Origin of the sequence: Micromonospora sp. WMMD737, assembly GCF_049179055.1 — a bacterium.
Lineage (GTDB): Bacteria > Actinomycetota > Actinomycetes > Mycobacteriales > Micromonosporaceae > Micromonospora > Micromonospora reichwaldensis.
In genome coordinates this window covers 4,931,654-5,046,996 of sequence record NZ_JBMHMH010000001.1, presented here as the reverse complement: position 1 = coordinate 5,046,996, position 115,343 = coordinate 4,931,654, and the positions used below count along the sequence as shown (strand labels likewise).

General features: G+C 71.8%; 98 protein-coding genes, 2 tRNA genes, 1 pseudogene and 2 CRISPR repeat arrays (2 of these 103 running past the window's edge). Of the genes and pseudogenes, 58 read left to right on the top strand and 43 right to left on the bottom strand.

The features are described from left to right. On the bottom strand, window positions 1–268 hold the 5' end (the start) of the coding sequence (locus ACN27A_RS22215) for a TetR/AcrR family transcriptional regulator (protein WP_421456567.1). It extends 356 nt beyond the left edge of the window; the window shows 268 of its 624 coding nt (coding positions 1–268); its start codon is at window positions 266–268; its stop codon lies off the left edge, out of view. 132 nt (window positions 269–400) lie between these two features. Between ACN27A_RS22215 and ACN27A_RS22210 the strand changes: the two genes are divergently transcribed. Continuing rightward, window positions 401–1,663, top strand: coding sequence for an MFS transporter (locus tag ACN27A_RS22210; protein ID WP_421456565.1), 1,263 nt, complete (start codon window positions 401–403; stop codon window positions 1,661–1,663). Here the strand turns inward: ACN27A_RS22210 and ACN27A_RS22205 are convergent. Then, window positions 1,557–2,123, bottom strand: coding sequence for a VanZ family protein (locus ACN27A_RS22205; protein WP_421456563.1), 567 nt, complete (start codon window positions 2,121–2,123; stop codon window positions 1,557–1,559). The two genes, ACN27A_RS22210 and ACN27A_RS22205, sit on opposite strands and share 107 nt — an antisense overlap. Window positions 2,124–2,196: 73 nt before the next feature. Next, window positions 2,197–3,360 carry an FAD-dependent oxidoreductase gene (locus ACN27A_RS22200; protein ID WP_421456561.1) on the bottom strand — a complete coding sequence of 388 codons (1,164 nt, stop codon included), beginning with the start codon at window positions 3,358–3,360 and terminating at the stop codon, window positions 2,197–2,199. 107 nt (window positions 3,361–3,467) lie between these two features. Here ACN27A_RS22200 and ACN27A_RS22195 point away from each other — a divergent pair, with 107 nt between their 5' ends. The 3 genes from ACN27A_RS22195 to ACN27A_RS22185 all read left to right on the top strand — a co-directional run bounded on the left by ACN27A_RS22195 (window position 3,468) and on the right by ACN27A_RS22185 (window position 6,264). Then, the gene (locus ACN27A_RS22195) at window positions 3,468–4,046 is read left to right on the top strand and encodes a TetR family transcriptional regulator (protein WP_421456559.1); all 579 of its coding nucleotides are present in this window, start codon (window positions 3,468–3,470) and stop codon (window positions 4,044–4,046) included. 159 nt (window positions 4,047–4,205) lie between these two features. After that, a complete protein-coding gene (locus tag ACN27A_RS22190; protein ID WP_421456557.1) occupies window positions 4,206–4,649 on the top strand; it encodes a SigE family RNA polymerase sigma factor in 444 nt (147 codons plus the stop codon). A 52-nt stretch (window positions 4,650–4,701) separates the two neighbouring features. Continuing rightward, window positions 4,702–6,264, top strand: coding sequence for a recombinase family protein (locus ACN27A_RS22185; RefSeq protein WP_421456555.1), 1,563 nt, complete (start codon window positions 4,702–4,704; stop codon window positions 6,262–6,264). A 567-nt stretch (window positions 6,265–6,831) separates the two neighbouring features. Here the strand turns inward: ACN27A_RS22185 and ACN27A_RS22180 are convergent. Further along, entirely contained in the window at window positions 6,832–7,449 is a 618-nt protein-coding gene (locus ACN27A_RS22180; protein WP_421456553.1) for a hypothetical protein, read from the bottom strand. A 998-nt stretch (window positions 7,450–8,447) separates the two neighbouring features. Between ACN27A_RS22180 and ACN27A_RS22175 the strand changes: the two genes are divergently transcribed. The 3 genes from ACN27A_RS22175 (at window position 8,448) to ACN27A_RS22165 (ending at window position 11,398) form a co-directional block, all read left to right on the top strand. Next, the gene (locus ACN27A_RS22175) at window positions 8,448–9,284 is read left to right on the top strand and encodes a DUF2637 domain-containing protein (RefSeq protein ID WP_421456551.1); all 837 of its coding nucleotides are present in this window, start codon (window positions 8,448–8,450) and stop codon (window positions 9,282–9,284) included. Between the two features lie 437 nt (window positions 9,285–9,721). Further along, window positions 9,722–10,660 carry a replication-relaxation family protein gene (locus ACN27A_RS22170; protein ID WP_421456550.1) on the top strand — a complete coding sequence of 313 codons (939 nt, stop codon included), beginning with the start codon at window positions 9,722–9,724 and terminating at the stop codon, window positions 10,658–10,660. A gap of 576 nt (window positions 10,661–11,236) precedes the next feature. Further along, a complete protein-coding gene (locus ACN27A_RS22165) occupies window positions 11,237–11,398 on the top strand; it encodes a hypothetical protein (RefSeq protein WP_421456548.1) in 162 nt (53 codons plus the stop codon). Window positions 11,399–11,544: 146 nt separating this feature from the next. On the opposite strand, the gene ACN27A_RS22160 is transcribed toward ACN27A_RS22165, so the two are convergent. Together ACN27A_RS22160 and ACN27A_RS22155 are read right to left on the bottom strand one after the other, a co-directional pair. Continuing rightward, a complete protein-coding gene (locus tag ACN27A_RS22160) occupies window positions 11,545–12,408 on the bottom strand; it encodes a helix-turn-helix domain-containing protein (RefSeq protein ID WP_421456546.1) in 864 nt (287 codons plus the stop codon). Continuing rightward, the gene (locus ACN27A_RS22155) at window positions 12,405–12,941 is read right to left on the bottom strand and encodes a DUF6879 family protein (protein ID WP_421456543.1); all 537 of its coding nucleotides are present in this window, start codon (window positions 12,939–12,941) and stop codon (window positions 12,405–12,407) included. The genes ACN27A_RS22160 and ACN27A_RS22155 overlap by 4 nt, the downstream gene beginning before the upstream one ends. A gap of 111 nt (window positions 12,942–13,052) precedes the next feature. Between ACN27A_RS22155 and ACN27A_RS22150 the strand changes: the two genes are divergently transcribed. Beyond that, on the top strand, window positions 13,053–13,253 hold the full coding sequence (locus ACN27A_RS22150) for a DUF397 domain-containing protein (protein ID WP_421456540.1): 201 nt from the start codon (window positions 13,053–13,055) through the stop codon (window positions 13,251–13,253). A 106-nt stretch (window positions 13,254–13,359) separates the two neighbouring features. On the opposite strand, the gene ACN27A_RS22145 is transcribed toward ACN27A_RS22150, so the two are convergent. Continuing rightward, complete coding sequence (locus ACN27A_RS22145; protein WP_421456537.1) at window positions 13,360–13,563, bottom strand: DUF397 domain-containing protein; 204 nt, start codon at window positions 13,561–13,563, stop codon at window positions 13,360–13,362. Then, complete coding sequence (locus tag ACN27A_RS22140) at window positions 13,560–14,411, bottom strand: helix-turn-helix domain-containing protein (protein ID WP_421456534.1); 852 nt, start codon at window positions 14,409–14,411, stop codon at window positions 13,560–13,562. Before ACN27A_RS22140 ends, ACN27A_RS22145 begins: the two co-directional genes overlap by 4 nt. 397 nt (window positions 14,412–14,808) lie before the next feature. Between ACN27A_RS22140 and ACN27A_RS22135 the strand changes: the two genes are divergently transcribed. From ACN27A_RS22135 to ACN27A_RS22025, 23 genes are all read left to right on the top strand, one after another. After that, the gene (locus tag ACN27A_RS22135) at window positions 14,809–15,966 is read left to right on the top strand and encodes an FAD-binding oxidoreductase (RefSeq protein WP_421456532.1); all 1,158 of its coding nucleotides are present in this window, start codon (window positions 14,809–14,811) and stop codon (window positions 15,964–15,966) included. Then, entirely contained in the window at window positions 15,963–16,655 is a 693-nt protein-coding gene (locus ACN27A_RS22130; protein WP_421456530.1) for an N-acetyltransferase, read from the top strand. Before ACN27A_RS22135 ends, ACN27A_RS22130 begins: the two co-directional genes overlap by 4 nt. A 217-nt stretch (window positions 16,656–16,872) precedes the next feature. After that, a complete protein-coding gene (locus ACN27A_RS22125; RefSeq protein WP_421456527.1) occupies window positions 16,873–17,133 on the top strand; it encodes a hypothetical protein in 261 nt (86 codons plus the stop codon). Then, the gene (locus tag ACN27A_RS22120; RefSeq protein ID WP_421456524.1) at window positions 17,100–18,590 is read left to right on the top strand and encodes an APC family permease; all 1,491 of its coding nucleotides are present in this window, start codon (window positions 17,100–17,102) and stop codon (window positions 18,588–18,590) included. Before ACN27A_RS22125 ends, ACN27A_RS22120 begins: the two co-directional genes overlap by 34 nt. A gap of 351 nt (window positions 18,591–18,941) precedes the next feature. Then, window positions 18,942–19,667 (top strand): hypothetical protein, encoded by a 726-nt coding sequence (locus ACN27A_RS22115; RefSeq protein WP_421456522.1) that lies wholly within the window; start codon window positions 18,942–18,944, stop codon window positions 19,665–19,667. Next, window positions 19,664–20,869: a histidine decarboxylase gene (locus tag ACN27A_RS22110; RefSeq protein WP_421456520.1), complete on the top strand. Its 1,206-nt coding sequence runs from the start codon at window positions 19,664–19,666 to the stop codon at window positions 20,867–20,869. Before ACN27A_RS22115 ends, ACN27A_RS22110 begins: the two co-directional genes overlap by 4 nt. 47 nt (window positions 20,870–20,916) lie before the next feature. After that, the gene (locus ACN27A_RS22105; protein ID WP_421456519.1) at window positions 20,917–22,086 is read left to right on the top strand and encodes a class II histone deacetylase; all 1,170 of its coding nucleotides are present in this window, start codon (window positions 20,917–20,919) and stop codon (window positions 22,084–22,086) included. Window positions 22,087–22,648: 562 nt separating this feature from the next. Then, a complete protein-coding gene (locus ACN27A_RS22100) occupies window positions 22,649–22,783 on the top strand; it encodes an FxLD family lanthipeptide (RefSeq protein WP_421456517.1) in 135 nt (44 codons plus the stop codon). Between the two features lie 92 nt (window positions 22,784–22,875). Next, window positions 22,876–25,920, top strand: coding sequence for a lantibiotic dehydratase (locus tag ACN27A_RS22095; RefSeq protein WP_421456516.1), 3,045 nt, complete (start codon window positions 22,876–22,878; stop codon window positions 25,918–25,920). Beyond that, window positions 25,920–27,182 (top strand): lanthionine synthetase C family protein, encoded by a 1,263-nt coding sequence (locus ACN27A_RS22090; RefSeq protein WP_421456514.1) that lies wholly within the window; start codon window positions 25,920–25,922, stop codon window positions 27,180–27,182. Before ACN27A_RS22095 ends, ACN27A_RS22090 begins: the two co-directional genes overlap by 1 nt. 15 nt (window positions 27,183–27,197) lie before the next feature. Continuing rightward, window positions 27,198–29,282 carry a methyltransferase, FxLD system gene (fxlM, locus tag ACN27A_RS22085; RefSeq protein WP_421456511.1) on the top strand — a complete coding sequence of 695 codons (2,085 nt, stop codon included), beginning with the start codon at window positions 27,198–27,200 and terminating at the stop codon, window positions 29,280–29,282. Window positions 29,283–29,403: 121 nt separating this feature from the next. Further along, the gene (locus ACN27A_RS22080) at window positions 29,404–30,498 is read left to right on the top strand and encodes a hypothetical protein (RefSeq protein ID WP_421456509.1); all 1,095 of its coding nucleotides are present in this window, start codon (window positions 29,404–29,406) and stop codon (window positions 30,496–30,498) included. A 312-nt stretch (window positions 30,499–30,810) separates the two neighbouring features. Further along, window positions 30,811–31,194, top strand: coding sequence for a CRISPR-associated endonuclease Cas3'' (locus tag ACN27A_RS22075; protein ID WP_421458562.1), 384 nt, complete (start codon window positions 30,811–30,813; stop codon window positions 31,192–31,194). A 75-nt stretch (window positions 31,195–31,269) separates the two neighbouring features. Further along, complete coding sequence (locus ACN27A_RS22070) at window positions 31,270–32,148, top strand: IS5 family transposase (RefSeq protein ID WP_421458546.1); 879 nt, start codon at window positions 31,270–31,272, stop codon at window positions 32,146–32,148. A gap of 69 nt (window positions 32,149–32,217) precedes the next feature. Next, window positions 32,218–34,107: a CRISPR-associated helicase Cas3' gene (cas3, locus tag ACN27A_RS22065; protein WP_421456506.1), complete on the top strand. Its 1,890-nt coding sequence runs from the start codon at window positions 32,218–32,220 to the stop codon at window positions 34,105–34,107. Between the two features lie 552 nt (window positions 34,108–34,659). Beyond that, window positions 34,660–35,349, top strand: coding sequence for a type I-C CRISPR-associated protein Cas5c (gene cas5c / locus ACN27A_RS22060; RefSeq protein ID WP_421458561.1), 690 nt, complete (start codon window positions 34,660–34,662; stop codon window positions 35,347–35,349). After that, on the top strand, window positions 35,349–37,193 hold the full coding sequence (gene cas8c, locus ACN27A_RS22055) for a type I-C CRISPR-associated protein Cas8c/Csd1 (protein ID WP_421456503.1): 1,845 nt from the start codon (window positions 35,349–35,351) through the stop codon (window positions 37,191–37,193). Before cas5c ends, cas8c begins: the two co-directional genes overlap by 1 nt. After that, on the top strand, window positions 37,190–38,053 hold the full coding sequence (cas7c, locus tag ACN27A_RS22050; protein ID WP_421456500.1) for a type I-C CRISPR-associated protein Cas7/Csd2: 864 nt from the start codon (window positions 37,190–37,192) through the stop codon (window positions 38,051–38,053). The genes cas8c and cas7c overlap by 4 nt, the downstream gene beginning before the upstream one ends. Then, on the top strand, window positions 38,050–38,700 hold the full coding sequence (cas4, locus tag ACN27A_RS22045) for a CRISPR-associated protein Cas4 (protein ID WP_421456498.1): 651 nt from the start codon (window positions 38,050–38,052) through the stop codon (window positions 38,698–38,700). The genes cas7c and cas4 overlap by 4 nt, the downstream gene beginning before the upstream one ends. After that, complete coding sequence (gene cas1c / locus ACN27A_RS22040; protein ID WP_421456495.1) at window positions 38,693–39,721, top strand: type I-C CRISPR-associated endonuclease Cas1c; 1,029 nt, start codon at window positions 38,693–38,695, stop codon at window positions 39,719–39,721. Before cas4 ends, cas1c begins: the two co-directional genes overlap by 8 nt. A gap of 3 nt (window positions 39,722–39,724) precedes the next feature. Then, entirely contained in the window at window positions 39,725–40,015 is a 291-nt protein-coding gene (cas2, locus tag ACN27A_RS22035) for a CRISPR-associated endonuclease Cas2 (RefSeq protein WP_421456493.1), read from the top strand. 125 nt (window positions 40,016–40,140) lie between these two features. After that, a CRISPR array of direct repeats spans window positions 40,141–47,005; the repeat unit is 37 nt; unit sequence GCTGCGCCCGGCCACCGCGCCGGGCGAGGATCGCAAC. A 108-nt stretch (window positions 47,006–47,113) separates the two neighbouring features. Continuing rightward, window positions 47,114–47,898: direct repeats of the CRISPR family, unit length 37 nt; unit sequence GCTGCGCCCGGCCACCGCGCCGGGCGAGGATCGCAAC. Window positions 47,899–48,190: 292 nt separating this feature from the next. Then, complete coding sequence (locus ACN27A_RS22030; protein ID WP_421456490.1) at window positions 48,191–48,316, top strand: hypothetical protein; 126 nt, start codon at window positions 48,191–48,193, stop codon at window positions 48,314–48,316. Further along, window positions 48,313–49,494, top strand: coding sequence for a hypothetical protein (locus ACN27A_RS22025; RefSeq protein ID WP_421456488.1), 1,182 nt, complete (start codon window positions 48,313–48,315; stop codon window positions 49,492–49,494). The genes ACN27A_RS22030 and ACN27A_RS22025 overlap by 4 nt, the downstream gene beginning before the upstream one ends. Before the next feature lie 69 nt (window positions 49,495–49,563). On the opposite strand, the gene ACN27A_RS22020 is transcribed toward ACN27A_RS22025, so the two are convergent. The 3 genes from ACN27A_RS22020 to ACN27A_RS22010 all read right to left on the bottom strand — a co-directional run bounded on the left by ACN27A_RS22020 (window position 49,564) and on the right by ACN27A_RS22010 (window position 51,748). Then, window positions 49,564–50,466: a sulfurtransferase gene (locus tag ACN27A_RS22020; RefSeq protein WP_421456486.1), complete on the bottom strand. Its 903-nt coding sequence runs from the start codon at window positions 50,464–50,466 to the stop codon at window positions 49,564–49,566. Window positions 50,467–50,530: 64 nt separating this feature from the next. Beyond that, entirely contained in the window at window positions 50,531–50,977 is a 447-nt protein-coding gene (locus ACN27A_RS22015) for an imidazolonepropionase-like domain-containing protein (protein WP_421456483.1), read from the bottom strand. A 3-nt stretch (window positions 50,978–50,980) separates the two neighbouring features. Then, complete coding sequence (locus ACN27A_RS22010) at window positions 50,981–51,748, bottom strand: SGNH/GDSL hydrolase family protein (RefSeq protein WP_421456481.1); 768 nt, start codon at window positions 51,746–51,748, stop codon at window positions 50,981–50,983. Window positions 51,749–52,185: 437 nt separating this feature from the next. Here ACN27A_RS22010 and ACN27A_RS22005 point away from each other — a divergent pair, with 437 nt between their 5' ends. Continuing rightward, window positions 52,186–52,557, top strand: coding sequence for a hypothetical protein (locus ACN27A_RS22005; protein ID WP_151452779.1), 372 nt, complete (start codon window positions 52,186–52,188; stop codon window positions 52,555–52,557). Further along, complete coding sequence (locus ACN27A_RS22000) at window positions 52,554–53,057, top strand: roadblock/LC7 domain-containing protein (RefSeq protein WP_421456478.1); 504 nt, start codon at window positions 52,554–52,556, stop codon at window positions 53,055–53,057. The genes ACN27A_RS22005 and ACN27A_RS22000 overlap by 4 nt, the downstream gene beginning before the upstream one ends. A gap of 84 nt (window positions 53,058–53,141) precedes the next feature. On the opposite strand, the gene ACN27A_RS21995 is transcribed toward ACN27A_RS22000, so the two are convergent. Continuing rightward, window positions 53,142–54,356, bottom strand: a complete 1,215-nt coding sequence (locus tag ACN27A_RS21995) for an MFS transporter (RefSeq protein ID WP_421456475.1) — start codon at window positions 54,354–54,356, stop codon at window positions 53,142–53,144. 95 nt (window positions 54,357–54,451) lie between these two features. Then, window positions 54,452–55,012, bottom strand: a pseudogene (locus tag ACN27A_RS21990) (NADPH-dependent FMN reductase); the annotation flags it as partial. 54 nt (window positions 55,013–55,066) lie between these two features. Between ACN27A_RS21990 and soxR the strand changes: the two are divergent. The 5 genes from soxR to ACN27A_RS21965 all read left to right on the top strand — a co-directional run bounded on the left by soxR (window position 55,067) and on the right by ACN27A_RS21965 (window position 59,021). After that, window positions 55,067–55,555, top strand: a complete 489-nt coding sequence (gene soxR, locus ACN27A_RS21985) for a redox-sensitive transcriptional activator SoxR (RefSeq protein WP_421456472.1) — start codon at window positions 55,067–55,069, stop codon at window positions 55,553–55,555. A 55-nt stretch (window positions 55,556–55,610) separates the two neighbouring features. Next, window positions 55,611–57,380 carry a proline--tRNA ligase gene (locus ACN27A_RS21980; RefSeq protein WP_421456469.1) on the top strand — a complete coding sequence of 590 codons (1,770 nt, stop codon included), beginning with the start codon at window positions 55,611–55,613 and terminating at the stop codon, window positions 57,378–57,380. Between the two features lie 56 nt (window positions 57,381–57,436). Then, window positions 57,437–57,862, top strand: coding sequence for a CBS domain-containing protein (locus tag ACN27A_RS21975; protein WP_421456466.1), 426 nt, complete (start codon window positions 57,437–57,439; stop codon window positions 57,860–57,862). A 74-nt stretch (window positions 57,863–57,936) separates the two neighbouring features. After that, window positions 57,937–58,365, top strand: a complete 429-nt coding sequence (locus ACN27A_RS21970) for a SufE family protein (protein ID WP_311409990.1) — start codon at window positions 57,937–57,939, stop codon at window positions 58,363–58,365. Between the two features lie 20 nt (window positions 58,366–58,385). Then, entirely contained in the window at window positions 58,386–59,021 is a 636-nt protein-coding gene (locus ACN27A_RS21965; RefSeq protein WP_421456464.1) for a DsbA family oxidoreductase, read from the top strand. Window positions 59,022–59,112: 91 nt separating this feature from the next. Here ACN27A_RS21965 and ACN27A_RS21960 read toward each other — a convergent pair whose 3' ends face one another. Then, complete coding sequence (locus ACN27A_RS21960; protein ID WP_151452791.1) at window positions 59,113–59,661, bottom strand: YbaK/EbsC family protein; 549 nt, start codon at window positions 59,659–59,661, stop codon at window positions 59,113–59,115. A gap of 151 nt (window positions 59,662–59,812) precedes the next feature. Here ACN27A_RS21960 and ACN27A_RS21955 point away from each other — a divergent pair, with 151 nt between their 5' ends. Continuing rightward, entirely contained in the window at window positions 59,813–60,013 is a 201-nt protein-coding gene (locus ACN27A_RS21955; protein WP_358118828.1) for a hypothetical protein, read from the top strand. A 47-nt stretch (window positions 60,014–60,060) separates the two neighbouring features. Here the strand turns inward: ACN27A_RS21955 and ACN27A_RS21950 are convergent, their stop codons facing one another. From ACN27A_RS21950 to ACN27A_RS21935, 4 genes are all read right to left on the bottom strand, one after another. Further along, entirely contained in the window at window positions 60,061–60,255 is a 195-nt protein-coding gene (locus ACN27A_RS21950; protein ID WP_121397379.1) for a hypothetical protein, read from the bottom strand. 37 nt (window positions 60,256–60,292) lie between these two features. Continuing rightward, on the bottom strand, window positions 60,293–61,069 hold the full coding sequence (locus ACN27A_RS21945) for an SDR family oxidoreductase (RefSeq protein WP_421456461.1): 777 nt from the start codon (window positions 61,067–61,069) through the stop codon (window positions 60,293–60,295). A gap of 91 nt (window positions 61,070–61,160) precedes the next feature. Then, window positions 61,161–61,799, bottom strand: a complete 639-nt coding sequence (locus ACN27A_RS21940; RefSeq protein WP_421456458.1) for a GAP family protein — start codon at window positions 61,797–61,799, stop codon at window positions 61,161–61,163. 91 nt (window positions 61,800–61,890) lie between these two features. Further along, window positions 61,891–63,285 carry an MFS transporter gene (locus tag ACN27A_RS21935; RefSeq protein ID WP_421456455.1) on the bottom strand — a complete coding sequence of 465 codons (1,395 nt, stop codon included), beginning with the start codon at window positions 63,283–63,285 and terminating at the stop codon, window positions 61,891–61,893. A gap of 310 nt (window positions 63,286–63,595) precedes the next feature. Here ACN27A_RS21935 and ACN27A_RS21930 point away from each other — a divergent pair, with 310 nt between their 5' ends. Together ACN27A_RS21930 and ACN27A_RS21925 are read left to right on the top strand one after the other, a co-directional pair. Then, window positions 63,596–68,026 carry an HAD-IC family P-type ATPase gene (locus ACN27A_RS21930; protein ID WP_421456452.1) on the top strand — a complete coding sequence of 1,477 codons (4,431 nt, stop codon included), beginning with the start codon at window positions 63,596–63,598 and terminating at the stop codon, window positions 68,024–68,026. 91 nt (window positions 68,027–68,117) lie between these two features. Continuing rightward, on the top strand, window positions 68,118–68,921 hold the full coding sequence (locus ACN27A_RS21925; RefSeq protein WP_421456449.1) for an MBL fold metallo-hydrolase: 804 nt from the start codon (window positions 68,118–68,120) through the stop codon (window positions 68,919–68,921). 95 nt (window positions 68,922–69,016) lie between these two features. Here the strand turns inward: ACN27A_RS21925 and ACN27A_RS21920 are convergent, their stop codons facing one another. Together ACN27A_RS21920 and ACN27A_RS21915 are read right to left on the bottom strand one after the other, a co-directional pair. Then, window positions 69,017–69,436: a CBS domain-containing protein gene (locus ACN27A_RS21920; RefSeq protein WP_121397384.1), complete on the bottom strand. Its 420-nt coding sequence runs from the start codon at window positions 69,434–69,436 to the stop codon at window positions 69,017–69,019. Window positions 69,437–69,567: 131 nt separating this feature from the next. After that, on the bottom strand, window positions 69,568–70,554 hold the full coding sequence (locus tag ACN27A_RS21915; RefSeq protein WP_421456447.1) for an L-threonylcarbamoyladenylate synthase: 987 nt from the start codon (window positions 70,552–70,554) through the stop codon (window positions 69,568–69,570). Window positions 70,555–70,662: 108 nt separating this feature from the next. Between ACN27A_RS21915 and ACN27A_RS21910 the strand changes: the two genes are divergently transcribed. The 3 genes from ACN27A_RS21910 to ACN27A_RS21900 are packed head-to-tail and all read left to right on the top strand — an operon-like array spanning window position 70,663 to window position 72,626. Next, the gene (locus ACN27A_RS21910; RefSeq protein WP_421456444.1) at window positions 70,663–71,205 is read left to right on the top strand and encodes a DapH/DapD/GlmU-related protein; all 543 of its coding nucleotides are present in this window, start codon (window positions 70,663–70,665) and stop codon (window positions 71,203–71,205) included. A 30-nt stretch (window positions 71,206–71,235) separates the two neighbouring features. Continuing rightward, complete coding sequence (locus ACN27A_RS21905) at window positions 71,236–71,991, top strand: HAD family hydrolase (RefSeq protein WP_421456442.1); 756 nt, start codon at window positions 71,236–71,238, stop codon at window positions 71,989–71,991. Then, a complete protein-coding gene (locus ACN27A_RS21900) occupies window positions 71,988–72,626 on the top strand; it encodes an SAM-dependent methyltransferase (RefSeq protein ID WP_421456439.1) in 639 nt (212 codons plus the stop codon). The genes ACN27A_RS21905 and ACN27A_RS21900 overlap by 4 nt, the downstream gene beginning before the upstream one ends. 86 nt (window positions 72,627–72,712) lie before the next feature. Here ACN27A_RS21900 and ACN27A_RS21895 read toward each other — a convergent pair whose 3' ends face one another. The 7 genes from ACN27A_RS21895 to gyrB all read right to left on the bottom strand — a co-directional run bounded on the left by ACN27A_RS21895 (window position 72,713) and on the right by gyrB (window position 81,133). Continuing rightward, complete coding sequence (locus tag ACN27A_RS21895; RefSeq protein WP_421456437.1) at window positions 72,713–73,582, bottom strand: AraC family transcriptional regulator; 870 nt, start codon at window positions 73,580–73,582, stop codon at window positions 72,713–72,715. A gap of 193 nt (window positions 73,583–73,775) precedes the next feature. Further along, window positions 73,776–73,851, bottom strand: a tRNA-Ala gene (locus tag ACN27A_RS21890). A gap of 41 nt (window positions 73,852–73,892) precedes the next feature. Beyond that, on the bottom strand, window positions 73,893–74,021 hold the full coding sequence (locus ACN27A_RS21885) for a DLW-39 family protein (protein ID WP_210834795.1): 129 nt from the start codon (window positions 74,019–74,021) through the stop codon (window positions 73,893–73,895). Window positions 74,022–74,065: 44 nt separating this feature from the next. Then, window positions 74,066–74,139, bottom strand: a tRNA-Ile gene (locus tag ACN27A_RS21880). 221 nt (window positions 74,140–74,360) lie between these two features. Beyond that, window positions 74,361–75,272, bottom strand: a complete 912-nt coding sequence (locus tag ACN27A_RS21875; protein WP_421456433.1) for a DUF3566 domain-containing protein — start codon at window positions 75,270–75,272, stop codon at window positions 74,361–74,363. 4 nt (window positions 75,273–75,276) lie between these two features. Beyond that, window positions 75,277–78,924: an intein-containing DNA gyrase subunit A gene (gyrA, locus tag ACN27A_RS21870; RefSeq protein WP_421458560.1), complete on the bottom strand. Its 3,648-nt coding sequence runs from the start codon at window positions 78,922–78,924 to the stop codon at window positions 75,277–75,279. Between the two features lie 262 nt (window positions 78,925–79,186). Further along, window positions 79,187–81,133, bottom strand: a complete 1,947-nt coding sequence (gene gyrB / locus ACN27A_RS21865) for a DNA topoisomerase (ATP-hydrolyzing) subunit B (protein WP_311409975.1) — start codon at window positions 81,131–81,133, stop codon at window positions 79,187–79,189. Window positions 81,134–81,639: 506 nt separating this feature from the next. On the opposite strand from gyrB, the gene ACN27A_RS21860 reads away from it, so the two are divergent. Next, window positions 81,640–82,185, top strand: a complete 546-nt coding sequence (locus ACN27A_RS21860; RefSeq protein ID WP_421456430.1) for a hypothetical protein — start codon at window positions 81,640–81,642, stop codon at window positions 82,183–82,185. On the opposite strand, the gene ACN27A_RS21855 is transcribed toward ACN27A_RS21860, so the two are convergent. Further along, a complete protein-coding gene (locus ACN27A_RS21855; RefSeq protein ID WP_421456428.1) occupies window positions 82,170–82,646 on the bottom strand; it encodes a MarR family winged helix-turn-helix transcriptional regulator in 477 nt (158 codons plus the stop codon). The genes ACN27A_RS21860 and ACN27A_RS21855 overlap by 16 nt on opposite strands. Window positions 82,647–82,740: 94 nt before the next feature. Here ACN27A_RS21855 and ACN27A_RS21850 point away from each other — a divergent pair, with 94 nt between their 5' ends. After that, entirely contained in the window at window positions 82,741–82,968 is a 228-nt protein-coding gene (locus tag ACN27A_RS21850) for a hypothetical protein (RefSeq protein WP_132235445.1), read from the top strand. Window positions 82,969–82,971: 3 nt separating this feature from the next. Here ACN27A_RS21850 and ACN27A_RS21845 read toward each other — a convergent pair whose 3' ends face one another. The 5 genes from ACN27A_RS21845 to dnaA form a co-directional block, all read right to left on the bottom strand. After that, window positions 82,972–83,595, bottom strand: a complete 624-nt coding sequence (locus ACN27A_RS21845; protein ID WP_421456425.1) for a DUF721 domain-containing protein — start codon at window positions 83,593–83,595, stop codon at window positions 82,972–82,974. Continuing rightward, entirely contained in the window at window positions 83,585–84,718 is a 1,134-nt protein-coding gene (gene recF / locus ACN27A_RS21840; RefSeq protein WP_421456423.1) for a DNA replication/repair protein RecF, read from the bottom strand. Before recF ends, ACN27A_RS21845 begins: the two co-directional genes overlap by 11 nt. 16 nt (window positions 84,719–84,734) lie before the next feature. Beyond that, window positions 84,735–85,607 carry a phosphogluconate dehydrogenase (NAD(+)-dependent, decarboxylating) gene (gene gnd, locus ACN27A_RS21835; RefSeq protein WP_132235451.1) on the bottom strand — a complete coding sequence of 291 codons (873 nt, stop codon included), beginning with the start codon at window positions 85,605–85,607 and terminating at the stop codon, window positions 84,735–84,737. Window positions 85,608–85,648: 41 nt separating this feature from the next. Further along, complete coding sequence (dnaN, locus tag ACN27A_RS21830) at window positions 85,649–86,782, bottom strand: DNA polymerase III subunit beta (protein ID WP_421456419.1); 1,134 nt, start codon at window positions 86,780–86,782, stop codon at window positions 85,649–85,651. Window positions 86,783–87,544: 762 nt separating this feature from the next. Further along, window positions 87,545–89,377, bottom strand: a complete 1,833-nt coding sequence (gene dnaA / locus ACN27A_RS21825; protein WP_421456416.1) for a chromosomal replication initiator protein DnaA — start codon at window positions 89,375–89,377, stop codon at window positions 87,545–87,547. A gap of 632 nt (window positions 89,378–90,009) precedes the next feature. Between dnaA and rpmH the strand changes: the two genes are divergently transcribed. The 9 genes from rpmH (at window position 90,010) to ACN27A_RS21780 (ending at window position 98,390) form a co-directional block, all read left to right on the top strand. Continuing rightward, a complete protein-coding gene (rpmH, locus tag ACN27A_RS21820; protein WP_089002791.1) occupies window positions 90,010–90,147 on the top strand; it encodes a 50S ribosomal protein L34 in 138 nt (45 codons plus the stop codon). Window positions 90,148–90,183: 36 nt separating this feature from the next. Further along, window positions 90,184–90,600: a ribonuclease P protein component gene (rnpA, locus tag ACN27A_RS21815; RefSeq protein WP_421456412.1), complete on the top strand. Its 417-nt coding sequence runs from the start codon at window positions 90,184–90,186 to the stop codon at window positions 90,598–90,600. A 44-nt stretch (window positions 90,601–90,644) separates the two neighbouring features. Next, the gene (gene yidD / locus ACN27A_RS21810; RefSeq protein ID WP_207914193.1) at window positions 90,645–90,884 is read left to right on the top strand and encodes a membrane protein insertion efficiency factor YidD; all 240 of its coding nucleotides are present in this window, start codon (window positions 90,645–90,647) and stop codon (window positions 90,882–90,884) included. Window positions 90,885–90,887: 3 nt separating this feature from the next. Then, window positions 90,888–91,874, top strand: a complete 987-nt coding sequence (gene yidC, locus ACN27A_RS21805; RefSeq protein WP_132235461.1) for a membrane protein insertase YidC — start codon at window positions 90,888–90,890, stop codon at window positions 91,872–91,874. Between the two features lie 214 nt (window positions 91,875–92,088). Further along, on the top strand, window positions 92,089–92,679 hold the full coding sequence (locus ACN27A_RS21800) for a protein jag (RefSeq protein WP_151452753.1): 591 nt from the start codon (window positions 92,089–92,091) through the stop codon (window positions 92,677–92,679). A gap of 4 nt (window positions 92,680–92,683) precedes the next feature. After that, on the top strand, window positions 92,684–93,574 hold the full coding sequence (gene rsmG / locus ACN27A_RS21795; RefSeq protein ID WP_421456408.1) for a 16S rRNA (guanine(527)-N(7))-methyltransferase RsmG: 891 nt from the start codon (window positions 92,684–92,686) through the stop codon (window positions 93,572–93,574). A 277-nt stretch (window positions 93,575–93,851) separates the two neighbouring features. Beyond that, complete coding sequence (locus ACN27A_RS21790) at window positions 93,852–95,156, top strand: AAA family ATPase (RefSeq protein ID WP_421456405.1); 1,305 nt, start codon at window positions 93,852–93,854, stop codon at window positions 95,154–95,156. Between the two features lie 27 nt (window positions 95,157–95,183). Beyond that, window positions 95,184–96,245 (top strand): ParB/RepB/Spo0J family partition protein, encoded by a 1,062-nt coding sequence (locus ACN27A_RS21785; RefSeq protein WP_421456402.1) that lies wholly within the window; start codon window positions 95,184–95,186, stop codon window positions 96,243–96,245. A 1,407-nt stretch (window positions 96,246–97,652) separates the two neighbouring features. Next, window positions 97,653–98,390 (top strand): hypothetical protein, encoded by a 738-nt coding sequence (locus tag ACN27A_RS21780; protein ID WP_421456398.1) that lies wholly within the window; start codon window positions 97,653–97,655, stop codon window positions 98,388–98,390. A gap of 126 nt (window positions 98,391–98,516) precedes the next feature. Here ACN27A_RS21780 and ACN27A_RS21775 read toward each other — a convergent pair whose 3' ends face one another. Both ACN27A_RS21775 and ACN27A_RS21770 read right to left on the bottom strand, forming a co-directional pair. Next, window positions 98,517–99,515 carry a D-alanine--D-alanine ligase family protein gene (locus tag ACN27A_RS21775; protein WP_421456395.1) on the bottom strand — a complete coding sequence of 333 codons (999 nt, stop codon included), beginning with the start codon at window positions 99,513–99,515 and terminating at the stop codon, window positions 98,517–98,519. A 7-nt stretch (window positions 99,516–99,522) separates the two neighbouring features. Then, complete coding sequence (locus ACN27A_RS21770) at window positions 99,523–100,836, bottom strand: PLP-dependent aminotransferase family protein (RefSeq protein WP_421456392.1); 1,314 nt, start codon at window positions 100,834–100,836, stop codon at window positions 99,523–99,525. Between the two features lie 294 nt (window positions 100,837–101,130). On the opposite strand from ACN27A_RS21770, the gene ACN27A_RS21765 reads away from it, so the two are divergent. Beyond that, complete coding sequence (locus ACN27A_RS21765) at window positions 101,131–101,796, top strand: GNAT family N-acetyltransferase (protein ID WP_101413445.1); 666 nt, start codon at window positions 101,131–101,133, stop codon at window positions 101,794–101,796. 48 nt (window positions 101,797–101,844) lie between these two features. On the opposite strand, the gene ACN27A_RS21760 is transcribed toward ACN27A_RS21765, so the two are convergent. The 7 genes from ACN27A_RS21760 to murJ form a co-directional block, all read right to left on the bottom strand. Continuing rightward, window positions 101,845–103,008, bottom strand: coding sequence for an N-acetylmuramoyl-L-alanine amidase (locus ACN27A_RS21760; RefSeq protein WP_421456389.1), 1,164 nt, complete (start codon window positions 103,006–103,008; stop codon window positions 101,845–101,847). Between the two features lie 150 nt (window positions 103,009–103,158). Continuing rightward, complete coding sequence (gene trxA, locus ACN27A_RS21755) at window positions 103,159–103,482, bottom strand: thioredoxin (RefSeq protein WP_132235478.1); 324 nt, start codon at window positions 103,480–103,482, stop codon at window positions 103,159–103,161. Between the two features lie 32 nt (window positions 103,483–103,514). Then, window positions 103,515–104,468, bottom strand: a complete 954-nt coding sequence (gene trxB / locus ACN27A_RS21750; RefSeq protein WP_357580831.1) for a thioredoxin-disulfide reductase — start codon at window positions 104,466–104,468, stop codon at window positions 103,515–103,517. A 177-nt stretch (window positions 104,469–104,645) separates the two neighbouring features. Then, the gene (locus ACN27A_RS21745) at window positions 104,646–105,773 is read right to left on the bottom strand and encodes a hypothetical protein (RefSeq protein ID WP_421456385.1); all 1,128 of its coding nucleotides are present in this window, start codon (window positions 105,771–105,773) and stop codon (window positions 104,646–104,648) included. Beyond that, entirely contained in the window at window positions 105,770–106,555 is a 786-nt protein-coding gene (gene sigM / locus ACN27A_RS21740) for an RNA polymerase sigma factor SigM (protein ID WP_421456383.1), read from the bottom strand. Before sigM ends, ACN27A_RS21745 begins: the two co-directional genes overlap by 4 nt. 43 nt (window positions 106,556–106,598) lie before the next feature. Continuing rightward, complete coding sequence (locus tag ACN27A_RS21735; protein ID WP_421456380.1) at window positions 106,599–108,203, bottom strand: protein kinase family protein; 1,605 nt, start codon at window positions 108,201–108,203, stop codon at window positions 106,599–106,601. 462 nt (window positions 108,204–108,665) lie between these two features. Beyond that, a complete protein-coding gene (murJ, locus tag ACN27A_RS21730; protein WP_421456377.1) occupies window positions 108,666–110,417 on the bottom strand; it encodes a murein biosynthesis integral membrane protein MurJ in 1,752 nt (583 codons plus the stop codon). A gap of 134 nt (window positions 110,418–110,551) precedes the next feature. Between murJ and ACN27A_RS21725 the strand changes: the two genes are divergently transcribed. Further along, entirely contained in the window at window positions 110,552–112,006 is a 1,455-nt protein-coding gene (locus tag ACN27A_RS21725; protein WP_421456374.1) for a CCA tRNA nucleotidyltransferase, read from the top strand. Window positions 112,007–112,266: 260 nt separating this feature from the next. Next, window positions 112,267–114,285 (top strand): S8 family serine peptidase, encoded by a 2,019-nt coding sequence (locus ACN27A_RS21720; protein WP_421456371.1) that lies wholly within the window; start codon window positions 112,267–112,269, stop codon window positions 114,283–114,285. A 191-nt stretch (window positions 114,286–114,476) separates the two neighbouring features. Here the strand turns inward: ACN27A_RS21720 and ACN27A_RS21715 are convergent, their stop codons facing one another. Further along, window positions 114,477–115,343, bottom strand: the 3' portion of a protein-coding gene (locus ACN27A_RS21715; RefSeq protein ID WP_101413437.1) for a flotillin family protein. Its footprint extends 651 nt past the window's final position; only the last 867 of its 1,518 coding nucleotides appear in the window; the start codon falls outside the window, past its right edge; it ends in the stop codon at window positions 114,477–114,479.

Below are 115,343 nucleotides of genomic sequence, written 5' to 3'. Positions count from 1 at the left end.
CGGACCGCTGCTGGCCGCCGGCCAGCAGTTCCTCGCTGACCGGGATCAGCGCGGCGACCAGCATGGCCTCCTTGCCCGCGAAGTGGTGGTAGAGCGCCGGGCCGGTGACCCCGGCGGCCGCGCCGATGTCGTCCATCGAGACGCCGTGATAGCCCCGGGACGCGAAGAGGCCGACCGCGATCTCCAGGATCTCGTCCTTGCGGGACCGGCGCCGGGCCGACCCCGCGGCCCCGTTCGCCCTGCCCCGTGCCTGCTGCTCGACCGTCACCGGGCAAGCGTAGACCTCGACCGGCCCGGCGTGGAGCCTCCGCTACCCGTCGGTTGGCTCACGTCCGCCGCCGGTGACCGGCGCGTCCGGCCCCTTGACCCTCGACCCGGTCGAGCCCGGAGGGTCGCCGGCATGACCGCACCCCCGCTCGGCCGCGACTACCGGCTGCTCTGGTCCGCCGCCGTGTCCTCGCGTCTCGGCGACGCCCTGCGTACGCCGGCACTGGCGCTGCTGGCCGCGACGCTGACCCGCGATCCCCGGGTGATCGCGGCGGTGACCGTGGCCGGGCAGCTCCCGCCGCTGCTGTTCGGCCTGCTCGGCGGCGTGTACGCGGACCGCTGGGACCGCCGCCGGACGATGGCGGTGGTGGACGGCCTGCGCGCCGCCGTGACCGGCGCACTCGCCCTCGCAATCGCCCTCGACCGGGCCGGCGTCGCCGCGCTCGTGGCCGTGGCCTTCCTGCTCGCCGCGCTCGGCACCCTCTTCGACGCCGCCTCGTTCGCGATGCTCCCGTCCGTGGTGCCGCCGGCCGCGCTGCCCCGGGCTAACGGCCGCCTCCAGGCCGGCTCGGCGGTGGCGGGCGGCTTCCTCGGCGCCCCGGCCGCCGGCGTGCTCTTCGCCCTGGCCGCCCCGCTGCCGTTCACCGTGGACGCCCTCACCTTCCTCTGCGCCGCCCTGCTGGCCCTCGCCCTCCGTCCCGTCCCGCCCAGCCCCCGCGCCCAACCCGGGCGGCGGTCGGTGTGGCGGGAGGGCGTCGAGGGGATGCGGTGGGTACGCGGGGACGCGTTGCTGTGGCGGCTGACCGTGGCGACCGCCGGGAGCAACCTGGCGATCAGCGGGCTGATGGCGGTGCTGGTGCTCTACGCGCTCGACGTGCTGCGGGTGCCGCCGGCCGGGTACGGGCTGTTCGCCGCGGGGGCGGTCCTCGGCGGGCTCGCCGGTGGGCTCGGGGCGGGTCGGTTGGCCGCCCGGCTCGGCACGGTGCCCGCGTTCCGCGTCGTGCTCGCCGGCCAGGCCGTCGCGCTGACCGGGCTGGCGCTGGCCCGGCATCCGGTGCCCGGCGGTCTGGCGCTGGCCGTGTTCGCGGCCGGCACCACGGTGTGGAACGGCCTGTGGGCCTCGTACGGGCAGCGCCACGTGCCGCCCGCCCTGCTCGGCCGGGTGGGCGCCGCCCAGCGGATGGTCGGCCTGCTCACCGCGCCGGTCGGGGCGGCCCTCGCGGGCATGGCCGGCGCGGCGTACGGGGTGGGACCGGTGGCGGCGGCGGTGGCCGGGGTCTTCGTGCTGGTCACCCTCGCGGCGTGGCGGACGCTGCGACCGGCCGCGCCGGCACCGGCCGCCGGGCCCACCAGCGCCGCGACAGCAGCCCGGCCAGGGCGGCGCCCGTCGCGTTGAGCAGCACGTCGTCGGCCGAGGAGACCCGGCCGAGGTCGAGCGCGTACTGGAGGGACTCGACAAGCACGGAACCGGCCGCCCCGAGCAGGAACAGCCGGCCGACCCCGGCCAGCGCGGCCAGGCGTACCGGGCCGAAGAAGCCCAGCGCGGCGAAGACCAGCAGGTTGCCGACGACCTGGACCACGGCGGTCACCGGCGGCCCGGTCAGCAGGTCGGCCAGGTCGCGCAGCGGCACCGGGTCGACCTGCCGGGGCGCGGGCCGGGGGGTGAGGATCATCCACGCCCACGGCAGGGTGCCGGCCACCGCGCCCACCTCGGCGACGCTGCGCCGCCACGACTCCCCGACCGTCGCGGCGTCGCGGCGGTGGCGCGCCAGCACCGCGGTGAGGAGGGCCAGCAGGGGCAGCCCGGCGGCCACGGCGAGCAGCACGCCACCCCAGTCCCGCCACACCTGACCCACCGGGGCAGCCTAGCCGCGCGCACCGTCGCGCCCGGCCCACCGGGCAGCCCGGCCGCGCGACCCGCCGGGCAGGTCAGCCGCGCGTCCCGTCGCGGTGGTGCAGGCCGGAGAGGCGCATCGCGATCCGGTGCCGGGCCGGCGGCACGGCGCCGAGCAGGCGGAACAGCAGGTTCCGGGCCGGCCGGGCGGCCGGCGGCAGGGTGGCGAGCCGGGTCAGCCGGGCGGCGAGGGCCACCACCTCCCCGGCCATCGGGCGGCGCCGGGCCGCGTACGCGTCGAGCAGCGCGTCGGGCGCGCCGGCCAGCACGTCGGCGAGCGTGCCGCCGAGGTCGACCGCGTCCACGATGCCGAGGTTCATCCCCTGGCCGCCGGCGGGGCTGTGCACGTGCCCGGCGTCGCCGGCCAGCAGCACCGGCCCGCTGCGGAAGGTGTCGGCGATCCGGTGGTGGATCCGGAACCGGGAGCCCCAGAGCACCTCCGTCACCCGGTCGGGGCGGCGGGCCGGGCCGCGCTCGTCGAGCAGCGCCTGGAGGTGGGCCCGGTCGGGCGCGGCCGGGGCCTCCGCCACGGCCGCGACCAGCCGGACCACCCCGTCGGGCAGCGGCGCCCAGACCAGCGGGCCGGAGCGGGCCAGGAAGAGGGACACCCGGTCGCGGGGCAGCGCGCTCTCCAGCCGGACGTCGGCGAGGACGAACGACTCCTCGCCGCCGGCCGGGCCGGAGAAGCCGATCCCGGCCCGCTCCCGCACCGTGCTGTGCATCCCGTCGGCGCCGACCAGGTAGCGGGCCCGGACCGTCGCGCCGCCCGCGAACGTGGCGACCGCGCCGGCCGCGTCGGGGGCCAGCCCGGTCATCCCGTACGGGCGCAGCACCGGGACACCGAGGGCGGCGAGCTGCCCGGCGAGCACCTCCTCGGTGACCGACTGGGACACCATCAGCGCGTAGGCGTGCCGGGAAGGCAGCGTGTCGAACGGCACGGTGAGCAGGACCCGGTCGCGGTCGCGCACGGTGAAGCCCGGCGACCGCAGCCCGCGCGCCACCAGCGGGGCGCCGGCGCCGATCCGGTCCAGCGTCTCCAGGGTGTACGCGTGCACCACCGCCGCCCGGGAGGTCCGCGGCGGCCGGTCCAGCCGGTCGACCACTGTCACGTCGACCCCGCGCCGGGCGAGGGTCAGCGCGGCGGTCAGCCCGGTCGGGCCGGCACCCACCACCAGGACGTCCGTGCAAGTGGGCAGCATCGCCAACCTCCGTCCGTCAATGCCAACACATGTTGGCAAACGCCTGTTGGCAACGTTAGGTCGACCGACGATGGAGTGTCAACAGGCGTTGGCATACGGTCGTGGGCATGACCGACGCCGCGCCGACCCGTACCCGCCGCTCCGACGCCACCCGGGCGGCGATCCTCCGCGCCGCCCGCGAACGCTTCGCCGCCGACGGCTACGACCGGGCGACCATCCGGGCCATCGCGGCGGACGCGCGGATCGACCCGTCGATGGTGATGCGCTACTACGGCAGCAAGGAGGGGCTCTTCGCGGCGGCGGCCGAGTTCGACCTGCGGCTGCCCGAACTGGCCGACGCGCCACCCGAACGGCTCGGCGAGCTGCTGGTCCGGCACTTCGTCGACCGGTGGGAGACCGACGGGACGATGGCCGCGCTGCTGCGTACGGCCGCCACCAACCACGCCGCCGCCGAGCGGATGCGGGGCATCTTCGCCGACCAGCTCACGACGGCGGTGGCCCGGGTCGTGCCGGAACCGGCGCAGGCCCCCCGGCGGGCGGGGCTCGTCGCCAGCCAGATGCTCGGCCTGGCGCTGACCCGGTACGTGCTCCGACTGCCCCCGGTGGTCGACGCCGACCCGGCCGAGCTGGTCGCCTGGGTCGCGCCGACCGTCCAGCGCTACCTGTGCGGCGCGCCCGACGCCTGACCGGGCACCGCCCCATCATCGTGGGGTCCGGGGCGTGACCGCCGGTACCGCGTCGGTCGCGCCGCCGCCGTCCGGACTCCGGCGAACGGCCACCCAACCTTTTCCGGCCCCGGTGCGTCTGTCTTGTGACGCGCAACGGCCGGCCGGAGGGGAGGGCGGATGGGACCGCCGACGACCGACGACGGGCGGGACGGCTACGTCACCTTCGTCGAGTGCCACCAGCACCGGCTGCTGCGCGCGGCCTACCTGGTCTGCGGCAACCGGCACCAGGCCGAGGACCTGCTCCAGGACGCACTGCTCAAGCTCGCCCTGCGCTGGCCCTCGGTGCGGCACGGTGACCCGGCCGCGTACGTGCGGACCATCCTCTACCGCGACGCCGTCTCCTGGTGGCGCCGACGCCGCCGGGAGTGGCTGAGCGAGTACCCGCCGGAGCGGGCCACGACCGAGGGCGACGGGGCACTGCGGCTCGCGCTGCGCGACGCGCTCGGCCACCTGCCGCCCCGGCAGCGGGCCGTGCTGGTGCTGCGCTACTTCGAGGATCTCACCGAGGCCGCCACCGCCGAGGCGCTCGGCGTCACCGTCGGCACTGTCAAGAATCGTTAGAAGCTAGGGTCGATGTTGCCGACATGAACGTCGATCTAAGGGGACGGTTCTGATGGTACGGCGGAACACCCGGCCTGGAAGTGCGGGCCGGTTCGACAGCAAGGACGCGTTGCTGGCTGGTGGCGCGGCGGTGCGGGCGTTGCGGTATCAGCGCGCGAGTCAGGACAAGAAGGAGCAGGGCAAGAGCGTCCACGACCAGGGCGTACTCAACCTGGCGGAGATCACGAAGCGGTCCTGGACGGACGCGGGGTCGTTCACGGACAACCACCGCTCGGCGAGTCGCCGCGCCACGAAGGAGCGCGAGCAGTTCGAGTTGCTGATCGAGCAGATCCGGGCGGGCAAGGGCGATGTGCTGGTGGTGTGGGAGATCTCCCGCAAGGAACGCGACCTCGCGGTGTTCGTGAAGATCCGGGACATGTGCCACGAGGTCGGCCTCTACTTCTGGCTGGTCGGCGGGGTGCTGTATGACCTGCGGGACAAAAACGACCGGATGATGCTCGGTTTCCAGGCGGTGCAGGCCGAGTGGATGGCCGACTCGATCCGCGACAACGTGCTGCGCGGCATCGTCGGCGCCGCCGAAGCCGGCCGCCCACACGGAAAGATCACCTACGGGTACCGGCGGATCTACGACCAGCGCACCCGAGCGTTGCTTCGTCAGGAGCCGGACACCGAGATCCACACCGCCGTGGCGGCCGACGGAACGGTGACGCGGTATTCGCGTGAGCAGGTGGTACGGGACAACTTCCGCAAGATCGCCGAGGGCATGCCGTTGACCGCGCGGGAAGCCGAGTTGAACCGGCTCGGGATCCCCGCCTCACAGGGCGGGATCTGGCGGCGGGGGATCCTGCGTAAGCAGGTGATGAACCCGGCCTACATCGGCAAGCGAGTCCTACGCGGGGAGATCGTCGGCGACGGGATCTGGCCCGCACTGGTGGACGAGGAAACCTACTGGGCGATCGTGCGGATGCTGCAGGACCCATCGCGCACGACGACCCGCCCCGGCCGCGCAGTGCACCTGCTGTCGTACATCGTGCGCTGCGGCGTATGCGACGGCCCGTTGTCATCGCAGCGGCAGAATCGGCACGGCTGGACCGGGCAGGTGTACTCGTGCCTGCACAAGCGGCACGTCGGGGTGAAGGCCGAGTTCCTCGATGAGTACGTGCAGCGCGCGGTGGTGGCGTGGCTGTCCCGCCCCGACGTCTACGACATCCTCACCGCCGCCAGCGCCAGCGACGAGGACGTCTCGCACGCCCGAGCGGAAGCGCAACGGCTGCGCGGAGAGTTGGAAGACTGGCGGAAGCTGGGTGAGGAGGGTGAGGTCACCGCTATCGCCTACGCCCGCGCCGAGAAGGGCCTGCTCGCGCAGATCGCCGAATACGAACAACGCGCCGCCGACGCCGGCATCCCCGCCGTGCTACGCGGACGCATCGGCGACCAGGCGGTGACGGCGTGGCAGGAACTCGACGGCGACATCGCAGTGAAGCGGGAGATCATCCGCCTCGTGGCCGACATCAAGCTTCTGCGCGCCGGCTTCAAGGGCGAACACCGCACCTTCGGCCGCCACCGCCTCAACTGGCGGTGGAAGTTCGGCCCGCAGGACCAGCGGATGGCCTGACGACTTGACCTTCAGGCAGAGGTGAGTGTCGATCGTGTCCGTCGTCCTGCCGTGATCGGGCGGGGCGGCGTGACCCGTCGACGGAAGGTTTCTCGCCGTGCTCCGCGAACGACTCAGTGCTCTCGCTGCCCTGCCCGATGATGTGATCGATCCGCTGTTGTGGCGGCTCGCCTTCGATGTCGCCGCCGCGCACCAACCGAGTGAGCGTGGCAACTGCCGGAATCTGCAGTGTGTCGGGCAGCGGGGCATGTGCGCCGCCGCGCGCGCTGCCCGCCGCGCGATGGCCCTCGCACGGTCTTCTCGAACGACCGCCTCACGTACCCGACCAGCCCGGGGGCGCGCGACGGTGGCCGGGTCTTCCCAGCGCGGTTTCGCCGGCTGGTTCACGAAGCGGTCACCAATCGAGGTGACGCGTCCCGTCAGCCGTTCGGCAACCCTCCCGCGCTGGTCAACCGTGAGGAGCGCCGTCGCGTAGCGAAACCAGCGTCAGTGGCATGCCAGCGTGAGCGCTCATGCGTACCCGAGCGGTGTCGCGGCGGGCGTCCGGACAGGCCGGAAGGTGGGCGGTCACTGTCGAGCGGGCACACCAGGTGCGAGCGGCTGGGTACGTGGTTCGGCCCTCCGGATGTTCCAGGCGTCGATCTCGTTGTACTCCAGGTCGATGTCATAGTGCTCGCCCCGGCGCATTGGATATCTGCCGTCGGGGGCCATGTCCGGGTCGTGTAGGCGTGCGGTGATGACGCCGTCGCACGGCAGCCGGAAGTCGCAGACGAGCTCACCATCGTGATCGGAGGCGTCGCTCGCGACGGTGGCGGCCATCCGCATCGGCGCGGCCACCACCCCTTGGCGGCAGTCTGGGCACGTGGTGAGGTGCGCCTGCCGGGCCTGCTGGCAGGCGATGCTGAAGGGAACGTCGCGGAAGTACTCGCGGCCCGCGGGCGTGCGTCTGCCGATCTTGGCGCAGACGGCGATCAGCTGCCGCTCCGCCCACTGGGCGCCCTGCCATTCCTCCGAGACCCAGCGGCGCTTGATGGTGAGACCGTAGCGACCGCAATCTCGCTCGTGACGCTCGTGGCGCGTGCGGGGGTCGCCGGTGCGGCCCACCTTGATGACCCCGTTGTCGAATTGCAGGACGTAGAGGTGTTCCCCGCCCGGGCGCATTGATGTTGACTCACCTCTTGCCACGGCCGGGGAGTGTAGCGGCTACCCCTGACAGCGGCCGGCACGGATGGACTGCCATCGCCATCTGACGATCTTCGTCACGGCACCCGCACTCCGTGGCACCACCACAGCTGCTGGACAACAGAAGGCCACGAACCAGGTGGCCGAGGCCGGAATGACCACCCGGTTCGCGTTCCAGCATCCCCCTACAGAGATCGACATCCCAAGATGCGAGACGTCATAGAAAGATTCTCGACCGCGATCGCGTGGACGGACAGGGACCGTCACGGACGCGGGCGACATCTATAGCACTCAGGCGGACTGGTGGCAAGACTTGGCGGCTGATCGGTTGGAATCGGTGGTTGACTCCATCGGGTTTCCGGGGCGTAATGGAGAGACGTTCCCGCAGCGCCGGCTGGCGCGGTCGGCCACAGACGCAGCGGGCAGGCACCTCCACTCGGGGGTGCCTGCCGTTGCTGGTGCCGACCCTGTCGGGATACGTCGAGTGATGGGAGGACCCCATGAAGGATCGTCTGTCGGCGAGTTGAGCCGCCGCACCACGTGAGCGCCTGCGCGCTGTCGGTGGTGGGTCCTGATCATCTGTGGCTCGGCTTGGCCGTCCGCCCTGTGTCCACGCTGTTGACCGCAGCCTGCTGTGCGGGCCGCGGCGATGCCTGCTTGCCCTGCTGCCTGCCCCTGCGTGGGGTCTGGCGTGTTCCTTGACTCGACCATAGTGACTTGCCGTCCCCCGCGCCCACGTGAGGGGTCCGCCCGGCCGGGCGTCACCCGGCAGGGTCGCGCCTGCCCGTACCCGGCGGGCAGGCGCGACCCGCGGGCGATCCCGCCCTCGTGCCGCACCTGGAACCCACACCCACACCCCAATTTGGAGAAGATCGTGACTCCACTCGACAACATCGTCTCTACGGGCCCGGCCGTCACGGCGGTCCTCCCGGTCGTCCGCATCTGGGCGACGACGCCTCACCAGGTGTCCTCCGGGCCAGCCGGCCACAGGTGGTGGGCCCTTGGCGACACATGACCTGCGACGCCGCGACCCGCCCGCTGCGGCAGGGCCGGGGCGGCAGCGGCTGGAAGACCGCGCCCAAGTGGCGATCATGCTGCTGATCGGAGGCGCGGCCGGCGCGGCGTCCTTCACCCACGTGCATGACGTCGCCGCCGCGCACGGCCAGCCCGGCTGGCTGGCCTGGGCCGACGCGATCGTCCTGGAGCTGACCTCGATCGCCGCCGGCCTGGAACTGCGCCGCAACCGGCGCCTGGGCAAAAGCATCGCCTTCCCCACCACCATGCTGACCGCGGCGGTGCTGCTGTCCCTGGCCGCGCAGGTCGTCGAGGCCGAGGCGTCGGTGATCGGCTGGATAGCCGCCGCCCTACCCGCCCTGGGTTTCCTGGCGATGGTGAAGATCGCCCTCGGCCGCGCCGACCCCACCCCACCCACCTCAACCGCCCAACCCGCGCCGACGGAGCCCGAACCACCGCGGACCGTCGACACGTCGGTCCCGGACAACCGCCCGCCGGTCCGCGTCACCGCCGTCGCGGTCCCGGACTCCGCGACAACGGTCCCCGCCGTCGCGGACCAACCATCGGCGGTCCCGGACCTCCCGGACCATCAGCCGTCGACCGACGACAGCGGTCCGGAAGTCGCCGCACTGGTCCCGGCCGCCCGGACCGCCGCCCACAACCTCACCGCCGAAGGGACACCGCTGTCCCGCAAAGCCCTCGCCCGACAACTCCGCGCGGACGGACACCAACTGTCCAACGCCACCGCCTCAGCCCTCGTGCGCGTCCTGCGCGCCGAGACCACCCCGCCGACTGCGGATCTGTCACATCGGGAGGCCGCGTGACAGAACCCCACCCCACGGCTTCTGTCAGCCCGAGCCGACGCTGTCAGACCAGCGTGCGCGTCTGTCAGCAGGCCCGCGAGCCGACAGATGCCGACCGGAGCTGTCCACCTGCTCCCGCCCGCTGCGGCGGCGGGCGCACCAATCTCACACCTACTCGCACCTCTGACTTGGAGCACCAACGATGATCGCCTCGTACCGCGAACCTCACCAGCGCAACCGACCCGACTCACACCCACTCTCACCGCACCGTCACGCCGGAACCGGTGTGCCCGGCAGTGTCGCAGTCAGCGCCGATCCCCGTTCTACCGTCCGCCTTGATCCTGACCCCCAACCTGACCCCCCACAGCCGCTCACAGCCCAGGTAGACCCCGCTCTCAGCGCTCCGATGCCGCTCCAGACAGACCCTCAAGTCTGGGGTCTCCCCCCGGGGGCCGCCCATGCGTAACCGGCTGCCGGCTCCAGATTCGCTGCTACGCCTACAGGCCAGCATCACCGCCCGTGACGACCGGCTCCTCGGCTGGCTCTACGACCACGGAGTCCTCACCACCGACCAGATCGCCACCGCTCTGTTCCCGTCCCTGGACTTCGCCCAACGGCGGCTGCGCCGCCTCACCGTCCTGCGCGCCGTGGACCGGTTCCGGCCCAACAAGGCCGACGGCGGCTCCTACCCGTACCACTACGTCCTGGACCAACTCGGCTACGACCACGTCCACGCCCAACGCGGACTCGGACCACCCCGCCGGGACCAAGCCCGCCGCCGCAAACAGTCCCTCACCCGCCGCCCGGACCTGCCACACCTACTCGGCGGCAACCAGGTCTTCATCGACCTCGCCGCCCACGCCCGCACCCACCCCAACAGCCACCTGGACCGCTGGCAGCCCGCCTCCGCCTTCCACGACCCGGGCGTGTTCTACCGGGAAGGCGGCAACCCCGAGATGATGGTCCACGGACCGACAGGACTGCCCCGCCCCGACGGCGCCGGGGTCTGGACCGAGCACGGGCGGTCCGTGCCGTTCTTCATCGAGTACGACACTGGCCTCGAACGCCTCGACATCCTCACCGAGAAGATCGCCAAGTACGAACGGGTGTACGCGATGAGCACCTGGGCGTGGCCGGTCCTGTTCCATTTACCCTCCGCCCGACGCGAGACGAACCTGCACCACCGCCTTGCCGAGGCCAGGCCAAGGGCGGTCATCGCCACCACCACCGCCGAACTACGCACCGCACTCGGCACCAGTCCCGCCGAACAGGTGTGGCAGCTCATCGGCCTCAACGCCGGCCGTCACCGCCTCATAGACCTGCCCTACACCGATACCCGCCACGACAGCGAGTTCCCCACCCACACCGTCCCCGACCAGGAAGTCCGGGCCGCCTGATGCGGGCGGGGCGGAGCACACGGCGCGTACCGGCGGCCTACGCGCTCACACGACGCCGAACCCGCCCGTGCCCGCCCCAACCCAGGGCAGCTGTCACTGCCTGCCCTGTGGCCCGCACCGAGGCGACGGACCGGGCCGCGCGCCGGGCGGCAGCGAAGCGGCAGTTCCCAGAAGCTGTCAATGTCTGTCACCGGACGCTGTTCGGCGACAGACCCCGCGACCGCCCGGCCCACTCACACCAGCGGCCTACCGCGGTGAGTCACTGTGAGTGGCGCACGTCTTCACTTCCACGGCCACCGGAGCTACAGTCCGCAGCCCTGCATCGACACCGACCTCGCCGCCGCCTCTGCACGGCCGCGATCCGCCGATCGATCGTCAACGAGTTCCTACCACCGCGAAGGAGATGCCCATGGCCCGACACGTCGTCCTCACGCCACGAGCCGTCCTGGGAGGGACATGGCCACACGCCGTGACCAGACATCACGCGCGAACACACACCCGTCGCCGCCGGCCCCGCCCACGCGGACAGCCGACGGCGAGGCCCCGACCGCACACCCCGACACCGACCCTCCGGCCATGCCGGGAACGCTGTCGATGGCCCGCTACCTGACCGACCCCGCAACCGAAACCGAAATCCAAGCCCTCGCCGCCGAAGCCGGCCTCCCGACCGTCGACCAAGCCGCCACCCTCGCCCGCCTGCTCCGCCTGCACCAACCCGCTCCGCCACGCGCCGCGTGACCTGCGCCCGCCCTCGTCTCTGGGACGGGCGCAGCCCGTTGGCGGCTCCGTGAACCGGACTCTGTCGGCACCGTTCGATGGCGGTGGCGGCCCAACCATCGGATAGATAAGCCCTCTGGCCTTCGTCCTTGGTACGTGGGCTGCGTTCAGCTATCTCTGGTCAACGCGCTCATCGCTTCGGCTCGTAGCCCCTTCAAGAGGTCGCGAGCTTGCTCTCCAGCTAGCCCATCCGCCAGCAGCGACGCGTACACCCGCGAGTAGACGTCGATCTCCTCAGGATCGGTCAAGGTCAACTCGCGGGTGTACGTCTCGACCGTGACGAAACGAGTGTCATCAGGCAGGGTGTAGATCACGAACGAGTGCGCGTGGACCATCGACGGTTGGCTGCCGATGGGCACGATCCCGATGCTCACCGTGGGAAGCGTGGAAACTGAGAGAATCTTGTCGTACTGCGCGGCGAGCGCCACGGCCGGCGCCGCCCGGAACCGCAGCGCGGACTCCGAGATGAGAAATTCGAAGCGCCTGCCCTCTTCGTACAGTGCCGACTGCCGCTCGATGCGCGCCGCGGCGGCACGCGACGTGTCGCCCACACCGAACACATCGGCGAGAGTGAGGATGTTGCGGGCGTACTCCGCGGTTTGGAGTAGTCCGGGCACGGCCGCGTGCTGGAAGACCTGCATCTGTGTCGCGCTTTGAAGTAGCCGTCCGATGGTTCGTTGGTGCTCGGCACGTCCGCCGCTGAGGGACCGGTCCCAGATGACTGACGCCACCTGGATGGACTCCGCGACGTTGACCAGTTCGGCGGTGACGTCGTCTGGCGCGTTGGTGGCGGCTGTCCATGCTCGGATGTCGGCGACGGACGGCTTCGTGCGCCGGTTTTCGATCTTGGAGACTTTCGACTGCGACCAGCCCAGCGCCGCGGCCAGTCGGGTGGTGGACAGGCCAGAGTCCTCGCGTAGCTCGCGAAGCCGTGCGGCAAGCGCCGCGCGGTCGTCTGTCGCTGGGCTCACCAGGATCTACGCAACTCATGCTGAACCATCGGCAGGTAGTCACGCAGTGCGACGGAGTGCCTCATCGCGAGGTCGCGCTGTTCGACGAAGGCCGCCACGTCGCTGGTCTGCTCCATGGACACCCGTCGGCCGCGCCCGTCGTAGTGAATTTTCACCGCGAGCGCGTCGTCGAGGAGCCAAAAGTCGTGTGTCAGCGCGCCCAGTTCCTCGGGGGCCACTGCCCGGTCGGCGATCCGGACGTCTTCGCCCGCGGCCACGTTGCCGTGGTAGCCCAGCAGTTCGAAGCGGAGATAGTCCGACAGCGGGCGGTCCAGGACGTGGACCCGACTCCAGCGCCTACCGGCACCCACGCTGTCCGCCACCATCCGCAGCCACGGATCCGCATCCGTGGTGCGCGGTGGCAGGGGACGCCCCGCCCGGAAGTCGCGAAGCAGGTCCACCTCGCCCGGAGCGGTATAGGTTCTTAGCGTTTCGAGACGGAACACCGACCGCTCGACCTTGCGCAGCATGCGTTGCAACTCGTCCATCTGCATCGGATCGTCCCGTCCTGTGCCACCCGCCGATCAAGTTTAGTCGCGCCCGGAGACTAGTCGTCCCCGCCGCCTTGTGGCAGTCTCGATCCTAACGTAGCGAAGGGAGTCGACATGTCGGACGCGTCCGAGGGCCTGACCTGGCGCAAGAGCTCAGAGAGCCTCAACGGCGACTGCGTGGAGGTGGCATCGCTGCCCGACGGCGTAGCCGTGCGGGACTCAAAGAACCCCGGCGGTCCGAGGCTCACCTTCTCGCGCTCGGAGTGGCACGCCTTCCTGCAGGGCGCGAACCAGGGCGAGTTCAACGACCTGTAAGTGCGCCAGCGTGATCGTGGGCAAGGAAAGGTGCTGCCGGCGGGCTCGACGGCAGCACAAAGCCGGGCATCGACAGCCCGTTTGGTAACCGGAGCGGATGGCTCTTTCAGGAAGGGTGGCCGAACTCGCCTTCGGCCGCACCTTCAAGGAATGCGGCGAACTGGCCGGGCGTGAACACCAGAACGGGACCAGTCGGGTCTTTCGAGTCCCTGACGCCGACACTTTCGCCGACTCTCGCCACCTCAACACACTGACCGCTTTGCTGTGTTCTGGTGCTCTTGCGCCACGTTGCGCGACTGAAGTCGATCACGCAAACTCCTTCGCAGTGTCACGAATCATCAACACGGAGTCATCCGGCCCCAGTGCCGTCGCCCTTAGTCGATCAAAAGCCTGAACGGCTGCTTGGACGTCGGCGTCACCTTCGGGGTAGAGGTCGCCGGCCATCGTCTCGATATAGACCACCTCCCGGTCGGCCGGGTCGGTGAAGCCGAGGACGACGAAAGCACCCGGCGTGCCGGGATGCGCACCGGCCGCGAACGGCAGCACCTGGACGTCCACGTGCGGAAGCCCCGCGATCGTCACCAGGTGATTCAACTGCTCAGCCATCGTCTCTGGGCTGCCCACCTGCCGACGTATCGCCGCCTCATCAAGAACCACCCACAGTGCCGGCGGATTCTCGCGGTGCAGCAGAGCCTGCCGACGCAGGCGCACCTCGACACGTCGCTCGATCTCCTCCTCGGCCAGTCGAGCGACCCCACCCGCGAGGACCGCCCGGGTGTACCGCTCGGTCTGCAAGAGGCCCGGAATCGAGATCAGCTCGAAGTTCCAGATCCGCGCGGCATCCGCCTCGAACCCGATATAGGTCGCGTACTCATCGGGAATGCTGCCCGCGTAGCGATGCCACCAGCCACGCTGCGTTGCCGTCTGGGCAACCTCCACCAGAGTGGCTGCTGTCGACGGGCTCGCGCCGTAGGTCGTCAACAAGGCTCGCACTACCGGCACGCGAACCCCCACCAGCGCACGCTCCACGCGCGACAGGTGTGAGGGGGAGATCCCCGCACGCGCCGCCGCGTCCTCGATCGTCATGTCGACGGACTCACGCAAGTTGGCCAGCTCGCGAGCAAGGCGTCTGCGTCTCAACGTAGGCCAGTTTGGCACCGACACAGCATGACACAGCCTTCGAACACGAAAGTTGACTCAGACAACTTGTCTCGATCTAGTCCGGCGGGTAAGACTAAGTAGCGCTTAGGACTAGAGGGTCGCCGGTCCGCAGATCGATCGATGGACCTCTGGTAAACACCGGGAGGGCACGTGGGCTTAACGTCACAGCATCGCGACACCTTCGAGCTTGCCCCACGAGTGGCGCCGCAAGAGCGCCAGCCTCGAAGGCTGCTGGAGCCGATAGGTCTCGCCGGCGGCTCATTGACCACCTCAGGCGCAGCGGCCTATGAGCCGGGCCGACTGAGGCCGTGCCGGGGACCGCAGGCTGTCACCTGCTCTCATCCGGCGCTGGCTGGGTCTGCGGGTCGTTGGCTGACGAGGAATAGCGGCCACGATGGCTGACCTGGAAGCCTCGCTGGCGCTACCTCTCGCTGCGCATGCCTCCGCCGGCGACATCTTTTGGACGTCCATGCACGAGCACGGCGTGCGGTGTCTGCCGCAACATCGCGCACTGATTCTGTTCTCGACGCTCGAGCAGTTGATCGCGGGTCGGGGTGATCCGGCTGGCCGGCGGGCTGCGTTGGCAGTGTTGGGTCGGATGTACCGGCGGTTCGGGTTCAGCCCACACCACGGCACTCTTGCCGCAGCAGCGATGGCCGACACGGTACGGCGGCTTACTGGTGCGAGCTGGAACCCAGAGCTGACCTGCGCTTGGGAGCTGGGTTGTCGTCGGGCAATGCGCCTGGCCGAGCGGGCAGCGGAGGCTATGGGAGACGGGCCTGGTGTCACGGTCGGCGAGGCCGAGGCAGTCGAGTTGGTGTCGGAGGGTGTCGCGGTGTTGACCATTCGCCCGATGCAGCGTCTTAGTTACCTGGCTGGTCAGGCGATGCCGGTGTGTACGCCTCGGTTGCCGGGACAGTGGCGGTGGTTCTCGCCGGCGAACGCACCCCGCCCGGACGGACGGGTGGAGTTCCACATCCGCGCAGTTGCAGGGGGTGACGTTTCGTCCGTCCTGGTGAATGAGGTGGAGGCGGGGGAGGTGTTGTGGCTGGGGCCTGCGGTCGATGTCGGGCTGTCGTTGGAGGCGGCCGGCGATGCCGATCTGCTGTTGGCGGCCGGGGGTACCGGTCTTGCTCCGTTGCGGGCGTTGGTCGAGTGGGTGGCCGCGTCGCCTTTCAAGCGGCGGGTGACGTTGGTGGTGGGTGCGCGCACCCTTGATGGTCTTTATGACGCGGTGGCGTTGGACAAGCTTCAGATGGCTCATGGTGACTGGCTCACGTTGGTGGTCGCGCTCTCCGCTGACCTCGATGTGGAGCCGGTCGTGCAGGGTGATCTGCTGAGTATCGCCTTAGATCATTACCGTCCTGGACAGGCGTTCTACGTGTGCGGCCCGCCTCGGTTGATTGAGGCGGCGCGGAGCCGTTTGCCCGCTGCGGGTGTCGATCCAGGCTGCCTGCATCTCGCGGCGACCTTTGAGCGCGGGTCCTGCTCGCCGTTGTCGATGTCTCGCCCTCACGGCAAGTTGGAGTCAGTGCCGGGAGGTGCGGCATGAGCGTCGTGGACGTGGTGGTCCGCCGCGCGACTGGTGACGACATCGCTTTCCTGTCGGGCGTGGTGGCCGATGCGTTGGCGGCGTCGCCGGTGGGTGGGTGGCTGGTGCCGGATCCGGTCGAACGCTCGCAGGTGTTGCGCTGTTACGCGCTTCTGGTGCTGGCGCACGGCGTGAAGTACGGCCAGGTCGACATGACCGACGATCGGACCGCGGTGGCGGTGTGGTACTCGCGGTCGCAGCCAACACCCGTCTGCGCCCCGTACGAGTTTGACCTGCACCGGTTGTTCGGCCCGTATGCGGCCCGTTTCGGTCTGCTGCACGCCTGCGCCGATGCGGTGCATCCGCATACTCCGCATCACTACCTCGCGCACCTGGCAGTGCCTTCCAGGCGGGGCGCCGCAGCACGAGCTTTGCTGGCCAGCTATCACGGTGTGCTGGACGCGGCTGGGCTGCCGGCGTACGCAGAGGTCAGCAGCCACCGTCCTCGGACGGAACTCCTTGCCCAGCTCGGGTACCTGCCGCGCTCGCCGATCTCGTTGCAGCCGGGTGGTCCGGTGCTGTGGCGGATGTGGCGGCCTCCGCCCGTCGTGAGACAGCCGGGCGGCCTGCCGCGTCGGGTGCGCTTGCATCGTGGGGCGACCCCGTTTCACGGCCGGCTGATCGCTGCGGCAGTACCGCGCTCTACCTGACGGCCGTCTCACAGTTCGTTGATCACCTGCTGGCGATGACCTCGCCGCCAGTGGGCTACCCCTTTGCACCCTGAAACGGAAGGAGAAGTGCCTCATGCGGACCTCTACCAGGCGATCCGTTACCGCGTCGCCACCACGGAGGCTCAATGCCGGGCGGTGGTTGCCGCCCTGGTTGACCGGCGCGCGTATTGGTGCCGCCGTCACGGACGCGGGAGACGTGACGTCGGACGCCTACAAGTTCGGGTATGCGATCCGCCGTGAGTGGCCGAGCGGTGAGCATGACCTGTTCGGGTTCACGCCCGACGCCGACATCGCGCAGCGGCACCTCGACCGTGACCAGGGCTACTGGCAGTCCGGGCCGGTGCGCCCGGCGGCGGTGTTTGTGGTGGCCGTAAACGCCCGGGACGTAGAGCGGCATCCCGTGGGGGGCTGTCGCCAGTCGTGGTGCCCGAACGTGCCGGAGCGGGGGCAGCGGTGAACACGACGCATGTGCAGGTGGCCCTCGCGAGGCGGACGTTGACGCCGTTCGGGTTGTGGGCGCTGGGAGCGGCGGCGTCGGCGCCCTTGGTGGTGCTGGCCGGAGGCATCGTGGCGACCTATGCGACCACGAAGGTGACCGCTCTACCGTTGACGTTCGTGCTGGTGGCGGGCACGGTGGCGTTGCTCGCGGTCGGGTACACGGCGATGGCGCGTCAGCTCGGTCATCCGGCGGCCTACTACGGCATCCTCGCCAACGGCCTGGGCCGTGGTTGGGGTGTGGCCGCCGGCCTGGTCGCTCTGGTCGCCTACAACGGCATCCAGATCAGCCTTTACGGCCTGTTCGGGGCGACGATGGCCGGTGCGCTCGGTGGTTCCTGGTGGGTGTGGGCGGGCATCGCCTTGGCTGTTGTCGGGGTGCTGGGTGTGCGGGCGATCATGCTCTCCATCCGGGTCCTGGCCACGGTGCTGGGTGTCTCGCTGCTGGTCGTCGCGGTGTTCGTCCTCGCCGGATTGTGGCAGCCGGCGGACGGCGAGGTGTCGTGGGCGGGCTTCGACGCCTCCGGTCTGGCGGTCAGCGGCATCGGCGGCGCGGTCGCGTTGTGTGTGGCCGCATTCATGGGAGTTGACGCCCCAGGCTCGTTCGTTGAGGAAGCCATCGATCGCCGGTCGGTCAGTCGCGCCACCGTCGCCGCCGTTCTCGTTCTCGGCGGGGTGTATGCGCTCGCGGCGTGGGCGATGGGTATAGCGGTCGGCCCCGACACTGTCGCCGAGGTGGCGGCGGATCCGGCGGGGGGCCTGCCGTTTGCCGTGTTGGAGCGTGCTGGTGGCCTCTGGGTTGCGCTGGCGAGCGTGGCGTTGATCTTCGCGGTGCTGACCTCGATGTTGGCGTTTCACGCCGTGATCTCCCGCTACGTATTCGCGATGGCCCGCGAGGGAGTCCTGCCCGTCGGTCTCGCACATACCGGCAGCACCACGCGGGTCAACGCGCCGCGCGGCGGCTCCCTGAGCCAGACCACCGTGGCGGCCCTCGTGGTGGGTGCGTTCGCGCTTTCTGGTGCGGACCCGATGGCGGTGATGTTCACCTGGCTGTCGACGGTGGGCGCGATGGGCCTGCTGTGTCTGCTGCTGGCCGCGTCGGTGGCCGCGATGACGGCCCCGGCCAGCGTGCGTGGCCCACAGCCGGGGGTGTGGCAGTGGCGGCTCGCACCGGCTCTGGGTGTGCTCGGCGGGTCGGTGGTGCTGGTTGCGATGGTCGGCAACGTCGGCTCCCTGCTCGGTGCCGCGCCCGGGTCGCTGTATCCGTTCCTGCTGCCCGCGATCCTCGCCGCCGTCGCTGTCGCGGGCAGGATGTGGGCGGGGCACCTGCGGCGCCGGCGTCCGGAGATCTACGCCGGGATTGGCCGAGGAACACCGAAGACGCACGCGATTCCCGACGCCATCCACGTCTCGATCTGAGAGAGAGCGACGATGACGACTCACGCGGCCACCCTGCCACCCGTCGGACGCTACGCCCTCGACGCCCGAGACCCCGCCTGGCAACCGGACCACCCGTCGGCCGTCGCCCAGCGGCCGGAGTACCCGCCCGCCGTCCCAGAGCAACGAAGGTACGCACCCGCCGTTTCGCAGCGCCCGGAGCACACGCCCACCGTTCCACTGCGGCAGGTCAACCAGCCGTCCCCCGGCCACGGCCCGGCCCCCGCACCCCGTGACTACCCTCGCCCACCCGAGACCCACGTTCCCCCGGACCCACCGCAGGCCGCACCTACGCCCTCACCCGCCCAGGCGCAGGCGCCGTCCGATGACGAGGTGCCGGCTGAGGCTCGTCCATGGGCGAACCTGCGGATGCAGATCGCGTACCGATCCAAGCGGCTCAACACCGGCCACATGATCGAAGCCGACCAGCGGTTCGGGCGGCGAGACGCGATCGGCCCACACGGGGTGATGCTGTTCTTCGTCTCCGACGCGCCGGGTGAGCCGCACGGCTACAAGCTGCACACCGCCTACCGGCTGTGGCCGCAATCGCCGGACTCCGACAACCTATCCGGGCTCCTGTCCGACCTGACGGCCGTCGCGGCGGACAACATCGCCACCATCGGAGGCCGGTGGAGTCCTCTCGGCCCGAAGGGGTCGATGGTCAACGGCGGAGACATGACCCTGCCCGCCGGGGCGACGTATGTCGGCGTGGGGGTCAGCACCCTCGACTCCGACCGGGGCGGCTGGTATCAGGTCGCCCGCAGTGTGCGGGAGGCAGCCGCGATGGGCCGCAACCTGTCGGGCTTCGATCTGAAGGGCCAGTGCTGGGCGTTGCTGACCGACGGCACCGCCCTGCACATCGACCGCGACCCCCACGCCCGCCTCGGCGTTACCGGGATTCGCTGCAACAAGGACCTCGACGTCGACCAGTTCACCTACTTCCGGCCCGACGAAGACCTCATCGAGCGAGGCGACGACGCCACCCACGCCGTGTGGCAGCAACTCGCCGCGTTGCACCACACCCTCGCCGCCCACCTACTCGCACGGCGGCCGGCATGACCCACACCCTGAGCCTCGCCGACGCCGCGGACCTCAACCGCACACCGATCGACATCACGGGCGTCCTCGACCGTCTCGTGCACGAGGCCGACGCCACCGCGACCACGAGCATCGGATTCCCCGGCGCCGTGGACCTCGACCACAGCGACGTCATAACCCGCCTCGGTATCCGGCTGTGGAACAACATCGGCGACCCCGCTGACCCCGGCGGCGTGGCGCACACGCGAGTGTTGGAGAGGGCCGTCGTCACCTGGGTCGCCGACACCCTGTCCATGCCCGCGCACGACCGATGGGGGTACGTCACCACGGGCGGCACCGAAGGCAACCTGTCCGCCCTGCACGCCGCCTACCGCCGCCACCCGAGCGCCCGCGTCTACTACTCCACCGCCGCCCACTACTCCATCCCCAAGATCGTCCGGATGCTCGGGGTTCAGGGCGTCATCGTCAACGCCCTGCCGGACGGGGAGATGGACTACGGGCATCTCGCCATGCAGGTGCGCAGGCGGCGTCGGTGGCCTGCCATCGTGGTCGCCACGGCCGGCACCACCATGACCGAAGCCGTGGACGACACCACCCGCATCCGCGCGATCCTCGACGAACACGGCGTCGAGGCCCACGTCCACGTTGACGCGGCCCTGTCCGGCATCCCCCTCGCCCTCGACGGCCGCCTACGCCTGGATGACAGCGCGGGCATTGGCAGCATCGCCATCAGCGGCCACAAGTTCCTCGGTGTGCCGACTCCGTGCGGAGTCGTCCTCATCCGCGACAGCCTCCGCAAACCCGTCGACCACGTTCCCTACATCAACACCGGCGACACCACCGTGACCGGCTCGCGGTGTGGGTTGGCCGCCGCGCTGCTGTGGCACGCCATCGCCACCCACGGGCGTGAGGGACACCGCTGGCGGGCCACCCAGGCACGCCGTCTCGCCGCCTACGCCACCGACCAACTAACCGCCATCGGATGGCCGGCTTGGCGGCACCCCCACGCCTTCACCGTCGTCATGCCCACTCCACCAAAGCAGGTGTGCAAGAAGTGGCTGCTCGCCAGCGACGGCGACACCAGCCACATCATCTGCGCCCCCGGCATCAGCACCGGCCAGATCGACGCCTTCGTCGCCGACCTCGCCGCCGCAGCACCGCCGCCAAAGATCCCTCGGCCCCGGTCCGCGAGCGAACCACACGTCAGCACCTGCCCTGCCTGACCGTTACCGCTCTCGGCACCGTCGACCGAAGCCCGGAGGCGATCGTCATGACGACCGGCTACGTCTTTCACCCCGAGTACCTGTGGCACGACACCGGCACCAGCGCCGGCCTGCTACCCGCGCACCCACTCGCGGGCGTACAACCCGCCGTGCACATCGAGAACCCGGAAGCCAAACGCCGCATCCACGAACTCATCTACGCCAGCGGGCTCATCCACGAGCTATCGATCATCGAACCGCGCCGGGCCACCGAAGCAGAACTGCTACGCGTACACACCAGCGAACACATCCGGCGCCTCAAGACCCAGAGCGCCCTACGCGGCGGAGGCGACGCCGGAGACGGCTTCTCCCCAGTGGGGTACGGAAGCTACGACATCGCCCGCCTCGCAGCGGGCGGCCTGATCGAACTCGTCACCGCCGTCGCCGAAGGCGACATCACCAACGGCTACGCCCTGACCCGACCACCCGGACACCACGCCACCGCCGACACCGGCATGGGCTTCTGCCTGATCAACAACATCGCCGTCGCCGCCCGACACGCCCAAACCGAACTCGGCCTGGCCCGCATCGCCGTCGTGGACTGGGACGCCCACCACGGCAACGGCACCCAATCCATCTTCTACACCGACCCGAGCGTGCTCACCATCAGCCTGCACCAAGCCAACTCCTTCCCACCCGACTCCGGCCAGATCCGCGACAACGGCGTTGGTGCTGGGGCCGGCTATGCCATCAACGTGCCACTACCCGCCGGCAGCGGCCACGCCACCTACCTCTACGCCATGACCAACATCGTCATACCAGCCCTCGACCGCTACGAACCCGACCTGATCCTGCTCGCCAACGGCTACGACGCCAACGTCTTCGACCCCATGGCCCGACAGATGCTCACCGCCGACACCTACCGGCAAATGACCAGCCTCCTCAAACACGCCGCCGAGCGGCTCTGCCACGGCCGGCTCGTCGCCGCACACGAAGGCGGCTACAGCCCCTTCTACGTCCCCTACTGCGCCCTGGCGTTCCTCGAAGAACTCGCCGACACCACCACTCACATCACCGACCCCCTCGCCGCCATCGTCGCCGGCTACGCCGCCGAACCATCCCTCTTCCACCAGCGCGCCGCCGTCGACGAAGCCACCCAACTCCTCCGACGCATCAACCCACCCGACACCGCCACCCACCGCCGACACCCCACCGTCAAAGCAGCCGGAAACGCCTAGCCGCTGCGGCTCACACCCTGCCCACCGCTGAGTCGCGCACCACAACACCCGTACCGAGGGAGCATCCGATGACGACCACCCACAGCAGGCAGCTGCAGCCAGCAAAAGAGCAAGCCTTCTGCATTCACCCCCTGAGCCCTAAGGGCCACGGGAAGGTCGACCACCTTCCATCGACCCTCAGCGGGTAGTCGCCGCACGGCGGCTACCGGGACCGTCCGCCGAAGAGGCGCGGCGGACGGTCCCAGGCCGGCGGCAGCGGGCATCCCCCGTCCCTCTGCCGCCGGCCCATCTAGGCCGAAGCACCGCTGGCCGCACCGTCGATACCGACCCGCCTCAAGCAGAGGAAGTCGCGAGTGAGTCAGACGGTCTACACAACTCGCGCCGCCGAGCTGTGGCCCTCAACCACAAGTTCAACATCGACGACCCTGGCGGACACCGTCACTCGGTGGTTGGTCCGCCTGCTCACAGCGGGCTGACCAACGCGAGCGGCGGTCCCAAAGTTCGTGCCGGTAGCTGCGGGGGCTACCTGCCCACCCATCATCCCAACTCCCTAGGAGGAACCATGAACAACTTGCTCGCCGTCAGCGACGACCCGTTCGAGTTGGACGTGCAGATCGTCACGGAGGGCCCGGTCGCCGCCTCGCTGCTGGCCGACACGGACGACGGCTGCGACACCGTGAAGGGCAGCGACTGCTAGTCACTTGTCCTTGCCGGTTCCGGTGAGCGACCCGAACGTTCACCGGAACCGGCGACACCGCACCAAGCAAGCTCCAGTGTGAGGAGAGGATCGTGGCGGCGAGAAGCAGTCTGTACCGGCCGGTTAATGCCGCCACGATTCGCATCGCCGCGCACTCGTGGCCGAGCAGCACGAGGCCGTGGCCGCGTCGAGGCGATGCCGCAGGCATTGACGGTTGGCTGCGGGAGACGTGGAAGCGCCCCGGTGTGGCCGAATCCGTATGGACCGCCAGTCCCGAATTCGCTTCCCGAGTCGAGGCAGTGTGCGCCGGTGGAACACTCGACGCCGACCGAGGCTGGCGGATGGCTTTGGCGTTGGCGCGGTACCTGGTGCGTGCTCAGCGGCGGGCGACGCCCTTTGGGCTGTTCTCGGGGGTCGCGGCGCTGCGCTTCGCCAGGGCGGCCTCGGTCGTACCGTCAGAGCGGTGGGCGGTCCGGGTGCGGCCGGACGCGGGCTGGCTCGCGTCTCTGATCGCGCGGCTTGAAGCCGACCCGCGCGGGCGCCGCAGCCTGCCTGTGCAGGCGAACAACCTGGCTGCGGGGCACGGACTTCGGCTCGCCGTGGAGTGCCGGCCGCACGCTTCAATACCCGCAGACGGCATCTCCTCGGTCAGGAACACGGCTGCGGTGCGGTTGGCCGTATCGCTAGCCGCCGCGCCGGTGTCATGGACGGAGTTGGTCGACACGTTGACCGCGGCGTTTCCACGGACTCCGCGTGAGCCCGCAGAGGCGCTGGTTGCCGCCCTGGTCGATCATGGCGTGCTGATCTCCAGCCTTCGGCCACCGTCGACCTGCGCCGACCCGATGCGACATATTCTGAACCAGCTCGACACCGTGCAGGACTACCACCTCAACGGACAACGGTCCGTCGCGGCTGCACTCGGGTCGTTGCAAGCCGGCCTGGGTGTCATCCCACGCGGTACGACACATCTTCGTGAGTTGGCTGACCGGATGCGTAGCGTGGCACCGGTTTCACAGCCGGTCGCGGTAGATCTTTGGCTCGCGGATCAGGTCACCCTGCGAGAACAGGTCGCCGTCGAGATCGCGAGCTCGGCCGGCGCGCTGCGCCGTCTGACGTCACATCCGGACGGTCGGCCGGAGTGGCGCATGTACCGTGCCCGGTTCGTCGACCGCTACGGCACGACGGCGGTAGTACCGCTGGCCCAGGTGATTGATCCGATGACCGGGCTGGGCTATCCGGAACACTTCACCCGCGAGGCCCAAGCAGCCTCGGCTCCGTTGTCCCGCCGTGACGAGCGGCTCTTGGCGCTGGCCCAGCAGGCAGTGATTGACGGTGTCCGCGAGGTGGCGCTCGATGATGCAGCCGTGGAGGCCCTTGCCGGCCCCGACCGCAACGAGCGCCACGTCAGCCCTCACGTCGATATCACGGCAGAGGTCCGGGCGGCGTCGCTGGACGCTCTGACAGAAGGGCGCTTCACGATCGCGCTGACCGGTATGGGCCGCTCGGCGATGGCGACGAGCGGCCGCTTCCTCAACATGCTGCCCGATCCCGAGCGGGAGCGCATGTGTATGGAGTTCGCGCGGCTACCAGTCGCGGTGGACGGCGCCATACCGGCGCAGTTGAGTTTCCCACCGCACCATCTGCGTGCCCAGAACGTACTCAATTCCCCGCTGGTCCTCCCGGGGCTGATCCCTCTTGCTGAGCACCGCCCCGTCAGCGAGGACATCATCAGCCTTGATGACCTTGGTGTGGCTGTCGGTCGTGATCGGCTGGTACTGGTGTCGATGTCGCGGCGACGGGTGGTCGAGCCAACGGTGGCCCATGCCGCCGCTCTGCACACGATGCCTCTGCTCGGCCGGTTTCTCGTGGAACTGCCACGAGCCATGGATGCCCGGCTGAAACCCTTCGACTGGGGCGCGGCCTCATGCCTGCCCTTTCGACCCGCGCTGCGATACGGCCGGGTTCTCCTCACGGCCGCCCGGTGGCGCGTAGACCCGGACTGCCTGCCCGCTGCGGACGCGAGCGACAGCGAATGGTTGGCCGCCTGGAAGGTGGTGCGTTCGAGGCTGCGGCTACCGGGATGGGTGCAGATCGGCAGCGGCGACCAAAGGCTTCGACTCAACCTCGATCAGGCCATGGACCGGTCCCTGTTGCGCGCCCACCTGGACGCCAGCACCGAACCGATCACCGTGGTAGATGCGGCGAGCCCGGAAGACTTCGGGTGGCTGTCCGGGCGTGCTCACGAGATCGTCGTACCAATCGCCTCCACGGCCCAGCCCGCAGCGGCGCCGGCCGTAATCACCGCACGAGGATCGTGGCCGCCACCCGCTCCGGCCCCGCCAATCATGCCCGGAACAGGCAGCATCGTGTCCGCGTCGCTGGCCGTTGAGCCGGCCATGATGGAGTTGGTCCTACTGCGAGGGCTGCCCGCGCTGTTCACCGACTGGCCCGAACCGCCTCTGTCATGGTTCGTCCGCCTCCGCCAGCCCACGTCGCATCTTCGACTGCGGCTGCACACCGACGACTACGGCGACGCGGCGGTACGGATCGGCCAGTGGGCCGCCACGCTTCGGCAGCAGGGCCTCGCCGGAGACCTCAGCCTGAACACCTACCACCCCGAGTCCGGCCGGTACGGAGCCGGCCTGGCGCTGGCCGCTGCGCAGGAGCTGTTCGCGGCCGATTCGACCGCAGCCCTGGCACAGCTCGGCGCTCAACCCGAGCGTCAGATCAACCGACAGGTCCTCACCGCCGCGAGCATGATCGACCTGGCCGCCGCGATGCTCGGCAGCCCTAACGACGCATGCGAGTGGCTAGTCGCCCACCCGGAGCAGGCCGGGCGCGCGCCCAACGACCGGCATGTGCTGCGTCAAGCGGTCACCCTCGACCCTGCCACCCTGCCCGAGCCGGTCCGGCAAGCATGGCAGGAGCGATCGCGGGCCGCAGCCCGCTACGCCGACGCACTGTCCGCCTCTCGCGGCCCACTGACGCCGGCCGACGTCCTCACCTCGCTGCTTCACCTGCACTCTGTCCGCGCTCACGGTCCCAACGAGCCGGCCGAGCAGGTCATATATCGGCTTGCCCGCCACGTCGCACTGGCGACCGTGCGCCGCCGCGTCCGCACCGCAGGAGCGCCCTGATGACTGCCGTACCTCTCGCGAGTCCACTGCTGCAGGCAGCCCAGACGATGGCCACGTGCATCACCGACACCCTGGCCGAGCCACCTCCTGCGGACTTCATGGCGGACGACTACGGGCCACGAAGTACCCGCTGGTACGCCCAATCCCTATCGAGGGGTGCCGCCGGGGTAGCGATCTTGCACGGCGTGCGAGCCCAGACCGGGCACGAAGGATGGGAACCGGCCTATACCTGGCTGCGGCACGCGACGGCTGACACGCTCAACAACGCCAGCGGGGCGGGACTGTGGTTCGGTACGCCGGCTGTCACCCACGCCCTGACCACGGCCGCGCCACATACCCACCCGGCGTCCCTCGACACGCTCGATCACGCCGTCGCGGATCTGACCGAACGCCGGCTGGCCGCCGCGAAGGCACGCATCGCCGCATGTGCCCGGCCTCCGCTGTCGGAATTCGACCTCGTACGTGGGCTGACCGGCCTGGGAGCCCATCTGCTACGGCGCGACCCGGACGGACAACTGCTGCGTCGGGTGCTGGCGTACCTGGTGCGGCTCACCGAACCGCTCGACGCCCACGACGAGGCCGGACGGCTCGCGCCCGGGTGGTGGAGCGCCGACCCGCCCGATGCCCACAGTTCTGCGTCGGGTGGGCACGCCAATTTCGGCATGGCGCACGGCATCACCGGCCCCTTAGCGCTCCTGGCCTTGGCCATGCGCCACAACGTCATGGTGTCAGGACAGGCCGAAGCACTCGGCCGGATCTGCGCCTGGCTGGACGACTGGCGGCAGAGCAGCCCAACCGGGCCGTGGTGGCCGGAGAAGATCACAGCGACCGAGCTGCACAACAGAACGCCTGCGACAAGCGGACCGGCGCGGCCGTCCTGGTGCTACGGCACCCCCGGCATAACCCGCGCGCAGCAGCTCGCCGGGATCGCTCTCGGCGACCTCGCCAGGCAGCAGACAGCCGAAGAGGCCCTGTCCCGCTGCCTCGCCGACCCCGTGCAGCTCAAACGGATCATCGACTCATCGCTATGCCACGGATGGGCAGGACTCGCCGCAACGGCCTGGTACGCCGCCGCTGACGCCCGCACCACCAGCCTGCACACACGTCTGCCTCACGTGATGCGCCTGCTGATCCAACACGCCACCGACGCCACCCCAGCGCGATCCGGCCTGATCGCCGGCCACGCCGGAGTCGCCCTCACCCTGCACACCGTCGCCACCGGCACCGTCATCCCTTGGGCAACTAGCCTGCTCATCCACTAGGCGAGGAGACCACCCATGGACCTCGATAGCGACTCCGACATCGTCTCACCCACCCATGCGGGTCCAGTGAGCCGCTGGCGTCAGATCAATCTGACCTTCTCCGACTGGCAGACCGCCGAAGAGTACGCCGCAGCCCGGCTCGCCCCCGCCCTGACCGGCGCCGAGGACCGCGGTGTGATCACCGCCTTCTGGTTTATCCGCAAGACCGAGACCTGGCGGTTGCGGCTGCTGCCCGGCGTCCGGCTCGCCTGGGTCTACGCCCTCCTCGCTGACCTCACCGATGACGACCGCATCCGCGGCGTCACCGAGCCCATCTACCGGCCCGAGGCATACGCGTTCGGCGGCGACGACGCCATGACGGTCGCCCACACCCTCTTCCACGCCGACAGCCGCCACATCCTCGGCTATCTCACCGCCGGCACCCACCGACGCGAACTCGGCATCGTGCTCGCCACCCGACTCATGCGCGCCGCCGGACTGGAGTTCTCCGAACAAGGCGACGTCTGGCGACACCTCGCCGCCCGCCGCCACCAGTCCAACGCGCCAGGACCAACCCCTCAGCTGATCGCCGCTGTGCAACGTCTGCTCACCGCTACCGACGACGCGCCGGGCAGCCCGCTGGCCACCAGCCCGCAATGGCCGCAAGCCCACGACCAGGCTGGCGCAGACCTCGGCATCCTCGACCGGCACGGGGCCCTGACCCGCGACCTGCGCGGCGTGCTGACCCACCACCTGCTGTTCCTGTTCAACCGACTCGGCATCTCGGCCGCTGACGCCTGGCTCCTGGCGACAGCAGCCACGCACGCCACCTTCCACCACTCGTCCGGCACCCACACGAGCCATGACCTTGCCGAAACAACCGAGAGAAGGGCAAAGATGCTCAACACATCCGACACCGATCCCGAAGGCTCCACCGCCGCCGGGCTTCGCGAGCAACTCGTCACCACCCTCAAACAGCGCGGCCACGTCCGCTCGGCCTCCGTAGAGCAGGCATTTCGTAGGGTGCCCCGCGAACAGTTCCTCCCCGGCGTCGACCTGGAAACCGTCTACACCCGCCGCCAGATCGTCACCAAACGCGACCCCAACGGTGCCGCACTGTCATCGGCGTCGAGCCCCAGCCTCGTCGCGGACATGCTCGAACAACTCGACGCACAACCCGGACACCGCGTCCTGGAAATCGGCGCAGCAACCGGCATCAACGCAGCCCTGCTGGCCGAGCTGACCACCCCCGACGGCAAGGTCGTCACCATCGAACTCGACCAGGACCTCGCCGACGGCGCCCGCGCCGGCCTCGCCCGCGCCGGCTACGACACCGTTGAGGTGATCCACGGCGACGGAGCCCTCGGCTACCCCAACACCACGCCCTACGACCGGATCATCGTCACCGCCGGAGCCTGGGACATCTCCGCCGCATGGTGGGACCAACTCGCCGACGACGGACGCATCGTCGTACCCCTGCGTGTGCACGAAAGCGGCCTGACCCGATGCTTCGCCTTCGACCGCACCGCCGCCCACCAACTCACCAGCACCACGACACCGCTGGTCTGCGGATTCGTCCCCATGCGCGGCACCGCAGAACACACTGATCACCACGTACGCCTCGACACTGACGTGGCCCTCAAACTCGACGCCGCCGATCAACCCGACCGAACAGCCCTCAGCCGCGCCCTGAGTCACCCCCGGCGCGAACGCTGGACCGGCATCGAAGTCGCCGACGCAGACCCCATCGGCCATCTTGATCTGTGGCTACTCGTAAACACCAGCACACCGTTCGGCCGCCTCGGCATCGGCGACACCGCCCGCACCAGCGGGCTGGTCACACCCGCCTACCGATGGGCCGGAGCTGCCATCTATCAGGGTGGCACCATCGCCTACCTCGCCTTCCAACCGACCAACGAAGGCCACCACGAACTCGGCGCCATCGCACACGGACCGGACGCCGACAAACTCGCCGCCGAACTAACCAACCTTCTCGACCAATGGAACGAGGCAGGCCGTCCCAACCAACCCACCATCACCGCCCAGCAAGCAGGAACGCGGCCCGCCGAGCCCGACGACATCACTCGACCCGACACCAGCTTCACGATCTCCTTCTGGTGAACGCGCCGGGGCGGTGCCCACCCCGCCCCGGCGCCCCCGGCACGAGCACCGCCGGCCTACCAAGCACCACCGAGACACACCTCGATGCCACACGCGGCCTCCCGCAGCAATAAGGACACCAATGACCCTGCCCCTCACCTCCGCCATCGCCGCCCGTTTTCCCCTCATCCCCCGTAAACGCCCGCCAGCCAAACCACTCGACGCACGAGTGAACCGACTTACTGCGCTCGCCGAGACCGCCTACCGCAAACGCGACCCGGAAAAGGCGTCCATGGTGTTCAACGGAGCCGCCCTCGTCGCCTCCGACTGCGGCGACGCGAAACTCGCCCGCGCCTGGTGCCACCAACACGCGAACCTCTACCTCAGCCAAGCCCCGCTCAACGGGCACACCGCCCGCTTCGCCCTCGAACCAGTCATCAACCTCGCTCGCCTACGCATCCGAGACGGCGACGGCGACGGCGCACACCGCCTACTCACCGACCTACACACGGCGATCGCCGCTAATAAACACACCGTCATCGACGACCTCGAGATACATCCCCAGCAGCTCACTGCTGATCCCGGCGAACTCAAACAGATCATCAATTGGCTACGCCGCATCCTGCTCTCCGATGGAACCCGCGCTCTCACCCTTACCGGCCGTTGGGCCGACGCGCTGACTCACGTGCACCGCTACGACGGAGTCGGCGCCACCCTGCTCGACGGGCGACAGGTCGCGATCGTCGCCCACCTCATGCGACGCGACGGCGTCGAGGCCGCCGATCTGCTCAGGCGGACGAAGATTGAACAGCCATGGGAGCAGACGGTGCTCGACCTCCTCCAGAGTTGGCACGCGACGACGAGCGGGGACGCCCGCACAACCGACTACCACCGCTTGATCGAGCGAGTGTCAGCCGCCACACCAGGCAAAGGACTCACGGTGTTTCGTGTGCGACTCGGTCTCACGGCCCTGGACCTTTCCGTCGGGGCAGCACCGTACATCGCAGATGACCTCGTCAAGCTTCTGACGGCAGGCGTCATCCGCGACGAGGACGCCAACGCTGCTCGCGACCTTCTTAACCACCCAGCCACCGGTCCCGAACACCACAAGCCGCTGGGCTTGTTGATTGAGGCGAGTGGGTTGGGTCGAGAGGGCTTGCCAGACCCGGCACGGGAATCACTGTCGATGGCCCTCGCTGCAGCCAGAGCCGCGATAGACAGCCGTTTGCAGCACTGATGATGATCCCGGCTCCATGACGACAGCCCGCTGGAGGCGTCACTCAGCGAGCCGGTATAGCTAGAGCGAAGTGGTCGCCATTGGGAAACCGGGCGACGTTGATGCGCCCGTCCGCAAACCCCGACAAGCCAGAGGAGTAGCGCTCTACGGGTCGCCGGGCTTCGTGCCTACAATCACTACACGCTCACGCCGTACTCGGTGGGCGTGCTCTGAGGTGCAGAAGAGTCGTAGTGCCCAGCCGTCGGTCATGGTGCGGTGGAACCGTTTGACCTTGCCGTTGGTTTCGGCCGGTAGGGAGCATCCGTGTTGGACATGAGCTCTCTCTGGGCGCACAGCCCTGCTCCTGGCCGTACCCAATGGCATTCTCTTGCCGAGCATCTTCGAAGCACCGCGGAGTTGGCGCGACGGTTCACCGTTTCGTTCGGTGGGGGCGACGTGGCGTACTGGCTTGGTGCGCTGCATGACGTGGGCAAGGCGTCCTGTGCTTGGCAGGACAAGCTTGCTGCTGTCGCGCCTACTGGCGGTCCAGTCGGCATCGACCACAAGTCACTCGGTACCCGCGCCGCGTACGATCGTGGACTTGGTGGGTTCGCCGGTGCGATCTTCGGCCACCATGGCGGATTGATCGATACGCCTAAGGCGTGTTTCAGAAGTTGTGGTTGCCGGCGAAGGTCACGGCGTGGTGGTGATCGATAACTGAAGAGGTCTCCGGTAGATGGTTCAGCGACCAAGCTAGAACTTCACACCGGAGACCTCGTGGCCACCTTAGCGGTGACGAGGCGGCATGACCTCACGGACGCGCAGTGGCAGCGGCTCGCTCCGCTGCTGCCTGCCGTGTCGGGTAACGGTCGTCCGCCGAAGTGGGAGAAACGGCAGCTCATCGATGGGATCCGGTGGCGGATCCGGATCGGCGCGCCGTGGCGTGACGTCCCTGCCGAGTACGCGCCCTGGCCCACCGTCTACGGCCTGTTCCGCCGCTGGCAGCGAGACGGAACCTGGGACAAGATCCTGTCGGCATTGCAGGCCGCCGGGGACGCGCAGGGCCGAATCGGGTGGACGGTGAGCGTGGACTCGATGACCAGCCGCGCCCATCAGCACGCCGCCGGCGCCCGCAAGGACGGCCACCTGCAGAAGGAACCGCCTGGCGGGGTGCATGACGAGCCGGCCGATCACGCGCTGGGTCGTTCCCGTGGTGGACTGACCACCAAAACGCATCTGGCCTGTGAGCAGGGCCAGAAGGTCCTGTCAATGGTCGTGACCGCGGGGCACCGCGGTGACAGTCCGCAGTTCATCCCGGTCCTGCGCCGCATCCGGGTCACTCGCCTCGGGGTGGGCCGGCCCCGGACCTGCCCCGATGTGGTCCTGGCCGACAAGGCCTACACCAGCCGCGGCAACCGCCGCTACCTACGGACACGCGGTATCAGAGCCTGCATCCCGAGCAAGAAGGACCAGGACGCCCACCGCAAAGCCAAAGGCTCCCGCGGCGGACGCCCACCCGCCTTCGACCGAGACCTCTACCGGCTACGTCACGCCGTCGAGAACGGCATCGCGCGTCTCAAACGCCACCGCGGCGTCGCCACCCGATACGACAAGCTCGCAGTCCGCTTCCAAGCCGTCCTCACCATCACCATCATCACCGAGTGGCTCTGACCTGCTTATGAAACACGCCTTAGCCTGCGCGATGCGTTCCGGAAAAGACTTGCTGACGCACCCGGCAACGTGGCGTCTGCTGAGCGGGAACTGCCCGGGCTGTTGCCGGACCTGCCAGAGCGGCTCGACCATCTGGTGCCGGCGTCCTGGCGGGCGGATCCGCTGGTGGGGGAGATGGCGCTGCGTCTGTGCTACAGCGCTCTGGTCGACGCGGACAGTCTGGACACCAGCGCGCATTTTCAGGGACTGGCCAATCCACGGGTGGGTTCGGACGTCGACTTCGGCCACCTGTACAAGCGGTTCGAGCAGCGGCGGTCTGACGCACTCGCCGGGCGCGGCGGTACTCCGGTAGGCCGTCTGCGGGAGCAGGTCTACGCGGACTGCCTCGCGGCGGCTGGGCGGGATCGTGGAGTGTTTCGCCTCGGTGCGCCGACCGGGGCCGGGAAGACCCTCGCGAGCGGTGGCTTCGCGCTGCGGCACGCAGAGACGCATGGCCTGCGGCGGGTGATCGTCGCGGTCCCGTTCCTCACCATCACCGAGCAGAACGCCGCCGTCTACCGCCGGTTGCTCAACGAGGACGGGGCCGAGCCGGTCGTCCTCGAACACCACAGCCAGGCCGACTTCGACGACCCGGAAGCCGGCCGGTGGGCGCGGCTGGCGGCCGAGAACTGGGACGCGCCGTTCGTCGTCACCACCTTCGTCCGGCTCTTCGAATCCTTGTACGCCCGCAAACCGTCGGCGATGCGCCGAGTGCACCGGCTGGCCAACTCGGTGATCGTGCTGGACGAGGTTCAGGCGTTGCCGCACGCGATGCTCGCGCCGATACTCGACGGACTCCGGCTGCTCGTACGGCACTTCGGGGCGTCCGTGCTGCTCGCCTCGGCAACACAGCCGAGCTTTTGGGCGCTCGATGAGTTCAAGGGCGTGCCCTGCACCGACCTGATCCACGACACGCCGAAGCTGGTCAGTGATCTGCGGCGAGTGCGGTACGAGTGGCAGCTCGACCCGAAGCCAACGCTGGCCGACATCGCCGACCAAGCCGCGTCGAAGCCGGCTGCGCTGGTCGTGGTCAACACGACCGCGGACGCCAAGGCAGTGTTTGACCAGTGGCGGGCTGCCGCGCCGGATGGTGTGGCGTGGCACCTGTCGACCCGGATGTGTCCGGACCACCGGCGGAGGGTGCTCGAGGCGGTACGGGCACGCCTTGGCCGGGGCGAGCGCGTCCTGCTTGTGGCCACTCAACTGATCGAAGCTGGGGTGGACGTCGACTTTCCGGTGGTGTTCCGGGCGATGGCGCCGGCCGACTCGCTGCTTCAGGCAGCCGGGCGAGCCAACCGCGAGGGGCAGATGACAGAGGGCGGCCGAGTGGTCGTGTTCGCGCCGGAGGACGGCGGGCAGCCGCCCACATACAAGACGCTGGTCGGCTGCACCGGGCGCCAGTTCGGACCGGATAAGGCCGACCCGGACGACCTGGCGGCGCTTGGACGCTACTACCGCAACGTGTACGACCTGCTCAACATCGCCGACAGCCAACACGTTGGGCAGCGCATCCAGCAGGCCCGCCGGCGGTGGGAGTTCGAGACCGTGGCCGAGGGGCCCATGGACGCGAGCACCAAACGGCGAGATCGGAAGCTGGCGTTCCGGATGATCAACGATGACGGGATCAGCGTGGTCACGCCCCAAGGCGCCGAGACACCTCAGCTGCGGCGTGAACTGGAGCAACTGGTTGAGGATCTGCGCCAGGCGCCGGTTCCGGACTTGGCGAAGCTGCGACGGTTGCAGGCGTTCACCACGAACCTTCATCCCAGCGCGTTGCGCCAACCGGGCGTGATGGCGCTGATGCGGCCGATCCTCGGTGGCAACGAGGTACGGCGGGGCGTGCTGGTCGAGTGGGTTGGTGAGTACGACGACGCCACCGGCATCAATCTTGACCCGAATCTGGAGCAGTTTCTTCTTTGACGACTGGCCCCGGGGGCGCCAAGGAAGCGTGCTCCCCTGGTAGATCGATCTGCCTTCGACCTGACGGCTGGGGGATCTGGGCGGTCCGCTGTTGACGCAGCGTTCGTCACTATTGCGAGAGACAGCGCCACCACTCGGAGCCGGGGCGCTTGGCCCGCTGCTACTTCACCATTGACATGCTGTCAATGACAAAATGCTGACTGGTGTTTCGGCCGGTCAACACCCAAGGAAGTCAGATACATTGAGCCGGCACCAGTGAGCTTGAGTGTCTGCAGTGCCTTGTGGTGCTGAGGATCGCAACCTTGGATGGTGGCCGGAAGGCTTTCGTCGCGCTGCCCCGGGCATGGAGCTGGGCGAGTTCCGCATGCCCGGGCGCTGGTGGGTGGCGAGCATGATCTGGTTGATCAATCAGTCGTTTTTTGTCGTACCGATCGTGAATGCTCGCGCCTGTTGGTACGGGGCCTGTCGATCCCATGGTTCAAGAAATCTTCGATCGTATGTTCGATTGCCTCTGGTCCTTAAAGTGGAGGGATTTGTGCTGTGACGACGGATGTGGTCAACGGGTTAACTCTGCGGCGGAGCGCGGAGGGTGATCTGCCGGTGGTTGTGCAGGTCAGTGGTGAGGCAGCGCTGTTCTCTCGCCCGGAGCTAAAAGTGGAGCGGGTCAGCTATCCCGTGATGACTCCGTCGGCTGCCGTGGGCGTACTTGAATCGATCTTCTGGAAGCCGGAGATGCGGTACCAGGTTGTCGCGATCGAGGTCCTCAAGCCGGTGAAGCAGTTCTCGCTCCGGCGCAACGAGACCTCCGATGTCGCGCCGCTGGCCGAGGCGATCAAGGGCACCCGTCGGGTGGACACCGCCGCTCATCGCGATCAACGCAACGCCGTCTGTTTGCGGGATGTGGCGTACAGGATCCACGCCCACATCGAGGTGTCCGCGCACGCGGACAAGCCGGTCGCGGCGTACCGGGATCAGCTTCGTCGTCGGGTCCGTAAGGGAGCCTGCTTTCAGCAGCCGTACCTCGGCACTCGCGAGTTCAGTGCGGAGTTCGGTTGGCCGGATGACACCCGACGTGCGGAGGTCAACGAGGAGATCGGCATCATGCTGCACTCCATCCACCGGGACGGAACGTCTGCCCAGCCGAGGATGGAGTGGTTCGCAGCTCGGGTCGTCGACGGTGTGCTCTATGTGCCCGAGCGTGGGATCGAGCTGGCGCTTCCGATGGAAGGCCAGGTGGCCTAGTGCTGCTGCAACGGCTGGTGGAGTACGCCGACACCGTCACGGGCGCCGACCCCGCCCGCGCCGTTCCGGCGTTCTACGCCCGCAAACCGGTGCGGTGGAGCCTGGAGATTGACGCGAACGGCGTACCCCGGGGAGACCTTGTCGACACCGCCGACAAGGACGACCCGCAGCACCGGTTCGGTACGGAGCGGCTGGTGCCAGCGGTAACCCGTACCGTTGGGATTTCGCCCGTGCTCGCTGTCGACAACGGTGAGTACGTCTTCGGCTGGTTGTCGGAGGGTGCCAAGCCGGAGCGGGTTGCGAAGCAGTACGCCGCCTTCCGCGCTCTGATCGTCGACTGGGCCGCTGCCGAACCGGATGGCCTGGGACCGGCCGTTGCTGCCTTCTACCGGGACGGGCACGCTGGCGCGTTTCAACCGCCGGCTGATTGGGGCAGGGGTGACCTGATTGGCTTCTGGGTCGATGGGGTCTACGCGGCGGATACCGGTTGGGCGCGTCGGTTCTGGGCCGGGGTGGCTGGTGACCGGAAGGGTTCGGGGCGTTCGGGCCTGTGTCTGGTCTGCGGGCAGGTGCAGCCGTTGCTCAAGACCGTGCCGCAGCAGATTCCTCGGCGGTGGCTGCCCGGCGCTACCCAAAGTGCGTCGCTGGTGAGCATGAATGAGGCGGCGCACGGCTACGAGTTGCAGAAGCAACTCGCCAACACCCCGATCTGCGCCGACTGTGGCCTGAAGTTTATGACCGCGCTGACCGGTCTGCTTTCCGATCCGCTGCATAGCACCGCCTTGTCTGGGCAGAATGCTCGGCTCGCCTGGTGGGTTCTGGGCGGTTCGACGTTCGACCCGTGGGCGACCGTGGAGCAGTTGGACCCGACCCAGATTCAGAGCCTGGTCGCGGGTCCTGCGGGTGGCAAGGCGGCGGCGGTCGATGACCTGTCTCGGTATTGCTCGGTGACGGTGGGCGGCAACGTCGCCCGGGTGGTCGTGCGGGACTGGGTCGAGCAGCCGGTTCGCCAGGTGAAGGACAACGTCCGGGCCTGGTTCGGCGACCACAGGATCGTCGACGCCTGGACCGGTGAGGTGGTGGAGGTCAAGGTCTCGCAGCTGGCCCGGGCGGCGGGACGGTTTGAGGCGGGACGCAACGGTGGCCCTGGGACCTGGACCAAGTTCGGGGCGTCCGGTGAGCACCGCCCGCCCGACCTGTTCCACCGGCTGCTTGGCGCCGCGCTGCTCAAGCGGCCGTTGCCGCCGAAATTGCTCAACCACGTGATCAACCGGATCCGCATCGACGGTCGGCTCGATGCTGCCCGAGCCGCACTGATCCGGCTTGCCCTGCGCCGCTACCCGAACCTGCCCGAGCTTGAACGAGAGAGGCTGACACCGACCTTGAGTGTGGAACACAAGCAACCGGCTTACGTGTCCGGTCGCATCTTCGCGGTGATGGACGACCTGCAACGGACAGTGTTCCGGGTCGCTGATCAGAAGCTGAACACCACCTTCGCCGAACGCTACTTCGGCCGGGCCATCGACAACCCGCAGGTTGTCATCGTTTCTGGCCGTCGCAATGTGCAGGCGTGGCTCAAACGGCTGCGCGGGCCCCTGCGCCGGCCGAACTGGTCCGAGGCGTACGAACGTCGACTCGATGACCTGTTCGTCCAGCTTGGCGTCGCGATTCCCCGCGGTGCGGTGCTGACCGACAAGGCCCAGTTCATTCTCGGCTACCACCAGCAGCGGGCCGAGATGCGGGCTGAACGACTCGCGGCGGCTGCGAACAAGAAGAAGACCGACCTTCCCCCCGAGCCCGACGACGTCAAGCCAACCACCAACGACGAAGGAGACGACGTATGACCGCCGCGCACCTCGACCCCACCCGTCGCCACGACGCCGTCCTGCTGTTCGACGTCAGCGACGGAAACCCCAACGGCGACCCGGACGCCGGCAACCAGCCGCGTACCGACGACGAAACCGGACAGGGCTTGATCACCGACGTGGCGATCAAGCGCAAGATCCGCGACACGGTGTCGCTGCTGCGCGGCGACGACCCGCGCTACGGCATCTTCGTGGAGGCCGGCTTCGCCCTGAACACCCGGATCGAGGCGGCGTTGAAGGCCAACCCGGGCAAGGCCGACGAGGCGCAACGGTGGATGTGCGAGCACTACTTCGACATCCGCATGTTCGGCGGCGTTCTCAGCACCGGCAAGGGCGGCGGCGCCGGCCAGGTCCGCGGCCCGCTCCAGCTCACCTTCGCGCGCAGCATCGATGCGATCCTGCCCACCGACCACACCATCACCCGGGTCACCCAGACCCGACAGGAGGACATCGACAAGGGGGAGCGCACGGAGATCGGCTCCAAGTGGACCGTCCCGTACGGCCTGTACCGGGCGCACGCGTTCTACTCCGCGCCGCGTGCCACGAAGACCGGCGTGACCAGCGACGACCTAGCCGCGCTATGGCAGGCCATCACGGTCATGTTCGACCACGACCGAGCCGCCACCCGGGGCGAGATGAAGCTGTGCGGGCTCTACGTGTTCAGCCACCCCGACGCGTTCGGGGTCGCCCCCTCGGCCGCCCTCACCCAACGCATCACGCTCAAGCGCAAAAACGACGACAAGGCAGCACGGGCACACACCGACTACACCCGCACCATCGACGAGTCAGGGCTACCGGACGGTATCGAGTTGACCAGGCTGGTTGACCTCTGGCCGTGACCGACGAGCACTCGACGGACAGCGGCACCGACTTGCGGGAGGTGCCGCTGTCCGCGCTGGAGCACTACGCCTACTGCCACCGGCAGACCGCGCTCATCCATGTCGAGGGTGTCTGGTCGGAAAGCGTCGAGACGGTACGCGGCGACCTCAGCCACACCACCGTCGATCTGCCCGGCATCCAACGTCGCCGGGGCCTGACCGTGATTCGGTCACTACCGGTGTGGAGCCACATCCACGGCCTGCGCGGCATCTGCGACATCGTCGAGTTCGAGAAGGGTGCGGCCACACCTGTCGAATACAAGGTCGGACGGTACAAAGCCGGCGGGCCCGCCGAGCTGCAACTCGGCGGGCAGGCACTCTGCCTCCTCGAAGCCGGCTTCGCCGTGCCAACCGGCTACATTTACTCGGTCGCCGAACGGCGCCGACACGGCATATCCATCGACGCCGACCTGCTCGACCGGGTCGTGGCCGCGACCGCGGCCCTACGCCAGATCCTGACCACCCCGACGTTGCCGACGGCACGCAACGACGCCCGCTGCCGGCGGTGCTCCCTGCGCGAGGACTGCCTGCCCGAGCTGACCGACGGCCGGCGGCAGGCCACCACCAATCTGTTGACCCCACGACCGTTGGGACAGTGGCGTGACTGAGCTGCTCAACACCCTCTACGTGCAAACCCCCGGCACCAGCCTGCACCTCGATGGAGACACCGTCCGGGTGTACCACTCCGACCAGCCCGGACGCCGGCTGCTGCCGCTAGTCCGGATCGACCACCTGGTCCTGTTCAGCGGTGTGACACCCAGCGACGACCTGCTGCTGCGATGCGCCGACGATGGCCGCTCGGTCAGCTGGCTCACCGGTAGCGGACGGTTCCGGGCCGGCCTGGTCGGCCCCACCCACGGCAATCCGCTGCTCCGCCAAGCCCAGCACCGGAGCGCCGACTCCCCAGGCCGACAACTGCCGATCGCGGTCGCCGTCGTCGCCGGCAAGATTCACAACGCGCGACAAGTGCTGCTACGCACCGCCAGAGACACCAGCGGACACCGACAGACCGCGCTGCGAGCGAGCGCCGAACTGCTAGCCGGACGGCTTGAACTTCTCGCCACCGCCGCCAGCACCAACGAAGTACTCGGCGTCGAGGGCATCGCCGCACGCGACTACTTCGCCGCCATGCCGTACCTGCTCAGCGAAAGCAAAGACTGGAAAGCCTCTGGACGGAACAAACGACCACCCACCGATCCGCTGAACTGCCTGCTCTCCTTCCTCTACGGCATGCTCCGCGTCGCCGTCCAAGGCGCACTCGAACAAGTCGGACTCGACCCGTACATCGGCTTCCTGCACGCCGTCCGGCCAGGCAAACCCGCCCTCGCCCTGGACATGATGGAAGAGTTCCGGCCACTACTGGCCGACCGGCTCGCGCTCACCATGCTCAACCGGCGCGAGCTGACCCCCACCGACTTCGAGGAACTACCGAACAAGGCATACCGGCTCACAGACAGCGGACGTAAGACCGTGCTGGCCGCCTGGCAGCTCAGCAGACAGCGAAACTGGCCTCACGCGCAGCTCGGCCGGGAGGTGCCCGCCGCGCTGCTGCCGCTGGTGCAGGCCCGGCTACTCGCCCGCCACCTCCGCGGAGACCTCGTTGCGTACCAGCCATGGACGGTGAACTAGACCGTGGACCTGCTCGTCACATACGACGTCGAGACCGTCACCCCACAGGGACAACGCCGACTGCGCAAGGTCGCCAAGATCTGCGAGGCGTACGGCCACCGCGTGCAAAAGTCGGTGTTCGAGATCGTCTGCCGCGAAACCGACAAGGTGCGCATGGTCGCCGCGCTCCGGGAGGCCATCGACCCAACCCAGGACAGCATCCGGATCTACCGGCTGCCGGCACGGGCGCTCGACGATGTCGAACACCTCGGCAAGCCACGGCTGATCGACCCACGAGGGCCGTTGGTGATCTAGGAACCCCAAGTGGACGCCGAATCCCCAGGGGTTCGGAGTCAAGAAATCTGGAACAAATGAACAAAACGGACCGCAGATGAAGCAAAAGCGCATCGTCAGATCGCTATCTTTGCTGCTCGCGAGCCGCTGCGCCCGGCCACCGCGCCGGGCGAGGATCGCAACACCCGCACCCCGGAGTCTTGGCCGGTCGCGGCCCGCTGCGCCCGGCCACCGCGCCGGGCGAGGATCGCAACGCGGTCACTGTAGAGAGGGCCATCGCCGACGCGCCGGGCTGCGCCCGGCCACCGCGCCGGGCGAGGATCGCAACTTGACCTCGGCCTCAGGCATCGTGTTCTTGCCCATCTCGCTGCGCCCGGCCACCGCGCCGGGCGAGGATCGCAACGCCGCTGGCTGATCGCCCACGAGGTCGGCCACTGGGCCGCTGCGCCCGGCCACCGCGCCGGGCGAGGATCGCAACATGACCCGGTGGCCGCTCGTGCCGGTGGACACCGGCTGCGCCCGGCCACCGCGCCGGGCGAGGATCGCAACTCCATCCGGGCGGTCGACGGCAGCAAGACCACCACCGGCTGCGCCCGGCCACCGCGCCGGGCGAGGATCGCAACCTCGCCGCGGCGGGAGTCCCCACGATGGCGACCCGGGGCTGCGCCCGGCCACCGCGCCGGGCGAGGATCGCAACCTCGCCGCACAGGGGCAGGTCGACTTCGCCGAGTGGCTGCGCCCGGCCACCGCGCCGGGCGAGGATCGCAACGTCGCTGCTGCCGGCGACGTTGTCGACCTCGGTGAGCAGGCTGCGCCCGGCCACCGCGCCGGGCGAGGATCGCAACCCGTCGGTGATGCGCTCGATGGCGGTGACGCCCTCGGGGGGCTGCGCCCGGCCACCGCGCCGGGCGAGGATCGCAACGGGTTGTGGCCGCGGCACTTGGCGCACGGCCCGGCGGTGGCTGCGCCCGGCCACCGCGCCGGGCGAGGATCGCAACCGGGCGCAGATGACGGGCGGCGCGAAGCGGGCCCGGGGCTGCGCCCGGCCACCGCGCCGGGCGAGGATCGCAACTCCCCGTCCGACGCGCGGGGCGTCGGCAGCAGCCGGCTGCGCCCGGCCACCGCGCCGGGCGAGGATCGCAACGTCTCGATGCCGGCCGCGGTGCCCGCGTAGCCCGGGCGCTGCGCCCGGCCACCGCGCCGGGCGAGGATCGCAACCCGATCGAGTCCAGCGACGGGCGGATGGCCGCGCCGGGCTGCGCCCGGCCACCGCGCCGGGCGAGGATCGCAACCGTCGCGTACCGCAACACGAACACCGGGCACGTTCACGCTGCGCCCGGCCACCGCGCCGGGCGAGGATCGCAACGCCGCGCTCGACCCGCACGTGGTGACGGAGCTACCCGAGCTGCGCCCGGCCACCGCGCCGGGCGAGGATCGCAACATGTGGTTGTGGCGCAACGTCATTCAGCCGGTGTGGCGGCTGCGCCCGGCCACCGCGCCGGGCGAGGATCGCAACTTCGACTGGCTGATCGGCAAGACCGTGCCGGCATCTCGCTGCGCCCGGCCACCGCGCCGGGCGAGGATCGCAACGGCTGGTTGGACATCACCGACGCCGGCAGCTCGATCGCTGCGCCCGGCCACCGCGCCGGGCGAGGATCGCAACCTGCCGGCCCGGCCGCTGCCGAGTCCACCGGCCCGGCCGCTGCGCCCGGCCACCGCGCCGGGCGAGGATCGCAACAGCGCGCCCGGATACGACGTCGTCCAGGCCCCGGGGGACGCTGCGCCCGGCCACCGCGCCGGGCGAGGATCGCAACTCGGCCGGCGCGGGGTCGGGCTGGCGGTGCGCCTGGGCGCTGCGCCCGGCCACCGCGCCGGGCGAGGATCGCAACTAGGGCAGGAGATGCCCTAGATCTAGGGCACGACGTGGCTGCGCCCGGCCACCGCGCCGGGCGAGGATCGCAACGGCCGTGAGCCCACCCTCTACATCCAGGCTCTCTCCGCGCTGCGCCCGGCCACCGCGCCGGGCGAGGATCGCAACCACGACGTCTCCATCCCGTCGCAGCAGTTCGGCCGGCGGGCTGCGCCCGGCCACCGCGCCGGGCGAGGATCGCAACCACCTGGACGAGGGGCCTCTCAACGCGGCGCTGGCGGTCGCTGCGCCCGGCCACCGCGCCGGGCGAGGATCGCAACCCCCGGGTCGACCGGGTCGGCCGGCGGCGTCGGGGCCGGCTGCGCCCGGCCACCGCGCCGGGCGAGGATCGCAACATGTAGCCGCCCTCGTGGACGCCACCCCAACGGTCCTGCTGCGCCCGGCCACCGCGCCGGGCGAGGATCGCAACATGGTCGCGTTGGCGTTGTGGGCGATGGTGACCTCGGGCTGCGCCCGGCCACCGCGCCGGGCGAGGATCGCAACCACCTGGACGAGGGGCCTCTCAACGCGGCGCTGGCGGTCGCTGCGCCCGGCCACCGCGCCGGGCGAGGATCGCAACCCCCGGGTCGACCGGGTCGGCCGGCGGCGTCGGGGCCGGCTGCGCCCGGCCACCGCGCCGGGCGAGGATCGCAACTCGCCGTACAGGCCCGACCAGCGGGCCACTGCCGACTGCTGCGCCCGGCCACCGCGCCGGGCGAGGATCGCAACACCGACGAGCAGCTCAAGGCGTTCATCGACGGCGCGACGCTGCGCCCGGCCACCGCGCCGGGCGAGGATCGCAACGGTGGGGTGACTGTCGCCATCACCGACCTGTCGGAGCTGCGCCCGGCCACCGCGCCGGGCGAGGATCGCAACCCCGCACCGTCACACCCCGCGCGCCTTGCGGAGTGCAGCTGCGCCCGGCCACCGCGCCGGGCGAGGATCGCAACCGCCCGGACTGGCGTGACGAGGTGGTCGACCGGGCGCGGGCTGCGCCCGGCCACCGCGCCGGGCGAGGATCGCAACGCCGACGACCTGGTGCTGCTCACCGACCGGCAGGTCTAGCTGCGCCCGGCCACCGCGCCGGGCGAGGATCGCAACCGCGAGCTGAAAGGCATGGGCGAGGCACCCCGGCCCGAGCTGCGCCCGGCCACCGCGCCGGGCGAGGATCGCAACCGCGGCCGGTGCGGGAGCTGCAGGCGATTGCCGACCGGCGCTGCGCCCGGCCACCGCGCCGGGCGAGGATCGCAACATCGCCGCCACGCACCGGCACAGCGGGCGGCCGCCCGGGCTGCGCCCGGCCACCGCGCCGGGCGAGGATCGCAACGCCCCCGTCTGGCTGTGCCTCAACGTGCAGGCGGTCAGCTGCGCCCGGCCACCGCGCCGGGCGAGGATCGCAACGATGCCTCCCCTTGGGCATGAAAAAAGCCGCTCACGGCTGCGCCCGGCCACCGCGCCGGGCGAGGATCGCAACGCGGAGTCGGCCGGGACGCTCGCGATCGGCCGGGAAGCGCTGCGCCCGGCCACCGCGCCGGGCGAGGATCGCAACGTCGAGGACACGCGGCAGCTCGTGCGCGGCCGCGAGCTGCGCCCGGCCACCGCGCCGGGCGAGGATCGCAACCTCGTCAGCGTGTCCGGGATGGACGCCGACCGCACGGGCTGCGCCCGGCCACCGCGCCGGGCGAGGATCGCAACGGGTGCGCCGCGCCTCATCGCGTTCGGCGGTGAGCCGGCTGCGCCCGGCCACCGCGCCGGGCGAGGATCGCAACGACGACGCCCACCTCTCGCATGCCGTGGGTGGCGCGGCTGCGCCCGGCCACCGCGCCGGGCGAGGATCGCAACCGGGGCCTCCTCGGGGCCCTGTGCGGCCTCGGGAGCGTGCTGCGCCCGGCCACCGCGCCGGGCGAGGATCGCAACGCCGCGTATCAGCCCGCCCTCCGGGCCGCCGTCAAGCAGCTGCGCCCGGCCACCGCGCCGGGCGAGGATCGCAACATCGGGGACCCGCACTCGCACCGCAGGATTCCCCGCAGGCTGCGCCCGGCCACCGCGCCGGGCGAGGATCGCAACGATCGGGTTGCCCCGGAGGTCGGCCGCGTCGGGCTGCGCCGCTGCGCCCGGCCACCGCGCCGGGCGAGGATCGCAACTCGCGCTGGTCCCGGAATCGGACACCCAAAGCCGGGCGCTGCGCCCGGCCACCGCGCCGGGCGAGGATCGCAACTCGCCGTGCTCCTGCCGCGACCGCAGATGCATGTAGGCTGCGCCCGGCCACCGCGCCGGGCGAGGATCGCAACTCTACGACGTCAGCAGGTTCGGCCGCGACGTCCTGGAAGCTGCGCCCGGCCACCGCGCCGGGCGAGGATCGCAACCTCCGTCGCGAGGCCGGGCAGCCCTCAGAGGAGCCGGCTGCGCCCGGCCACCGCGCCGGGCGAGGATCGCAACCGCCGAAGGACCCGACCACCTCGACCGCCCCTGACAGTGATGCGCCCGGCCACCGTGCCGGGCGAGGATCGCAACCGACCGCGTCCGCGGCCGGATCAACCACCGAACAGGAGCTGCGCCCGGCCACCGCGCCGGGCGAGGATCGCAACACCTGAAGAGCAGGTGGACTGTGCCCACAGCCCGGAGCTGCGCCCGGCCACCGCGCCGGGCGAGGATCGCAACTCGACCTCGGCGAGCGCCGTCTTGGCGTCGTCGAGGAGGCTGCGCCCGGCCACCGCGCCGGGCGAGGATCGCAACACCCCCGCATCTATAGGGACGGGAATTGATTGCACCGGCTGCGCCCGGCCACCGCGCCGGGCGAGGATCGCAACGTGCCGAACCGGGTGATGCAGATGCTGGCGCCGCACGCGCTGCGCCCGGCCACCGCGCCGGGCGAGGATCGCAACGCACCAGCCGTCGGTGTGCTTGCCGACGTGCTTGAGGTGCTGCGCCCGGCCACCGCGCCGGGCGAGGATCGCAACCGGCAGGCGATGGACGAGTACGCCCTCGCCGCCGCCGAGCTGCGCCCGGCCACCGCGCCGGGCGAGGATCGCAACCCGCGTAAGGGGAGAGCATGACGCAGTTTTGGCACGCTGCGCCCGGCCACCGCGCCGGGCGAGGATCGCAACACCGGAAGCTCACCCAGCCCGCGTCCGGGGGCAAGGTCGCTGCGCCCGGCCACCGCGCCGGGCGAGGATCGCAACCCCGCCCGTGCCGGTGCCGCCGGCCTGCCGCTCCAGCGCTGCGCCCGGCCACCGCGCCGGGCGAGGATCGCAACACGCCGGCCACGACCAGGCCGATGGCCCACTTCCAGGCTGCGCCCGGCCACCGCGCCGGGCGAGGATCGCAACTCGCGCAGGTGCTTGGGCATGGTCTTGCGGGCCATCGGGCTGCGCCCGGCCACCGCGCCGGGCGAGGATCGCAACTGGGCCTGGACCTTGTAGCCCCGGATCGCCTTGCCGGCTGCGCCCGGCCACCGCGCCGGGCGAGGATCGCAACGATCCGGACGCCGAGCACCTGACGACCGTCCGCGGGCTGCGCCCGGCCACCGCGCCGGGCGAGGATCGCAACCGCGCCGAGCTGAACGAGCGCTTCGTGGATCTCGCCGGCTGCGCCCGGCCACCGCGCCGGGCGAGGATCGCAACAGCGACATCGTGCAGTCGCTGAACCCTCCTGGCGACGTGCTGCGCCCGGCCACCGCGCCGGGCGAGGATCGCAACACGACCCGCTGCGTGCCCGACACGGCACCCGCGACGAGGCTGCGCCCGGCCACCGCGCCGGGCGAGGATCGCAACGTGTCGAACGTGTCCTCCAGGCCCGTCGTCGGCACGTCGCTGCGCCCGGCCACCGCGCCGGGCGAGGATCGCAACAGCTCGTCGACGGAGACGCCGGTCTTGCCGGCCTCCGGCTGCGCCCGGCCACCGCGCCGGGCGAGGATCGCAACGTCCTCGACGTCGTACGCGTCGGCCTCGACGTAGTCGCGCTGCGCCCGGCCACCGCGCCGGGCGAGGATCGCAACCTGCACCCGGGCCGGGGCGCTAATCGCCCGGCTGGCTGCGCCCGGCCACCGAGCCGGGCGAGGATCGCAACACCATCGCCGCCCGCGCGTCGCCTACCTCCCGCTCCAGCTGCGCCCGGCCACCGCGCCGGGCGAGGATCGCAACCTCTGATGGGGATGCGGGCCCCGGCCGGGCTGTGGGCTGCGCCCGGCCACCGCGCCGGGCGAGGATCGCAACGTCGCGCAGCACGACGGGACGCACGCGCCGGTCTCGCTGCGCCCGGCCACCGCGCCGGGCGAGGATCGCAACCTCGGCGGACCCGGTCTGCCGGACCACCACGTTCGTCGCTGCGCCCGGCCACCGCGCCGGGCGAGGATCGCAACCTCGTCGCCCTGCTGTGGATCTACGCGCTCGGCTGGCTGCGCCCGGCCACCGCGCCGGGCGAGGATCGCAACAGCCAGATCGCCGTGCACCTCGTGCCCGTCTTCATCACGCTGCGCCCGGCCACCGCGCCGGGCGAGGATCGCAACGGCCGGAACCTCGGCCGGGCGGCGAGGGCCGGCCGAGGGCTGCGCCCGGCCACCGCGCCGGGCGAGGATCGCAACGGTGTACGCCCGCAGGTCACCCCGGCGGCGGACCCGGCTGCGCCCGGCCACCGCGCCGGGCGAGGATCGCAACGCCCTGGGCGTGGAGTGTGGCCCGGATCTGACGTGGGCGGCTGCGCCCGGCCACCGCGCCGGGCGAGGATCGCAACACGTAGCCCTTGCCGTACCCCTGGCACGCAGCGGGCGCGCCGCGCCCGGCCACCGCGCCGGGCGAGGATCGCAACGACTTGCCACCTGGTGGCAGCGAGATCGCGTTCGGCGCGCTGCGCCCGGCCACCGCGCCGGGCGAGGATCGCAACCCGGGCCTGGCCGGTGACCCACACCCGGTCGGTACTGCTGCGCCCGGCCACCGCGCCGGGCGAGGATCGCAACGAGGGTGTCGACGACACGGTCCTGCTCGCCGACGCGCTGCGCCCGGCCACCGCGCCGGGCGAGGATCGCAACCTGCTCTGGCGCGAGGTTGACCGCCTGGACCGCCGCGTCGCTGCGCCCGGCCACCGCGCCGGGCGGGGATCGCAACGTCGGCATGTACGACCTGGCCGGCAACTACGTCGTCACGCTGCGCCCGGCCACCGCGCCGGGGAGGATCGCAACGCCGACGGCTGGCCTGGACTGTCGAAGGAGACGAAGCTGCGCCCGGCCACCCCGCCGGGCGAGGATCGCAACCACCGGCCCGACTGGGATGGCCTGCGCCGAGAGTGGGTGCTGCGCCCGGCCACCGCGCAGGGCGAGGATCGCAACTCGCCCATCAGCTCGTCCGCTCCTCGACCTGCAGGCGGCGCTGCGCCCGGCCACCGCGCCGGGCGAGGATCGCAACAGTTCGTCGCCCGCGACCGTGGCGGTCATCTTCCCGGCGGCTGCGCCCGGCCACCGCGCGGGGCGAGGATCGCAACGGCGTCGGTCATCGGGCGGTGGTGGACCGACCCCGCAAGCTGCGCCCGGCCACCGCGTCGGGCGAGGATCGCAACGTCGGTGATCGGTGCGTGATCGGTGGGCAGGTCGTGCAGCTGCGCCCGGCCACCTCGCCGGGCGAGGATCGCAACAACAAGCGGGCCCGCCGCCGCGCGTACGCGTTCCTCGCGCTGCGCCCGGCCACCGCGCCAGGCGAGGATCGCAACCCGGAGACGGGACGACGCGGCTGGCGGCCGTGCAAGGCTGCGCCCGGCCACCGCGCCGGGCGAGGATCGCAACTCGGCGAGGTGCGCGCCGAGCTGGCCGCCGACGTCGACGCTGCGCCCGGCCACCGCGCCGGGCGAGGATCGCAACGAGACGTGGACACACGGCTACTACCACACCAACGGGCTGCGCCCGGCCACCGCGCCGGACGAGGATCGCAACGTCGTGATCGACGAGGACACCGAAGAGTTGCTGATCCGGCTGCGCTCGGCCACTGCGCCGGACGAGGATCGCAACAAGATCGTCGTCAGCGGGATCTACTGGCGTCGCGACTGCTGCGCCCGGCCACCGCGCCGGCAAGAATCGCAACAGCGTGCCAATGGAGATGTAGTACGCCGCGTAAGTGCCGGCTGCGCCCGGCCACGGCGCCGGGCGAGGATCGCAACATCCGCAAGACGCATCACCAGTACCTTGCCCGCACAAGCTGCGCACGGTCTCCGGATCGGGTAAGAACCGTGCCCCTGGCATCGTTGTTACCAACATCCGTGGCAAGGAGGCGCTTACCCCTGTCTTTGGCTTCTTTCGACGCTTGACTACCGTCAAGAGCCAGTGTCACATGGCGCTGCGCCGGCTCCGGGAGATCGCGCCGGAGCTGGGACGCGACGAGGGGCGGCCCGGCGGCGGCCTGGTCACCGGAATGGAGGTGAACCCGTGAGGGAAGAGGAACTGCACCGGCTGCTCACTGTCGCCGCCGAGGACGTCCGGCCGGCGCACCCCGCCGCGACCGGCTGGGAACGGGCCGGCCGGGTGCGGCGTGCCCGCCGCGCCGCTGGCGCCACCGTGCTCGCGGTCGCCCTGCTCACCGGCGGTACGGCACTGGCCCTGCGCCCCGCCGCGCCGCCAACACCGGCCACCACTGCGACACCGGAGAAGAACCCGACCCCGCACCCCGTGCCCGTGCAGACGCCCCCGGCCGACCTGGCCTATCCCGGGCACCCGCTGGGCCGCCTCGGCGACCCGGTCGGCGCGACGCTCTCGACCCGCCCGGTACGCCGGGCGCTGGCGCTGCACCAGCCGGTCGACCCCGGGACCGGCGTCGCCGGCCGGATCCGGGTGCTCGGCGACGACGGCGTCGTACGCGACCTCGACGTGGTCACCCCCGCCCCGACCCGCGACGCCGGGGGCAACGAGGCGGTGCCGCTGAAGAGCGGAAGTCTCTCCCCGGACGGGCGGACGGCCGTCTTCGCCCAGACCGACGAGGTGATCGTGGTCGACCTGACCACCGCCGCCGTACGCCGCCACCCGCTCAAGGGTTACCTGGAGCACGTCCTCTGGTCCGGCGACCGGCTGCTCGTCGGCGACGACGACACCACGTACGAGCTGGACCGGATCACGGGCGTCGCCCGGAAGCTGCCCGTGTCTCCCTGGGACGCGGTCACGCCCGACCCGGCGGCCCCGCCGAACCTCCCTCTCGAACTGGGCGGCACGCCGCCGAACCTGACGGAGGTCCGGTGGACCCACGATGAGACGCAGCGCAGCTACGGCCCGGTCGACTTCCGCGCGCTACCGCCCGGTCACCGGGTCGACGAGTTCTACGGGCGGGGCTGGCAGCGCGGAGACCGGGTGGCCCGCGCCGGCTGGATCACCACGGACACGATGGGCGGGCTGGAGGGCGTCGCGCTGCTGAACGCCGACACCCGCATCGTCACCCACCTGCTCGACCTGGGCCGGGACCGTTGGAAGGGCTGCTGCGAAGTGCTCGGCTGGGACTCCGACGGCGCGGTGCTGCTGCGCCACGACCCGGGCGGGCTGCTGCGCTGGCGGCCGGAGACCCGCGAGATCACGGGCGTGACGCGCAACCTGTTCGGGGCGGTGTCGCTCTCCGCCGGCTGACCTGTCCCGTACCACGGCAGGGCCGGTCCCCGTGCGACCGTGGTGGGCGCGCGGGGACCGGCCGACGCGTCAGCCCGCCAGGCCGCCGGGCTGGTCGCCCTTGACGACGGGGGCCCGGACCAGGTTGCCCCACTCGGTCCACGAGCCGTCGTAGTTGCGCACCTGCGGGTAGCCCAGCAGGTGCCGCAGCACGAACCAGGTGTGACTCGACCGCTCGCCGATGCGGCAGTAGGCCACGATGTCGTCGTCCGGGCCCAGGCCGAGCTGGTCGGCGTAGATCGCGCGCAACTCGTCGGCCGACCTGAACGTGCCGTCGTCGTTGGCGGCGGACTTCCACGGCTTGCTGACCGCGCCCGGGATGTGCCCGCCGCGCAGCGCGCCCTCCTGCGGATAGTCCGGCATGTGCAGCATCTCGCCGGTGTACTCGCCCGGCGACCGGACGTCGACAAGCGGGCGGCCCGCCGCCACGTGCGCCATCACCTGCTCGCGGTACGCCCGCACGGGCGCGTCGTTGCGCTGCGGCACCGGGTAGTCGGCGCGGGGCCGGGTCGGCTTGTCCCGGGTCGTCTCGCGGCCCTCGGCGATCCACTTCTGCCGGCCGCCGTCGAGCAGCCGCACGTCCGGGTGGCCGAAGAGCGTGAACACCCAGAGGGCGTACGCGGCCCACCAGTTGAAGTTGTCGCCGTAGAAGACGACCGTGTCACCCCGGCCGATGCCCTTGGCGGCGCACAGCTCGGCGAAGCGCTCGGCGTCCAGGTAGTCCCGGGTCACCTGGTCGTTCAGCTCGGTGTGCCAGTCCACCTTCACGGCGCCCGGGATGTGGCCGGTGTCGTAGAGCAGCACGTCCTCGTCGCACTCGACGACGACGAGCCCTTCGTCGCCCAGGTGCTCGGCCAACCATCCGGTGGTGACCAACCGCTGCGGGTCCGCGTACGACTGGAGTCGGGGATCGGGATCGCTCGGCACAGACATGATCCCCAAGGTACGCCGCATCCCGGGCCGGCGACCGGCCATCGGGAACCGCGTCGCCGGGCGGTCAGGCGCGGCGGTGGGCGATCCGGCCGGCGACCACGGTCACCAGGCAGGCGCCGTCGGCGTCGAGGACGGCCAGGTCCGCGCGTCCGCCGGGAGCCAGCGTCGGCGGTGCGGCGGCGGGCAGCACCAGCAGGTCGCTGCGCTCCACGGCGGCCCGCAGCGCCGGACCGGTCAGGTGGCCGGCCAGGACGGCGGTCACCCCGAGGCGCAGCAGCGCGTGCACCCGCTCGCGGGGCGTGTCGGCGGCCGGCAGCGGCCCGTCGTGCACCACCCCCGGCCCGAGCGTGCCGGGCCAGCGGCGGATCCTGGCTCCGGCGTACGCCCCGGTCAGCTCGGCCAGCGGTCCGACCGCGACGATCCGGTCGGCCCGGACCGCGACGGCGGCCCCCGGGGTGGGCGGGGCGTCGGGCGCGGTCCGCAGCAGCGGCGCGGTGTGCAGGGTGAGCACGACTCAGTCGGTGATCGGGCCGAGGGACGGGCGCTTGGCGGTGACCGTGTCGCCGGAGGAGCGGCCGGTGAGCCGGCGCTTGATCCACGGTGCCAGGTGCCGCCCGGCCCAGCGCAGGTCGGCGGCGCGGGCGGCCAGCCAGGGCGTCGGCGCCGGGTGCGGCGGCACCATCAGCCACTCCTCGTCGCAGCCGACGCCGAGCGCGTTGAGCACCTGCGCGGCGACCCGTCGGTGCCCGGCCTCCGACAGGTGCAGCCGGTCGGTGCTCCAGAGCATCGGGTTGAGGTACGCGTCGTCGGCGTACAGGTCGACCAGGATGGCGCCGTGCCGCTCGGCGGTCTCGCCGACGGCCCGGTTGAGCAGTTGCACCCGGGGCGCGACGAGGCGCTGGCCGGGCAGCCGGGCCATCACGTCGGCGAACCGGAAGAGGACCACGTCGGCGCCGCCGGAGCGCAGCCTGCGCACCACGTCGTCGAAGCGGGTGACCAGGGCGTCCGGGTCGAAGGTGCGGCGGAGCACGTCGTTGCCGCCGGCCGCGAAGCTGATCAGGTCGGGCTTCATGGCGAGCGCGGCGGGCACCTGCTCGGCCACCACGCCGGGGAAGAGCCGGCCCCGGATGGCCAGGTTCGCGTAGCGGAAGTCGGGGCCGGCCTCGGCGGCCAGCCGGGTGGCCACCAGGTCCGCCCAGCCCCGGTAGCTGCCGTCCGGGTACGCGTCGTCCATGCCCTCGGTGAAGCTGTCCCCGACCGCCACGTAACTGCGCCAGCGCACCTGATCATCCCTCCGACGTGCGGTGGGAAAGAGCACCCCGGTGGAGGAAGGGGCCCTTCCCGACGCGGGACAGTCTTCACCAGGAGAGCCGGTGCCGGGGGGCACCGATGGACAAACGTGGCGGAGGTCATCGTTGGCGGCGGGACCGTGCCCACAGGCGTGATCCGGGACCGGGGCCACGAGCCCGATCACCGCGCTGCGTCGATGCGAGGAGTTCCGTGGCGCCGTCGACAACCCTCGGAACGTCCCACTTGCGGGACCGCCGGCCGTCCCGCGCGGTCCGGTCAGGTGGATGGCGGCGCCAGCAGGTGCGCCGCGGCCTCCGGTGTGCGAGCCTCGTCCAAGCCTTTTTAACGAGGTGGTAACACTTGTCACCGCCGTGTCACCCTCTGCACCGCAGCGGGCGACGCCGCCCGTACGTCCTGGGAGAAAGCAGCGTGTCGAACCTCGACCTGGCACTGAAGACCGCGATGAGCATCGACGGCGCGATCGGCGCCGCACTCGTCGACTACAACAGTGGGATGACCCTCGGCGTGGCGGGCGGAACCGGGGAGATCGACCTGACCGTCGCCGCCGCCGGCAACACCGATGTCGTCCGCGCCAAGCTGCGCACCATCGAGATGCTCAACCTGAACGACGAGATCGAGGACATCCTCATCACCCTCGGCACGCAGTACCACCTGATCCGCCCGGTGACCAGCCGCACCGGCAAGGGGCTCTTCCTCTACCTGATGGTGAGCAAGAGCCGCGCCAACCTGGCGATGGCGCGTCACCAGCTGCGCAGCATCGAGGAGAGCCTGGAGCTGTGAGCGGGATCGACGACACCGAGACCCCACTGCCCCGCCGCACCGCACGCACGGGCACCCTCCCGCCACCCCGGTCGTTGCCCCCGTCGCTGGCCGGGAACACGTCGCTGCCGTACCCGGCGATCGGGCACGAGCTGTCGGAGCTGCGCCTCCAGATCCCCGGGGTGCACGGCTGCGTCCTCGGCGGCGTGGACGGCCTGCTCATCACCCACAACCTGCAGACCGACGTCGACCCGAACGACCTGGCGGCGCTCGCCGCCACCACGTACGGGCTGGGCCGGCAGGTCGGGCTGCGGCTGGGGCAGGGCGAATTCCAGCAGTCCACCGTCCGCAACGCCGGCGGCTACCTGAGCGTCTACGCGGTCAGCCCGCAGGCGCTGCTCGCGGTCGTCGGCGAGGACAGCATCAACGTGGCCCGGCTGCACCTGCACGCCCCGCCGGTCGCCCAACGGCTCGCCGGTCTGCTGGATCAGGTCACGCCCGTCGGTCACGGCTCCCGCTGACGCCGGCCGGGCGGAACGTGGCGTTCCGCCCGGCCACCGGTCCCGCTGGAACAGGTCGGCGGGGCGCGGGCCGCGTCGACCGGGTCAGCCCGCCGACGACCGCTGCCCGCCGCGCAGGCGGACGGCGAGCAGCGCCAGGGTGACACCGGCCAGCGCCGCCCCGGCCAGGAACGTGCCGCGCGTCGAGGTGACCGCCTGGACCGACCCGAGCAGCAGCGGCGAGACGAACAGGCCGGCGAAGGTGGCGCTGGCCAGCAGCGCGGTGGCCTGGCCGCGCCGGGCGGGCGGGGAGTGTTCGGCCACCAGGACGGTCAGCGCCGGCACGACCAGCCCCATGCCGATCCCGAACACGGCCGGCGCGGCCAGCATGAGCGCCGGCGAACCGGTCAGCCCGAGGGTGACCAGCGCGACCGTGAAGACGGCGAGGGTGATCGCGAGCAGCCGCACCTGGCCCAGGCAGGCCCGGGCCCGGGCGTAGCCCAGACCGACGACGCTCATGGCCAGCGACGGGGCGCCCGTGAACAGCGCCACGACAGCCGTCTCGGTGATGCCGACCTCGGCCAGCCGCAGCGGCAGGAACACCAGCACCCCGTACAGCAGCAGGCTGGTCACCACCTGGAGACCGTAGATCCCGACGAGCGCGGGATGCCCACGGAGCAGGTCCCACAGCGACCCCGGCCGGCCCGGTGGCGCGCCGGCGTCGACGGCGGCGCGACGCCCCGGGAGCACCCGGAGCGTGACCAGGCCGAGCGGCACCCCGACCAGGTAGACGCCGAACGGGGCGTGCCAGGAGAGCCCGCCCAGTACCCCGCCCAGCAGCGGAAACAGCACCCCGCCGAGGCTGATCGCGGTGGACCGCCAGCCCATCGCCCGGTCGCGGGCCGCCCCCTCGTGCAGGTCGAGCAGCCCGAGCGTGGTCCCCGCGAAGACGAGCGCCGCGCCGACGCCGAAGAGCAGGCGGGTGGCGATCAGCAGGGGGTAGCTGTCGGTGACCAGACCGGCGCCGCCGGCAAGGCCGTACAGGATCAGCCCGAGGGCCAGGGGCGTGCGCACCCCCCACCGGTCGATGGCGCGGCCGACCAGCGGGCCGGCGAGGGCAAGGGAGAGTCCGTGGGCCGTGAGGACGAGCCCGGCGGCGGTGCCGGTGAGCCGCAGTTCGCCGCGGATCAGCTCGACCACCGGGGTCAGCACCGCGCCCGCGAGCACGGTCAGCAGGGAGCCGGCGAGAAGGACGGCCGTCGCCGCCCGACGACCGGCGACGGGGGCGGTGGCGGCGGGAGCCGCGGCGATGCCGGTCACGGGCGGGCCGCCCGTTCCGCCCCCGACCGGCCGGCGTCGGCCGCCGGCGGTGGGGCCGGATTCTCCCTCACCGCCGGGGCCGGGGCCGCCGCCGGGCGGCGGACCGGGGCCAGGGCCGCCGCCCAGGTGAGCAGCTCGTCGAGCATCGCGTCCAGGCTGCGTTCCTGGTGGGCGGCGGGGGTCAGGCGCTCCCCGCTGAAGTCGGTGGGCAGGGAAAGCCCGACGGCGGTACGCACTCCGGCGACCCGGACCTCCGCCAGCACCAGGCGCAGCGCCTCGACGGCCCGCCAGCCCCCGGTCACGCCGTACCCGACGAAGCCGGCCGCCTTGTGCTGCCACTCGGCACACAGGTAGTCGATCGCGTTCTTGCAGGCGGCCGAGGTGGAGTGGTTGTACTCCGGGGTGACGAAGACGAACCCGTCGCACGGCTCGACGGCGGCGGCCCAGGCCCGGGTGTGCGGGCGGCGGTAGTCGCCGAACGCCGCCGGGACCGGCTCGTCCAGCAGGGGCAGGTCGAAGTCGACGAGGTCGAGCAGCTCGAACGCGACGGCCGGGTGCCGCTCGCGGGCGACGTGGTGCACCCACTCGGCCACCGCCCTGCCCCGTCGTCCGGGCCGCGTCGACCCGACGACGATTCCGATCCGTATCGGCTCCATGACGCGAGTCTTCAACCTCGACCATGGTCGAGGTCAAGCCGCTAGCATGCCGACATGGCGAGCCTCCCGCCCCAGCACACCGAACTGACCGTCGGCCAGGTCGCTGCCCGCACCGGCGTCGCCGTCACCGCCCTGCACTTCTACGAGGCCAAGGGGCTGATCCACAGTCGACGCACCAGCGGTGGGCAGCGCCGCTACCCCCGCGACGTGATCCGGCGGGTGTCCTTCATCCGGGTCGCCCAACGGGTCGGCATCCCGCTCCGGCTCGTCGCCGAGGCGCTGGCTGGCCTGCCGGACGGGCGTACCCCGACCCGGGAGGACTGGGCCGCGCTCTCCACCACCTGGCAGGCCGAACTCGACCAGCGCATCGCCCAGCTCCAGCACCTGCGCGACGACCTGACCGACTGCATCGGGTGCGGCTGCCTCTCCATCGACCGCTGCCTCCTGCGCAACACCGACGACCACCTCGGCGAGACCGGTCAGGGCCCGCGCCGCCTGCTCGGTCCCGTACCGGCGACGCCACCCGCCCCGGAACCGGGCTGACCGCCGTACCCGAAATGGATCGTCGTCCCGCCGCCGGCCCCCGTACGCTGCGCCAATGCTGCTACGCATGTCGACCCTGCTGCTCCGGACCCTGCGCGAGGACCCGGCCGACGCGGAGGTGCCGAGCCACCGGCTCCTGCTGCGCGCCGGCTACATCCGTCGCGCCGCGCCGGGCGGCTACACCTGGCTGCCGCTGGGCAAGCTGGTGCTGGACCGCGTCACCGAGGTGGTCCGGCAGGAGATGACGGCGATCGGCGACCAGGAGGTGCACTTCCCGGCGCTGCTGCCGGCCGAGCCCTACCGGACCAGTGGCCGGTGGACGGAGTACGGCGACGACATCTTCACCCTCGCCGACCGGCGCGGCGCGGAGCACCTGCTGGCGCCCACCCACGAGGAACTGGCCGCGCTGCTGGTCAAGGACCTGTTCACCTCGTACCGGGACTTCCCGGTGACGCTCTTCCAGATCCAGACGAAGTTCCGGGACGAGGCCCGGCCGCGCGCCGGACTGCTGCGCGGGCGCGAGTTCCTGATGAAGGACGCCTACTCGTTCGACCTCGACGACGCGGGCCTCGCGGCGGCGTACGAGCGGCACCGCGGCGCGTACCGGCGGATCTTCGACCGGCTCGGGCTGGAACACACCATCGTGCGCGCCACCTCCGGGGCGATGGGCGGGTCGGCGTCGGAGGAGTTCCTGGCGGCGACGCCCGTCGGCGAGGACACCTTCGTCGGCTGCACCGCCTGCGACTACGCGGCCAACACGGAGGCGGTGACCACGCCCGCGCCGCCGGCCGGCGACCCGGACGCCCAGCCGCCCGCCGAGGTGCACGACACCCCCGAGACCCCGACCATCGCCAGCCTGGTCGAGCTGGCCAACGCCCGACGCCTGGGCGGCCGGGACGACTGGACCGCCGCCGACACCCTGAAGAACGTGGTGCTCGCCCTGCGCCGCCCCGGCGCAAAGGAGGCCGAGCTGCTGGTGGTCGGGCTGCCCGGCGACCGCGAGGTCGACCTGAAGCGGCTCGGCGCGGCGGTCGCCCCGGCCACGGTGGACGTCTTCGACGGCTGGGACGCCCACCCCGAGCTGGTCCGGGGCTACCTCGGCCCGCAGGTCCTGGCGAAGCTGGGCATCCGCTACCTGGCCGATCCCCGGGTGGGGCCGGGCAGCGCGTGGCTGACCGGCGCGAACGAGCCGGGCCGGCACGCGACGGGAGTGGTCTGCGGCCGGGACTTCGTGCCGGACGGCACGGTCGAGGCCGCCGAGGTGCGCCCCGGCGACCCCTGCCCGGCCTGCGGCACCGGCGAGCTGACCATGCGGCGGGGCATCGAGATCGGGCACATCTTCCAGCTCGGTCGCCGCTACACCGACGCCTTCGCCGTCGACGTGCTCGGTTCCGCCGGCAAGCCCGTCCGGCCGACCATGGGCTGCTACGGGATCGGGGTGTCCCGCGCGGTCGCGGCGATCGCCGAACAGCACCACGACGAGCGGGGGCTCGTCTGGCCGGCGGCGATCGCGCCGTGCGACGTACATCTGGTGGCTGCCGGGAAGGGGCCGCAGCTCGACGCGGCGCTGGAGCTCGGCGGGCGGCTCGCCGCCGCCGGTCTGCGGGTGCTCGTCGACGACCGGACGCACGTCTCCGCCGGGGTGAAGTTCACCGACGCCGAGCTGATCGGCATCCCGCGCGCCGTCGTGGTCGGCCGCCGTCTCGCCGAGGGGTACGTGGAACTGCGCGACCGGGCGTCCGGCGAGCGCGTCGAGCTGCCGGTCGACGGGGTGGCGGACCGGCTGGTCGAACGGGTACACCGGGAGCGCGGGAACGTGGTGTAGCGAACGTGTCACGGGGTACCGCAGTCCGATCGACTGAATGCGTTCTGGAGGCTCTCATGACCGGTTACCGGGTCAGCGACGTGATGACGAAGCAGGTCATCTACCTGCCGGCCGAGACCACCCTGGACGAGGCTGCCAGGGTGATGAAGGAGGCGGACATCGGCGACGTGGTCGTCACCGACGGCGCCACCCTCGCCGGCATGCTCACCGACCGGGACATCGTCGTACGGGCGGTGGCCGAGTGCAGCGACCCGGCCACCACCACGATCGGCTCGATCGTCACCCGCGAGGTGGTGATGATCGAGCAGCACTCGACCGCGGCCGAGGCGGCCGCCCTGATGCGGGAGCGGGGCATCCGGCGGGTGCTGGTCTGCGACAGCGAGCGCAAGCTGGTCGGCATCGTCTCCCTCGGCGACCTCGCGATGCAGCTCGACCCCCACTCGGCGCTGAGCGACATCAGCGAGCAGGCACCGACCGTCTGAGGTGTGAGGAAGGGCCCCTTACCAACGCCTGCGGTACGGGAAGGGTCCCTTCCTTCGGCGGTAGCCTCGGAGGCATGTCATCCATGCCGGCCAGGCTTTCCGAGATCGTCGACGAGTTCGCCGCCGCGCCCCGCGACGTGGTGCTGGAGATGCTACTGGAGTACGCCGACGTCATCCCGCCGCTGCCCGCCGGCGCCGCCGACCGGGAGGGCATGGAGCAGGTGCCGGAGTGCCAGACGGCGTTCTTCCTGCGTGCCCGGGTAACGCCGGAGAAGACGGTGGAGACGCTGTTCGACTGCCCGCCGGAGGCACCCACCACGCGCGCCTTCGCCGGCATCCTCGCCGAGGGGCTGGCCGGGGCGAGCGCGGACGAGGTGCTCGCCGTGCCCGACGACCTCTATCAGCGGATGGGACTGGCCCAGGCGATCAGCCCGCTGCGGGTGCGCGGCGGCACTGCCATCCTGGCCCGGCTCAAGCGGCAGGTCCGGGAACAGACCAGCTAGACGGAGGGTTGTCACCCGACATGGAGATCGAGATCTACGCCGACGTCGTGTGCCCCTGGTGCTACATCGGCAAGCGTCGGCTGGAGCAGGCCCTGGAGTCGTACGACGGCGAGGTGACCGTCCGCTACCGGCCGTTCCAGCTCGACCCGTCGCCGGTGCCGGAGCCGCGTCCGCTTGTCGACGCGATGGCCGCGAAGTTCGGCGGGCCGGACCGCGTCCGGCAGATGTTCGGTCAGGTGACGGAGGTGGCGGCCCAGGTCGGCCTGAAGCTCGACTTCGACCGTGCGGTCGCGGCGAACACCTTCGACGCGCACCGCCTGGTCGCCTGGGCCGCCGACCGGGGACGCGCCGCCGAGACGGTCGACGCGCTCTACCGCGCCCACTTCACCGACGGCGTCGACGTCGGCTCCCGTGACGCGCTCGCCGCGCTCGCCGCCGAGGTGGGCCTGGACGCGGCCGAGGCGCGCCGGTTCCTCGACTCCGGCGAGCGGGTGGCGGAACTCTCCGACGAGCTGGCCACCGCCCGGCAGATCGGGGTGACCAGCGTGCCCACCTTCGTGCTGGCCGGCAGGTACGCGGTCACCGGCGCGCAGGAGCCGGAGACGCTGCTCGCCGCCCTGGCCGAGGTGGACCGCCGCGAGGCCGAAGCCGACTGAGCAGTCCACGGCGACGGGTGGGTCGACCTCCGACGACGGACATCGACGTGTGTGATGTTTCACGTGCAACGGCATCGACGCCCGTCACCGTTCAGGCCGGCCTGGCCAGCCCTTCCACCACGCGCGCGCCGGGCAGCGCGCCGAGCGCCGGCCCGGGCAGCGCGATCTTGCTGTGCCGTACGCCCGACCCGATGATCACGTGCGGGGCGGCGATCACCCGCGCGTCGACCAGGATCGGCCACTGCTCCGGCAGGCCGATCGGGGTGATGCCGCCGTACTCCATGCCGGTCAGCTCCACCGCCTCGGCCATCGGCGCGAAGCTCGCCTTCCGCACGTCGAGCGCGCGGCGGGCCACCCCGTTGACGTCGACGCGGGTGGTGGCGAGCACGACGCAGGCCGCGTAGCGCACGACCCCCTCACGCTTGCCGGCCACCACCACGCAGTTGGCCGACTCGTCCAGCCCCACCTCGTACGCGGCGCAGAAGGCGGCGGTGTCGGCCAGCTCGGCGTCGATCGGCGCCACCAGCACGTCGTCGACGTCCACCGGCGCCTCGGCGGGCCACTGCCCGACGGCGGCGGCGACCGGCGGAGCGAGCAGGTCGAGCCGGCTGCGGGCAGGTTCGGTCTTCAGCGTCCCCATCACGCCTGCGATCCTCGCACCCGCCCGGGCCCGGCGCCCCACCACCTGACCAGCGAGCGGAACCGTCGTCGACAGGGGGTCACCCCTATCGATCCGGAGACGGGTCCCGACGGCGTGTGGGAGCGGGTGATGCCGGGTACCGGCGATCGGCATGAGTGAACTTCCGCTGCACATCCTGACCGACGCAGGCTTCACGACCGACGAGGCGAACTCCATCGTCGACCACCTCCTCAAGGGCGTCGACACCCACGACGGGAGAGGCGAGACCGACCGGATCGACGTCGAGGCGCTCCCGGAGGAGAAGAAGGCCGCCGTCGACAAGTTCAACCTGGCCGTGGCCGCCGACTTCTAGTCACCCGGAGCACCGGCCCCGTCCCGGGCCGACCGGGACGGGGCCGGTCAGTTGCCGGTGAGGAAGCCGTTGTCGCGGAGCAGCGCGCGGTCCCGGACGGAGGCCAGTTCCTCCGCCCGCTCGGCCTGGACCCGGCGCACCTCCATCTCCTCCAGGGCGTGGCGGATGGCGAGCCGGATCACGCCGTAGAGGAAGACGAAACCGGCGACGTACAGAATGACGGTGGCGACCATGGCGAACATGGCGTCACGGTAGGCCGGACGTGAACGCGCAGGCCGTTCATCTTGCGCCCGTTCCCCCGTACGTGTCGGCGAGGTGGTCGGCCCAGGTCCGGACGCCCGTCGGGGTCGCTTCGGTGACCAGGCCGCCCGAGCGCAGGGCGCGGCCGATCCCACCGGGTATCCGGACCGGGAGCAGCGGCCGGCGGGACCGCCGCGCGGCCGTCCACGCGCGGGCCGCGTCGTCGAAGCGGAGCACCTCCGGGCCGCCGTACTCCTCGATGCCGCGCAGCGGGCCGGCGGTGAGCCGCTGGACGAGGCGGTCCGCGACCTCGCCGGGATCCACCGGCTGGGCGAGTACGGCCGGGTCGCCGATCACGGGACCGAGGCGGCTCGCCCCACGCAGCATCCCGTCGAGGAACTCCGGGAACTGGGTCGCCCGCAGCACCGTCCACGGCACCGTGCCGGCCGCCACGACCTGCTCGGCGGCGCGCTTGTGCCGGTAGTAGGGGATCGGCACCCGGTCCACCCCGACGATCGAGACGTAGACCAGGTGCCGTACGCCCGCCCGGCCGGCGGCGACGACCAGCCGGCGGGTGCCGAGCACGTCGACCCGGTGGGTCTGCCGCCCCCGGTTCGGTGCCGAGGCCAGGTGCAGTACGGCGTCCACGCCGGCCACCGCCTCGACCACCCCCTCCCCGGTGGCCAGGTCGGCGACCACCCACGAGCCGGTACGCGCCCGCCGGCTCGTCGCCCGCACGTCCCACCCCTCGGCGTGCAGCCGGGGCAGCACCACCCGCCCGAGCCGACCGCCCGCCCCGGTGACCAGCACCCGCATGGTTCCCTCCCTCTCCGGCCGTCGCGCGCCCGCCGCGCGTCAGTGGTGGTGACGGCGCCCGGCCCCCGCGTGTGACCGGCTGCGCGACGGCTCACCGAAGCAGCTCCGCTGCCGTCAGGACGACGAAGAACCCGATGACGATCTCGCTGACCACCCAGGAGTGCCGCCCGGCCCAGTCCCGGATCCGGGGCAGCACCGTCTCGGCCCGGCGGCCGAGCAGCAGCAACGCCAGCAGCGGCAGGGCCAGCAGCGCCAGCGTGAGCAGGACGAACGGCAGCAGGTGCCACCAGGACAGGTCGTGCCGGGCGGCGCTCGCCCCGACGGTGAGCATGGTGAGGTCGTCCGTCGGCATGGCCAGGAAGAGCAGGACGCCGAGCCGCAGCGCGTACGTTGGGCTCGCCCGCTGGAGGTTGCCCATCCACTTCGGCGGGCCGGCGGTGTGCCGGCGCAGAAACACCACCACCGCCAGGACGAGCAGCAACGCCAGCACGGCCACGTCGATCCGGCTCTGCACCGCGCGCTGTCCGAGCCCGGCACCGACGTCGACCTTCACGGCCCGGGTGAGCAGCCAACTCGCCGTCACCCCGCCCGCCACCACGATCCCCGCCCCACCCAGGTAGCCCAGCGACGCGGCACGCGGCCGGTCCGCCGAGGCGAGGAAGACCGCCGCGACCAGCTGCGTCCCGGCGATCATCACCACGGCCATCGGCAGGATGGTCAGGAAGTTCATCGCCCGCCCATCCTCCCGGGCCGACGGCCGCCACCGGACCGGATCGGCACATTGCCGCCGGCCGTGCCGGGGTCGGGCACCCGGCGGGCGGTCAGCCGGCGCGGATCCCGGACGCGCCGGGCACCACCCGGCCGGCGAGCACGACACCCAGCAGGGCCAGCCCGGAGGCCACCGCGAGCGTGCCGGCGTAACTGGCCGGTCCCGGGGCTGCACCGGCCGCGAGCACCGCGCCGGTGAGCGCCAGCACGGTCGCCGCGAAGAGCGAGTCGCCCAGTTGCAGCGAGGAGCTGTTGCGGCCCTGCTCGCCGGGGGCGGACAGCTCCAGCGTGAGCACCGACAACGAGGGGTAGAGCAGCCCCATGCCGAGACCCGCGCCGGCCCAGCCCAGCACGCCGACCCAGACCGGCACCGCCGGCGCGACGGCGAGCGTGACCACGGCCGTACCGGCGGCGATGCAGGTCAGCCCCGCCCTCGGCAGGGTGGCCCGGGAGCGCGGCGGCGGCATCCGCCCCTGCAACCAGGAACCCGCCGACCAGGCGAGCGCGCCCGTGGTCAGGACCAGGCCGGCGGCGGTCGGCGACAGCCCGCGCTCCCGGGAGAGCATCAGCGGGATCACCACCTCCGCGCCCACGAACGCGGCCGAGGCGAGACCGCGTAGCCCGATCACCGTGGGCAGGCCCCGGCCGGCGCGCAGGAACCCGGCCGGCAGCAGCCGGGGCGCGCAGACCAGCAGCCCCAGCAGCGCCAGGGCCACCAGCCCGACGGCGGCAGCGCCGCGCTGCTGCCCCCCGATGTGCAACAGTGCGGCGCTCACCCCCGCCCCGCAGGCCCAGCCGATCCGGGCCGCCGCGCCCGACGGCAACCGGGTCACCGGGGGCACGCCGATCGCCCGCAGGCCGGGGTGGATCAGCAGTACCGCCGGCACCGCCACCACCGGCACCGCCAGGAAGACCCAGCGCCACCCGAGGTGTTCCACGATCAGGCCGGCCAGCGCCGGCCCGACCAGCGACGGTACGACCCACGCGGCGGCGAACGCCGCGAAGATCCGCCGGTGCAGCGCCTCCGGGTACGCCTGCCCGACGATCACGTAGAGCGCCACCGAGAGCAGGCCGGAGCCGAGGCCCTGCACGATCCGGCCGGCGACCAGGACGCCCATGGTGGTGGCGCCACCGGCGAGCACCAGCCCCAGCACGAACCAGCCGAGCCCGTACCACATCGGCGCCCGGGGGCCCCGCGAGTCGCACCAGATGCCGGAGGCGACCATGGCGAGCACGCCGGCGGCGAACGGACCCCCGAAGGCGATCCCGTAGAGGGCCAGCCCGTCGAGGTTGCGGGCGACGGTCGGCATGGCGGTGCCCACCGCCAGCGCCTCGAAGGCGAGCAGCGAGATCAGCGCGACGCTGCCCACCGTCATCGCGCGCAGCCGGGGTGCGAAGAGCCCGGCCTCGTCGGCGACCGGGGCGGCGTGCGTCGCCGTTCCGGTCACCTCCGGCCCGCCGCGCCCGGCAGCCACAACGGTCGGTGGCCGAGGCGGGCCCGTGGGTCCGACGGACCCGTCTCGCGGCGGAGCAGTTCGATCAGCATGCGACCAGCCTCGGACCTCAACCCGGCTTGAGGTCAAGGGTGACCCGACTCTCTCCGACCCGTCCGGGGAACTTCCACTGCTCGGAGCGCATAACGGACGATCAGCCGGGAAGCCAGGCCGCCGGAGCTTCGGGCGTGGGAGGCGAGATGGCGTACGGCGGGAGCAGCGGCAGCGAGGGGCCTGACCGGCGCCTGTCCGGTCGTACGCCTCGATGATCTCACTGGTCCGCACCGCCGGCCGGCTCCTTCCGCCGGTGACGGTGCCGCCGGTCGTCGGCGAGGCGTCCCGGAACGTCGGTGCCGTCGCGGCCCGGCTGGCGCGGGCGGCCGGGCTGAGCCGGCGTCGGGTCTGGTCCCGCCCCGGCCGGCACCACATCGAGGTGATCGGGGTCTGCCAGGACGGCGGCGACGTACTCGCACGTCAGGTCGAGGCGGCGCTGGAGCGGATGCCCGGCGTCGAGTGGGCGCGGGTCAACGCCCCGTCCGGCCGGGTGGTCGTCGCCGTCGGTACGCCGGAGCCCGCCCTGCGGGACCTCATCGCGACCGTCGCCCGCACCGAACGCACCTGTCCGCACGAGCCGGACCCGGAGATCCCGCCGCCGCACCCGCCCGAGGAGGGGCCGCGCACGCCGCGCACCCTCGGCGCGCTGGCCTCCGACGCCCTGGGCCTGACCCTCTCCGCCGCCACCCGGATCCTGCCGTTCACGCCGGTGCCCGGGGAGGTCGCCGGGCTGCTCGGCGCGGTCGACCTGCACCCGAGGCTGCACGCGCTGGCGGACCGGGGGCTGCGCGCCGACCCCCGGGCCGAGCTGCTGTTCCCGCTCGCCGAGGCGGTGGTGCAGGGCCTCACGGGTAGCTGGACCGGGCTCGTGCTCGACAGCGCGCACCGGGTGGTGCAGTGGGGCGAGGCGCGCGCGCAGCTCCGCGCGTGGGAACAGGCCGAGCCTCGGCTGACCGGCCATCCGGAGCGGGCCGCTGCCTCCGTGCCGAAGATCGAGCGCCTCCGGCCGAAGCCGGACGGCCCCGTCGAGAGGTACGTGTCCCGGACGCTCGACGCGGGCGCCGTGGCGGCTGCCGCCGCGACGCCGGTCGTGGGTGGGAAGCGGGCCGCCGCGCTGGGCCTCTCCACGCTGCCCAAGGCTCCTGGCAGCGGACGCGAGGGTTATGCCGCGCAGCTCGGCCTGATCCTCGCCCGGCGTGGGGTGATCGCGATGGACCGCAGCGTGCTGCGCGAACTCGACCGGATCGACACCCTGCTGCTGGACGCCGCCGTGCTCGGCTCCGACCGGGGTGTGCTGGCGGACCTGGCGCCACTGGCCGGTGCGGACACCGGGCGGGTGGCGGCGCGCGCGTTCGCCCTCTTCGACCCCGCCGCGCCCCGGGAGCTGCGGCACGCCGACGGCTGGCGGCTCGGGCCGCTGGACGCGCTGGACGCCGAGGACCCGGGTGACACCGACGACAGCCGGCGCCTGCGCGACGCGGACGCCCCCGTGCTCGGCCTGGCCGACGGCGACACCCTCGTCGCCGTACTGCGGGTCGAGCCGGAGCCGGCGCCGGGCGTCGACGCGCTGCCGGCCGCCGCCCGCCAGGCCGGCCTGCGGCTGGTCGTGGCCGGCGACGACGAGCGGCGGTACGACTTCGCCGACGCCCACCTGCCCGGCCGCGACCGGCTGGTCGAGTCCGTACGGGAACTGCAACGCGACGGGGCGACGGTGATGGTGGTCTCCGGTGACCGGGCCGTGCTCAGCGCCGCCGACTGCGGGCTGGGGATCGCCGCCCCCGAGGACCTGCCGCCCTGGGGCGCGCACCTGCTGGTCGGCGCCGACCTGCGGGTCGCGGCGCTGGTGGTCGAGGCGGCCGGGGTGGCCCGCCGGATGGCCCGGCAGAACATCGGGCTGGCCATGGCCGGCACCGGCCTCGGCGCGCTGGGGGCGCTCACCGCCCCCCGCGAGCGGCTGCCCGGACGCGCCCTCGTGGCCGTGAACGGGGCGGCGGCGCTGGCCTTCGCCCACGGCGTCCTGCGGGCGCACCGGCTGACCGCCCCGGCGGACTCCCCGCCGCCGGCCATCACCGCGTGGCACCTGATGCCGTCCTCGACCGTGCTCGACCAGCTCGACACCGGCCCGGACGGGCTCGCCACCGACGAGGCCGAGCGCCGCCGGGGCGACCGGGACGCCCGGCCCTCGGGGCCGACGGGGCTGCTGCGCGCCTTCGTCGACGAGCTGGCCAACCCGCTCACCCCGGTGCTGGCCGCAGGGGCGGTGCTCTCGGCCACCTTTGGCTCGCCCGTCGACGCCGCCCTCGTCGGCGGCGTGGTCGGCGGGTCGGCGCTGCTCGGGGCGGTGCACCAGCACAACACCGAGCGGTCGCTGGCCGAACTGCTGTCCCGCTCGGCGGTGACCGCCCGGGTACGCCGCGACGGCGCGGAGCGGATCCTGCCGGCCGAGGACCTGGTGCCGGGGGACGTCGTCCTCCTCGAATCGGGGGACGCCGTCCCGGCCGACTGCCGGGTGCTGGAGTCGGCCGGGCTGGAGATGGACGAGTCCTCGCTCACCGGCGAGTCGCTGCCGGTCGGCAAGACCGACCAGCCGGTGGTCGCCGCCGCCGTCGCCGACCGGCGGTCGATGCTCTACGAGGGCACCAGCGTCGCGGCCGGCCACGGGACGGCGGTGGTGGTCGCGACGGGTGCGGGCACCGAGGCGGGGCGGAGCCTGGCGATGGCCCGGCAGGCCCCGCCGTCGAGCGGCGTGGAGGCACGGCTGGGCCGGTTGACCCGGGCGGCGATCCCGCTGGCCGCCGGCTCGGCGGTGGCGGTGGCCGGCGCGGGCCTGCTGCGGGGCGTACCCCTGGCCCAGACCGCCGCGACCGCCGCGAACCTGGCCGTCGCGTCCGTGCCGGAGGGGCTGCCCTTCCTGGTCAGCGCCGCACAGCTCGCCGCCGCGCGGCGGCTGGCGGAGCACGGTGCGCTGGTCCGCAACCCGCGCACCATCGAGACGCTCGGGCGGGTGGACGTGCTCTGCTTCGACAAGACCGGCACGCTGACGGAGGGGCAGCTGATGCTCGCCGGGGTCGGCGACGACGGCCGGTACGCACCGGTCGACCGCCTCGACGACGGCCTGCTGCGCACCCTCTCGGCCGCGCTGCGCGCCACCCCGGGCGCCGACGACCCCCACGACCTGGCCCAGCAGACCGACCGGGCGGTCCGGTCCGGCGCGCAGGCTGCCGGGGTGACCGAGCAGACCGGCGCCCAGGGATGGGAGCCGGTGGGTGGGCTGCCGTTCGAGCCGTCCCGCGGTTACCACGCCACCGTCGGCCGGGCCGGGGACCGGCTGCTGCTCAGCGTGAAGGGGGCGCCGGAGTCGGTGCTGCCCCGGTGCTCGGCCTGGCGTACGCCGGGGGGACGCGACGAGCCCCTCGACGACGAGGGCCGCGGCGGGCTGCACGCCGTGCTCGCCGACCGGGCGGGAGCCGGACACCGCATCCTCGCCGTGGCCGAGTGCCGGGTCTCCTCGCCCGAGGTCACCGACGAACAGGTGCACGACCTGACCTTCGTCGGCTTCCTGGCCCTCGCCGACGGGGTACGCGAGAGCGCCGCCCCCGCCGTACGCCGGATCCGCCAGGCCGGCGTGCACACCATCATGATCACCGGTGACCATCCGGCGACCGCCGAGGCGATCGCGGCCACCATCAGCGACCACGAGGACCAGCGGGTCGTCACCGCGACGGAACTCGACCAGCTCGACGACGAGGCCCTCGGCGCGCGGCTCGCCGCCACGGACGTGGTGGCCCGGTGCACCCCGGCGCACAAGGTCCGGATCATCCAGGCGTTGCAGCGGTGCGGACGTACGGTGGCGATGACCGGCGACGGCGCCAACGACGCCGCGGCGATCCGGCTGGCCGACGTGGGCATCGCCCTCGGCCAGCGGGGCACCCCGGCGGCCCGGGCGGCGGCCGACCTGGTGGTCACCGACGACCGGCTGGAGACCATCATCGCCACCCTGGTCGAGGGCCGGGCGATGTGGTCCTCGGTACGCCACGCGCTCAGCATCCTGGTGGGCGGGAACCTCGGCGAGATCGCGTTCAGCGTGCTGACCGCCGCCGCGACCGGCCGCTCGGCGCTCACCGGCCGGCAACTGCTCCTGGTCAACCTGCTCACCGACCTGGCTCCGGCGTTGGCGATCGCGATCCGGCCACCCGACGCGGACCACGCCGACGGCCTGCTCCGGGAGGGCCCCGACACCTCGCTGGGCGAGACGATGACCCGGGAGATCGGGCTGCGCGCCGCCGCCACCACGCTGGGCGCCACCGCCGGCTGGACGCTGGCCCGCTACACCGGGCGACGCAGACGGGCGGGCACCGTCGCACTGGTCTCGCTGGTCGGCACCCAGCTCGGGCAGACGGTGCTGGCCGGCGGCACCAGCCCGGCCGTACTGGCCTCCACCGCCGCGTCGCTCGGGGCGCTGGTGGTGGTCGTCCAGACGCCGGGGGTCAGCCACTTCTTCGGCTGCACACCGCTCGGCCCGGTCGGCTGGACCATCGCGACGGGCTCCGCGCTCGGCGCCACCTTCGCCAACGGCGCGCTCACCCGCCTGGTGGAGCGCCTGCCCGGCTCCGGTTCCGGCGCGGACGACGAGCCGGCGTGACCGGGCCCGGCGTCCGCAGTCGCCCAGCACGCCGTGACGCCGGCCGGAATGAGCCCGCCGATCACGGGTAGGGCTACCGGTGGAGGTGCACATGTCGACGACGCAGCCCGAGGTCACGTTCATCGGCACCGCCACCACGGTGCTGCGGATCGGCGGGTTCACCCTGCTCACCGACCCGAACTTCCTGCACCGGGGCCAACGCGCGTACCTGGGCAAGGGGCTCTGGTCGCGGCGGCGCACCGACCCCGCGCTGCGGATCGCCCAACTGCCGTCGCTGGACGCGGTCGTCCTCTCCCACCTGCACGGCGACCACTTCGACCGCGTGGCCCGCCGGGAACTCGACCGGGAGCTGCCCATCGTCACCACTCCCGCCGCCGAGCGGAAGCTGCGCCGCTGGGGCTTCCGGGCCGCCGAGGGGCTGCCCACCTGGAACTCCAGGGAGCTGCGCCGCGACGGCGAGACACTGCGGCTGACCTCGTTGCCGGGAAGGCACGGGCCGGGTGCGCTGGACCTCCTGATGCCCGACGTGATGGGCACGATGATCGACCTGGAACGCGACGGCAGCCGCCGGTTCCGCCTCTACGTCACCGGCGATACGCTCAACCGGCCGATGCTGGCCGACATCCCCGAGCGGTACCCGGACATCGACGCGATGCTGATCCACCTCGGCGGCACCCGGATCGCCGGCATCCTGCTCACCATGGACGCGCGGCAGGGCGCCGACCTGGTCGAGCTGGTCCGGCCGAAGCTCACCGTGCCGATCCACTACGACGACTACCCGGTGTTCCGCTCGCCGCTGGGCCACTTCGTGGCGGAGGCCCGGCGGCGCGGCCTCGCCGGAACCGTCCGCACCATCGCCCGCGGCGAGACCGTCCCGCTGACCCCGTTGGACTGAGCGCCGACCTCCCGCCCGATCCCGCCGGTGCACCGCGTACGCCGATCGCCGCCTCCCGGCCGGGCCGGAGGGCGGCGATCGGTCGTGACGCGTGGTCAGGCGCGCTCGGAGATGGCCTCGATGAGGTCGCCCACCGGGCGCTCGGGCAGGGAGCGGGCCACGTCGGCGACTGCCACGATGCCGACGAGCTCGTGCCCGTCGATCACCGGCAGCCGGCGTACCTTGTGCTGGCTCATGGTCCGCAGGATCTCCGCCGCGTCGTCGTCGGCGCCGATCGTCACCGCCTCGCCCTGGGCGAGTTCACCGGCGGTGACGCGGCCCGGGTCGCGGCCCTCGGCGAGGACCTTCACCACGATGTCGCGGTCGGTCAGCATTCCCTTGAGCCGGTTGTCGTCCCCGCAGATCGGCAGCGAGCCGACGCCCAGCTGGGCCATCTGCTTGGCGGCCGTCTTGAGGTCGTCCTGCTCACGGATGCAGGTCACGTCGTTCGTCATGATCTCGCGTGCGGTCGGCATTGACTGACACCTCACTTCCAGGGGGATCGTTGCCGTTCCTCCTACCCCCGTCCTCCCGGCCCATGCACCCGGAAGGAACCGCCGGCCCCGACAGCCGTCCGCGCCGCCCGACCCGGTCGCCCGCGCCCGCCTCAGGCCGTCGGGTGCCAGGTGGCGGCGGCGCGGCGCAGCCGGTCGTTGACCGCACGGCCGACGCCCACCTCGGGCACCGGCTCGACCAGGATCTCGCCGACCCCGGCGGCGTCCAGCTCGTGCAGCGCGTCGAACAGCCGCGCGGCGGCCTCGGTCAGGTCGCCGGCGGCGGAGAGCACCTCCACGGCCGCCCAGTCGCCCGCCGGCCGGTCCCGGAAGGCCAGGAAACCGCGCCGGACCCCGTCGGCCGCCGCCGGCTCGCCGCCAGAGGCCAACCGCAGCGGCGTACGCGGGGCGTAGTGCGCCGCCAGCGTGCCGGGCGCGACGGGCTGCCCGGAGCTGCCCGGGCGTACGGTCACCGGGCCGGCCGCCTCCTCCAGCGCCTCGACCGGCAGCGCGCCGAGGCGCAGCACCACCGGCCGCCCGCCCCGGGCGTCCACGATTGTCGACTCGATGCCGCACCGCGTCGGCCCACCGTCGAGCACCACGTCCACGGCGGCACCCAGCCCCCGCACCACGTGCTCCGCCCGCGTCGGGCTGAGCTGGCCGAACCGGTTCGCGCTCGGCGCCGCCACCGGCACCCCTGCCTCGGCGATGAGCTCCCGCGCGTACGCGTTGTCCGGCACGCGGACCGCCATCGTCGCCAGCCCGGAGGTGACGATCGGCGGGATCGCCGCCGGCCGGTCCACGATCAGCGTGAGCGGCCCGGGCCAGAAGCGCCCGGCCAACGCCGCCACCGCCGCCGGCACCGCCCCGACCAGCTTCTCCAGCTCGGCCGCGTCCGCGAGGTGCGTGATCAGCGGATCGAAGCTGGGCCTCGCCTTCGCCTCGAAGATCCGGGCGGCGGCCCGGGCGTCCAACGCGTTCGCGCCGAGCCCGTAGACGGTCTCGGTGGGAAAGGCCACCAACCCGCCGGTACGCAGGACGGAGGCCGCCTCGGCGATGCCGCTGTCGGCCGGGAGCACGCGTGGGGATCCGGTGGTCACGCCTCCGACGCTAACCTGCCGGGGCGGGCGGCTCGTGGGCGGCCGTACGGAACCGCGGTGCCCTGCGCCGGCCGCGCCCGCGCGTGAGCCGACAGGAAGGATCGTGGCGTGTCCAGCGACCGTCTGATGCGCATCCACAGCCCCGAGTTCCAGGCCATGGCCGAGCGGGTCCTGCGGGTCACCGAGCTCACCTCCCGCCTGAACGTCCTGCCCTTCGAGGACGAGGCGGGCAAGGCGAAGCTGTTCGCACAGATCCTCGGCAGGCCGCTGCCGAAGCGAGTCACGATCTATCCACCCTTCTACACCGACCACGGCCTCCGCCTGGACCTCGCGGAACGCGTGTTCGTCAACCAGAACTGCACGTTCCTGGACTACGCCGGCATCCGGCTCGGTCAGGGAGTGATGGTCGGGCCGAAGGCCACCTTCATCACCGTCGGCCACCCGGTCGATCCGGAGGAGCGACGGGGCTGGCTGAGCGGAGGGCCCATCGACGTGGCGGAGAACGTGTGGATCGGCGCCGGTGCCACCATCCTCCCCGGCGTCAGCATCGGCCGGGACGCCGTGGTCGCCGCTGGCGCGGTCGTGGCCGAGGACGTACCGCCGGCCAGCCTGGTGACGGGCGGCAAGGCGACCGTGTATCGACTGTGGTGACGCCTGTCCTGGTGCGCGAGGATGACGGGCATGCTTCGTACCCCTCGGGCCCTCCTGCTGGACTTCGGCGGCGTCCTGGCCGACGCGCCGCCCCAACCGCCGGCCCCGCCGGGTCTGGTGCGGCGCCTCGCCGAACTCGTCGGCGGCGCCGTGCCGGACGAGCAGATCGCCCGTGACCTGGGCGAGGGCGCGCGGGCATACGCGCTGTGGCGCGACGACGTGGGCAGGACGGGCGACCCGGTCGAGCTGCCGCACGCCCAGGTGTGGGCCGACTTCGTGACCCGGTCCTGGCCGCAGGAGGCCCGCGCCGCCGTCGAGCGGGAGGCGACCCCGCTGGCGTACGCCTGGACCTGGCGCCGGGAGTGGGCGGTGCGTCCCGGCATCGGCGAGGCCCTGCGGCACGCCGCCGACGCCGGCCTGCCGATGGCGGTCGTCAGCAACACGCTCTGCGGGGCCGCCCACCGGGACTTCCTGGCCGCCGCGGGGCTCTCCGGGCTGTTCGGGGCCGAGTTCTACAGCGACGAGGCCGGGCCCCGGAAGCCGAACCCGGAACTGGCGCTGCTGGCGGCCCGCGCCGTCGCGGTGCCGATCGGCGACTGCTGGTTCGTCGGCGACACCGTGCACCGCGACGTCGTCTGCGCCCGTCGCGCCGGCACGGGCGCCGCGATCCTCATGCGCTCGCCCCGCACCGACCGGGAACCGGCGCTCCCGGGGGTCGAACCGGACGCGCGGATCGAGGACGGCCACGGGCTCCTCGCGCTGCTGCGGGAGCACGCCCGCCCGTGACCGGCGGTACCGACTGGCAGGCGTGGCACGAGCCGTACGCCGACGCGGACTCCCCGCTGTCACGTCGGCTGCGGCTGGTGCAGCAGCACATCGCCTCGTGGCTCGACGAGCGCTCCGAGGAACGGCTCACGGTGGTCAGCGCCTGCGCGGGGCAGGGCCACGACCTCATCGGCGTCCTCGCCGCACGGCCCGACTCCCCGCGCGTGCACGCGACCCTGCTCGAGTACGACGCCGGCAACGTGGCCGCCGCACGGGCCGCCGCCGAGCGCGCCGGACTCTCCCACCTCGTGATCAGGCAGGCGGACGCGGGCCAGCCCTCCTCCTACGCCGGTACGGTTCCGGCCGACCTGGTGCTCATGGTCGGAGTCTTCGGCAACATCCCGGACGCCGACGTGCGGCGGACGGTCGCCGCCCTGCCCCAGTTCTGCGCGGCGGGCGCCACCGTGATCTGGACCCGGGCGCGGCGCACCCCGGACCTCACGCCGGCCGTACGGGGGTGGTTCCGCGACGCCGCCTTCGTGGAGGAGGCGTTCCACGCTCCGGCCGACGTGCGGTTCTCCGTCGGCGTCCACCGGTTCCAGGGCACACCGCGGCCTCTGGACGCCACGGGAACGCTCTTCACCTTCCTGCACTGACCGCTGATGCTGCCGCAAGCATCAGGTGGTGCTGCGGGGCCCGGGATGACCCCGACCGGACCGTGCCCCGCAGCCCCGCAGGTCCGTCACGTCGGCTCGACGGGGAGCCACAGCTCGCAGGTCGCGGTGCTGAAGTCGTCCGCACGCTCCAGGATCGCCACCATCGAGGGACCCGGCCGCAGACGCCACGGGTTGGAGGGAAACCACTCGGTCGCGGTTGCGGCCCAGGTGTCCTGCAGTGCCTGCGGATGGGGCCCGGCGGTGCGGAAGACCGCCCACCTGCCGGCCGGCACCTCGATCGCGTCGAGATCCTCGGGGACCGGCGTGTCCCGGGACACCGCGACCCCGTGCAGGTAGGTCAGCTCGCTGCCGTCGGGGCCGTCGGGATCGAGGTCGTCGCAGACCTGGAGCAGCCCAGCCGGGTCGGTGTCGCTGAGGGCCTTCAGCCGGGGATGCTCCTGCGGCGGGAGCGCGGTGATGTGCTGCTGGATGTGCGGGTTGACGCCCTGATGGATGAGTGGGACCCGGGCCGCGTGTCCGACGAGCCGGAACGCGGGGCGGTCCACGATGCGGGTGTCCATGGGGATGCTCCCTTCGACGGTCAGGCGGAACCTGACCTGCGGTTGCGTGCGAAGGGGACCTCCGTCGCGGCGAACGTCACCGGGGTTGGCGCCGTGGACCGCCCGGAACGCACGTCCGAACGCCTCCGTCGAGCCGTACCCGTGCCGGACTGCGATGCTCAGCAGATCGTCCTCACCCCGCACGACGTCGGCGGCGGCGACGGTCATGCGGCGGCGGCGTACGTACTCCGACAAGGGCATACCGGCCAACGACGAGAACATCCGGCGCAGGTGGTACTCGGTCGTGCCGAGCGCCCTGGCCGGTCCGCTGACGTCGAACTCCTCGGTGAGATGCTCCTCGACCAGGTCGACGAGCCGGTTGAGTGCCGCGATCACGAGGCCTCCCTTCGCCGTCGATCCTGGTCGAAGGATCCGGGCCGCGCCCGACTGTAGAGGCCCGATCCGATCAGGTGCCCGGAACCTCGCGGCGCCAGCGTAGGGGCATGCCGCGATCCGCGTCGCGAATCAGCGTGACCGCTTGGCTGTACGAATGGCTGTACTCGGGGTCGAGATCAACCAAGGAAAGTGCTGGTGGAGCCCAGGGGACTCGAACCCCTAACCCCTGCCTTGCAAAGGCAGTGCTCTGCCAGTTGAGCTAGGGCCCCCGGGGCGGACGACGCCGCCGGTGCCGGCAGTGCCAGCGAGATCAGCGCAGGTCGGGCGCGGTGGTCGCCTCGTGCCACAGGGCGCGCTCGTCGTTGGAAGCCTTGACCTTCCTGGCCACCACGGCTGCCACACCAACGACGCCGGCCAGGATCAGAAGCTTCTTGAACATGGGGCCTACCCCTCGCGCTCGACTGCCGTCGGACGAATGTGCGGTGGGGCTAGCTGGAATCGAACCAGCGACCTCAGAGTTATCAGCTCTGCGCTCTAACCGACTGAGCTATAGCCCCGCGTGGCGACGAGCAAGGTTAACCCATCCGTCCGTCCGGCCCCAAATCGGGGGCCGCCGCGACATCCGGCGTTGCCGTCGCTTCTGAACCTACCGGAGGCTTCCCGCCCGGCCCAGCCGATTACGCCGCCCGCACGTCCCGCCCGGGACGCCCGGTGACGTGCTCCGAAGGCACGAAAGCCGGGGCTCCGCGCTCGGCGGTGCCCCGGCTTCCGAGGTGGTTCAGTCGCGCTCGGCGAGGGTCAGCTCGATGCCGCCGACCAGGTCCGCGCAGACGTTGTAGACGAACGCCCCGAGCGTGGCGAGCGCCGTGAACAGCACGACGTTGACCAGGCCGATCAGCGCCGAGCTGAGGATCACGCCCTTGGCGGTGATCTGGAAGCCGCTGGTGCTCTGGCCGCCGCCCGCGCTGACCAGGTCGGTCAGGCTGTCGTTGACGCTGGTGAACACGCCCATCGCGTCGAGGGCCAGGTAGAGCACCGAGGTGGCCACCACCACGACGATGAAGAGCACCACCGAGACCGCGAACGCGAACTTCATGACGGACCAGGGGTCGATCCGCTTGAGGTTCAGCCGGGCCCGGCGCGGCCCGCGCGACGCGGCCGAGCTGACCGACGTACGCGCGGCGCGTACCGCGTCACCCACACGGGCCGCCCCGACGGCTGCGGCGCCGCTGACACCCGGCGGCAGGCCGCCCCCGTTGGCGGGCCGGCCGGCGCCGGTCGGGCGGGCGCCGTCCGGCTGCGGCTTCGCGGTGCCCGTGACGCGGGGCTGCGTGCCGGTGGTGCCTGTGATCCGCGGCTGTGTCCCGGTGGTGCCTGTCGACTGGGCGGCACCGACCTTCAGCGGCTGCGTCGTCGTCGGTGTGGCGGTGGCCGGCTTGGCGGCGGGGGCCGGCTTGTCGACCCCCACCGCCTCGGTCCGGTCCGCCGCGTCGCCGTCCTCGGAGGGCTTGTCCGGAGGCGGTGTCATCCCGGGGGCCCGGGTGAATTTCGGGGCAGGCGCGTCGGCGGGGACGGTCGCCCGACCCACGGCCGCGCGGCCGGTCGCTGGTGTGCCGCTCTTCGCGGCCTCCTCGTCGACCGGGGTGGCCGAGGTCCCCGTGTTCCCCGACTTCGCCTGTGTCTCCGTCATTCAACTAGTCCTGTTCGTCAGGCTCGTCGGCATTGCGAGCAATTGCCACGATAGTCACGCCATCCGGAAGGTCCATCAGCTTGACCCCCATTGTGTTCCGGTCACGCGTACGGCGTACAGGCTTCACCGGAGTCCGGATGACACCACCGTTGCTGGTGATCGCGAACAGCTCGTCGTCCGGGTCGATCACCACCGCGCCGACCAGACCACCGCGCCGCTCGGTGATCTTCGCAGTCAGCACGCCCTTACCTCCCCGGCCCTGCACGGGGTATTCCTCGATCGGGGTGCGTTTCGCGTATCCCCCGTTCGTGGCCACCAGGACGTCCAGCCCCTCGCGGACCACCTCCATGGCCAGCAGGACGTCCTCCTCGCTGAAGCGCATGCCGATCACGCCCGAGGTGGCCCGCCCCATCGGGCGCAACGCCTCGTCGCTCGCGTTGAACCGGATCGCCTGCGCGTTCTTCGAGACCAGCAGCAGATCCTCCTCCGGCGCGACGAGCGCCGCCCCGACCAGCTCGTCCTCGTCGCGCAGGTTGATCGCGATGATGCCGCCGGACCGGGGGGAGTCGAACTCCTCGAGCCGAGTCTTCTTCACCAGGCCGTTCTTCGTGGCAAGTACCAGGTAGGGAGCCACCTGGTAGTTCGGAATCTCGATGATCTGCGCGATCTGCTCGTCGGGCTGGAACGCGAGCAGGTTGGCCACGTGCTGGCCCTTGGCCACCCTACTGGCCTCCGGCAGTTCGTACGCCTTCGCCCGGTAGACGCGCCCCTTGTTGGTGAAGAAGAGCATCCAGTCGTGGGTCGAGCATACGAAGAAGTGGCTGACGATGTCGTCCTGTCGGAGCGTCGCCCCGCTGACACCCTTGCCGCCACGACGCTGTGACCTGTAGAGGTCGACCTTGGTCCGCTTCGCGTAACCCGTACGGGTGATCGTGACCACCACGTCCTCGCGGGCGATGAGGTCCTCCATGGAGACCTCGCCCTCGAACGGCACGATCTTGGTGCGCCGCTCGTCGCCCCACTTGGCGACGATCTCGCCCAGCTCCTCCGAGACGATCCTGCGCTGCCGCTCGGGCTTGGCGAGGATGTCCTTGAGGTCGGCGATCTCCAGCTCCAGCTTGGCCAGGTCGTCCAGGATCCGCTGCCGCTCCAGCGCGGCGAGCCGGCGCAGCTGCATGTCGAGGATCGCGGTCGCCTGGATCTCGTCGATCTCCAGCAGCCGGATCAGGCCCTGCCGGGCGTCCTCGACCGTGGGCGAGCGCCGGATCAGGGCGATCACCTCGTCGAGGGCGTCCAGCGCCTTGGACAGACCGCGCAGGATGTGCGCCCGCTCCTCCGCCTTGCGCAGCCGGAACGCCGTCCGCCGGCGGATCACGTCGATCTGGTGCTCGACGTAGTAACGGATGAACTGGGCCAGGTTGAGCGTGCGCGGCACCCCGTCGACCAGCGCCAGCATGTTGGCGCCGAAGGTCTCCTGGAGCTGGGTGTGCTTGTAGAGGTTGTTCAGCACCACCTTGGCGACCGCGTCGCGCTTGAGCACGAGCACGATCCGCATGCCCGTACGCCCGGAGGACTCGTCGCGGATGTCGGCGATGCCGGCGAGCTTGCCCTCCTTGATCAGCTCGGCGATCCGCTCGGCCAGGTTGTCCGGGTTCACCTGGTAGGGCAGCTCGCTGACGACCAGGCAGGGGCGGCCCCGCTTGTCCTCCTCGACCTCCACCACGGCCCGCATCCGGATCGACCCGCGCCCGGTGCGGTACGCGTCCTGGATCGCCTGCGTGCCCACGATCAGGCCGTGGGTGGGGAAGTCCGGCCCCTTGACGATCTCCAGCAGCGCGTCGAGGGTGGTGGCCTCGTCTTCCTCCGGGTGCTCCAGGCACCACTGCACGGCCGCGCCGATCTCGCGCAGGTTGTGCGGCGGGATCTTGGTGGCCATGCCGACCGCGATGCCCTCGGAGCCGTTGACGAGCAGGTTCGGGATCCGCGACGGCAGGATGGTGGGCTCCTTGGCCCGGCCGTCGTAGTTGTCCTGGAGGTCGACGGTGTCCTCGTCGATGTCCCGCAGCATCTCCATGGCCAGCGGGTCGAGCTTGCATTCGGTGTTGTGGCTGACGAACCCGTCGGAGACGAACGAGTGGTCGTCGGTGTCGACCCGGATGCTGTAGACCGGCTGGACGCCGGCGTCGTCGACGCTGGCGACCTCGGCGTAGTAGAACCGGCCGTCGACAAGCGGCTCGACCACGTCGAGCACCTCGGTGTCGGTGATCCGGGCCGCGATCTCGTCGCGGTCCCGCTCCCAGCGCTCGATCCGGTCGACGTTGTGCCGACGCAGCCAGTCCCGCTCGGTCCAGCGGCTCGCACCGTGCTCGCGGATGAAGTCACCGACGAACGGGGCGTGGTCGCCGGAGAGCGCGGTGCTGGTCGCTGGGACCGACGCCAGCTCGGACTCCAGCTTGGCCTGCTTGCGACCGAGGAAACCGACCTGGGCGGCGAAGATCCGCGCGTCGCGGCGGTTGGTCACCACGACCTTGATCTCGCCGTCGTCGTACCGGCACTGCCGGCTGACCACGCCGAACTCCAACAGCAGCTGCTGGACCTCGCGGGCCAGCCGCTCGCTGCGGGTCGAGTACGAGACCTGGATGGTGTTGCGCGGCAGCAGCGACGAGGAGCCGTCGCCCTCGAAGAGCGCCTGGAGGAAGGCCCGCTTGATTGCCGCCGGCCCCTGCCAGACGAACTCGGGCACGAACTTGTCGGCGCTACGCGCCCCGACCAGATCGCCGAGGAGGCTCTGCCGAAGGGCGGAAAGGTCCTGGACGTCGAGTTCGTGCAGCAGGCTGCCGGAGGCGATGGTGCGCTGGCTGACGTACCGTCGGCCGCCCACCGCTAGGTCGTAGGCCGCGAGGACCCGGACGAAGAACTCGCGGTCCACGTTGTTGAAGCCCGCCCGCCCCTCCGAGACCCACCCTTCGCTGACGAAGGCACCGGCGAGGACGGCGGCCTCGACGTGCTCCAGCATCGGGTAGCCGATCTCGTCGGGCACCGTGCGCTGGAGCACCACCCGGTCGCCCGGGGAGATCTCGGCGAGCAGCTTCCACAGCAGCGTAGGCACGCCACCCACGCTCGTCAGGCAGAGCACCGGGTGGTTGTGGGTGCCGGTCAGCTCGTACCCCTCGCGGGTGCGCAGCTTCAGCGTCGGGTGCTCGCCGGAGTGGAAGAACTTCGAGGCGCGGACCAGGTCGCCGTTGCGGTCGCGGACCTTGAGGTCGATGTCCGTCTCGCTGCTCGACGCCGCGTCGGGCACGATGGCGCCGATTCGCACAGTACCGCCGGCGACACGAATACGGACATCTCCGGTCAGACAATATCTCATCGCCGCAGCCGGATCATTGCCCGGCGAGCCGAAGTTGCCGTTGCCGTCGACCAGCGGGTAGCGCAGCGACCAGGGCTGCGCCATCCGGACCAGCGCGTCGTAGATCGCCGAGTCGCCGTGCGGGTGGAACTGGCCCATCACGTCGCCGACCACGCGGGAGCACTTCACGTAGCCCCGGTCCGGCCGGTAGCCGGAGTCGAACATGGCGTAGAGGATCTTGCGGTGGACCGGCTTGAGCCCGTCCCGGACGTCCGGCAGCGCCCGCCCGACGATGACGCTCATCGCGTAGTCGAGGTAGGAGCGCTGCATCTCCACCTCGAGCCCGACCGGTTCGATGCGGTCGTGCGCGACGACGGCGGCGACGGTCTCCGGGAGCTCGGGCTCGTTGGGTGTGGACTCGGGGATATCGGTCACTGTTAACCCTTATCAGACTCAGAGTCGTTTTCGTGCTGTGGATAACGGCTGTGGATACCGGCCGCGCTGTGGATAACTCTGTGGACAGGCGGGTCGGCCGGTGGATGACCGGCCGGCCCGCCGGGACCCGTCAGATGTCCAGGAACCGGACGTCCTTGGCGTTGCGCTGGATGAACGAGCGGCGCGCCTCGACGTCCTCACCCATCAGCACGCTGAACAACTCGTCGGCGGTGGCCGCGTCGTCGAGCGTGACCTGACGCAGCGTACGCGTCGCCGGGTTCATCGTGGTCTCCCACAGTTCGGGGTAGTTCATCTCGCCGAGGCCCTTGAACCGCTGGATGTCGTCCGGCTTCGCGTTCGGCTTCTTCTGCTGGCGCAGCGCGATCAGCCCGTCCCGCTCGCGGTCCGAGTACGCGTACTGCGCGTCGTCGCCGCGCTTGTTCCACTTGATCTTGTAGAGCGGCGGGGCGGCCAGGTAGACGTGCCCCATCTCGACAAGCGGGCGCATGAAGCGGAAGAGCAGCGTGAGCAGCAGCGTCTGGATGTGCTGGCCGTCGACGTCGGCGTCGGCCATCAGCACCACCTTGTGGTAGCGCAGCTTCTCCATGTCGAAGTCGTCGTGGATGCCGGTGCCCAGCGCGGTGATCAGCGCCTGGACCTCGTTGTTCTTCAGCACCCGGTCGATCCGGGCCTTCTCCACGTTGAGGATCTTGCCGCGGATCGGCAGGATCGCCTGGGTCCGCGGGTCGCGGCCCTGCTTCGCCGAGCCGCCGGCCGAGTCGCCCTCGACGATGAAGACCTCGGACTCGCGCGGGTCGGTGGACTGGCAGTCGGCCAGCTTGCCCGGCATCGAGCCGGACTCCAGCAGGGACTTGCGCCGGGCCAGCTTACGTGCCTGCTGCGCGGCGATCCGGGCCCGGGCGGCCTGGGACGCCTTCTGGATGATGATCTTCGCCTCGGCCGGGTTGCGGTCGAACCAGTCGACCAGCCACTCGTTGCAGACGCGCTGCACGAAGCTCTTGACCGGGGTGTTGCCCAGCTTGGTCTTGGTCTGGCCCTCGAACTGCGGGTTGGCCAGCTTGACCGAGATGATCGCGGCCAGGCCCTCGCGGATGTCCTCGCCGGAGAGCTTCTCGTCGCCCTTGAGCAGCTTCTTGTCGGCGCCGTAGCGGTTGACGACGCTGGTCAGCGCGGCCCGGAAGCCCTCCTCGTGGGTGCCGCCCTCGTGGGTGTTGATCGTGTTGGCGAAGGTGTAGACCGACTCACCGTAGGACTCGTTCCACTGCATGGCGATCTCGACCGACATGCCCTCCTCCTCGGCCCCGAACTCGACCACGGTCTTGTGGATCGGGTTCTTCGAGGCGTTGAGGTGCCGGACGAAGTCGGCGATGCCGCCCTTGTAGCAGAAGGTGACCTCGCGCGGCTTGCCCTCCTCGCCCTCCGGGACCCGCTCGTCGAGCAGGTGGATGGTGAGGCCCCGGTTGAGGAAGGCCATCTCCTGGAGCCGCCGGTAGATGGTCTGGAAGTCGAAGTCGACCGTCTCGAACACGTCGGCGTCGGGCCAGAAGGCCACCGCGGAGCCGGTGCGGTCGGTCGACTCGCCCTTCTCCAGCGGGGTCGGCTTGGAGTTGTGGTACTGCTGCCGCCAGACGAAGCCGGACTTGTGGATCTCCACCGCCATCTTGGTGGAAAGGGCGTTCACCACGGAGACGCCGACGCCGTGCAGACCGCCGGAGACCGCGTACGCCTTGCCGTCGAACTTGCCGCCCGCGTGCAGCACGGTCAGCGCCACCTCGACACCCGGCTTCTTCAGCTTCGGGTGCAGGTCGACCGGGAAACCCCGGCCGTTGTCGGTGACCCGGACCCCGCCGTCGGCGAGCAGCACCACGTCGATGGTGTCGCAGTGGCCGGCCAGCGCCTCGTCCACCGCGTTGTCGACGACCTCCCACACCAGGTGGTGCAGACCGCGCTCACCGGTCGACCCGATGTACATACCGGGGCGCTTCCGGACCGCCTCCAGCCCCTCGAGAACGGTGATCGACCCGGCGCCGTACTCCTGCTTGTCCTGCGCTGCCACCTTCGGCCACTTTCTCGCGCCGTCCGCGCCTGGTGGCGCGTCGGGCGCGGGTTCGGCGGACAGGACGCGACGTCGACGCGCAGACCGGCACCGGGGACAATTCCGGGGTACGGGTCGAACGCGCCGGTCGCCGCGGTTGCCCGCGGATCGCGATCGGCTCGACCCGACGTGGACAATGATCGCGGGCCCCGCTCCGGGCCCGTGTCTCGTCGCTCCGCACCGGGTCTTCGTCTCAGGCTCAATCTTACTGTGCGCGGACGACAGAACCACCACTCGGCACCCCTGCGAGGCGGCTGAGACCGACGTAGCCGGCCGAACCGCGCCGCCCGCGACTCCCCCTACACGCCAGGGGGCGATCGAGGGCGGCACCGCCTGACGATCGGTGCCGGTCGGGCGGCGGAAACGCCACCGCCGCCACGCCGTCGGCCCGGCCTTGATCTTTTCGGGCCGGAACCGGACGATCGAGCCGATACGAACTATCCGTGCTCTCGAAGAGGTGACGCCCGATGGGGCTGGACAACGTCGCGGTGCAGTGGCCGCGGACCGGCCGCTTCTACGATCCGGTCGCGCCGGCCGAGTTCGTCGACTTCGGCGACATGCCCCGCATCTCCGCGCCCACCGCGGCGCTCGCCGAGCTGATCGCCAAGACCGGTACCGTGCGGGCGACCGCGTACACCGAACTGGTCGACCTCCTGCTCGGCCTGGAGGGTGTGCTCTACGCCACTGACGCGGCGGCCGAGGACGAGGATCCGGTGATCGATCCCGACGGCTGCGCCTGGGTCGCCGGCGGCATCGAGCGGTTCGTGACCGGCCACCGCCCGCACGGCGAGGACGTCACCTTCGACTCGGTGAGCCAGGTGCTGCGGTCGCTGCTCGCCGACGGGCGGTTGGCCGAGCAGCAGCTGCGCTGGCTCGACAGCCGCCTGGACGCGCTGCGCGACGAGAGCGGCGAGCCGCCGCAGTGGAACTTCACCTGCGCCGAGTTGGCCGTGCTGGCGGCCTTCTACCGGCGCTGCGCCGACCGCGGCTTCGCCGTCTACGCCGACGCCTGACCCTTCTCGGCGGCTGACCCGCGGTTGGCGGCGTCGATGACCCGGGTCAGCACGGCGTGCAGGTGGCGCAGGTCCTCGACCGGCATGCCGAGCCGTTCGACGATCGCGGGTGGGATCTGCTCGGCCCGCGCCCGCAGCGCCTGGCCGGCGGCGGTCAGCGTCACCGCGAGGCTCCGCTCGTCGGCGGGGTCGCGCTCGCGCCGGACGTAGCCGGTCGTTTCCAGCCGCTTGAGCAGGGGCGACAGCGTGCCGGGGTCGAGCTGGAGCAGGCGGCTGAGGTCGCGTACGGACAGCGGCGCGTGCTGCCAGAGAGCGAGCATCACCAGGTACTGCGGATGGGTGAGCCCCATCGGCTCCAGCAGGGGGCGGTAGACGGCGACCACGCCGCGCGCGGCGACGGAGAGCGCGAAGCACACCTGCTCTTCCAGCGCCAGGGGATCCCCGTCGGGCTGGTCGGTCACGGGCGGGCCTCCTCGTCGTCGTTGCGAGCGTACCAATGATTGGTGTACCAATGGTTTGTACGCCAATCGTTCCCGTCGCACCGGAGGCCAGGCGATGACCGAGGAGAAGCCCACCCCGAAGGCCCCGGGCGAGGGCGGCCGCCTGATGGCCTGGGCGTTCCGGCGCCTCGCCGGCCCGCCGGAGGTCCAGGGCGCGGTGCAGGGCGGCTCGAACCACGCCCGGGAGGCCTGGAAGCGGGACCTGGAGCGGCGCAAGCAGTGGAGCCGCGAGCAGCGCGAGCGCAAGCGCGCCGAGCGGGAGGCCCGGCGCGAGGGTCGCTGACCGTCAGCCGTAGGTGTCCCGCGGGCCGCGGCCACGGACCCGACGCGGGCCCTTCGACCAGGACGGCGCGGCGGGGCCGTGGATGTGCAGCTTGCGCACCACGTTGTGGCCGACCTCGCTGGCGATCTGCTTGAGCAGCGAGCCGGCCAGCAGCCGCAGCTGGGTGGCCCACGCGGTCGAGCGGGCCTCCACGGTCAGCTCGCCGTCCTCCAGCTTCACCGGCCGGCTGTGCTGGGCCACCTCCGGGCCCACCACCCGCTCCCAGGCGCCGAACACCGTCGCCTCGGCCGCCGGCTGCTGCCAGCCACGCGCCTTGACGAGCCGGTTGAGCACCGCGCCGAGCGGCTGCGGATCGCGCGGGTCCGGCCCGGGGCCGGAGTAGCCGCGCAGCCGCCGCTCCTGGCCGCCGTCGCCTCCGCCGCCACCCGAGGTACGCCGACGCGTGCGCGCCGCCTCCCGGCGGGCCTTCGCCGCGTCCAGCACCGCCCGGGCCAGCTCCGGCCCGCTCGCGCCGTCCGACGCGCCGCCGTTGCCCGCCGCGCCGCCGGAGTCGCCGGAGTCGCCGCCGGTCGTTCCGCCGCCACGGCCCGGGCCGAGCCGGGCCGGCGGAAGCTGCTCATCCGGCACGTCGCACCGTCCCCTCGCCCACGGCGTACCGGGCGCCGCGTAGGGACACCGGCACGTCCTCGTCGACCGCGCAGGTCACCAGCAGCTGGCTCGCCCCGCCGACCAGCTCCGCCAGGCGCTCCCGCCGCCCGGCGTCCAGCTCGGCGAAGACGTCGTCGAGCACCAGCACCGGCTCGATGCCGTCGGCGCGGAGCAGGTCGTAGGCGGCGAGGCGCAGCGCCAGGGCGTACGACCAGGACTCGCCGTGGCTCGCGTACCCCTTGGCGGGCAGCGGGCCCAGGGTCAGCGCCAGTTCGTCGCGGTGCGGGCCGACCAGGGTGGTGCCCCGCTCGACCTCGGCGGAGCGGGACTCGACGAGCGCGGCGGTCAGCGCCGCCGCCAAGGCCTCGCGGTCGGTGGTGGGCTCCGCCAGATCCACCGACGGCCGGTACGCGATCCCGGCGGCCCCCCGTCCCGCCGCGACGGCGTCGTACGCCTTCGTCACGTGCGGGCCCAGCGCGGCGACCAGTTCCAGCCGGCCGGCGAGCAGCTCGGCGCCGTGTCGGGCCAGGTGGGTGTCCCAGACCGCGAGGGTCGACAGGTCCCCGCCCCGCGACCCGCCCGTCTTGCGGGCCAGGTACGCGGTGCGCAGCAACGCGTTGCGCTGCTTGACCACCCGCTCGTAGTCGGCCCGCACCCCGGCGAACCGGGGCTGACGGCTGACCAGCAGGTCGTCGAGGTAACGGCGGCGCTCGGCCGGGTCGCCCCGGACGAGTTCCAGGTCCTCCGGGGCGAACAGCACGAGCCGGAGCGCGCCGAGGACGTCCCGCGCCCGGCGGGCCGGCGACCGCCCGAGCCGGGCCCGGTTGGCCTTGCCCGGAACGATCTCCAGCTCGACCAGCAGCTCGCGCCCCTCGTGCACGACCGCACAGCGGATCACCGCCGAGGAGGCGCCCATCCGGACGAGGGGGGCGTCCGTGGCGACCCGGTGCGAATCCAGGGTCGCCACGTAGCCCAGCGCCTCGACCAGGTTCGTCTTGCCGACGCCGTTGGCGCCGATCAGGACGTTGGCCCCCGGCTCCAGGTCCACGCCGACCCGCTCGTACGAGCGGAAGTCGACCAGTTCGAGCCGGCGGACGTACACAGGCTGTGGATACCGGTCAGCGCTTGCGGACGGCGTGCCCGCCGAACTGCTGGCGCAGCGCGGCGACGGCCTTCATGGCGGGCGAGTCGTCCTGGCGGGAGGCGAAGCGGGCGAAGAGCGAGGCGGTGATCACGTTCAGCGGCACGGCCAGCCGGACGGCCTCGTCGACCGTCCAGCGGCCCTCGCCCGTGTCCTCCGTGTAGCCGCTCAGCTCGGCCAGCTCCGGGTCCTCGTCGAGGGCCCGGTCCAGCAGGTCGAGCAGCCAGGAGCGGACCACGGTGCCCTCACGCCAGGACTTGAACACCCCCGGCACGTTGGTGACCAGCTCGGACTTGGCCAGCAGCTCGTAGCCCTCGGCGTAGGCGTGCATCAGGCCGTACTCGATGCCGTTGTGCACCATCTTGGCGTAGTGCCCGGCGCCGACAGGCCCGGCGTGCACGAAGCCGAACTCGCCCTCCGGCTTCAGCGACTCGAAGATCGGCATGAGCCGGTCGACGTGCTCCTGGGCGCCGCCGACCATCAGCGCGTAGCCGTTCTGCCGGCCCCAGACGCCGCCGGAGACGCCGGCGTCGAGGTAGCCGATGCCGCGCTCGTTCAGCCGCTCGGCGCGGGGCGCGTCGTCGCTGAAGCGGGAGTTGCCACCGTCGATGATGATGTCACCCTCGCCGAGGACGTCGGCGAGTTCGTCGATGGTCGCGTCGGTAACGCCGGCGGGGACCATGACCCAGATCGCGCGGGGCGACTCCAGCTTCTCCGCCAGCTCCGCCAGGGTCGCGACATCGCTCAGCTCCGCGTTGTGGTCGAAGCCGACCACCTCGTGCCCGGCGGCGCGCAACCGCTCGCGCATGTTGCCGCCCATCCGGCCGAGCCCTACCAGGCCGAGCTGCATGTGTTCCTACCTCCGTGCGTCGGGGTCTTCTCGGGGTGCGATCAGCGGGAGACGCGGATCGGCATGATGAGGTACCGGTACCCGGGGATGACCTCGCCATCCTCGCCGGCGGGCGAAATCACCGCGGGCTTGAAGGCGTCGACGAACGAGAGCACGGCGAACTGGGCCCCCAGGTTGGTCAGGCCGTCGATCAGGTACTGGGGGTTGAAGCCGATGGTCAGCGGGTCACCGGTGAAGGTGGCCTCCATGGCCTCACTGGCCCGCGCCTCCTCGGTGCCACCGGCCTCGACCACCAGGCCGTCGGTGCTGAAGCTGAGCAGCACCGGGGTGGTCCGCTCGGCCACCAGGGCGACGCGCTTGACGACCTCGATCAGGGTGCTGACGGCCACCCGCGCCTCGGCGTTGTGGCTGGCCGGGAAGAGCGAGCGCACCGGCGGGTAGTTCGCGCCGTCGAGCAGCCGGCTGGTGGTGCGCCGGGTGCCGCCGGCGAAGCCGATCATCCCCTCGCCGGCCGCGCCCTGGGAGAGCGCCATGACGACCTGGCCACCGATCGGGCCGAGGGCCTTTGCGGTGTCGTGCAGGGTCCGGGCCGGCACCAGGGCGTTGACGCTCACCTCGGGGTCGTCCGGGTTCCACTCCATCTCGCGCAGGGCCAGCCGGTAGCGGTCGGTGGCGAGCATGGCCAGCGTGCCGCCGGAGAGCTCGATGCGTACGCCGGTCATCATCGGCAGCGTCTCGTCGCGCCCGGCGGCGACGGCCACCTGGGCGACCGCGGCGGCGAAGGCGGCGGCGTCGACGGTGCCGGTGCTCTCCGGCATCTCCGGCAGGGACGGGTAGTCCTCGACCGGCATGGTGGGCAGGGTGAACCGGGCGCTGCCGCAGACCAGCTCGAGGTGCGCACCGACGGCGGCGATGTCCACCGGCTTGGCGGGCAGTGCCTTGGTGATCTCGGCCAGCAGCCGGCCGGAGACCAGGGCGGCGCCGTCGGCGTCCCCCTGCACCTCGACGGTCACCTGGCTGGAGACCTCGTAGTCGAAGCCCGAGACCTGCAGGTTGCCGTCGGTGACGCGCAGCATCACGCCGGCGAGCACCGGTACGGACGGCCGGTTGGGCAGGCTCTTCGCGGTCCAGGCCACGGCCTCGGCGAGCGCGTCGCGCTCCACTCGGAACTTCATCAATGCCTCCGCGTCGACGTCAGCGACAACTCTCTCATGCCGACCGCTGCCTGCCGACCCGCCTGTCCGTGCGGGTACCCATCGCACCTTAGGGCGCATGGGCATCGGCTGTGCGCCCGACCCCGTGGACTCCTGGTGCCGGGAGGCCGTCCACGACGGCGTTCCGGCCAATCCACAGGAAGTCCAACGGTGATGATTGGTTTTTGTTCTCTTAGAAGAGATAACTCGTCATCTTCATCGCACCTGTGCAAACTGTGGAGAACCCGCGTTTGTGCAGCTCAGACACGTTATCCACCGGTGGTTTACCTGTGGAGAACCCAGGGTAAAACTCGCGTCCCGGTCCACAGGCGGCCGGCGCCCCCAAGTTGTCCACCGTCGTCCACCGGTTATCCACCGGTTATCCACCGACTTTCTCCCCAGGCCTGTGGACAGGCGGAAGCCGCGCCGACGTCGTCATCCCCAGAACCTTCAACAGGTTTCCCACAGGCCCACCGTCGTCGGTGGACAACGACCCGGTTGTCCCCAGGCGTCCACAGGTCGTCCCCAGGGTTTGTCCACAACCTGTGGGTAACCGGAGCGTGGACGGACCGTAGTTTCCCACAGGCTGTGGACAACGAGATGTGGACAACGATCGGGGCGGTGGACGGTCACGGCTCAGATGCTGTGGCCTAGACCATGTCGAGGGTCAAGCCGGGACCGGCTGTGGAGGACGAAAAAGCGCCCGACCGATGGTCCGGTCGGGCGCGTCCGTGGGGTCGTCGCTCAGGTGTTCTGCTTGATCCGGTTGGTCAGCTCGGCGATCTGGTTGTAGAGCGACCGGCGCTCGGCCATCTGCTGACGGATCTTGCGGTCGGCGTGCATGACCGTGGTGTGGTCGCGGCCGCCGAAGGCCTGCCCGATACGGGGCAGCGACAGGTCTGTCAGCTCTCGGCACAGGTACATGGCCACCTGACGGGCGTTCACCAGCACCCGGGAGCGGGAGTGGCCGCGCAGGTCCTCCAGGCTCACCCCGAAGTAGTCGGCGGTGGAGACCATGATCTGGTCGGCGGTGATCTCCGGCCCGGCGCCGTCCGGGATGAAGTCCCGCAGCACCTCCTCGGCCAGCGCCAGCTCGACCGTCGAGCGGGTCAGGCTGGCGAACGCCGTCACCCGGATCAGCGCGCCCTCCAGCTCCCGGATCGAGTTCGACACCCGCGAGGCGATGAACTCCAGCACGTCCGGCGGGGCGTAGAGGCGCTCCTGCGCCGCCTTCTTCTGCAGGATCGCGATCCGGGTCTCCAGGTCTGGCGGCTGGATGTCGGCGAGCAGCCCCCACTCGAAGCGGGTACGCAGCCGGTCCTCCAGGGTCGCGAGCTGCTTCGGCGACCGGTCCGAGGTGATCACGATCTGCTTGTTGGCGTTGTGCAGGGTATTGAACGTGTGGAAGAACTCCTCCTGCGTACGCTCGCGGTTCTCCAGGAACTGGATGTCGTCGATCAGCAGGATGTCGACGTCGCGGTAGCGCCGCTGGAACGCACTGGTCTTGTCGTCCCGGAGCGAGTTGATGAAGTCGTTCGTGAACTCCTCGGTGGAGACGTACCGCACCGAGCGCGCGTTGCCCAGCGTCGTGGCGTAGTGCCCGATGGCGTGCAGCAGGTGCGTCTTGCCCAGCCCCGAGCTGCCGTAGATGAACAGCGGGTTGTACGCCTTCGCCGGCGACTCGGCGACCGCGACGCTCGCCGCGTGGGCGAAGCGGTTGGACGAGCCGATGACGAACGTCTCGAACATGTACTTCGGGTTGAGCCGGTTGCCCCCGCCGTCGACGCCGGGCATGCGGCGGTCGTCACGGCCGCCGGGCCGGTGATCCGCGCCACTCCGCCCAGGGCCGTTGTCCGTGCCGGTGTCGCGGGGCAGGGCCCGGATCACGTGCTGGTCCCGGGGGGAGACGGCGTCCTCGCGGTAGCGCGGCTCGTACCCCCGGGTGTCGGCGGCCGGCGGGTCCAGGCGGGCGGCCTGCTCGTCGTAGCCCCGACGCTCGGACGGGTGCCGCGGCGGCCCCGACCGGTCGGGGCGCGGCGGCTCGGCGAAGGCGGTGCTGAACAGGGCCTCCTGCCCGTCCCGGTCGTCCGGCCGGTGCCCGTCGTCGCCCGGCGACGACGCGTCGGGCCGGCGCCGGGGGTGCGCCTGCTCCGGGATGAGCGGCGACTGCCCGGCGTCGTGGTCCCCGCCGTCGCGCTGCCCGGGCAAGCCGTCGTAGCCGGCGTCGGAGTAGCCGGGCGGCCCGCCGTCGTGGTCGGCCGGCCCCGGCTCCGGAACGCTGCGGTAGACGGTCCCCGCCGGGCGGCCGGAACCGTCCTCGGGCAGGCGCACGGTCACCGCGACCTGGATCGGCCGGCCCAGCCGGCGGGTGAGCGCCTCCGTGATCGCCGGGCGCAGGCGGGACTCGATCACGTCCCGGGTGAAGGCGTCCGGGACGGAGAGCAGTGCGGTGTCCTCGACGATGGCCCGCAGCCGGGTCAGCCGCAGGTACGCCCGCTGCTGCGCGGAGATGATCTCGTCGGCGAGCTCGTCGGTCGTTGCTGTCCACACCGCGGCAAGGTCGGTCGTACCGGTCACCGTCGTGCCACCCCCTCGCCTCTGCTCCGCCGACGCCGCCGTCTTCTCCGGTCGGCCGTCCCGGGCCCGCCGCGTACGCGCGGGTGGAACGACACCCACCGGACGGCCGACCGGTCCTCGTCCACAAGTTATCCACAGCCTGTGTACGCACCGATTGTGGCCGCCCGCCGGACGCGGGTCGGACCTGCCCCCTGCCTGAACGGGCGCTGAAGCGGGTTCACCGTGCCGAACGATTCACTACCTTGTCCGGTCTTGCCCGCCGGCGACGACCGGACCTTTCGACGCTGACCGCAATCGGGCACGGTAACAGCGTTGTCGGCGCGCCATCAACCGCCGACGCGCGGCGACCCTCGCCGACATCAGCGAAAACCGCCGCTCCGGCCGCCGGGAGGGTCCGTGTCCGCCCTGCTGAGGGTGTTTGACGGTGGTTGCCGCCCTGCGTAGGCTGGAACGGCTGCTCTCTCGCCCTCTGCTAGGGTGTTAGGTGCTTGCTGTCCGCGGTCGCTTCCCCGCATCGCCGAGGTCCCGCGCCGCCGGGCAGCACCGATCGGGGGCCACCGCCGAGGTGGCCTGGACCACCACACGATCCCGGCGACCCCTCGCCCGGGGCGTACGAAAACGGAGAGCCTGACGTGAGCAAGCGCACCTACCAGCCGAACAACCGCCGGCGCGCGAAGACCCACGGCTTCCGGCTGCGCATGCGCACCCGTGCCGGCCGCGCCATCCTTTCGACCCGTCGCTCCAAGGGCCGCGCCCGCCTGTCGGCCTGAGGCCGACCGGGGCAGGTCCGGGGGACGTGGGCAGTCGTGCTGGCGGCCGCACAGCGACTGCGGCGCAGCACTGACTTCGCCGCAGCGGTCCGCGGTGGTCGACGTGCCGGCCGTGGCGCGGTCGTCGTCCATCTGAGCCTGCCGACAACCCCCGACGCCGCGACAGCAACCTCGCCGGAGCCGGCGCGGAGCAGCGGTGCGGAGCAACCCTCCGCGCCGGCCCGCGCCGGCTTCGTCGTGTCCAAGGCCGTCGGGAACGCCGTGGTCCGCAACCGGGTCCGGCGTCGCCTGCGGCACCTGGTCCGCGAGCGGCTGGCGGCTCTGCCCGCGGGAAGCACCCTGGTCGTACGCGCGCAGCCCGCCGCGGCCGACACCTCGTACCCGCGACTCGGCGCCGACCTGGACGCGGCGATCGTCGCCGCGAAGGCGCCCCGCGGGCGGCGGTCCCGGTGACCAGCGGACCGGCCGGGCCCCGGCCGACGACGATCGGTGCCCGGGTGCTGAGCGGGCCCGTCATCGCGTACCGTCGGTGGATAAGTCCGGCTCTGCCGGCCCGCTGTCGGTTCTACCCGTCGTGCAGTGCCTACGCCCTGGAGGCGGTGGCGGTGCACGGCGCGATCCGGGGAGCTGGCCTGACGGCCCGGCGGCTGTTGCGCTGCCACCCCTTTCACCCAGGTGGACACGACCCGGTGCCGAAGCCGGGCGGCCGCCGCCGCGCCGATGTGACTGGAGCCTGAGAATTGAGTCTCGACTGGATCTACTACGCGATTTCGTGGATCCTGCTGGTCTGGCACGGGGCCTGGGACTTCGTCGGGGTGCCGGATCCGGCGGTGATCGGCACCAACTGGGCCTGGATCCTCGCCATCATCTTCCTGGTGGTCACCGTCCGGGTGATCCTCTTCCCCGTCTTCGTCAAGCAGATCAAGTCGCAGCGGGCGATGCAGGCGCTCCAGCCACAGGTGAAGGCCCTGCAGGAGAAGCACAAGGGTGACCGGGAGACGCTCCAGAAAGAGATGATGGAACTCTACCGGAAGGAAAAGGCCAACCCGCTCATGGGCTGCCTTCCGATGTTCCTCCAGATTCCCGTCTTCCTGGGCCTCTTCCACGTGCTCCGTCGGCTCAACCCGGACAAGAGCGAGGCCGGTAAGACCCTCTACGGCTGGACGATCAGCCAGTTCGAGAGCGCCTCGTCCGCGAAGCTCTTCACCGCCCCGATCGCCGGCAAGTTCGGCTCCACCGCCGAGGAGTTGACGCGGCTCGGCGCCAACGGCACCACCGTGAAGATCATCGCCGGAATCCTCGTCCTGGTGATGATGGGCACCACCTACCTCACCAGCCGCCAGATGATCCTGAAGACCGGCTGGGCCGAGGACCCGCAGCAGCGGATGATCCAGAAGCTGATGCTCTACGGCATCCCGCTGTCGCTGCTCATCTCCGGTGCCATCTTCCCCATCGGTGTGATCATCTACTGGGTCACCAACAACCTCTTCACCCTGGCGCAGCAGCAGTGGGTGCTGCGGAAGTTCCCGCCGCCGCCCACCGCCACCAGCAAGCCGGGCGCCTCGTCCCGCAACCCGGTGCAGCCGGCGAAGACGGGCGGCCTGCTGGGCCGCACCAAGTCGGCCCCCCCGGCCCCGGCCAAGCCGGTCGCGCCGAAGGTCGCCGGCCCCAAGCCGGGCGCCAAGCCGGTCAACCCGAAGAAGGGCCCCGCCAAGCGGCAGGGCTGAGAACGTCCGGGCCGCCGTCGGGAGACCGGCGGCGGCCCGTTCCGCACCGCGCAGCCGCCGTACGGCCGGCGCCGGGCGGAACCGCCGCGCGCGGCGCGGCCACGGGCGAGACTGCCCGTACGACAGACGTGCCCGTGGGCACCGGCGACCTCCCGCCGGCCCCGGGAAACCAGCGGACCCGACGGTCCGGCCGAGCGACTACGGAGATGAGACCGTGACCGACACCAGCACCCCCCGCGCCGACGAGTCCCTGGACGAGGAGGGGACCGAGCCGACCGCGGTGAACGGCGAGACCGAGGAGACCGACGAGGAGTCGGGTACCCGGGAGAAGAAGGCCGTCGGCGAGAGCGAGCTGTTCCGGCAGAGCGAGATCGCGGCCGACTACGTCGAGGGCCTGCTCGACATCCTCGACTACGACGGCGACATCGACGAGCTGGTCTCCGCCGGTCGTCCCGTCGTCGAGGTGGTCGGCGGCCGGCTGCAGAACCTCGTCGGCCAGCGCGGCGCCACCCTTGAGGCGCTCCAGGAGCTCGCCCGGCTGGCCGTCTTCCGGCAGACCGGCACCCCGAGCCGGCTGCTGCTCGACGTCGGCGGCTACCGGGCGACCCGCCGCAAGGAACTCGCCGCCGTCGCCAAGAACGCCGTGGAGAAGGTCAAGGAGCACGGCGAGCCCGTGCGCCTGGAGCCGATGTCCGCGTTCGAGCGCAAGTGCGTGCACGACGTGGTCAACGCGATGAGCGGCGTGGAGAGCGAGTCCGAGGGCGTCGAGCCGAACCGGCGCATCATCGTCCGGCCGGCGGACTGACCGGGTGACCCACGACGACACCACGGCCGGTGCCGTGGACGGCCCGGGTGGCACGCCGCCCGGGCCGTCGCCTGTCCGGCCCGAGCCGACCGTGACCCCCGACGCTGCGCCGTCGACCGACGGCCCCGAGGGCGCCCCGTCCTCGGCCGTGGCTGCGGAGGGCGCTTCTCCGGCCGTGGCAGTGCTGCCGCCGGAGTTGGCCGGTGCGGCACGCACCCTCTTCGGCGACCGCCTCGACCTGGCCGCCGCGTACGCCGAACTGCTCGCCACCGACGGCGTGGTCCGCGGCCTGATCGGCCCGCGCGAGGCGCCCCGGATCTGGGATCGCCACCTGCTCAACTGCGCGGCGGTCGCCGAGCGCATCCCGGAAGGCGCGACGGTGCTCGACGTCGGCTCCGGGGCCGGGCTGCCCGGCCTGGTGCTGGCCATCGCGCGACCCGACCTGACGGTGACTCTGATCGAACCGCTCTCCCGGCGCACCTCCTTCCTCATCGAGGCGGTGCAGCACCTCGGGCTGGCCAAGATGGTCCGGGTGTTCCGGGGGCGAGCCGACGAGGCGGCAAGCGGGTCGACGGGCATCGGTCCGCTGAGCGGGGACGTGGTCACCGCGCGCGCCGTCGCACCCCTCGACCGGCTCTCGACGTGGTGCCTGCCGCTGGCCGTGCGCGGCGGTCGGCTGATCGCCCTCAAGGGGGCGTCCGCCGCGGAGGAGATCGCCGAGCACGCGCAGACCGTGGCCCGACTCGGTGGCGGTGAGCCCGAGGTGCACCGCTGCGGCGAGGGAGTGATCGATCCGCCGACGACGGTGGTGGAGATCGTGCGGGAGCGGATGATCGGACCGGCCCGGCCCAAGGCCGCGAAGAGCGCGCGCGGCGGCCGCTCCCGGCGGCGATGAGTCCCTCCCGGACACCCGCGCGGGATGTCCGCCCACCGGCTTCCCGGCCGGCGGTTGCGTCGTTGAACCGGTACGGGTGGACGGAAGGATGAGAACCCGACGTGGACCGGCCGCGCCCGTGAGCCGTAGGCTGGCTGCGCGTCGATAGTGTGGAGCGGGCGGCAACGGACGTTCACCGGTCCCGCCGCTCCCGCCGGGCCGTACGCTCCGCGGTGCGATCGCGTACGGCCAGTTGACGGGGTGCGGACCGACCATCCGAAGCGGGCAGGGATGACAGGTGCATGACGACGGAAGGTACGACGATCCACGCGTGACGGGGCCAGCGGGCGACCCCGTTTCACGTGAAACCGACTACCCGAGCTGGTCGCCCGACGGGCCGACGGTCCGGCCCTCTGACCGGGACGCGGCCGTCCGGTCGGGCGGCGCCGAGCCGGTCGTGCCGGAGCCTCCGGCGACCCGCGCCGCCCCCGAGGTGCCGCGGGTCGGCAATTCGGCCGGCGGCCGGGTGATGTCCGTTCGGCGCAACCCCTCGGCCTCGGCGCGGTTCGAGTCCGCCGTGCCGCAGCAGCCCACCCCGGACTCCGTGCCGGACGCGACTCCCGAACCCGTTCCCGTCACCGACCCGTTCGCGCCCCCGGCCGGCTCCCCCGGAGCCACGGTCGCCGAGGCCGCGTACGTTTCACGTGAAACCCCGACGCGCGAAGAGGATGACCCACCGTTGGCTATGGAGGCGATGCGCGCCGTGCAGATCCTTAATCCGAGTGGCGAGGTGACGATGCCTCGTCCGGAACGGACCCGGGTCATGTGCGTCGCGAACCAGAAGGGCGGCGTGGGAAAGACCACGACCACGGTCAACCTTGCGGTGGCGCTGGCCCTGCACGGCAACCGGGTGCTGGTGGTCGACCTGGACCCGCAAGGGAACGCCTCCACCGGGCTGAACGTCCCGCACCACACCGGTGTGCCGGACGTCTACGACTGCCTCATCAACAGCGTGCCGCTGGAGGAGGTCGCCCAGGGTGTCGAGGGGATCCCCAACCTCTGGTGCGTACCGGCGACGATCGACCTCGCCGGCGCGGAGATCGAGCTGGTGTCGGTGGTCGCCCGCGAGTCCCGGCTGGCCCGGGCTATCGCCGCCTATCCCGGCCACTTCGACTACGTCTTCATCGACTGCCCGCCCTCGCTCGGCCTGCTCACGGTCAACGCGCTCGTGGCTGCGCAGGAGGTGCTCATTCCGATCCAGTGCGAGTACTACGCGCTGGAGGGGCTGAACCAGCTGATCAACAACATCAACCTGGTGCGCCAGCACCTGAACCCGAAGCTCGACGTCTCCACCATCCTGCTCACCATGTACGACCGGCGCACCCGGCTGGCCGACGCCGTCGAGCAGGACGTGCGGAACCACTTCGGCGACAAGGTGCTCCAGGCGGTCATTCCCCGCAACGTCCGCGTCTCGGAGGCACCCAGCTACGGCCAGTCGGTGATGACCTACGATCCGGGATCGCGGGGGGCGACGAGCTACTTCGAAGCCGCCCAGGAGATCGCCGAGCGTGGCGTCAAGGAGCCGGTGGGCCGGAATGCGTAGTGCGGAACAGTCGCTGGGAGGCGTGGCATGAAGAACCGTCCTCGGGGCGGTCTGGGACGAGGCCTGGGGGCGCTCATCCCGACCGGGCCGGCGCCGACCGCCGTAGTCGAGCCGAGCACCGCAGAGGAGGCGCCAGCTCCCGTGGAGGCGGCTGCTGACACTGCGGCGGCTGCGCCGGCGGGACACGTGCCGACCGGCCCGGTGCCGGCCGTGGCGATCCCACCGGTGGTGGCGCAGCCCGAGCCGCAGGCCGAGCTCAGCCCGGTGCCGGGTGCCCGGTTCGCCGAGATCCCGGTCGACGCCATCGTGCCGAACCCGAAGCAGCCGCGCCAGGTCTTCGACGAGGACGCCCTGGAGGAGCTGAAGACCTCCATCCAGGAGGTCGGCTTCCTCCAGCCGATCGTCGTACGACAGCTCGACGACGAGAAGTACGAGCTGGTCATGGGTGAGCGGCGCTGGCGGGCCGCGCAGGCCGTCGGGCGGGAGAACATCCCCGCGATCGTCCGGGACACCCACGACGACGCCATGCTCCGGGACGCGTTGCTGGAGAACATCCATCGGGCGAACCTGAACCCGCTGGAGGAGGCGGCCGCGTACCAGCAACTGCTTGACGAGTTCGGCGCCACCCACGAGGAACTCGCCCGGCGTATCGGGCGGAGCCGCCCGCAGATCTCGAACACGATCCGACTGCTCAATCTGCCCGCGCAGGTCCAGACGCGGGTCGCCGCAGGCATCCTCTCCGCCGGGCACGCCCGTGCTCTGCTGAGCCTCGACGAGGCCGAGGCGCAGGAGCAGCTCGCGCGCCGGATCGTCGCCGAGGGGATCTCGGTCCGCGCGACCGAGGAGATCGTCGCGTTGGCCCTGAGCGACGGTACGAGCAAGAAGGAGACGGCCAAGCGTCGTCCGAAGCCGCACGCTCCCGCCCTGACGGATCTGGCCGATCGCCTCTCCGACCGGTTCGACACCCGCGTGAAGGTGGACATCGGCCGGAGCAAGGGCAAGATCACCATTGAGTTCGCGACGGTCGACGACCTGGAGCGGATCGTCGGCCTCATCGGCGTCGGCCAGGAGGACGAGCCGGAGGCCTGACCTCGATCGGCTGTCCTGCGGGACGACGCCGCGTTGCGCGCCTGGGCTCGGCTTCACGGCCGGGCCCAGCGTCGTTGCGAATTGGCACCACTGTCGGCCGCGTGATTCCGGATCACGCGGCCGTTGCATGTGCTGCGGGTTGCGAGATGCCGTTGCCGCCTCGATCGGCACGTTCAGGAGATCCGGGCGGGCGATGGCGTTTCACGTGAAACTCGGGTCAGGGCGGTTTCTTGAGTCGCCTCGACGGTTTCACGTGAAACGGGCCGGACCTGCGATCCGCGAAGCGGTGGGCAGGCGGGCGCCGGAGGCCCCCATCCTGTCTCGCACCTGAGCCAGGCCTCGACCGGCTGGTCGGCAACGGACGAAGACGGAGCCCTGCGCCCGGAAGCACCTGGACGGGGCCGGACCGGGCTGCGCTGCGCCCCTCAGTGACCGCGAGCCGGTAGCGGAAACGCCGCCGAAGAGACGCAGCCGTGTCACCGGCCTGCCCTCGGTACCCGTTGCCGACGCTCAGAACGTGCTGAGGGCCTCGGCGCAGCCAATCGGTACCCAGCACAGGGCTGGGCCACTCGACGGGCCGCTCAGCGCCGCGAGAAGCCGAGGCTGCCCGCCGTCGCTACCGAGACCGGCACACGGCTACCTCGGCTGACCCAGGGAAGACACCCGATACCCCGCGTCGCCGATGGACCTGCTTCTGGGCGGCCCGGCTGGCCTGGCCGCTCTGATCCTGATGGCCGTTCCGGTTGTACCCGACCATTCGCGGCGGTCTCGATGCGGGTGGGCCCTTCAAACCACCTCTCGCCGGACCACGCGCATCGGGCCGGCCGGCACCTGCGGCTGGTTGCCAAAGCGGCGCACAGGCTCCTCCGCGGCGCCCGGACCCGGCCCTCGGCGTCGTCCGCCGTCGTCGTCCTGCGCCAACCCGACCACCGCACCACCGCGCCGGATCCGGTGCCGATGGACGGCCCCAGCCCTCCCGGGCGGCGGCGAGGCCGCCGAGCCGTTCCCTCCCTTGGCTGATGTCGAAGCCGGGCCGGCTACGGGCTGCGCACCCGCATCGCCACCGTTCCCGAACGCGCGGTCATACCGACCACGACGGAACCCGCCCGGCGAGCCTCCGTTTCACGTGGAACCGACGACTCCACCCCGGCGAAGGAGCCGCGATCGCGCCCGAAAGTTATCCACAGCAGTTATCCACAGGCCACCCCGTTTCACGTGAAACCCCGCGTGAAACGGGGTGGCAGCCTGTGGATGACGGCGTGTGTCCGGCGTCTCGTCAGCCTGTGGGCGCCTGTGGATACCTGTGGACAGAGCCGCTCTCGGTTCTGCCGTCACCGTCGGACCGGGGCCGTCCGGCTGATCGTTCGGGTAGGGACAGCGGTGCCGAGACCGGTTAGTGTCAGCGTCGTGCACGACACCCCTCCCTCCGTTCCGGACTTCACCCAGTGGCCGTCCTTTCCCTTCGAGGGCGACCTTCGTGTCAAGCAACTCGATGACCCGGTCCCGGTCGAGCCGCCGCGCAAGGGCGAGGGGAACCGGGAATGCACCGCCTGCAACGCCCCCGACGACGCCTACATCTGGGTGGGTGAGCGATGGCGGGTACGCGCCATGGACCGCCCCACCGGGCTGCCGATGGTGCTGATCCTGGAATCCCGCTCGCATCTCGACCTCGGCGACCTGCCGAATCTGCTCGCCGCCGAACTGGGGGTGATGACCGTACGGCTGGAGCGGGCCATCCGGTCCCTCGACGGGGTCGCCCGGGTGCACGTCAACCGCTGGGGCGACGGCTCGGCGCACCTGCACATGTGGTTCCTGGCCCGGCCCTACGGGCAGCTCCAGTTGCGGGGGACCTTCCTCTCCCTGTGGGACTCCATCCTGCCGCCCATCTCCGAGGCGCGGTGGCGGGAGAATCTCGCCATGGTTGCCGCCTGGCTGGCGGAGTTCGGGGGACGGCCGCTGGCGGAGCCGCCGCGCATCCAGTGGCAGGCCCCGTCCAGCTTCACCGGGCAGCCCCCGGCGCAAGACGCTCCGACGGAGGGCGAGGCGGTGTCCGTGATCGAGTCCGCCGAGGAGACCCCGCCGGCGCAGGAGCCGGAGGGCGAGGCGTCCGCCACGGACGCCGGACGGTCGGGCAGCCAGACGTAGAACCGGGGCGGCCACCCGAGGGAGTACCTCCGGGTGGCCGCGCAGCGGACAGCGAGGTGGCGGACCGGACGGGGCGACGGCCGAGGCCGGCACACCCCAGCGCCGCCCGGAAGGTGGGCCGGTCGGTCAGGGGCGCCGGGTTGCGGCGCGGGCCACCAGGGTGCCGACCATCCTGCCGAAGTCCAGTCCGGCGGCCTGGACCGCGAGCGGCAGCAGCGAGGTCTCGGTCATCCCCGGCGAGACGTTGACCTCCAGCACGTGCGGCTGGCCGGCTGAGTCCACGATCAGGTCGACGCGGCTCAGGTCGCGCAGCCCCAGCGCGGTGTGCGCGGCCAGCGCGACATCAGCCACCGCGCCGGCCACCTCCGGCTCCAGCCGGGCGGGGGTGTGCCAGGTCGTCCGGCCGGCGGTGTAGCGGGCGGCGTAGTCGTACAACCCGTTGCGGGGCACGATCTCCACCGCGGGCAGGGCGCGCGGCCCGTCGCCCAGGTCGACCACGGAGACCGCCACGTCCATGCCTGGCACGTACCGCTCGACCAGCGCCGTGGGGTCGTACGCGAAGCAGCCGACCATCGCGGCCGGCAGCGACGCGGCGTCCCGGACCACGGCGGCGCCCAGCCCCGAACCGCCCTGGGCGGGCTTCACCATGAGCGGCAGCCCCAGCCGCTCGACGATCCGGTCCAGCACCGCCACGGCGCCCAGCTCCGAGAACCGGTCGTGCGGGAGGGCGACCCAGTCCGGGGTCGGGATGCCCGCCTCGCGGAGCACCGCCTTGGCCGAGGGCTTGTCCCAGGCGAGCCGGGACGCGCGGGCGTCGCACCCCACGTACGGGACGCCGCAGAGGTCGAGCACGCCACGCAGCGACCCGTCCTCGCCGGTGGCACCGTGCAGGGCGATCACGACGGCGTCCGGCGGGTCGGCGCTCAGGGCCGGCAGCAGCGCCACGTCGGCGTCCCGCAGTTCGGCGTCCATCCCGACCGCGCGCAGCGCGTCGAGCACCCGGCGCCCGGACCGCAGAGAGACGTCACGTTCGTAGGAGAGCCCGCCGGCGAGCACCAGCACCCGCAGGTCGGCGGTGACGGCGGAGTCGGTCACGACGGAACGGTCGGCAGCGGTGGGAACCATGCCGGAATCATGCCAAGTCGGGTCCCGGCGTGTCCGCGCCGGCCTGCCCGCGCCGCGTGCCGGGGCGGCCGACCGCGCCGAACACCCGCCGCGTGGCGATGTCCTGTTCCATCACGCCGGCCAGCCGGCGCACGCCTTCGCGGATCCGCTCCGGGGACGGGAACGAGAAGTTGAGCCGCATGTTGCCGCTGCCGGTGCCGTCGGCGTAGAAGCCGGTGCCCGGGACGTAGGCCACCCGGGCGGCGATGGCCCGCGGCATCATCGCCTTGGAGTCGAGGCCGTCGGGCAGGGTCGCCCAGACGAAGAGGCCGCCGCCCGGCGTCGTCCAGGTCGTGCCGGCGGGCATCAGGTCGTCCAGCGCGGTGAGCATCGCGTCGCGCCGTTCCCGGTAGACCTCGCGGTAGACCTTGAGCTGCTCCCGCCAGGGCATGGTGCCGAGGTAGGTGGAGACGGCGGCCTGCGCGTAGCCGCTCGGGCAGAGGATCTGCGCCTCGCTGGCGATGACGAGCTTGTCGCGGACGGCGTGCGGCGCGAGGATCCAGCCGACCCGCAGGCCCGGGGCGAAGGTCTTGGAGAAGGTGCTGAGGTAGAAGACCCCGTCGCGCCGCCGCGCGCGCAGCGGCGCCGGCGCGTCCCCCTCGAAACCGAGCTGACCGTACGGGTCGTCCTCGACCACCAGCAGACCGGCGCGCTCGCAGATGTCGAGCACCCGCTCCCGCCGCTGCTCGGTCAGCGTCACGCCGGTCGGGTTCTGGTAGGTCGGGATGGTGTAGAGGAACTTGACCCGCCGGCCGGCGCGCGCCTGCTCGGCGATGGCCGCCTCCAGCGCCTCCGGGATCAGCCCGTCGTCGTCCATCGGCACGTGCGCGACCTGCGCCTGGGCGGCCTGGAACACCCCGAGTGCGCCGACGTAGGTCGGGCCCTCGGCGAGCACCACGTCGCCGGGGTCGAGGAAGAGCCGGGCCACCAGGTCGAGGGCCTGCTGCCCGCCCACGGTGACCACCACGTCGTCCGGGGAGGCGCCGCAGGCGGCGTCGATGCCGGAGAGCGCCATCACCTCGCAGATCCGCTCGCGCAGCTCCAGGGTGCCCTGGCCGATGCCGTACTGGAGGGTGGTGGCGCCGTGTTCGGCGCCGAGCCGGCCGAGCATCTCGCCGACCGCGTCGAGCGGCAGCGCCGCGATGTAGGGGGCGCCACCGGCGAGCGAGACCACCTCCGGCCGACTGGCCACCGCGAAGAGCGCTCGGATCTCCGAGGCGGTCATGCCCCGTACGCGGCGGGCGTACCGGTCGGTGTAGTCGTCGAGCGTCGTGCCGGTCATGACATCACCTCGATGGCTGCTCGGGTGGCTCCCGCCCCGGCGTACCCGGGACACCTGCGACCATGGCGACGCGGGGCGCCGAGTGTCGATCCTAGTCGCCATCTGCCAGGGGTGTAACCGCTGAGTGACCGGCGTCCACATCGCGGACCCCGGCCGGCGCCCCGGAAGGAGAGGCATTCGCGCGTCCCCTCCCGCGGCGTCCGTTTGCGGCGTACGATCGCTCGTCGGGGGCAGGTAGGCGGTGTCGTCGTTCCGTGCCGGTCTCACCTCCGAGCCTAATGTGGGGATACACCAATGTCGCGACGTCTGGTCAGCTTGACCCTCGACACCCTGGAGGACCTGCCCCGCCCGTGCCGGCAGTGCGTCTACTGGGAGCTTGATCCGGTCTCGGCGGACCGGGCCTGTGCCGCGGGCGACCCGGGGCTGGAGAAGGAGGCCTGGGTCTCGCAGACGCTGCTGGAGTGGGGCTCCTGCGGCAAGCTCGTCTACGTCGACGGCATGCCGGCCGGCTTCGTCCTGTACGCCCCGCCGGCCTACGTGCCCCGCTCGATGGCCTTCCCCACCTCCCCGGTCTCCGCCGACGCCGCGCTGCTGATGACGGCCAACGTGGTGCCCGCCTTCGCCGGCGGCGGGCTGGGCCGGATGCTGGTCCAGGGCGTCGCCCGGGACCTCACCAAGCGCGGCATCAAGGCGATCGAGGCCTTCGGCGACGCCAAGTTCGGCGACGCGGCCGACCCCGCCGGCGCCTGCGTCGCCCCGGCCGACTTCTTCCTCTCCGTGGGCTTCAAGACGGTCCGCCCGCACCCGCGTTACCCCCGCCTGCGGCTGGAGTTGCGTACCGCGTTGAGCTGGAAGTCCGACGTCGAGTACGCGCTGGAGAAGCTGCTCGGCTCGATGAGCCCCGAGACGCTGCTCCGCCCGGTCCGTCCGGCCCCGGCCACCCGCTCGACCGCCGGCTGATCCCACCCCGGCGCGGCGGCGGAGCCCGGTCGGGAGTCGGCAGGCGGCTCAGTCGACGACCGTGCCGGCGGCCACCACCGCCCGCAGCGCGCTCACGTCGATCGAGCCGGTGGGGACGTCGCGCTCGACGGGGAAGTACATGCGCTGCACGGCGGCGACGACGGCCTCCACCACCCTGTCCCGGAACCGGGGGTCGACCAGTCGGGCCCGGTCGGTGGGCGAGGTGAGGTAGCCGACCTCGACGCGTACGGCCGGCATCCGGGTCAGCCGGAGCAGGTCCCACGCCTTCGCGTGCGTACGGCAGTCGCGCAGCCCGGTGCGGGCGACGATCTCCCGCTGCACCAGCCCGGCCAGCCGCTCGCCGGTCGCCGAGGTCACCCCGTTGTCGGTGCCGTAGTGGTAGGTCGCCACCCCCTCGGCCGCCGGGTTGGCGTGCTCGTCGACGTGCAGCGAGATGAACACGTCGGCGCCGAGCGAGTTGGCCAGCTCCGCCCGGTCGACGTCCGGCAGGCAGTCCTCCTGGGCCGGCCCACGGGTGAGCTGCACCCGGACGCCGGCGGCGGCGAGCCTGCCCTCCAACCGGCTGGCCAGGTCGTACACGAGGTCCGCCTCGGTCCACCGCAGCGACCCGTCCGGCACCACCACGCCCGGGTCGGTGCCCCCGTGCCCGGGGTCGATGACGACGGTCCGGCCCACCAGCGCCGGGCCGGACTGCCGGATGGCGTCGGACTCGCGCAGCCACTGCGGCCGCCCGCCGACGACCTTGCGGCCGAGCCGGCGCAGCGCGTCCATGGTGTGCGGACCGCACGAGCCGTCGGGCGTCAGCCCGACCTCGCGCTGGAACTGGGCGACCGCCCGGGAGGTCCGTACGCCGTAGATGGCGTCCGCGCGCCCTACGTCGTACCCCATCTCCAGCAGCCGCTCCTGGAGCGAGCGGACGTCCTCACCGGTGAGCGGCTCCGGGACCGCGTGGTAGAGCGTGCGGGCGCCCAGCCGCCAGCGGGCGGCGTCCAGGGCCCGCCAGGTCTCCGCACCGACCCGGCCGTCCACGCTGAGCCCACGCGACTGCTGGAAGGCCCGCACGGCCCGTTCGGTGTGCGTGTCGAACTCGTCCGCGCCCGGTGCCGTCGGGACGAGCAGGTCGAGGCCGGTCAGCACCGTACGGATCTCGGTCACCGCGGGTCCACGGTCACCGGGTCGGATCGGACGCACGCACGACCCCCTCTGCACGGACGGTTGCTGGCCGGGCGGCCCCCGCTTGAGGCTATGCGTTCCGGGGCCTCCGGATGCCCCACGTCGGGAAAAACGCGTCGACCCCGTGCCCGGCGGACCGGGTACGGGGTCGACGCGCGTCGGTGCTGCTCAGAGCGCCGATTCGATGAGCCTGACGAGCTCGCCCTTCGGCTTGGCGCCGGCGATCGACTGCACCGGCTCGCCGTTCTTGAAGACGGTGAGGGTGGGGACCGACATCACCCGGTAGGCGCGGGCGGTCTCCGGGTTCTCGTCGATGTTGAGCTTGACGATGGTGACCTGGTCGCCCATCTCGCCGGCGATCTCCTCCAGCAGCGGCGACACCTTGCGGCACGGGCCGCACCACTCGGCCCAGAAGTCCACCAGAACTGGCTTGTCGGACTTCAGCACGTCGGCGGCGAAACTCGCGTCGGTGACCGACTTCGTTGCTCCCACTATGACCCTCCTCCGGGATGTGTTTCGGTTGTTCAGCCCTGCAGCGTGGCGATGAAGCGCTCGGCGTCCAGCGCGGCGGCGCAGCCGGTGCCCGCGGCGGTGATCGCCTGCCGGTACGTGTGGTCCACCAGGTCTCCGGCGGCGAAGACACCGGGCACGCTGGTCCGGGTGCTGGGCGCCTGGACCTTCACGTAGCCCTCGTCGTCGAGCTCCACCTGCCCCCGGAAGAGCTCGCTGCGCGGGTCGTGACCGATGGCCACGAAGACGCCGGTGACGTCGAGGACCTTGGACTCGCCGGTGTGCGTGTTGCGTACCCGCACCCCGGAGACCTTGCCGTCGTCGCCGAGGATCTCCTCGACCGTGGTGTTCCACTCGACCTTGATCTTGTCGTTGCTCAGTGCCCGCTCGGCCATGATCTTGCTGGCCCGGAAGGAGTCCCGGCGGTGGATGATGGTGACCGATTCGGCGAACCGGGTGAGGAAGCTGGCCTCCTCCATCGCCGAGTCACCGCCGCCCACGACCACGATGTGCTGGTTGCGGAAGAAGAAGCCGTCACAGGTCGCGCAGGACGAGACGCCGTGGCCCAGGTACTCCTGCTCGCCGGGCACGCCGAGCGGACGCCACGCGGAGCCGGTGGAGAGGATGACCGCCCGCGCCCGGTACGCGGTCTGGCCCACCCAGACGGTGCTGACGGCGTCGGAACCCACGCTGCCGGTGTCCTTCAGCTCGACCCGCGTCACGTCGTCGGTGAGGAACTCCGCGCCGAACCGCTCGGCCTGCTTGCGCATGTTGTCCATCAGCTCGGGGCCGAGGATGCCGTCGGCGAAACCGGGGAAGTTCTCCACCTCGGTAGTGGTCATCAGCGCGCCGCCGGACTGCACGCCCTCGATGATGAGCGGCTTGAGGTTGGCGCGCGCCGCGTAGACCGCCGCCGTGTAACCGGCTGGCCCGGAGCCGATGATGATCAGGTTGCGGACCTCGTCCACTGCCGTCTCCCGATTGTGTTGTTCGCCATCGGCGCGCACCGATGCCGATCCGATGCCGACGCCGCTCGGTGCCGGCACTTCGATGTGCAGAACGTCATCGTACGAACCGGGGATTCCCGAGCCGGTCATCCGGTGGGTCAGGTCACGTGGACGGCCAAACGGCCGGTGACCGCGAATTCACCCTACCCGCGTGCGGTAGCGGCTGTCCGAGCCGGACCCGGGCACACCGCATTCAGGGCCGCTCGCCCAGGCCCAGTGTGCTCCCGTGGCGTCGGTGAAGCGCACGATCAGCGCCGGGCGACCCTGGAACCGGGCGTAGTCGACCACGTCTACCACCAGCGGACCGTTGCCGTGCTCGGCCTTGATCTCGCCGATGCAGGCGCCCAGCGCGGCGGGGTCGGTGAGCCGGTCGAGCCCGGCGACGGAGCCGGGCAGCCGCCCGCCCTCCGCCTGGACGCCGGGCTGCTCCCCGGGCGGGCCGCCGGTGAACGGCCGTGCCTTCGGCGACGACGCAAGGGCGGCCAGGGACTCCGGCGTGTAGTCCGTTCCGCTGCGCACCGACGGCTCGCCGGCGATCCGGAAGGGCGTGGCGGCGGGGGCGGCGCCCTCACGGTTCGTCGCGGGCAACGCCGTGTCCGCGGCGCCGCCCGTCTGCTGGTCCCTGGTGAGCTGGTCGACGCCGAGCCCGACCGCCGCGATCGACACGGCGGCCAGCGCGACCGGCCCGGCCAGCCGGGACCAGCGGCGCCGTCGTCGCCCGGGCCCGGTGGCCCCGCCGCGACCCGGCTCCGACCGGGGTACGCCGGCAGGACGTCTCCCGGACCCGCCGAGCGGCTGTGCCGGCACCGCCCCGATGCCCGTTCTGACCGTCGGTCGACCCTCCGCCGACCGTTCCTCGGCGGGCGTCGCGTCGTCCCCCGCCCTCCGGCCGCCCGGCTCGGCCCGGCCCGGCCCCGAGCGGTCCGGCTCGGATCGGCCCGGCCCGGCGGAGTCCGCGGTGGCATGGCTGGACGCGGTGCCGAGGTCTGCTGCGGTGCCGGGGTCGGACGCCGTGGCGTGGGCCAGGGCGGCAACGATCCGGTCGGTGACGTCGGCCGGCATTTCAGGTGCGGACGCGCCCCAGGTGGCCAGGTCCGCATGGACGTCCGCCACGGCCGGGGCCAGCAGCGCGTACGCCTGCGCCCAGCCGGGGTCCTCGTCGACCAGTCGGGCGACGAGATCCTCGTCCGGGGTGCCGTCCAGCGCCCCGCCGAGGTAGTCGGCGAGCAGGTCGTGGTCGACCTCCCTGTACCCCCCGGCAGTCACGCGTCCTCCTGGTGGAGATCCCGCCGGGACCGTCCCGACCCCGATCGGACGCCCTCGGGCGACCGCGGGTTCCCTCGGGTGACGGCCGGCACGTTCGGGCCCGTCGCCGGGGCCGGCTCCGCCCGTTGCGGGGTGGCCTGCGGCTCCGGCTTCTGCCTGGTGGGGCGCAGATGTCCGAGCTGTGTCGCCAGGCGGGCCCGGCCCCGGGCGCACCGGCTCTTGACCGTCCCCTCGGCCACGTCGAGGATCCGGGCCACCTCGGCCACGGGGTAGCCCTGCACGTCGACCAGGATCAGCGCCGCCCGCTGCTCGGCCGGCAGTTCGGCGAGCGCCTGCCGGACCACGAGCGCCGTGTCGTGGTCCTGTACGGGTGCCGCCGGCTCGACGCCCCCGGTGCCGGAGTCGGTCTCCCGGACGCCGTCCGGCAGCGGCACCGTCGGGTGCGCCTGGCGGCGGCGGATCCGGTCCAGGCACGCGTTCACCACGATCCGGTGCAGCCAGGTGGTGACCGCCGAGTCGCCCCGGAACCGCCCGGCGGCGCGGTGGGCGGAGAGCAGGGCGTCCTGGAGGGCGTCGGCGGCCTCCTCGCGGTCGCCGAGCGTGCGCAGGGCCACCGCCCAGAGCCGGTCCCGGTGCCGGTGGAAGAGCTCGGCGAAGGCGTGCGGGTCGCCGGCCACGTGGGCGTGCAGGAGATCGAGGTCCGCCGGCCCGGACAGCGGCACCGACGACGAGACCGGCGGACCCGCCGGCCCACCGGTCACCCGTTCCCCGCGTACGCCCATCACCACGTCCGGCGGATGCGGTGCCCGGAGCGCGGTGGCCGCCTCACGACCCCTGGACCGTGATCTCCTGGACGCCGAGCTTGTAGCCGCCGTCGCTCGACGGCAGCTCGGTGATCCAGAACAGCAGGTAGCGGTACTTCTGGTCGGCGTTGAAGCCGTTGAAGGTCATCTTGGTGCCCTCGTGCTCCTCGAACGGCTGCCCGATCGCGGTCTTCCTGTAGTCCGCGAAGAGCTGGGCATCACCGGAGGACGACGACGGCCGGTCGGTGGTGCCGGCGTAGAGCTGGGCGGAGGCGCCCCGCGCGGACAGGAGCACCTGCACGGACTTGACCGTGTGCTCGCCGCCGAGGTCGATCCAGACGCCCATGCCCTTCTTGAGGTTGCCGAAGTTGGCGCGGTTCCGGTAGGTCTGGGTCTCCCAGCCCTCGTCCTCGTCCCCGTCGTGCACCTTGTCGGCGTTGCGGACCTCGGTCCGGTCGCCCTCCGGGTCGATGATCCGGGCGGTGCTGATCTTCAGCGGCCCGGCCGTGACGGCGGCCGGGGTGGCGTCGCCGGCGGGCGCGTTCGACGAGGGCGCCGCGACCGGGTTGGTCTGTGGGTCGTCGTCACCGCCGCCGAGGGCGGTGATGCCGATCAGCAGGCCGACGAGGGCGACCGCCAGCAGGCTGGCGATGCCGATCGCGACCTTGCGTCCGCCGGCGGCGGCGAGCGGCGACGGCTCCTCGCCGGTGTCGGCCGCGAAGCGCAGCGGGCCGGCGCTGTCGAGGAACTGCTCGTCGGCCGGCACGTCCAGCCGGGCCAGCTCGGCCGCGAGCACGTCCGACGAGGGCGGCTCGATCTCGGCGTCGAGGAGATCCATGGTGAGGTCGTCGAGGTACGCCGGCACGCCCGCCCGCACCTGCCGGGGGGCGGCGAGCGCGCCGGCCGCGTCGCGTACGGCGTCGGGGATGGCGGCCCGGCCGTGGCCGGCGGTGGCGCCACGCAGCGGGGCCTCGGCGTGCGGCCAGTGCCCGGTCAGGGCGAAGTAGAGGACCCCGCCGATCGCGCGGACGTCGCTCTGCTGGCTGTCGGCGCCGTCGGTGCGCGCGTCGGCCAGCACCACCCGGCCGTCGTCACTGATCATCACCGTGCCGGGGTGGACGTTGCCGTGCACCATGCCGGTGGCGTGCACGGCGGCGAGGGCGCTGGCGACCGCGTTGCCGATGGTGGTGGCGCGCGCCGGGTCCAGTGGCCCGTCGGTGACCAGCTCGCGCAGCGACTGCCCGTCGACCCACTCCCGCACCACGTACGCCCGCTCGGCCTCGTCGATCGCGTCGTAGACGCCGACCAGGTTGGGGTGGATGACGCGGCTGGCCGCGACGGCGCCCTGGAGCATCTCGGTGGCCGAGTCGCCACCCGGGTAGCGCAGCACGACCGCGACGGGACGGCGCAGGATGACGTCGACCCCGCGCCAGACCAGCCGGCCCGCGCTGTCGTTGTTGATGTGCTCGACCAGCTCGTAACGCTCGGCGAGGATCTCACCGGCCGTGGGAGCACCGAAGGTCATGACCTGAGGAGCGCTCTCCTCCGCCTCCTGACCTTCGCCGACCTGGGTCACCCGTCCTCCCTCGGTGATCGTGTCGATCGATGGACCCGCGCTGCTGGGCATGTGGCTTCCCGCTCTGCCTTCGAAGGAACCGGCCGACCGGTGTCGACGCGGAGCGTCGGCGCCTGCCGTACCCGTCGAGAGCGACCTTACCCGGGTTGGCCGTCTCCCCGACATGTCATCTTCGCGCCGCTCCCGGGCCGAGCTGCCGGCACGCGACCGACTTGTCCGGTTGCTCCCGCTGTCAGCCACGTTGCTGGCACATGTACTGGCCAATCTAGAGGTTGGCCGCAAGCACCCGCAGGGAGGGGGCCGGCCGTTGCGGCGATCGCGCCGACGCAGCCGGGTTCCCCCCGACCGGACCGCCATGCTCAGCCGTACGGCTGGTTATCCACAGGCCCTTTCGGTGTCTGAGCGGCACATCACGGAGTTATCCACAGGCGCATCCCCAGGCTGGTGATCCTCGTTCACAGAGAGTGCAGTCCGCCCGCAGCGTGTCGCCCGCCCCCGAGAGACGGGTTTCGGTCAGCGGCCCAGCCGGCGGCGGACCATGCCCACGACCTCGGTGATCTCGCCGATCCGCAGGACCATGGCCAGCCCGAGGTACGTCCCGCCGATCACCGCGCCACCGACCACGAGCTGGACGACGGCCTCCAAGCGGCTCGGCGTGTCGTCGCCGGGCAGCAGCTTGACCACGATCAGGCCGACCACCGCCGCGCCGAGGGCCGCGACCGCGACCCGCGCGCTGGTGCGCATGATCTCGCCGAGGCCGATCCGACCCACCCGGGGACGTAGCAGCCAGGCGGAGGCGATCGCGGCGGCCAGGTAGGAGACGGCGTTGCCGATCATCATGCCGGCGCCGGCGAAGCTCGCCGAGAAGACCGCGAAGAGCACGATCTGTACCCCGATGCGCAGCGCCACCACCGGAATGTTGATCAGCGCCGGGGTGCGGGTGTCCGGCAGGGCGTAGAAGGCGAACGTGAAGAGCTGGCTGACAGCGAACGGCACCAGGGCGAGCGCGGCGGCCAGCAGCACCACCGAGGTGGCGGTGGCGTTGCCCTCGTCGAAGGCGCCCCAGCGGAACAGCGTGAACGAGATCGGGGAGGCGAGCACGGCGTAGCAGACCGCGATCGGGGCGAGCACCGCGGTGACCGTACGGGTGCCCCGGGACAGGTCGGCGGCCACGTCCGCGTACCGGCCGTCGGCGGCGGCGGCGCTCATCCGGGGCATCAGCGCGGTGATGATCGAGACGGCGATGATGCCGTGCGCCGTCATCAGCAGCAGGAAGACGTTGTTGTAGATCAGCGGGCCGGCGGCGTTCTCCCTGCCCGCCCGGTTCAGCAGGTTGAACAGCACGATCAGGCCGATCTGGCTGACCGCGACGTAGCAGAACATCCACGCCCCGAGCCGGCCCAGCTCGCGCAGGCCCAGCTCGCGGAAGTCGAAGCGCAGCTTCCACCGGAAGCCGACCTTGCGCAGCGCCGGCAGCAGGCCGGCGGCCTGGATGGCGACGCCGAGCAGGGTGCCGCCGCCGATCAGCAGGATCCGCCCCGTCGTCATCTCCTCCGGCTTGATGATGTCCGCGCCGAAGATCGCGATGTAGAGGCCGGCGGTGGCGATCACCACCAGGTTGTTCAGGATCGGCGCCCACATCGGGGCGGCGAAGTGACCCCGCGTGTTGAGCACCGCGCTGATCAGCGCGCTCAACCCGGAGAAGAAGATCATCGGCAGCATCAGGCGGGCCAGCGCCGTGACCAGGCCCGAATAGCCGTCGGTCGACTCGCCGCTGCCGTAGAGCCAGGTCAGCGTCGAGGCGAACCCGACCGCGAGCAGGGCCGCCACGCCGAGGGCGAGGACCGCCAGGGTGAGCAGCCGCTGGGCGTACGCCTGGCCGCCGTCCGCGTCCGACTTGCGCCGCCGTACGAGCACCGGGATCAGCACGCTGGTGAGTACGCCGCCGAGCAGGAACTCGTAGACCATCCCGGGCAGGATCTGCGCGGTGGTGTACGCGTCACCGACCAGCGCGCCGCCGAGCGCCGCCGCGATCACCAGGTTGCGCAGGAAGCCCGTACCGCGGCTGACCAGGCTGCCCATGGCCATCACCGCGCTGTTGGCCGCGGCGCTGGCCTCGGCCACCTGCTCCTGCGGCGGCGCCGTCGACTCCATGGCCGGCTGGTTGAGCGGCTCGGCGGAGATGAACGTGGCGCCGTCCGACGGCCGGCCAGGCGCGGCGCCGCCCTGGGCGGCGTTCGCGCTGCGGTAGAGACCGCCGCTCATCTTGTCGCCTCCAAGGCAGAGAGGTACGTCGGAGCCGGGCCACGGCCCGCACGTCACAGACGATAGTCAACGGCCACCCGTTACCCGCGCCCGGCGGACCGCATCCTCGCCGGGACCGATAGTCTGGCGCTCCCATGTCCGAAGCCTCCGCTCCCCACGCCGCCGACCGCCGCGAACTCACCGCCGCGCAGCGCAACGCCGTCGCCGAACTGCTCCGGGTCTCCCCGGTCGCCGACGAGTTGGGCCGCCGGTTCGCGCGGGCCGGCCACGAGCTGCACCTGGTGGGCGGTTCGGTACGCGACGCCCTGCTCGGCCGCCTCGGCGACGACCTCGACTTCTGCACCGACGCGCACCCCGACGAGACCCTGCGCATCGTGCGCGGCTGGGCCGAGTCGATCTGGGAGACCGGCCGGGAGTTCGGCACCATCGGGTGCCAGCGCGACGGCCTACGGCTGGAGATCACCACCTTCCGTGCCGAGTCCTACGACCAGGTCAGCCGCAACCCGGTCGTCGAGTACGGCACCGACCTCGCCGAGGACCTGCGGCGGCGCGACTTCACCATCAACGCGATGGCGGTCAGCCTGCCCGAGCACCGGTTCACCGACCCGCACGGCGGACTGGACGACCTCGCCGCCAAGGTGATCCGCACCCCGGGCACCCCGGCGGAGTCCTTCGGCGACGACCCGCTGCGGATGCTGCGCGCGGCCCGCTTCGCCGCGCAGCTGCGCTTCGCGGTGCACCCCGACGCGTACGCGGCGATGACCAGGATGGCCGGCGACCTGGACCGGATCACGGCCGAACGGATCCGCGAGGAGTTCACCAAGCTGCTCTGCGGCGCGGACCCGATCACCGGGCTGCGGCTGCTGGTCGACACCGGGCTCGCCGAGCGCTTCCTGCCGGAGCTGACCGGGCTCAAGCTGGAGATCGACGAGCACGCCCAGCACAAGGACGTCTACGAGCACACCCTGACCGTGGTGAGCAACGCCGTCTCGTACGAGACCGAGGGGCCGGACTTCGTCCTGCGGATGGCCGCGCTGATGCACGACGTCGGTAAGCCGGCGACGAAGGCGGTGGGCTCGGACGGCCGGGTCAGCTTCCACCACCACGAGGTGGTCGGCGCCCGGCTCACCAAGGCCCGGATGAAGGCGCTGCGCTACCCGAAGGAGACCACCGCCAAGGTGACCGCGCTGGTGGCGCTGCACCTGCGCTTCTACGGCTACGGCCGGGGCGAGTGGACCGACTCGGCGGTGCGCCGCTACGTCGCCGACGCCGGTGACCTGCTGCCGCGCCTGCACAAGCTGACCCGGTCGGACTGCACCACCCGCAACCGCCGCAAGGCGGCCCAGCTCGCGGCCGACTACGACGCGCTGGAGGAGCGGATCGCCCGGATCGCCGCCGACGAGGACCTGGCGCGGGTCCGGCCCGACCTGGACGGCAACGCCATCATGGAACTGCTGGGCGTGCCGCCGGGGCCCGTCGTCGGACAGGCCTGGAAACACCTCAAGGAGCTGCGCCTGGAGCGCGGCCCGCTGGACCGCGACGAGGCCGAGGCGGAACTGCTGCGCTGGGCCCGCGACAGGGGCCTGTAGCGCAGACCGGTGCCGATGCCGGCCGGCGTTCTCCGACGGCGGGGCGTACCCCTTCACGGCGCGAGTACGGAACGCCGACGTATCGACCGAATGGCTGACGCGACAGCCACTGATCATTACTGATGATGGGGCGGAATTATCCAGCCCTCCGATTCCGGCAGAGGCTGGCCGTGCGACCGGTCTCGCATCCACAGCGGACGGTCCTTCGAATCAACGGGGAGTCATTTGTGAGACGTCGTGGCGTAGCGCGCCGCTCAGCGGTGGCGGGCCTGCTTCTCGCCTCCGCGACGGCCGTCGCCGTCGCTGGTTCGGGTGGCGCGGCGATGGCCGAGCCCGCCGAGCCGACCCGGGCGCCCGTGCGGGGTGCCGAACCCGGCGAGGTCGTACCGGGCCGCTACATCGTCGTCCTCAAGGACGGCAAGGCAACACCGAGCGAGACCCGGGCCGCCGCGTCCGCGCTCGCGCAGAAGAACGGGGGCAAGGTACGCAAGGTCTTCACCAACGGCCTGCGTGGGTACTCGATGGAGGCCAGCGCGGGTCAGGTGAAGCGGCTCTCGCTGGACCCGCAGGTGGCCTACGTGGAGCCCGTCGTACGGGCCTCGGCCACCGGGACCCAGAGCAGTCCGCCATCCTGGGGCCTGGACCGGATCGACCAGGTGTCGCCGAAGCTGGACGGCTCCTACACCTACCCCGGCACGTCGGCGGCGGGCGTCACCGCGTACGTCCTCGACACCGGTATCAACATCACGCACCAGGACTTCGGCGGCCGGGCCAGTTACGGCTTCAACGCTATGTCCGACCGCACCTCCACCAAGGACGCCAGTGACTGCGACGGGCACGGCACGCACGTGGCGGGCACGGTGGGTGGCACCAGGTACGGCGTCGCCAAGGACGTCAAGCTGGTCGCGGTGCGGGTCCTGGACTGCGAGGGCTACGGCACGAGCGAGGAGCTGCTCAGCGGCATCAACTGGGTGACCGCGAACGCCGTCAAGCCGGCCGTGGCGAACATGAGCCTCGGTTTCGGCGGCAACGTCCAGGCGGTCAACGACGCGGTGAACGCCTCGATCGCCAGCGGCATCACCTACGCGGTCGCCTCGGGCAACTCCATGGAGGACGCCTGCCTGGTGAGCCCGGCGTCGGTGCCGGCGGCGATCACGGTCGGCGCCACGGACAAGATCGACGCGCGGGCCTGGTTCTCCAACTACGGCGCCTGCGTCGACACGTTCGCGCCGGGCGTCAGCATCACCTCCGCCACCATCGGCTCCACGACGGGCGCCGCGACACTGAGCGGCACCTCGATGGCGTCACCGCACGTCGCCGGCGCCGCGGCGCTGCTGTTGGCGGCGAACCCGACGTGGAGCCCGTCGCAGGTGCGCGACAGCATCGTGACCGGTGGCCTCTCCGGCGCCGTCCACGACACGCAGCGCTCGCTGGACCGGTTCCTCCAGGTCGGTACCGGGCCGGTGGCCCGCAGCTCGTACGGGCTGAAGGCGCGGATCAACGGCAGGTTCGTCGCCGCGGACGGTGCGGGCACGAAGCCGCTGATCGCCAGCGCCGCTGCCATGGGCGGGTGGGAGAAGTTCGACATCGTCGACGCCGGAAGCGGGTACGTCGGGCTGAAGGCGCGGGCCAACGGCAGGTTCGTCGCCGCAGACGGTGCGGGCACGAAGCCGCTGATCGCCGCCGCCGCTGCCATCGGCGGGTGGGAGAAGTTCCAGATCGTCCACAACACCGATGGCAGTGTCAGCCTCAAGGCAGTGGTGAACGGCAAGTTCGTCGTCGCGGACGGCGGGGGCACGCTGCCGCTGATCGCGAGCGCCGATGCCATCGGCGCCTCGGCGAAGTTCGACCTGGAGGCACCGAACCCGATCGTCAGCCTCAGGGCGGCGGCGAACGGCAGGTTCGTCGCCGCGGACGGTGCGGGCACGAAGCCGCTGATCGCCGGCGCCGCTGCCGTCGGCGGCTGGGAGAAGTACGAGCTGGCCTTCCTCCCCGAGGGCAGCTTCTTCACGCTGCGTCCCCTGGTGAACGGCAAGTTGGTGACCGCGGCGAGCGAAGGCACGAAGCCGTTGATCGCCACGAGCACCACCGTCGGCTCCGCAGAGGTGTTCGACTTCATCGACTACAACGCGGACGGCTCCATCTATCTGCGCGCGTACGTCGACGGGCAGGCAATCACCGCCGGTGCCAACCCGCTGATCTCGGACCGGACCATCGACTGGTCCAGCCCGACCCTGGGTCTCGGGACCGCACAGAAGTTCACCGTCGACGTCGTCTGACCGCCCCTGTGGCACCCGCCGTGTCGGCCCCTCGGGCGGCGCGGCGGGTGCCGGCCCACCGGGCCTCCGCCGGACGGTCACCACCGTCAGGTGATCTTCGCCCCACCGCACCACCGAACGTCGGCGCCCGCCGAGCCGTCTCAGGAGCACGGCTCGGCGGGCGCCGTTCTGCCCAACCCCGGGCAGTCGCGTCAGCGGGTCTCGACCGCCGTGCCGTCGACGGGCGGCTTGCCGTTGCCGGTGGTCGCCGCCGCCGAGCCGAGCTTCCCCAGCAGGCCGGCCAGGTCGATGCCGGTCAGGTCGCTGCCGAGCTGGAGCCCCTGGGCCACGTTGCCCGCCACCGACTTGGTCAGCGACGAGGCACCGTCGGTGGAGATGACTGTCATCTTGTCGATCGCGCCGATCGGGGCGCTTGCCGCCTCGACGACCTGTGGCAGCACCTTGACCAGCAGGTCCAGCACGGCGGCCTCGCCGTACGCCGCGAAGGCCTCGGCCTTGCGGGCCATCGCGTCGGCCTCGGCCTGCCCCTTGGCCAGGATGGCCGCAGCCTCGGCCGCACCCTCCCGCTCGACCGCCTCGGCGATCGCGGAGCGGCGGCGCTGCTCGGCCTCACCCTCCTTGGCGCCTTCGATGGCGTTGGCCTCGGCCAGCGCGGCCCGGCGGGCCCGCTCGCCCTCACCGGTGAGCCGGGCCTGCTCGGCGGCGGCCTGGGCGGCGGCGATGACGGCCTGGCGCTGCGCGTCGGCGTTCAGCACGGCCGCGTTGCGGGACGCCTCGGCCTCCTGCTCCACCTTGTACCGGGCGGCGTCGGCCGGCTTGCGCACCTCGGTGTCGAGCTGACGCTGCTTGAGCTCGGCGTTGCGCTCGGCGACCTTCTGCTGCTCGGAGAGGATCGCCTGGTCCCGCTCGGCCTGGGCCAGCGGCCCGGCGGCGGCGGACTTCGCCTTGGCCGCGTCGATCTCCGCCTGGATGGCGGCCTGCTTCAGCGACAGGTTCCGGTTGGCCTCGGCGATGGCCTCCTCGGCGAGCAGCCGCTCCTGCTCGGCCTGCTGCCGGGC

What these genes read in the sequence shown, in the direction of transcription:
- ACN27A_RS22210 (WP_421456565.1), top strand. Translation starts at nt 401, where the DNA reads ATGACCGCACCCCCGCTCGGCCGCGACTACCGGCTGCTCTGGTCCGCC.
- ACN27A_RS22200 (WP_421456561.1), bottom strand. Translation starts at nt 3,360, where the DNA reads ATGCTGCCCACTTGCACGGACGTCCTGGTGGTGGGTGCCGGCCCGACC.
- ACN27A_RS22195 (WP_421456559.1), top strand. Translation starts at nt 3,468, where the DNA reads ATGACCGACGCCGCGCCGACCCGTACCCGCCGCTCCGACGCCACCCGG.
- ACN27A_RS22190 (WP_421456557.1), top strand. Translation starts at nt 4,206, where the DNA reads ATGGGACCGCCGACGACCGACGACGGGCGGGACGGCTACGTCACCTTC.
- ACN27A_RS22185 (WP_421456555.1), top strand. Translation starts at nt 4,702, where the DNA reads ATGGTACGGCGGAACACCCGGCCTGGAAGTGCGGGCCGGTTCGACAGC.
- ACN27A_RS22170 (WP_421456550.1), top strand. Translation starts at nt 9,722, where the DNA reads ATGCGTAACCGGCTGCCGGCTCCAGATTCGCTGCTACGCCTACAGGCC.
- ACN27A_RS22165 (WP_421456548.1), top strand. Translation starts at nt 11,237, where the DNA reads ATGCCGGGAACGCTGTCGATGGCCCGCTACCTGACCGACCCCGCAACC.
- ACN27A_RS22155 (WP_421456543.1), bottom strand. Translation starts at nt 12,941, where the DNA reads ATGCAGATGGACGAGTTGCAACGCATGCTGCGCAAGGTCGAGCGGTCG.
- ACN27A_RS22150 (WP_421456540.1), top strand. Translation starts at nt 13,053, where the DNA reads ATGTCGGACGCGTCCGAGGGCCTGACCTGGCGCAAGAGCTCAGAGAGC.
- ACN27A_RS22135 (WP_421456532.1), top strand. Translation starts at nt 14,809, where the DNA reads ATGGCTGACCTGGAAGCCTCGCTGGCGCTACCTCTCGCTGCGCATGCC.
- ACN27A_RS22130 (WP_421456530.1), top strand. Translation starts at nt 15,963, where the DNA reads ATGAGCGTCGTGGACGTGGTGGTCCGCCGCGCGACTGGTGACGACATC.
- ACN27A_RS22110 (WP_421456520.1), top strand. Translation starts at nt 19,664, where the DNA reads ATGACCCACACCCTGAGCCTCGCCGACGCCGCGGACCTCAACCGCACA.
- ACN27A_RS22105 (WP_421456519.1), top strand. Translation starts at nt 20,917, where the DNA reads ATGACGACCGGCTACGTCTTTCACCCCGAGTACCTGTGGCACGACACC.
- ACN27A_RS22100 (WP_421456517.1), top strand. Translation starts at nt 22,649, where the DNA reads ATGAACAACTTGCTCGCCGTCAGCGACGACCCGTTCGAGTTGGACGTG.
- ACN27A_RS22090 (WP_421456514.1), top strand. Translation starts at nt 25,920, where the DNA reads ATGACTGCCGTACCTCTCGCGAGTCCACTGCTGCAGGCAGCCCAGACG.
- fxlM (WP_421456511.1), top strand. Translation starts at nt 27,198, where the DNA reads ATGGACCTCGATAGCGACTCCGACATCGTCTCACCCACCCATGCGGGT.
- ACN27A_RS22080 (WP_421456509.1), top strand. Translation starts at nt 29,404, where the DNA reads ATGACCCTGCCCCTCACCTCCGCCATCGCCGCCCGTTTTCCCCTCATC.
- ACN27A_RS22075 (WP_421458562.1), top strand. Translation starts at nt 30,811, where the DNA reads ATGAGCTCTCTCTGGGCGCACAGCCCTGCTCCTGGCCGTACCCAATGG.
- cas7c (WP_421456500.1), top strand. Translation starts at nt 37,190, where the DNA reads ATGACCGCCGCGCACCTCGACCCCACCCGTCGCCACGACGCCGTCCTG.
- ACN27A_RS22020 (WP_421456486.1), bottom strand. Translation starts at nt 50,466, where the DNA reads ATGTCTGTGCCGAGCGATCCCGATCCCCGACTCCAGTCGTACGCGGAC.
- soxR (WP_421456472.1), top strand. Translation starts at nt 55,067, where the DNA reads ATGGCGAGCCTCCCGCCCCAGCACACCGAACTGACCGTCGGCCAGGTC.
- ACN27A_RS21980 (WP_421456469.1), top strand. Translation starts at nt 55,611, where the DNA reads ATGCTGCTACGCATGTCGACCCTGCTGCTCCGGACCCTGCGCGAGGAC.
- ACN27A_RS21975 (WP_421456466.1), top strand. Translation starts at nt 57,437, where the DNA reads ATGACCGGTTACCGGGTCAGCGACGTGATGACGAAGCAGGTCATCTAC.
- ACN27A_RS21970 (WP_311409990.1), top strand. Translation starts at nt 57,937, where the DNA reads ATGTCATCCATGCCGGCCAGGCTTTCCGAGATCGTCGACGAGTTCGCC.
- ACN27A_RS21965 (WP_421456464.1), top strand. Translation starts at nt 58,386, where the DNA reads ATGGAGATCGAGATCTACGCCGACGTCGTGTGCCCCTGGTGCTACATC.
- ACN27A_RS21960 (WP_151452791.1), bottom strand. Translation starts at nt 59,661, where the DNA reads ATGGGGACGCTGAAGACCGAACCTGCCCGCAGCCGGCTCGACCTGCTC.
- ACN27A_RS21955 (WP_358118828.1), top strand. Translation starts at nt 59,813, where the DNA reads ATGAGTGAACTTCCGCTGCACATCCTGACCGACGCAGGCTTCACGACC.
- ACN27A_RS21950 (WP_121397379.1), bottom strand. Translation starts at nt 60,255, where the DNA reads ATGTTCGCCATGGTCGCCACCGTCATTCTGTACGTCGCCGGTTTCGTC.
- ACN27A_RS21945 (WP_421456461.1), bottom strand. Translation starts at nt 61,069, where the DNA reads ATGCGGGTGCTGGTCACCGGGGCGGGCGGTCGGCTCGGGCGGGTGGTG.
- ACN27A_RS21940 (WP_421456458.1), bottom strand. Translation starts at nt 61,799, where the DNA reads ATGAACTTCCTGACCATCCTGCCGATGGCCGTGGTGATGATCGCCGGG.
- ACN27A_RS21930 (WP_421456452.1), top strand. Translation starts at nt 63,596, where the DNA reads ATGATCTCACTGGTCCGCACCGCCGGCCGGCTCCTTCCGCCGGTGACG.
- ACN27A_RS21925 (WP_421456449.1), top strand. Translation starts at nt 68,118, where the DNA reads ATGTCGACGACGCAGCCCGAGGTCACGTTCATCGGCACCGCCACCACG.
- ACN27A_RS21920 (WP_121397384.1), bottom strand. Translation starts at nt 69,436, where the DNA reads ATGCCGACCGCACGCGAGATCATGACGAACGACGTGACCTGCATCCGT.
- ACN27A_RS21905 (WP_421456442.1), top strand. Translation starts at nt 71,236, where the DNA reads ATGCTTCGTACCCCTCGGGCCCTCCTGCTGGACTTCGGCGGCGTCCTG.
- ACN27A_RS21885 (WP_210834795.1), bottom strand. Translation starts at nt 74,021, where the DNA reads ATGTTCAAGAAGCTTCTGATCCTGGCCGGCGTCGTTGGTGTGGCAGCC.
- ACN27A_RS21875 (WP_421456433.1), bottom strand. Translation starts at nt 75,272, where the DNA reads ATGACGGAGACACAGGCGAAGTCGGGGAACACGGGGACCTCGGCCACC.
- gyrA (WP_421458560.1), bottom strand. Translation starts at nt 78,924, where the DNA reads ATGAGCGTCATCGTCGGGCGGGCGCTGCCGGACGTCCGGGACGGGCTC.
- ACN27A_RS21860 (WP_421456430.1), top strand. Translation starts at nt 81,640, where the DNA reads ATGGGGCTGGACAACGTCGCGGTGCAGTGGCCGCGGACCGGCCGCTTC.
- ACN27A_RS21850 (WP_132235445.1), top strand. Translation starts at nt 82,741, where the DNA reads ATGACCGAGGAGAAGCCCACCCCGAAGGCCCCGGGCGAGGGCGGCCGC.
- gnd (WP_132235451.1), bottom strand. Translation starts at nt 85,607, where the DNA reads ATGCAGCTCGGCCTGGTAGGGCTCGGCCGGATGGGCGGCAACATGCGC.
- dnaN (WP_421456419.1), bottom strand. Translation starts at nt 86,782, where the DNA reads ATGAAGTTCCGAGTGGAGCGCGACGCGCTCGCCGAGGCCGTGGCCTGG.
- ACN27A_RS21785 (WP_421456402.1), top strand. Translation starts at nt 95,184, where the DNA reads ATGAAGAACCGTCCTCGGGGCGGTCTGGGACGAGGCCTGGGGGCGCTC.
- ACN27A_RS21775 (WP_421456395.1), bottom strand. Translation starts at nt 99,515, where the DNA reads ATGGTTCCCACCGCTGCCGACCGTTCCGTCGTGACCGACTCCGCCGTC.
- ACN27A_RS21770 (WP_421456392.1), bottom strand. Translation starts at nt 100,836, where the DNA reads ATGACCGGCACGACGCTCGACGACTACACCGACCGGTACGCCCGCCGC.
- ACN27A_RS21765 (WP_101413445.1), top strand. Translation starts at nt 101,131, where the DNA reads ATGTCGCGACGTCTGGTCAGCTTGACCCTCGACACCCTGGAGGACCTG.
- sigM (WP_421456383.1), bottom strand. Translation starts at nt 106,555, where the DNA reads ATGGGCGTACGCGGGGAACGGGTGACCGGTGGGCCGGCGGGTCCGCCG.
- ACN27A_RS21735 (WP_421456380.1), bottom strand. Translation starts at nt 108,203, where the DNA reads ATGCCCAGCAGCGCGGGTCCATCGATCGACACGATCACCGAGGGAGGA.
- murJ (WP_421456377.1), bottom strand. Translation starts at nt 110,417, where the DNA reads ATGAGCGGCGGTCTCTACCGCAGCGCGAACGCCGCCCAGGGCGGCGCC.
- ACN27A_RS21725 (WP_421456374.1), top strand. Translation starts at nt 110,552, where the DNA reads ATGTCCGAAGCCTCCGCTCCCCACGCCGCCGACCGCCGCGAACTCACC.